Genomic DNA, 115,343 nt, shown 5'->3' with positions numbered 1-115,343 from the left:
TCTTCAGGCTTGATACCTTGCTGCGGCTGTAATTTAAAACGCTTACGGTGAGGCATTCCTTCTTCGATATGCGTTAAGTTGCCACAAACAAGATTTTTAAATAGCAAACCGTTGTAGTTGTAAAACATGACAGAGATAACCCCGCCAGGTTTTACCTGATCGAGTAACGTCTCAAGCACAGCCATTGGATCAGCCAACCATTCCATGACGGCATGAAATAGCACCAGGTCAACAGGCTGTTCAAGATGATCGCCAATCTGTTGCACCGGACAATGAACCAGACGATATTGCTCAAGCAGATCCTTTTTAGCAATTTCTTGCTCTGCTAATTTCAGCATTTCACCAGAAAGATCACATAAAGTGACGTGATGACCACGCTGTGCAATTTTTTGCGACAATTGCCCGATCCCACCGCCGGCATCCAGGATACGTAGCGGTGTTACGTCATTGAGCACAGCAAGAATCTGCTCTATGTCTTGCCAGACGACTGTCTGGCGGATCTGCCCTTTGGCAGTTCCATAAATGTTTTTCGCAAATTTTTGCGATAAATCATCAAAATTTCGATCTTCAATCACGTCAGCTTTACGTTATGATGGCGATTCTAAAAATGGGGCTTATTTTCTCACAAGCGTTAAAGGAATAAAGGCTTGTGATGCTTTTTCAAGCTCAACTGCTGAAATTTCGGACTACATTGCATGTTTGAACTAAAAAAAATGATATCTGCTTTACTCATGCCCTTGCCCGCGATGCTCATTCTCGGGTTCATCGGGCTATTGGTATTATGGTTTACCCGACGAAAAGGTCTCGCATCCTGTTTCATTGCTTTTGCTTTTTTGGGTATCTTCCTTGTGTCCTTCCAGCCGGTTGCTACCAGTCTGCTGAGGCCGCTAGAGCGTGAACATCAACCTTTTGTGCCGTCTTCAACGCCCGTCAACTACATCATGGTACTTGGTAGTGGCCATGTTATCGATAAGGCGATGCCGATCACATCGGAACTTTCCCGCACGGCCTTAATGCGTCTGGCCGAGGGAATACGGATCTATCGTTTATTCCCGGATTCAAAGCTGATCCTGTCTGGCTATGGCGGCGGTACTGCGATAAGCCAGGCTCGAATGATGGCGAAAGTCGCTCTCGCGTTAGGGGTCAACAAAACAGATATTTTACTGCTGGAAACCGCTCGTGATACCTGGGAGGAAGCCTTCCAGGCGGCATCTGTTGTTGGCAGTAAAAAACTGGTGCTTGTCACCTCTGCCAGCCATATGTCACGCGCATTATACGAATTTAAACAGGCGGGTTTGAATCCAACCCCGGCACCAACCAATTTCCTGGCGAGCAATAAAATTAAGCAACCGTGGGAAAGATACGCGCCAAAAGCAAAATATCTTGAACAAACAGAACGTTACTGGCATGAGACTATGGGGCAATGGTGGCAACAGATACGTAATATGGCAACGGATACAAAAAAAGCTGAAACTCACAAGCGATCCGCTGATAGTCCGGCAGAAACATTATAGGCGATGCCGAAATACAGATACCTTAACTATCTTCTTTTGTCAGTTAAATAATTGATTAGATAAGGCCAGTAATACTTGTATTACTGGCCTTTTTCTTTGCGGCGAAACGCGTTATCCCGATTGGTATTATTGATAACTGCGCAAAAAAGCATTAATTGCATGTTCAGCATAACGCGTCATCTCTTGCTCATTCATCACTCGATCGGTACACAACGCCTCAATATGGCGGTTACCTTTAAGTGCCCCCAATAATTGGTCACAGGCCAGAAACGCGTCATCAATATGCAACCGACCCAAGCGGTCTTGCTGTTCCAAAAATGCTTGTACGGTGCTTTGAGAATGATGGGCACCTCGTTCGAGAAAATAACTGACTAACTCCGGCTCCTGTTGATTTTGTGCCAATACCAACCGAGACAATTTCAACATTTTAGGGGCGTATATGAATTTCATGTAGTTACATGCAAACATCATCAATTGGCTTTTAAGTTCCTCTTCCTCAGTTGCTTCAAACTTCAACGCTTCGCCCAACTGCTCCGTGACTTCATGGACGACTGCTTTTAGCAAGCCTCTCTTATCACCAAAATAGCTGTAAAGAGTCAGTTTTGAACCGCCACAACGCTCGATTAATTGATCCAAACCGGTAGCTTCATAACCCTGTTCAAGAAAAAGCTCGGTCGCAACTTCCAGATAGCGCTGACGTTTCTTCAAGCTTGACGGACGCATTACAATGATACTCCTTAGTACTATTTCATTCCGTTAGGGGTTGCAACACCCATAACACTACATTATGATACTGTACCGTATAGTATCATATTTAAATAAAATTATGAAAACGATGATTCTGCATTGCCTTATGTTCAGTTTTTTTATTGCAGCCGCTGCTGCACTTTATTTCTTACTGGCACCAATGCCGAGCATCGCTACTCTCGATAATGGTTATGAACACTGTGAGACTTCACCGTGGGACCTCTCGAATAATCCCTAACCCTAGTTACGAGATATTGTATCGTACTGTGTTAATTATGGCTGTGACTATGAAGACAAAGATCAAGAAAGGCGTTATTGCAAGTTTGTTAGCGGGCGCTGTTACAGGATTTTACTATTACCTGGCACCAACGCCGGGCATGGTGTCGACCGACAATGCCTATGTACACGGAGAAATATCCCAGATCAGTGCCGAGGTTGCTGGTGTCGTAACCAAGGTATATGTTACCGATAACCAGTATGTCCAGACCGGTGAACTGCTGGCTGAAATCGACAAACGCGACTACATCGCCCTCAGGGATCAGGCTAAAAGCGCCTTCGCTATGGCTGAAGCGACTGTGGCTAATGTCAATGAGCGTATAAAACTGCAAATGGTCAATATCGATGAAGCGGCTACCCGCATCACTTCAGCCAAAGCTGATGCAGATCTCCAGCATAAAGAGTGGCGACGTTTTTCCGATCTGCTGCGCAAAAAGCTGATTTCGAAATCAAGCTATGACGCCCAGAAAACCCGGATGCAGCAATCCAGTGCCGATCTTGATGCCACCAAATTGCAGCTGGCTGCTGCCAAACAGCAGCTAACTACCCTGCAGACCGAACGGGAGCGTATGATCGCCCAACGCAATCAAGCCGACGCTGCGTTGGATCTGGCGAAGCTGAATCTGGAAGATACCGAGCTTCGGGCACCAATCAGCGGTGTAGTCGGCAACCGGATGGTTCGTGCCGGTCGCTATGTCAACAAGGGGAACCCTCTGCTGGCGATAGTGCCGGTCGACGATATCTGGATCGAGGCTAATTACAAAGAAAATCAGATCACCAACATCTACCCTGGTCAGGAAGTTCATATCAACTTAGATAGCTTTCCTAATTACCACCTCAAGGGACATGTGATCAGTGCCTCGCCTGCCACCGGCGCGCAATTCAGCCTGCTTCCGCCCGACAATGCCACCGGCAACTTCGTCAAAATTGTCCAGCGAGTACCCGTTAAGATCTCTATTCAGCTACCTGATGAGCTTCGCGGCAGAGTTGTTCCCGGTCTGTCTGCCGAAGTCGAAGTTGATACCAACGACAAGGCCTAATGATGAAAATTCAACCCTTTGCAATTCTTGCCCTGGCCTTGCTGGCACTTTTCCCGCAGGGGGTAACCGGTGAGATCTATACCACCGGAGCTGCGGAAATGGCCGGGACATTAGGCCTGTCGGCAGACGAAGCCTCTTGGTTCAAAACCCTGAACATGTTCGGACAGTTGGCGGCCTTTCCCCTGGCAGCCTGGCTGTCCTACCGTATCGGCTATCGTGCTCTGTTCCGGCTCGGTGCCGGGATCGGCCTGATCTGCGCCCTGATCAGCAGCCTGTGGATGAGCCCGGCCCCGCAAATGATGGCCTGGTTTGGTCACGGTGTCTCTGCCAGCTTCTTGCTACTGTTTGCCCATGCCATTGTATTGCGCAATCTGGGTTATCGTGCCATTGCTTTTGTTGAAGGCGTGATGTTGTTCAGCGTGGTATTGATCCCGCTGAGTATCTATCCCTATTTCCTCTCACATTTGGCCGAAAACAATCTGTGGCACTGGTCCTTTGCCGTTCAGGTCGTGCCCTTTATAGGAATGCTCTATTGGGCCCGATTCGGCCACTGGCCTTGCCCCGATGAGCGCCAGAAAATCCGCTTTAATTTTCTGCAGGCAGTGCTGCTAAGCGGTTTTATCTGTGGCGTAACTTACCTGTTACTGCGAGGCGAGCGCTTTAACTGGTTCCGCGATCCGGAAATCGTCGAACTCACCTTGCTGACCCTCGTACTCGGTGCAGCAGCGATCATTGCTATGCGACGCCGTTGGGGTAAAGGAGAATATCTTCGCTTTAACGCTCTGGCCAATCCTCATGGAAAGGCGGGTATGCTCGATGCTGCAGTGGCAGGCTTTGTCATCCTGGGAACCACGCTCCTGATTTCAACCTATGTCACCCAAGTCATGCACTATAGCCATGAACATTTGGGCGAGCTGGAAATGATTGGCTTTGCCGGTATGCTTGGCGGCCTGATCATTGCGCTGATAGCGACCTGCAACCCAAAAAGAAACCCAGAAAACGTGATCCCGGCGGGCGTCTCAATTATGCTCTTGGCTTGTGTCTTGCTTGCTGGCAGCAATGCCCACAGCGGTGTATCCGATCTCTGGCCAGCACTACTGCTCAAAGGGCTAGCGGTAGGTATCCTCAATATCACCCTGACTGTCCATATCTTACGCAGTTTTCCCAAACATCAGGTGGCCGAAGGAATTACCTGGTTCTATCTGTTCCGTAACTTGGGTTCGTTACTTGCCATCACTGAATTTTCGCGGTTGATGTATATAGAAACGGTGGATTCGGTCAGTAAGCTAGCCGAAAACTACAATGCCAGCAGCGGGACCTTTGTTCAGCACCAACAAATGGCAGCCGATTTGCTGCAGCAGGGGATGATCAACCCGGGCCCGGAACACACCGCTGTACTGTTAAGCGGTCAATTGAAAACTCAGGCTATGTCAGTAGCCGGAGTCAACAACTTCCAGTGGATTATATTCTCAATTGCCCTTCTGGTGCCGATTATGGTTATCGCCATGAAGTGGGCCAACAACCAGCCTCACCATAAAGAAGATGATATCGAGGCTCACTAGTCAATTGGGATAACTCACACAAAAAAGACCACTCAAATGAGTGGTCTTTTTTATTATAGTCTTTTCGTTTTTAACCGAGCAATGCCCTGACTTTTTCAAGATCTTCCGGCGTATCAACACCTGCTGGCGGCGCATCAATAGCGACATCAACATGAATTTTTTCACCGTACCAAAGCACACGAAGCTGCTCTAACGCTTCAATTTTTTCCAGCGTACTTGGCTCCCAATTAATATAGGTATTAATAAAGCCGGCACGGTACGCATAGATACCAATATGACGCATCAGGTTATGATGAATTTCTTGTGGTTGTTTTGCGTAGTTATCACGGTCCCAGGGGATAGAAGCACGACTGAAATACAGCGCATAACCATCTTTATCCGTTACAACTTTCACCGCATTTGGATTGAATACTTCATCAGGGTGATCAATCTCAACGGCCAATGTCGCCATTGGGGCATTGTTATTAGCAAGGTTATCTGCCACCTGACGGATAATCGTATCAGGGATCAACGGCTCATCGCCTTGCACGTTAACCACTATGTGGTCATCAGCAAGTTGATACTTCGCGACAACTTCAGCCAAACGCTCGGTGCCAGACTCATGATCGGCACGGGTCAGGCACACTTCACCACCGAAGCCTTTCACCACATCAACAATGCGTTGATCATCGGTTGCCACAATAACCTGCTCGGCACCGGCTTTGCAGGCTTGCTCATAAACCCACTGAATCATTGGCTTACCACCAATATCAGCCAGTGGTTTACCCGGCAGACGGGTCGACTGATAGCGAGCCGGAATGATGACCGTAAATGACATTATTTAACCTCGTCAGAACTTAGCGTACGAGCTTCTACTTCCAGCAACACAGGAATGCCGTCCTCAATCGCATAAGCAAGGCGATCGAACTTACATACCAGTTCACTCTTATCTTTATCGTAGTTCAATTTGCCTTTACAAACTGGGCATGCCACGATTTCAAGCAGACGATGATCCATACTCTTCCTTTACCTCAATAATCCGGTTAATAATGGCTTGTGCATCAGATTCTGGCAGCACTGCGTCTACAGGTAAATACCACCAATTTGATTGTGCGAAAGTGTGGCATTTCACCGCATCTTTCTCTGTCATTACTAAATGCTGCCCCTGCTGGGCCAATTGGTTTAACGCATTCTCTGAAAATGCCTGATGATCAGCAAAAGGCTGACAATGGACAGGGTTCACTCCCAGCTCATTCAATGTATTGAAGAAACGTGGCGGATGGCCAATTCCAGCCATTGCGACAATATCTTCCAGATCTGTTACGTCGCAACGCGATCCGGTTTTCAGGTTAATTAGCTGTGACGGCTTAAGTTGCATCGGCGCTTCACTGGCCTGAGCCTGCCCACCGTTGCAAATCAAAAAATCAACGTCAGTTAATCTTGTACAGGTTTCACGTAGCGGGCCCAACGGGATCAGCTGCTGGTTACCAAAACGACGCTGACCATCTATCACAACAATTTCAATATCTCGCGCTAAGGCATAATGCTGCAAACCATCATCGGTAATAATGACATCAACATCATGTTCAAGCAGCATTCTTACCGCTTCAGCACGCTTTGGCGAAACGGCAACAGGCGCCCCCGTTCTGCGGCTGATTAATACCGGCTCATCACCAGCTATATCGGTTGAGGTCTGGTTCTCAACGAAATAGGGGTAATACGGTGCTTTTCCGCCATAACCACGGGACACGACACCAGGTTTCAAACCTTGAGCCTGCAATTGCTCCACCAGCCAGACAACAACCGGCGTTTTACCATTGCCACCAGCAGTGATATTACCCACTACAACAATAGGCAGAGGTGCCCGATAAGAGGCTTTCTTACCGGATTGATACTGCATACGGCGTCGCTGACTGATAAAACCAAACAGTTTACTTAGCGGCCAGAATACTGGCCACAACAGCACAAACAATAACAACAACAGCCCGCGAGGGTGGCGCTGGAACCAGATTTTTTCAATGAGCGTGGCCATTAGTCACCAAATTGAATGCGATGAAGTTGGGCGTAAGCACCGTCATGTTCAATCAGCTCGGCATGCGTACCACGCTCAATAATTTCGCCATCATCAACAACCAGGATCTGATCAGCATTTTCAATTGTCGACAAACGGTGGGCAATCACCAGTACGGTACGATCTTTTTGCAGCTCATCCAGTGCCGACTGAATGGCACGCTCCGATTCAGTATCCAGAGCAGAAGTCGCCTCATCAAGGATCAGCACTGGTGCATTACGCAATAACGCACGAGCAATCGCTAAGCGCTGGCGCTGACCACCAGAAAGACTGACACCATTCTCACCGATAATGGTCTCAAGCCCTTCATCCATGTCTTTGATGAAGTCCATCGCGTAAGCCAGTTCAGCGGCCTTTTCAATATCAGCCCGGCTGTAGTTATCACCACTGGCATAGGCGATATTATTGGCGATGGTATCGTTAAACAGGTGAACATTCTGCGAGACAACTGCGACCTGATCACGCAGATTCGACAGTTTATAGTCACAAACATCGTGACCGTCTAAACAAAGTTCACCAGAATCAATGTCATAAAAACGGGTCAACAAGTTGGCAATGGTACTTTTACCGGAACCGGAACGACCCACCAGGGCCAGGGTCTTACCCGCAGGAAGCGAGAAGCTGATCTTGCGCAATGCCGGTGCATCTTTGGTTGGATAGGTAAAGGTGACATTTTTCACTTCAATGTCACCTTTCGCGCGCTCAACATGATGCTGGCCGTTATCTTTTTCAGCGTCCAGATCCACCAGTTCAAACAAGGTCTGACAGGCAGCCATACCACGCTGGAACTGTGATGTGACGTTAGTAAGGGCTTTTAATGGACGCATCAAGCCAAACATAGCACCGAAAACAACCGCAAAAGTACCTGGCGTTAACTCTGCTCGTAAAGACTCTGAATTTGCTAATACAAGAACAACAACCAGCGCAAACGATGCAATAAGCTGAATGATTGGATTGGCCGTCGCCTGAGCAGATACCAACTTCATAGTCTGTTGGCGCATGCGGTTACTCACGGCATCAAAACGCGCACTCTCAACCTGTTGGCCACCATAACTTAATACCACTTTATGGCCCTTCAGCATTTGCTCGGCAGAAGAGGTGACGGATCCCATTGCATCTTGCATATTTTTGGAAATTTTACGGAAACGCTTTGATACCACCCGAATGCTGATTGCAACAACAGGCGCAATAACCAGCAAAATGGCGGACAGCTCCCAGCTGTTCCAGAACATCAAAGCCATCAAACCGATGATTGACGCCCCTTCTCGTACCATGCTCACTAATGCACTGCTGGTGGCAGCGGCAACTTGCTCTGAATCATAGGTAATACGAGAGAGGAGTTTACCTGACGATTCTTTATCAAAGAAGCTGACAGGCATTTTCATAAAGTGGTTGAACAATTGGCGACGCAAATTCATCACCACATTGCCGGATACCCAGGACAGGCAGTAAGTCGAAACAAAACCACTGACACCACGCAGGAACATTAATCCAACTAAATAAAATGGCATCATGGTTAGAAAATCTGACTCTATCTGATCGAAGCCACCAAAACTTTCATCAAGAAGCGGCTTTATCATCGAAAGCATCAGGGTATCACCCAGTGCATTAATAATAAGTGCAATAACCGCGACCGTTAAACCGGCCTTATAAATGCTGATATATGGCCAGAGTCGCTTATACGTGACCGAGGTAGATTGTTCTGTAGATTGCGTCATGAAAACCAGTTTTTTTAAAAACAATTCTGGTCATTCTACTCCTAACCGGCAAATGCGCCAAATAAGTTACGGTATCAATGCTTGGCCAGGTTGCTTTTTGTACAATCAATAATTGTTTGTATTTAATCGGAATAAAATAAGCGTCGATACCAGGAATCAGAAACATCCTGCCGGTATCGCTGAACATTAAGCTCACCACTATTAATTGATATTGATACCTGCCCTGTTTCTGCGGTATTGAGCCAGATCGTTCCTTTTGCAAGAAACCGTTGTTTGACCTCATCCGATGGTAGTTGCCAGGGGTTATGTTTTGCGACAGAAACCAATGCGTAATCAGGAGACATGCCCGCTAGCCAGGTCTCCGTCGAGGAGGTCGTACTGCCATGATGGGGAACAAACACAATCTCGGGGTTTAGATCTGGCACCTGACGGACCAGCAACAATTCAGATATCGCATCAATATCCCCGGTTAACAGCACTGTTGTCGCTATTGTGTCGCTGATTGCCTGATCGCTGACTTGGATCACACACGAATGTGGATTGGCAGCACGCGAGACCCTTTTCGGTGGCCAAAGCACGGTAAAGTCTAAGCCTTCCCATTCCCAGTGGGTGCCTTTTACGCAAGAAAGAAAACCATCCCGATAATCACTGCTTCTCTTCCAGCCCGGTTGCAACCGGTTTATCACTTGCCCGGCACCACCAGCGTGATCGCTATCGGCATGACTTAAAATCAGGCCGTCGAGTTGATAAATGCCTTTGTTACGCAATACAGGCTCTATGACAGCCGAAGCGATACTGCCTTGTTCCCACCTGTCGCCGGTATCATACAAAACAGCCTTGCCATTACGTTCGATCAGCACCGCAAGACCGTGCCCGACATCAAGCATCTCTACCTTCCAGTCCGACGCTGATGTCTCTGGCACTGCAGGCTGAACAAATATCTCGCCGCGCCAGCTGATAATGACCAGTAGTACCGAGAGATGCAGCCACTTAAATAACTGCCATGGCAGAAACCATAACAACATCGATCCCACCATAATCCCCCAGACATACGGCAGCCATTGTGATGATACCGCCCACCAGGTTCCTGCTGATAAATCAGCTAACCACATCACCGGGTAAAGCGTTAGATCCGCGAGTAACCAGAATAAATTCGACAGTCCCGGCCACCATAATGTCGCGATAGCAGCCAACACCATAGGCACTGTCAGGGTACTCACCCAGGGCACCGCAAAAAAATTAATGACCGGGGCAAAAAGCGAGACACCGCCGAACCACTGCCACTGTAGCGGTAACATAAAAACCAACAATGCGCATTGCAGCAGGGCGAGCACCTTCACTTTGCTCCACCACCGATCCCGGGCTTTTGTTGCCGATGGCTGAGTCCGCATACCACTGAGATTGGCCAGATACAAAATCATCACGGCGGCGAACGACATCCAAAAACCTGCTGCATACGATCCCAATGGGTTAAGCACTAAACAACTTGCCAGAGCTACGATAAACACTTGCCAGCCCGCCCAGTGCACCCTAAACCGGATTAACACCATCACAATGCTACTCATCAGCAAAGCGCGCTGGGTCGGTAAACTAAAACCCGCCAGCCATGCATAACCGAATGCACTCCATAAACCGCACCATAGAGGTAACCATACTAAGAAATTGTGATCTGGCAGCAACGCTTTCACTTTACTTCCCAGCCACCAGCCAAGCAGCATTGCCAGACCGATATGCAAACCAGAGATAGCCATCAGATGTGCTAACCCACTGTCCCGAAGGCGCGACCAGTCATGCTCACCTAAGGCATCCCGAACACCAAAACCCAAGGCGATCAGATACGGCATATGATGTTTATCAGCCAATACGATCATCGCCCGATCAAAGGTTTGCTGCCTCAAGGTCCGAGAGTCATAGGAATCATCAATTTCACGGGTAAAAACTGGCGTTAATTTATGGCCGGATATAACTGTACCCCGGCCATGAAGGCCACGACCGATATAGTACTGTTCTGCATCAAATCCGGCACTGTTTAAACGCCCGTACGGACGACGCAGTTTTACCCTGAGTTGCCAGGTTTCACCCTGTTTCAATTCAGGTGCTTGCGGCCAGTCAAGGCGCACCCGCAGAGGGTAGAAAGAGGAGACTGGCTGCGTATTAACCGATATGAGAATAAAATCTATTTTAGAGCTGGGGATATTTTCATTTAATAGACTACTAACCTGGCCAACTATGGTAATATTGCCACGCTCAACAGGTACTGTTTTTACCGCAGTTGAATAGCTAATCGCTGCAAAACTAGCCAAAATAGCGCCAACAGTGGCCCAGATCAAAAAACGGGTTCGCGAATAATAAGAAACTACACCACTTATCATTAAGGCTGTAATAAACCAGAGATACTCTGGAATAAATAGCCACCAATGAAGTGATAAAAGACCCAAAGCAATACCGAAAGTGGCTTGATTCATCCCTGTATTGCCTTAAATACCATAAATTTTAAAACCGTTAGTTTTAAAGCCATTGCTTTTAAAAACCTTTGCTTTTAAGAACATATGTATAACGATGCCAAGACTATTTATTAAACGTTTCTTGCCAAGCCATGAGCTTATTAAGCGCCAGAAAGCTCTGAAGATATTTGGCAATGTACTCTATAACCCTAATTTGTGGTGCCTGAATCGCCGTTCGGCATCGGGGGCCTTTGCTGTCGGTCTGTTTATGGCGTTTGTTCCTCTGCCCAGTCAAATGATCATGGCAGCAGGATTGGCTGTTCTCCTTGGTGTGAACCTGCCTTTGTCTGTCGCTTTAGTGTGGATCAGTAACCCAATCACCATGCCAGTGCTCTTTTTTGGTGCCTATAAAGTGGGTGCCTGGCTGATGAATACGCCCCATCAGCCTTTTCACTTTGAATTGTCCTGGGAATTTCTGCTGCACCAGATGAGCCAAATTGGTCCTCCATTCCTGTTGGGCTGCTTTGTCAGTAGTATGCTGTTCGCGCTGCTGGGCTACTTTGGTATCCGAGGTCTATGGCGCTACTCTGTCGTTCGAAGCTGGAACAAGCGTAAATCCCGCTAATAATATGAACACTTTGTATATTCAAAGATGAAAGGCCTCGCACAGCGAGGCCTTATTAACTCATATACCCAAACCACTTCAGCCCCCCTGAGCCAGAAATGAGAGTGAATTAACGCTAAGACTATCGGCACTCAGCGTGAACGCATCATTATCTGGCGGCTACTCACACTATTCACCCTCCAGAGCGATTTATAGACATAAAAAAACGGAGCCTCTGCTCCGCTTTTAAATTTACCGATTTGTATTCTATATACGAGATCCTGCGTGTTAAATGATATGTCGCTATTTGGCGCTCAACACCTGCGCCGGATGCAATGCACTGGCTCGTCTGGCCGGATACCAGGTTGCCAGTAAACTTAATGCAATGGCCGTCATGGTGACAATGGCAACATCCTGCATCGCCAGCTCGGTCGGTAAAAAATCAACGAAATAGATATCACCGGACAGAAATTGATGGCCAATAAGGCCTTCTAAACCTTGTATCAGACGGGTCAGGTTTACCGCCACGAGTGAACCTATCGCCGAACCAATCAGGCTTCCGACGACACCAGATAAAATACCATGCCAGATAAAAATAGATTTCACTAAACCATCGCTTGCACCCATCGTGCGTAAAATAGCGATATCCGGGGCACGATCTTTCACCGCCATCATCAAGGTCGATACGATATTAAAGCAGGCAACACCAATCACCAGCACCATAACCAGGTACATAATGGTCCGCACCATCTGGATATCACGATAAAGATAACCAAACTTTTGTGTCCAGCTTTTCAAGTAGACATACACGGGTAAGGTAAAGCCCACTTCTTTCACGATATATTGGGCATCCAGCACTTTATCGACATTGATCGAAATTCCGGAAACGCCCTCACCCATAGATAGATATTGCTGAGCATCGCTTAAAGGAACCAAGGCAAAATTATGATCAATCTGGCCACCTAAGGCCAGCAAACCCGCGACTTGTAAGCGAATACGATGCGGTGCTTTAAGCTTCAGCGCCGGATCAGAATTCGGGATCATTGCCGTGATCCAATCGCCGACATCGATACCCAATTTTTCAGCAACGCCCTGACCAAGAATGATCTGTTTCTTTCCCGCAGACAGTTGCTGCCAGGCATTATCTTTCACATATTGAGGTATCGCGCTGATCTGCGTTTCAGACTGCGGATCCACCCCCCGAACTTCCACAGCTTTTAAGTTGCTACCTTTTTCTAATAAAGCCGTAAACGAAATATACGGTGCCGCCCCCGTCACTCTAGGGTGCAGCCTGACGGTTTCCAGTACCGATTGCCACTCAGTAAAAGGCGGCTCTACCGCTTCCAACTCGCCATGAGGAATAACCGCCAGCACCCGGTTTTGCAATTCACGCTCAAAACCATTCATCGCAGATAAGCCAATGATGATCACTGCGACGCCAACCGCAATACCCAAGGTGGAAGAAATCGAGATAAACGACACCAAGCGGTTACGTTGTTTGGCACGGCTAAAACGACTGCCGATATAAAGCGATAACGGTCGAAACATCAGGCTACCTCTACCTGAACTAACTCACCATCTTGCATGTGCATACAGCGATCAAGCTTGGCGGCTAATTCGGTATCATGGGTGACGACCAGAAAAGCCGTCCCCGACTCTTTATTGAGCTTACGCATCAGATCGTAAATCTCTAATGCGGTTTTATGGTCCAGGTTACCTGTCGGTTCATCGGCCAGCACGACCGATGGGTTATTGACTAACGCTCGGGCAAAAGCCACACGCTGACGCTCCCCGCCACTTAATTCAGAGGGCCGATGTTCATAACGGTGGCTCAAACCAACCAAATCAAGAATTTCTTTGGCTTTGGCTTGTGCTTTTTCCGTCGCAATACCAGCGATCAAAAGAGGCATCGCGACATTTTCCATCGCGCTGAAATCAGACAGCAGATGGTGAAACTGGTAAACAAAACCAAGTTCCTGATTACGGATCTTGGCCTGTTTATTGGCATTCATCGCATTGAGCTTTTGGCCTTTGAAAAACACATCCCCCCCGGTCGGTTCATCTAATGCACCAAGCAGGTGTAATAAGGTACTTTTACCAGATCCCGATGCACCAACAATCGCAACCAATTCACCGGTATCAATAGCAAAGCTAACGCCTTTCAATACCTCTGTTTCAAGCTGAGCTTCACGGTACACTTTACGTAAACCATGACAAACTAATAACGAATTACTCATAACGCAGTGCCTCTGCAGGACAAACAGTTGCCGCTCGATAAGAAGGGAAAATGGTCGCTAGTAAACTTAGAAAAATAGCGCCCAGAATAACAATAATGACTTGCACAGGTTCAACCACCACAGGCAATGATCCTCCCATCATCAACAGTTGCACACCCAGTACAGACAACACGGTATTGAGGTTGAGTGCCAATACCATACCTAAAAGGCCGCCACTAATCGCACCAATAACACCGCTGCTCGCGCCCTGAACCATAAATACCGCCAGTACCTGGCGATTGGTCATACCTTGAGTTTTTAAGATGGCGACTTCGGCTTGCTTTTCCATTACCACCATGATCAAAGCAGAGATAATATTAAAGGCGGCGACACCAATAATCAGCCCCAGCATTAGGCCCATCATGTTCTTTTCCATTTTTACCGCCTGGAACAACTCACCACGCTGCTCGCGCCAGTCTGACCATATCCAGTCATCAGGCATCGTCATTTTCGCCAGCTCAGTCACAGCAAATGGATCATCTAAAAACAGACGCCAGCCTGACATTTGATCCGCTTTAAACCTAAGGAGTTTTCCGGCGTCGGTAATATTCGTCAGGATCAGTTGCTTATCGACGTCAGAACCGGTGTTAAATATCCCTTCCACCTGAAAATTTCGCTGACTGGGAATCCGCCCTAACGGCGTGTACTGGCTCGCACTGGTTACCATCAGCCTAACTTTGTCACCGACTTGGACACCTAACTGAATGGCCAATGCCTGACCGATAACGACGCGGTAGCTGCCTGGTGTCAGGTTCTCTAATTTACCCCGTGTCATATTAAATGCGACAGGCTCGTAAAATTTGGGGTCAATCCCCATCAGGCTACCGGCGGCTAATGAAGATGCACTTTGCAGCACCGCCTCACCTCGGGTGATCGGGGTAACACGCGTTACATGAGGTAATTGTTCTAATGACGGCGGAGGCGTACTCGAAATGATCATTCGGTGATCGGGTTGAGAGATCACTGCCTGCGGCAACACCCCCAAAATTCGCTGCTTCAGTTGCTGTTCGAAGCCATTCATGACAGACAGTACGGTTATCAGCGATAAAACGCCAATCGTAATGCCTGCCGTCGACATATAAGAGACAAAACGGCTGAAACGGTCACCGGAACGACCTCGCAGATAGCGCAGACCGATAAAAAAAGATACTGGATGAAACATAGAATTGAGAAATCGTCCTTATGGGGATTAATGCAAGAATACCTGTTGCAGACAGTGATTACCATTCAGTGGCGCAAAAGTAATGCAAAAACAGTGAGTAAAATCTATACGGTCAGTTCTGTTTACTTGCTCGAATGCGATACCTAAGTGATAATCGAATAATAGTTAATTAATCATGAGTGCGACATGAATCAGGATGAGTATTTTTCAGTCCATACCGGGCTAACCATAAATGTTGAGCCACTCGACGGTGACGAACGTTTACCCGATGRGCTTGAGTTTATTAAGGAAATCCCGCCTCTATTTCGTGTCGCCAGTGAGTGCATTGGCCTTGAAGAGAGCGCCGATCGGTCACTCGCGGGATTTGGCAAAGATGAAAGTAAAGCTTTATTAGCGTATCTCGCTGCACAAAACAGTAAAATCAACTTGTTACTCTCTTTTGTGTTATCTCAACAGGATGATCCGGCTATTCGGTACATCACCGAAACTTTTGGTGCCAGTAAACTCACCTACCTCTCAGGTACGCCTTTTATTGTCGGCAACTCTGTTCGCGTTAAGCTATTTTTAGACCATCCTCCCGCAGCAATCTACTGCTATGCCGAGGTGAGCAACTGTGAAGCCAGTGAAGACAAATTTGAAGTGACGCTGCGCTACAATCGATTGCAAGAAGAAGATCGGGATCTACTGATCCGTGCTGCACTGAATATCCAACAAAAACTTCTGCGCCAACGCGCCCAACAGCGAACAGATGCATAATTAAGACTCATGAAATCACTATCTATACTCTCTCTTCCCTTACCGAGTAAAAAAGGGGATAACCGTTTCATTGGTAACTTATCAGGTGCCGCTCTGGCCCTGTCTGTCGCGGAACTGGCGCATACGCACCAGGGCCCGGTACTGGTTGTTGTTCCTGACACTCAAACCGCACTGCGTCTGCAACCAGAAGTCTGTCAGTTTACCGATGTTGAAGTGAGTGTGTTCCCCGATTGGGAAACCTTGCCATACGATAATTTTTCACCGCATCAGGACATTATTTCTGACCGTTTGGCGCGTCTTTATCAGCTGCCGACTCAGGAAACGGGCATTATTCTGGTTCCTATCAGTACCTTGTTGCAGCGCTTAACGCCGCGTGAATTTATTCACCAGCATGCCTTAATGGTTAGCAATGGTGATCGCCTGTCCCTCGATAAACTTCGTCTGCAGCTTGAAGCATCCGGCTACCGACACGTCGATCAAGTGATGGAACACGGTGAATACGCGAACCGGGGCTCATTGCTCGACCTGTTTCCTATGGGCAGCAATCACCCCTACCGGATCGATTTTTTTGATGATGAAGTAGATTCTATTCGTCAGTTTGATCCGGAAAACCAGCGTTCAATTGGTGAAATCGACAATATCAACCTGCTGCCTGCTCATGAATTTCCAACCAATGACATTGCCGTCGAAAGCTTCCGTATGCGCTGGCGTGAACGCTTTGAAGCGCGACGTGAACCCGAGTCGATTTATCAGCAAGTCAGTAAACGTACCTGGCCGGCAGGTATCGAATACTGGCAGCCACTGTTTTTTGATCAGACCGAGACCCTGTTTGATTACCTGCCGGATCCCACGCTGCTAGTCACGTTAGGCGAACTGGAAACCTCGGTTGATAGCTTCCTTGCGGATGCAGAATACCGCTATGATCAACGCCGCGTTGATCCGCTACGTCCACTATTAGCACCCCGCGAACTGTGGTTAACCAAAGATGAAATGTTCATCGGCTTTAAAGGGTTACCACAAGTTCGTATTCGTCGGGACGAAGAGCCGGAGAAAGCCGGCCGTTATAACCCGAGCCTGAAACCAGTTCCCGCAATTACCATCAACCACCAGCGGAAAGAGCCACTGGCAGAGTTGCGCCGTTTCTCTGAACAGTTTGATGGCAAAATTATTTTCTCGGTCGCATCTGAAGGCCGCCGCGAAGCCTTACTCGATCTGCTGGCGCGTATTAAATTGCGTCCTATGGTATGCACCAGCCTGGAAGATGCCATTAACGCACAATCCAAGTTTGCCTTAGTGATCGGTGCGGCAGAACAAGGCTTCATTCTTGAATCGCCGTCACTGGCCTTTATCTGCGAAAGCGATCTGCTTGGCGAACGGGTGATCCAGCGCCGACGCCGGGAAGATAAGAAGAGCGTCAATGCTGATACCATTCTTCGTAATCTAGCCGAATTGCAGATCGGCCAGCCCGTCGTGCATATTGATCATGGTATTGGTCGCTATCAGGGCTTACAGACACTGGAAGCGGGTGGCATAAAAACTGAGTATGTCACCCTTGAATATCGAAATGGGGCAAAACTGTACGTCCCTGTTGCTTCACTCCACCTAATCAGCCGTTATTCTGGCGGCGCTGAAGATAGTGCACCGATCCATAAACTGGGCGGTGAAACCTGGGTCAAGGCACGCAAGAAAGCGGCGGAAAAAGTACGTGATGTGGCCGCTGAACTGTTAGATGTTTATGCCAAACGAGAACTGAAACCTGGGTTTAAATTCAAGCTGAATCGTGAAAGCTATGCCGATTTCTGTACTGGTTTCCCATTTGAAGAAACCTACGATCAAGCATTAACAATTAACGCGGTCTTATCTGATATGTGCCAAGCAAAAGCGATGGATCGTCTGGTATGTGGTGATGTTGGATTTGGCAAAACCGAAGTGGCAATGCGTGCCGCTTTTGTCGCCGTCGATAACAACAAACAAGTGACCGTGTTAGTACCAACGACCCTGTTGGCCCAGCAACATTTCGAGAATTTCCGTGACCGTTTTGCCAATACACCGGTTCGCGTCGAAGTACTGTCGCGTTTCAAAACAGCGAAAGAGCAAAAACAAATTCTGGCGGATGTTGCTGAAGGCAAAATCGACATTTTAATCGGTACTCATAAACTACTCAATGCATCGGTCAACTATTACGATCTAGGCCTGTTAGTCGTCGATGAAGAACACCGCTTTGGCGTACGCCAGAAAGAAAAAATCAAAGCCATTCGTGCCGATGTTGATATTCTGACTTTAACCGCTACACCGATCCCTCGTACCCTGAATATGGCAATGAGCGGTATGCGAGATCTATCCATCATCGCAACACCACCGGCTCGCCGCCTGGCCATTAAAACCTTTGTGCGTGAATCTGACGATGCATTGGTACGCGAAGCAGTACTGCGTGAAATCATGCGCGGCGGTCAGATTTACTTCCTCCACAACGAAGTTGATACGATAGAAAAAACCACAGAAGAATTAGCGAAGCTCATTCCTGAAGCGCGAGTTACCTTCGCCCACGGCCAGATGCGCGAACGCGAACTGGAAAAAATCATGGGTGATTTCTACCACCAGCGTTTCAACGTGCTTGTATGTACCACAATTATTGAAACAGGTATCGATGTTCCAACGGCCAATACCATCATTATCAACCGAGCCGACCATCTTGGTTTGGCACAGCTACACCAGCTTCGGGGACGTGTAGGCCGTTCGCACCACCAGGCATACGCCTACTTAATGACACCGCACCCGAAACGGATGACCAAAGATGCCGTGAAACGACTCGAAGCCATTGCCTCGCTGGAAGATTTAGGGGCTGGCTTTACTCTTGCCACCCACGACCTTGAAATTCGTGGTGCCGGAGAATTGTTGGGGGATGAACAAAGTGGTCAGATCCAATCGGTAGGCTTTACTCTGTTCATGGAGATGCTGGAACAGGCTGTCGAAGCCCTTAAAGAAGGGAAGGAACCTTCGCTGGATGACCTATTACGCGAGCAAACGGAAGTCGAACTACGATTACCTGCGTTGCTGCCAGATGACTATATCCCGGACATCAACACCCGTTTATCTCTTTATAAGCGTATTGCCAGTGCTGATAACGAAAACGGCTTGAATGAGCTGAAAGTCGAGTTAATCGACCGCTTTGGTTTACTGCCCGATGCGACAACCAATCTGCTCACGGTTAATAAAATTAAACTGAAAGCTGCGGGAATTGGGGTGCGGCGGATTGAAGCCGGAGAGAAAGGCGGCTATTTTGAATTTAGCCAAAATGCCGCAATCAATCCGGGGTTCTTAGTCAATCTGTTACAATCACAGCCACAGCATTATCGCATGGAAGGCCCGACTAAACTTAAGGTCATGGCTCCTATGGGTGATCGTAAAAGCAGAATTAAATTTGTTGACGGACTTTTAACAAAGCTGTCAGAAAACACTTTATAATCAATAGCAATTGCATTAAGTAACCAGAGATTTGGTTACTTAATCCCAGATTGGTATATTGCACAACAGTGCGGAGTATTATCTTGAAAAAACTGGTTTATATACTGCTTTTAGCCGTGAGCTGGCCGACGTTTGCAGCAAGACAGTTCGATGTGGAAATCATTCTGTTTAAGCGTAATATCAATCCGGATCAAGTCAGTGAATCCTGGCCGGATCAGAAAAAGCCTCTTGATATGCGAGGAACAATGACGTTTGGTGATACCGACCGTCATGCCGCCAAGGGCGTTACCCTGTTATCACCTGACCAGTATCAGCTGACTAATCAGTATCAAAAACTGAAAAATCACGCGGGCTTTACCCCACTGGCACATGTTGCATGGCGTCAGGGCGATAAGGGGAAAGGGGCCGCTCCTAAGTTCCACCTGACTTCAGGTAAAGATTTTTCTGACCGTTATTTAGCCGACGGTACATCAAAAGCTGAATTGCGCCGCCGTCAGCTATCAGAGCAAGACAGTACTCATGATGCTGATGCGGGATCTGATATTACCATCAAAATCGGTAATGACGTTGCGGATACTGATTTAGCCACTGATGCTGCCGGCAATGAAGCGCCACTGTATCAGCTGGAAGGCAAGATTCAGGTCTATGTCCAGCATTACCTCTTTGCTGACGTAAACCTGGATCTGCGTGAGCCCGGTCGTCGTGAAGTGATCGTGGGGACTGAACCACTTGAAGGCGATTACATCGATACTGAAACTGAAACTGAGAGTAACGTGCAGGTTGGCCACCTGCAGGAAGTGAAGAAAAAAGTAGAAGTGGAAGAGTTTCTTAAATCTTACCGCTTATCTCAGCAACGACGTATGCGCAGCGGTGAAACCCATTATCTGGATAACCCGCTTATGGGAATGATCATCCAGGTACGTCGTGTCGGCGAATAACGTTACTGGCCCTCGCAATTGCGGGGGCTTTTTTATTCATAACAATGAAAATTAACATTTAAGTTTCATTTCCAAATCTGAGTAAACATAATGAAATAGCAAAAACAAAAGTGTGATTTAATTCTACATCTCGAATCAAACCTGTAATATATTTTCTATTCAGCAGCGCTACATATGCAAGTATAGGTACATGTTTAATCAAGCCATGATGGAATAGTAAATCATGTTATTTAATCAAGTATGCCCTGCTTGCGCTATCCCAACACAGTTCATTCATATACAGCGATCTTTTGTCGAAAAGCACATAACAAAAAAATATTGGTCAAAATATCAATGCCGCCATTGCCAATCAGTGACTTTTATTCATCGCTTTAAACCCGGGAAGATGAAGTTGAGTCAAACTACCACTATCACTACTTCGACTAAATAGAACTTTATTCACATTGTGAGAAGTCTGTTTATTCAAATTTCAAGAAAAAACCGTTACTTTGCTCTAACCTCAATGCTGATATACTCTGAGCTTTATGAAACTGGATTTTTCTCTAACGACCCCTCGCCTGGTGCTTCGGCCCTATAAAACTGTCGATCTGCTAGAGCATTTCGCAGCGGTTCACGAATCAACCGAGCAGCTTGGCCCTTGGCTGGAATGGTGCTACCCGGACTACAACCAGCATGATGCTCATGAGTGGATCACATCCAGCCGGCTCAGCTGGCAGACAGATATAAGCTATGAGTTAGCCATATTCAACCGCCATGATGATACCTTTATTGGCAGCGTAACGATCAGCGCCATGTTTCCGATGTGTAATAGCGCTAACTTGGGCTATTGGATCCGCTCGTCTTGCCATCAGCAGGGGCTCGCCAAGGAAGCGACAATCGCTGTCGCCAACTTTGCTTTTCAAGAACTTAATCTGACGCGGCTTGAGATTGTGACTCATACCGGCAATATTGCCAGCCAGAAAACCGCCCTCGCCTGCCATGCAAAATTTGAATGTGAGGCAAGGAACCGAATTTTTGCCCATGGCCAGGTATCCAATGGGTTGGTTTATTCTTTGATCCCAGAAGACCTATGCTAAAGTAAACGTGTTTAATTTTTACTACTCAGGGACTTACCGTGTTTAAAATTATTGTCGCCGTCGCCATTATTGGTTTAGTCATTTTCTTCTTGCAATACTCGAAAAAAAATAATCAGGCCGCTGATGAAAACATTAAAATCGGTCAGGAATTTCTGGAAGCAAATATACATGCTGAAGGAGTCAAGACGACCGCATCAGGCCTGCAGTATTTAGTGTTACAAGAAGGTACTGGTACTGTACACCCGAAAGCATCCGATAAAGTCACAGTGCATTACCACGGTACACTGATTGACGGCACGGTATTCGACAGCTCGGTAGAGCGAGGTGAGACCATCGCTTTCGGTCTGAACCAGGTGATCAAAGGCTGGACCGAAGGGCTGCAACTCATGGTTGAAGGTGAAAAAACGCGCTTGTTTATTCCGGCAGAGCTGGCGTATGGCAACCGGGCAACTGGCAGTATTCCACCAGGTTCAGTATTGATTTTTGATGTTGAGTTAATTGGCATTAATTAGTTATAGGACTAGTTTCTAGTTTCTAGTTTCTAGTTTCTAGTTTCTAGTTTCTAGTTTCTAGTTTCTAGTTTCTAGTTTCTAGTTTCTAGTTTCTAGTTTCTAGAAGTCTATATAAAAAACCGCCAAAGATGGCGGTTTTTTTATTAAGCTTTTAAACCTGAATTAGTGTAGTTTCAGGTTCGGACGCAATACACGGTTGATACGACCAACCAGCATCATCAAGCCAGTTTTAAATACACCATGCAACGCCACCAAATGCATTCGATACAATGAAATGTAAACGATACGGGCAATGCGCCCTTCAACCATCATTGAACCTTTGGTCAAATTCCCCATCAGGCTACCAACGGTAGAGAAACGGCTCAGTGATACCAGAGACCCATGATCACTGTATACATAAGGCTTCTGATCGCGTTCCGTCATTTTCGCCACAATATTAGAGAAACAGCGACTTGCCATTTGGTGAGCAGCCTGGGCGCGAGGCGGTACAAAGCTACCATCGTCCTGGACACAACAAGCAAGATCGCCGATAACATAGATGTCGTCATCACGTGTTGTCTGCAACGTAGGCTTAACCACCAACTGGTTAATACGGTTGGTTTCCAACCCAGCAATATCTTTAATAAAATCAGGCGCTTTAATACCCGCGGCCCAAACCATAATTTGCGCCGCAATATGCTCGCCGTCTTTGGTGGTCAGGCCGGTTTCATCGGCTTTAGTCACCATGGTTGCAGTACGGACATTAACACCCAGCTTAGTCAACTCGCTATGAGCTGCAGACGAGATACGTGGTGGCAATGCCGGGAGAATACGTTCACCCGCTTCAACCAGGTTCACATTCAAGCGTGAACTATCAAGATCACCGAAGCCATAAGTTCGCAACTCCTTCACTGCATTGTGCAATTCAGCCGACAACTCTACGCCCGTCGCGCCTGCGCCAACGATGGCTATATCAACCGTTTTCTGATCTTTATTGGCGTGTAATTTCAGAAACTGGTTATTCATCTCGGTACGGAAGCGATGCGCCTGCTCTGGACTATCCAGGAAGATACAATGATCGCGAACACCCGGTGTATTAAAATCATTTGAAGTCGAACCAATCGCCATAACCAGAATATCGTATTCCAGCTCACGCTCTGGCATTAGGAGATCACCCTGCTCATCATGGAGCGGGGCCAATTTAATTGTTTTATTCTCACGATCAATCTCTTGCAAACTCCCCATTTGAAACTCAAACGAGTGGTTTTTAGCATGGGCACGATAGCTCAAAGCATCAACGCCGGCATCCATCGATCCGGTTGCTACTTCGTGTAAAAGCGGCTTCCAAAGATGGCTGGCTTTACGATCGACAAGTGTGACAGTTGCACGGCGTTTACGACCTAAGGTGCGACCTAGCTTTGTCGCAAGCTCAAGACCGCCCGCACCGCCACCAACTACGATAATACGCGTCACGATAACTTCCTCTTATTTGTAATAATTTTTATTGCTCAGGGCCTTATCTCAGTTATTCATCCTTAAATTACAGATGATAATGCTCTGGCTGACTGACTAATACCAAACAGAACAATGCTCTGGCCGTGCAAGCCACACCAAAGTTTGCTGCTCAATTTGGTATCGATGCAGACGGATCGGCTCCGTCTGCGGAGGGTAGGAGGTAGTTACAATGTTTCTTTAAAGGATTTTATAGTTTTTAGATGCTGTGAGATCTTTTTAAATTTATGTGTTTCTGTCTCATCCCAGATGATTTCATAATAATCATCCAATGCCTCACTTGTAAGGCGATTATCTAATACTTCATCATTAGTTGAAAGGATACAGAGGCAATTACCCGCATTTTTTTTACGAAAATCTGTAACACATTTTGTCCCAATGTCGGAGTATTCTTCCGGACGGTCGATCCGTCCTTCCATATTGATTTCAGGATCCAGGTTAGGGTTAAAGATAACCTGTCGAATACCGCTCAAGAAGCCAATACGCTCAGACCAATAACCGCCTAATCCGACACCACAAATTAGTGGATTGGGATCGTCCGACTGCTCCTTTAACTTATGCACTTCTTTGAGGATATGTTGCATATCGTGTTTAGGATGCAAAGTACTGTAGTTAACGAAACGAACATCGGGGTCAATAAACTGAAGCTGTAATACTTTTTCGTGATTACCCGGGCTTGTTGAATCGAAGCCATGCAGATAAATAATCATCTCTACTCCCCTGTCGTTCTTATTGTCCGCTGCACTAAATCTGCGCCTGAATTAAATCTAACATGTTTTGCATAGTTTAAAAGAAGAAATATATGAGCGTTTCAGCAAAAACAGTACACTTAACCCTTATTGATTAATCAGAACCGCCAAATCAATACGAATACCAGACAATTTCCGAACGAGATATCGACGTTGTTTATCGTTCAGACTGTTATTCAACCGGCGCATGACATCAAAACGACGATTCAGGTAGACATTAATATCGATCTGGAATTGCTCATTTTCCAGCGCGAAAAATTTCTGCAACATCTGACTCAGCTTTTCGTCAAAATCTGGCTCAAAGCGTTTTTTCATCAATTCTCGCCAATTCTGTAAGAAACTGCGATAAAAAGAGAAAAATACCGGCTCCATCTCCACTTGATATCCGGCTAGTTCGTGTAATAACTGTTTCTGCTTATAATTCAAAGTGCCAATCCAGTCCAGTGATATCTCCTGCAGCTGTCTCGTTCGCTTGGTCATCTTTTGTTTTGTCGGCAGTATTACTCTTTCAGCAATCACGTCCTCTATACTTTTTTCAATATTGCGGTTGATTTCAACAATTTGATCTTCATCCAAATCACGGATCATCGCCGCGAGAGGTATCGCCAATAATCCAATCGAGTCTTGCCCAACTTTGGTAAGGTTTAAATGATAACCGCGGATCTGGCTGAAAGTGAGTGGCTTTTTCAGATCTGATTGCAGCTCAGAGATCTGACGGTGTAATTTAGGAAGCTCACGATCACGATGAATGGCCAGCACTTTATCGAGATCTGCTTCAAAATCTCTTTCCTGGCTCGAATTGAGACTGACATAATCCGCCAGGTAATAAGAAATCCAGAAATCTAAAGTATTATAAGCCAGGCGCATGACACAGCCGGTCAATAACACCGTGATCAGTAAACAAAAGACCCGTTGTTTAATCCGAGCAGAGAGCTTCACTCCATACACCTTCCTTAATTACCCAATAGTAGTGTAGACCTGGGTTTTCTCGAAACATGACAAAAATGAAAAACTGCGGCTTAACGATTGTTTATCGAAGTAAAAGGATCAGTTTCTGTAGCAGCTGGTTAGCCGATTCTAAATACGCTTGGTCTTGCCAGGTTTCAGCCCCAACGAAGAACCATAGCATGGCCAAATACTCGCACCAAGGTTGCCAGTCAGCCACTGCATCTAACCACGGCTGTTTATTGCTGATGCCACGGTGCTGACAATACTTCTCTACGGCCCCATTTGGTTCAAGGCCATTGGCATTGATGGTTAGTGCTAAATCTAATGATGGATCACCCGCAGCAGCATATTCCCAATCGATCACCACATTACGTCCGTCAGCGGCCCGAATAATGTTGTAACGCCCCAGATCATGATGACAGCAAGTATCTGCAAACTTAATCGGGAGTTGTTTGTTTTGGAAATAATGGAAAATTAAGATAAGTTCAGGTGTTTTAAAATGTTGCGGTATAAACTGCCAATAGTGTGCCGCTTTTTGCTGTACATCTAACCGCCAGTGAGGCACAGGCAATGTGTGAATCTCAGCCTGAAGCTTGAGTAAAACTGTATCTGATAATTCATTACCGGCTTCTTCCCCTTCAATCCATTCCACTAACAAGCCATGCTCCAGCAAGTAAGCGGGCTTAGGTGCAATTTTACTGGGCGCAATTTGTTCTAAAACTCGATATTCATGATGACGAGACACGTCAAAAGCGCGAGATGATTTGGCTATCGGTCGCCAGACCAAAGAAGAGTATTGACCGGAAGTACCAGTACAGATTTTAAGGAGCCAGCAACGGTTACTCAGGCCGCCGGAAAGCGGTTTGGCTGAGATAAGTTCAACGTCTTGTAACGCACTAAGCAACGATTGGTCGAATGATTCCACTTAGTGCCTCAGTCACATATTGCTTACACTGATTAGGGTTAATATCAATCGGCATATTAGAGCCTGTTTATCTTCAACATGATTGCTGCAATGTTGAAAATAAACAGGTCCTAATAACAATACGATCTTCAACTAACGTCGATTACCAGCCAAGCAGGCTTTTCGCTTCTTGCTTACGGATCTCGCTTTCGTCAGCCCATTCGATCAGACCCGTTTCCAGATCCATCAGGCGCATCGTCATTTTGTAGTAAACGTCTTTATCACTACCCGCTTGCTTAACAATGCTGGCAAGGTTGCCATAAAGCATATACTCGGCACCGACCATTTTACCGAACTGAATCGCGGTACTCTGATTAACCAGCTCATCGTTATTTTGGAAGTTAAGTTGCTTACGAGCAGCCTCTACACGCGTCATATCAACAAAACGAAATTTGCCAGAATTTAGCATGCGGGTACTGACAGAATCGGTAATGGATTCGGTATCAATGTGCTCGCTGGTTTTGTTCTTAATGCCGTCAACCACAATGATTGGACGCTTGTTGTTTCCCGTAATGTAAGCCACGGAGCCGGAAGCCAGCATGCTGTCGGTCATCTCTTCCGCAATTTTTTGCAGATCGGTTGAACCAAATTCAATCGTTGTAGTTTCCGCCTCCTGGGCATCACCATAACTGACCTTCTGCGCACAACCACCCAGTAAAACAGCGACGCTTAATAATGCAATAATGCTTTTTTTCATTTTATACCTTCAATGGATGCGATTAATAATTTGCTTCACGAATATAAATACGGTATTGCTTCGCTTTCGGATTTCTCGCAACAGCTTGCAGCGTCATAGTGTCTTTACCATGAAGTACAAATTGTCGCCATGGTGCATCACTGCCATCCACTTCTAACCCTTGTGCATCGTACCAATAAAAGCGGTATTGCAGTTTCATATCGCTGTTAACCTGACTGGTTACCGGTACGCCGGCTTTCATTAGCCCGTTAACGTCACCAACAATGGCCCTTTCTACCGCTACACGGCTTGCCAGCGATGAATTACCAATAACCACATTCTGGTTACTGCTTTCAATACTGATCCCCGATGTTGTTGTGGTACATGCCGCTAAAAATAAAGCAACTAGCATTACTGAGATATATCTCATTAGATTCCTCCTAATAGTGCCGACCACCAGCTGACTTGGTTTCCTTGTCGAGACACCCAAACCATTGTGGTACGTCCGGCTTTAATATCTACATTCAACTGTCGTCCATTCCAACTTAAGCTATGTGTTCCTGCAGCTAAATCGGTATGGAAAACATCAACATTAGCAGGTAAAGACTGCCAACTACGTGTATCTGGCTGTTCAGTTAATGTATTGAAAATATTGGCAAGTATATTGCCTACATCGTTTCCGTTGCTCGCAGCAGTTTTGCGAACTTCATTTTTCGCTAATACCCGCAGCGCCTGTCGAACCACAATGACAGGTAGTTCTTCGTTCAGGCTGTTCTTTGCCATGGCATTTACGTCAGCCACCTGCGCGCCCTTCACGGTTTTGTTTTCCAGTTTTAACGGTGCAATACGTGGCATCGTTACCGTAGGGTAATATGGCAATGCCAGGTTATAAATAACACCGTCACCGCGACTGTCGTACAACCACAGCGGCAAGCGCCAACCGTCACGAGCCTGAACCACCCCCTGCTCATCAAAAATAATAACCCGGCCTTTGTTCGACGCAGGTTTGTTATACTGACCGTAACGCGCTTCTAGGGTTTTTAAGTCACCCGTCATATTCATAACAGTCGCTACTCGAAGTACCGTATTAGCAATATAGAGATTGTCCGGTGCTACCGCTAAAGCCCGCTTATAATCAATATACGCATTATTCAGATCACCATCGGCTTCATACAGCACCCCAGACAGATAAAATAAATAACCGTTCTGTACTGCGCCCAATTTTTTACCCGCATCAGGATAGCGAGCCAGCACCGAACCAATATTATCGTTGATACCGTTACTCTTTACTTCTTTTTCTGCACGCAGCAGTTCTGCCTCACGCTGTTTTCGGGCAGCTTCCTGGACCTGATTGGCCCGGCGAACCTCAACCAGCGCCCCTTCAAGGTTTTTCTGTTGCAGGTAGTTGAGCGCTAAATAAAGGTGCAAAAAACCTAATTCATAATCGGCAGGCTGGTAGGTGATCATATTGTCGTTGGTGAATAAGGCACCAGCCTGGTTAAATCCTTCAGAGAGCTGAACCGTCGCCTGACGTTGCTGCTCTTTCACCGCCATATCCGCATGTTTAAATGAGGCAAAACTAAATGGATATTGTTTTGCGACAAAATTAACCCTGCCGCGCTCCATACCATCAAGAATATCGCCTGCGGGGGCATCGGGTAATGCTTCTGCCGCTTGGGTATAAAGGCCTTGTTGCATGGCCTGATGAGCATCTGCATTCGCGGCACTGTAATGGCTAAACAAACTCTGGGTGGATAAATTGGCACAGGCCAGCAAACTAAGAGAGAGTAGCGCGACTACAGCATGTTTAAGTATCGAGTTAATGACCACTTTCCTATGAAAAAGCCTGAGTAATTAAAGCAATATATCAATATACCCAGACTTTACTTAATAAGCACTTACTCAAAGATAAGTTTAACCAACTAACATCGGACCCAATGGGCGACCACCCAGTAAATGCATATGAACATGGTACACTTCCTGGCCTCCATATGGGTTACAGTTAACAATTAAACGATAACCGTCTTCAGCAACACCTTCTTTTTCTGCCAGCTTACGCGCTACGGTAAACAGTCGCCCCATCACCATTTCATCATCAGCTTCAATCTGATTCACCGTCGGGATCAGTTTGTTAGGGATAATTAAGATATGGCTTGGCGCACGCGGGTTAATATCACGAAACGCAGTGACCAGATCATCCTGGTACAATACGTCTGCAGGAATTTCCTTACGAATAATTTTGCTGAAGATAGTTTCTTCTACCATATCAAGCTCCATTTCAATTTTTACCTTTAATGTAAAGTATGCTTGAGTCCGTCTCAGAGAGCAATATTGAACATTGTTTTAAATGTTAATTTAAGTGAAATATTCATAAATAACGTTTTTTTTTGATGCAGCCGTCAAAGTATGCGCACTATGACTTAAATTATCATTAAGCATTATAACGAGGTTCCGAGACAGAGTATTAGAGAGCTAATTGAGTCAATTGTGTCAATTTTATGCAAGTTAATTTACAGCTTAAAATTTAGACCTCACACTCTTTACATGGCTCCATTAACAACAGTGAAGCTTCGTACCATTATTTCGTGAGCATATTGCTGCTGCTCACCTTTTGCTATTTTTAGGGACATTATGAATACAATAAGACAGGCCTCTGTCATACGACGTATGTACTCCGGGTTTGCGGTGATGGTCGGGCTTCTGGCTGCGACAATCGTTCTGATGCTTGATGGTACAAACCGCATTCACCAGCAATTAGAATCTGTAACTACAGTTGCACTCCCATTAGTATCAACAACCAACCAGACCAGTGTCAGACTTCTTGCTGCTGATAAAATATTTAAAGATTTTCTGACCAGCCAAGATCCTGTTCGAATGAAAGTCTACGAAGCCAATTTCACCCAAGCTCATGAAGCCTTTGCCGATGCGCGTGATCAACTGGTGAAAGCTGCCGAAAGTAATCCGGAACTCAACGCACACCTTAGCAACCTTCTTGCTTTAGAAGAACGTTATTTCACCGAAGCGCATACCGCGATGATCAACTACCGTACCCAGTTGTTAGCTCAGGATGAAAGACTGCAGTCGACACGTCGTTTTCAGCAACTGCACACCGAACTTAGCGTTCGCATGAAAGAGTACATTGACGATCAAGACAATATCTCCGTCAAAATGATGGCAAAAAGTTACTTCATCAAGCTGAAGCTAACTGAAGCCACCACCTCTGATGCCCTTGCCACCGACGACATTGTAAAAATTGAAGCAGCGGTCAAAAATAATAGGAAAAGCGTCAATCACCTAGGTCAAAGCTATCGCGGCCTGTCTGCTCACCTTCCGGCTTTGAAGACGATTTTTGATAAAACGGTCGAACAATATACCCAGGATATCGGTAAAAAAGGGGGGGTGCTTGACCTTCACTTTGAATATATTGAAGCCAGAAACCGCCTTTACGACAATATTGCGATCTTAGCTGAAGAAATTGATCAAGCCATGGGCCTGTTAGATAACTTCAGAACCCAGGCAAACACTCAAATGGATACGGCCATTGAGACAGCCAACACCGCTTACAATCAGGGCTACACAAACGCTGTGCTTATCGGTATCTGCGTTACCCTGCTTGCGATTTTTATCGGTTGGTATCTGGCCGGTAGTGTTCGCAAGCCACTTGAATCGACATTGAAAGCACTGGAAGCCTTGACTGATGGCGACATGACCCAGCGAATCGACAATAACAGTTTTATTGAATTCGATAAGCTAAGCCGTCATATCAATACCCTGGCTGACAACTTACAAGAAATTCTCGGTAAACTCAGCCAGGCTTCAGAAGATCTCACTGCAGTTGCGGCTGAAAACCAGACCACCACCACCCAAGCCAAACACCGTCTCAATGAACAACGCCAGCAAACCGTCTCTGTTGCCACGGCAATGACAGAAATGGAACAGTCGGTAACCGACGTCTCGCACAGCGCGCAAAACACCATGGAAAGGGTCCATGAGGTTGAGAAGGCATCTGCAACTGGCCGTGATGTGATGAGCCGCAATATCAATACGACTCATCAGCTTTCAGAGCGATTGGACGAATCGGTTAACGCGGTTTCTAAGCTTCAGGAAATGAGCAGTAACATTGGCTCTATTCTGGATGTTATTCGCAACATTGCCGATCAAACTAACTTGCTCGCACTGAATGCGGCAATCGAAGCCGCGCGAGCCGGTGATCAGGGCCGAGGATTCGCTGTCGTTGCTGATGAAGTACGTGTGCTGGCAAAACGTACCACTGACTCAACCTCTGAAATCGAAAATATGATCCAGAGTCTGCAGTCCAGTTCCGGTCAGGCCGTATCGGTCATGCAAGGCTGTGTCACTGAAATGGAAAACAGTATTTCGCAAGCCTCTGATGCTAACAGCGCAATGGAAGAAATTCAGGCCATCATTATGGAAATCAGCCAGATGAGCACCCAGATTGCACAAGCGGCAGAAGAGCAGCAAAGCACCACAGGCTCCATTGCCCGCAGCCTGGAAGATATCAGCCATATTGCTGATGCGAACTTCAGTTCAATGGAAGAAGTCGCTGAAGCCAGCGCAAAACTGGATGAACTGGCTAACCAGCAAAATACATTGGTCCATCGGTTCAAGTTGTAGGGGAAAGACACTAGGAAGAGCTGGTTCTAGGCCCTAGGTAAAGCAAAGGCACACAGAGGTCCATCCCCTCACCCCATAAGCTTATTAAGCCAGCAATAATTGCTGGCTTAATTATTTCCCCTTTTATTACCCACCAGCAGCAAACGATTGCGCTTTTAATCATCAATTAGATACATTGTTTGATAATTGACCTTTACTTACTATGTGGATGATTTTAGAATCGGGCGAATTTTTTGGGAGGGAAGCAATTTTGACGACGATTACTATTACACGTCCTGATGACTGGCATGTGCATTTACGTGATGGCGATGTATTAAAAGATACTGTTCGTGACATCAGTCGGTATATGGGACGAGCGATAATCATGCCTAATCTGGTTCCTCCGGTCACTGATACAGACGCTGCCTTATCCTACCGCGACCGTATTATTGCCCAAGGCCCTCAAGGCAATTTCTCCCCACTAATGGTTATCTACCTCACCGACAACACCACCGCTGAAGAAATTCACAAAGCAAAAGCCTCAGGTCATGTTTACGCTGCAAAACTTTACCCTGCAGGTGCAACGACAAACTCGGATTCTGGTGTCACTTCTGTTGATAATATTCGCCCGGCCCTGCAAGCCTTGCAAGAAACCGGTATGCCTCTACTTGTCCACGGTGAAGTGACGACTCACGATATTGATATTTTCGACCGTGAAACCGTCTTCCTTGAAAAAGTACTGGCACCGATTGTTGAGCAGTACCCTGATTTAAAAGTGGTACTTGAGCACATTACGACGGCTGACGCGGTAGAGTTTGTGACGAACGCAGGCCCTAATGTCGGCGCGACAATTACCGCGCATCACCTGATGTTTAACCGCAACCATATGCTGGTTGGCGGTATTCGTCCTCACTTCTACTGCCTGCCGATCCTAAAGCGTAACGTTCACCAGCATGCATTAGTTGCAGCCGCCACCAGTGGTAGCCCTAAATTCTTCTTAGGGACTGACTCAGCACCCCATGCTCAAGGTCGCAAAGAGTCTGCCTGTGGCTGTGCGGGCTCTTACACTGCCCATGCGGCAATAGAGCTGTACGCAGAAGTATTTGAAGCCGCCGGTTCTCTGGACACACTGGAAGCCTTTGCAAGCTTCAACGGCCCTGATTTCTACGGCCTGCCTCGTAATACCGATACCATTACGCTGACAAAAGAAAGCTGGACAGTACCTGAGACCATGGCATTCGGTAACGATGAAGTGGTGCCGATCCGCGCAGGTGAAGCGATGGCGTGGAAAGTCATTTAAGCTGTATTAATGAACTGAACACTCACTGAGTTAAGCAGTACCAAAATGAAAAAGGGCTCCTTCGGGAGCCCTTTTGTTATTTCAATTAATCACCAAACCACATTATTGTTCTTGAGGGATCTTCAAACTATGGAACATTCGATACAGGACAGGCACAACGATCAGTGTTAGTACTGTCGCAAAGCCCAATCCGAACATAATCGTTACCGCCATGGGTTTAAAGAACACATCAGGCAATAACGGAAGCATACCGAGTACTGTTGTGATTGCCGCCATGCATACAGGACGCACACGACTCACCGCCGCATCAACCACGGCCTGGTACTTCTCTTTACCACCGCTGATTTCAATTTCAATCTGATCAACCAGTACGATACCGTTTTTGACCAGCATGCCTGACAGGCTCAAGAAACCGAGTAATGCCATAAAGCCAAACGGGGTATTCAGCACCAACAAACCCGTTGTTACGCCAATTATTGCCAGAGGTACTGTCGCCCATACAATCACCGCTTCTTTCACTTTGTTAAACAGGAAGATAGTGATCAAAAACATGAACAGGTAACCCATGGGCATAGTCTGGAACAACGACGCTTTCGCATCTGCCGATGATTCATATTCGCCTCCCCACTCCAGTGAGTAACCGGGAGGGAAATCCAGTGCTTCTATTTTTGGCTGAATACGGGCCTGCAGGGTTGCTGCAGTTTCATCCCCCAAAGGATCAGGATCGGCCATGATAGTCAGCATACGCTTGCGGTTCTTACGAACAACCAATGGATCTTCCCATCGAATATTCACCCCAAGCATAACCTGTTGCAGTGGTACATAACCTTGAATGGCAGGGCTCCAAATCTTCATGCCTTCAATCGTGCTCACATCAACACGCTCAGCTTCAGGTAACCGCGCAACGATTGGCATCAAATTGGTGCCATCACGATAGATACCGACAGACAGACCTGAGAATGCCATTTGCAACAAATCATCAACATCCGCTTTGGTGATCCCATAACGCCGAGCCTGACTTTCATTGAAAATTGGCTCAAGCACTTTCGTACGTTCCCGCCAATCATGACGAACATTAAAGCTACCCGGATCGGCACGCATAATATCCAGCGACTGTTGAGCAAGACCACGTAAGATTGTTGGATCGGGCCCCACCAAACGCGCTTCAATTTTAGAACCCGATGAAGGACCTAATTCAATACGCTTTAATTTATACTCGATGTCAGGGTGCTTAGTATCAAGTTCTTGGCTGACATTTCGCATCATCGGCATCACATCGTCATAGCTATCGACACGGATGATTAGCTCACCGTATGACGAGTAACTCTTCTCTGGCGCATACGTCAGCATGAAGCGCTGCGAACCTTTACCCGCACTTGAAGATACGTGACTTACGCTCTCTTGCGTACTCACTAACTCTTCCAGTTCGCGTAATTTATCATTGGTTGAACGAATATCAGTTCCTTCAGGTAGCCACACATCCACCATGAACATCGGTGTAGTAGAGGATGGAAAGAAGGACTGTTTTAACTGAGTAAAGCCATACAAACTCGCAGCCAGCATCACAATTAATACGATCACGGTTGTCCATGCGTACTTCATACACATTTCTAGCGCTCTCTTGTACGTCACGAAAAAGACACCTTTATAGGGGTCATTTTCTTCCTCACCGGCATTGCTTTTAACACCTTTGAAGAACATATCAGCAAAGAATGGTGTCAACGAAATCGCCGTGAACCAACTCAACATCAGTGAAATTAACAGTACGCTAAATAAAGTCGCACAATATTCTCCCGTCGAATCCTGAGACAAACCGATCGGCGCAAAGGCAGTAACCGCAATCACGGTAGCCCCTAACAAAGGCCATTTCGTCTGGGTTACGATGTCTGATGCCGCCTGCATCCGGGTTCGCCCTTTTTGCATCCCGATCAGCACACCTTCGACAACCACAATGGCATTATCCACCAGCATCCCAAGTGCAATAACCAAAGCCCCGAGCGATATACGCTGCAAGTCGATAGCCATCATACTCATGAACACGAATGTACCCAATACCGTTAGCAGTAAGATCAATCCGATCAAAAGGCCTGAGCGCAATCCCATGAAAAACAGCAGTACAACAATAACGATCGCTACCGCCTGCCCGAGACTGATAATGAACCCCTGAACAGACTTATCCACTTCATCAGGTTGGCTATAAACGACATCGATATCGATACCCACAGGCTGTTGTTCTTTCAGTTCATCTAAGCGGCGGTAAACACCTTTACCAATCTCTACAACATTGACACCCGACACAAACGAGACACCGACACTCAGCGCCACTTTTCCGTTGTAGCCAACAAGGTTATCAGGTACTTCTCTAAAGCCGCGTTGAATCGTTGCGACATCACGTAAGTAAATAAGACCTTCAGCACCATTATCGGTAATGATCAAATCACCTAACGCATCTACATCGGTAAATTCACCGGTCGGGTGGACACGGATATATTCCGTACCAATTTTTACGGCACCAGCGCTAGAAACGAGATTTTGCGTTGCCAGAGTGTTGTAGATCGTTTGCAGTGAAATACCCAAATTGCTCAAGCGCTGCACCGATATTTCAATAAAGACCTGTTCTTGCTGGGTGCCTGTTACCGCGACTTTACCTACTCCTTCAACCAGTTCTATCTCACGACGAAAATAATCCACATAGTCGTTCAGTTCTTTATACGAATAGGCATCACCAGTAATTGCCAGCAAGATCCCGTACACATCACCAAAATCATCAATAATAGAGGGATCAGCGACCCCTGGTGGTAGACTCGGCCTCAGGTCGTTTACCTTTCGACGAAGTTCATCCCAGATTTGCGGCAAATCATCGGGACCATAATTGTTTTTCATGGTAACGGTAATTTGTGATAAACCACGACTGGAAATGGAATTCACTTCATCAACATAGGTCAGCTGCTGAATTGCCTTCTCGATCGGATAGGTGACCTCCTCTTCCACCTGTAGCGGCGTTGCGCCAGGATAGGCTGTCACTACCATTGCATCTTTGATAGTAAAAGCAGGATCTTCCAGCCGTCCCAAGCCAAAGAAGGCCATGGTACCGCCAACCAGAAAGATCAATGTGACCATCCAGCTGACAACTTTGTTCTTGATAAAATAGGCGGCGATATCTTGTTTCATTATTGTCCAGCCTCCATGTCAACCAGCTTCACTTGCTGTCCATCCCGCAAGCGATTTCCCCCGGCAATAACAATTTGCTCACCTTCTTCCAATCCGGATTGCAGACGAACACCTTCTGGAACAACTGTATTGGTTGCAATACGGCGCTTACTCACCGTTTTATCTGCACCCACTACCCAGACAAATTTATTATCCAGATCCAAATCATCCCCATCTTCATTGAAGATGGCTTCCAGCGGAATAACTGCTTCACCGCGAGGGTAGATTTTCAGTTTTTCCGCATCGGCTCTGACTTCAACGGCCATACCATCAAGAATGAAAAGGTCTTCAGGCATCGGCATGGTTAAGGTCAACATAAACGACCCTGATTCCGGATCCGGCTCTGTTGTGAACTCTTTAAGGTAAGCTTTATATTCCAAACCATTTGTCAGTATAATTCGGGCTCCTGGTCTTGAACCTTCAACTTCAACCGCTGTCCGTTGTGAATAGATAATATCCGGAGCCTGAATAAGAATATCGACCATTTTAATACTATGAATATTCATAACTTGCTGTCCAACCTGCACATTTTCAAATTGCTCAGCAGGTACACGCGAAATCACGCCATCAAATGGTGCCTTCAACTGGGTAAAGCTTAAGCTTAATTTCGCCAGGTTCAGTCTTGCTCGGGCAATACGGCGCTGGGCTTTTAATTCATCAAACTGTGACTGGGCTAAATAGCCCTTGTCGACCAGTTTGGCGGAACGTCGGTACTGGCTATCCGCAACATTATATTTTGCCTGCGCATCGTCAACTTCTAACCGATAATCAGTCGGTTCAAGTTGCGCCAATAACTGACCTTTTTTGACAAAGTCGCCGGGACGTACCGCTATTTTGGTTATCTCTCCCTGAATACGAAAAGACAGGCTCGATTTATCAGCTGCCGCAGCGACTCCAGAATACGCTAGCTGAGAACCTGTTGTTGCTAAAACCACAGGTATCGCCGTCACGGGTTGTACCACTTGTCTCTCTTCAATCTGTGGCTTTTCACACCCTTGCAGGGCCAAAACAGAGCCTACAGCGAAAACAATTAAGGATAACTTTTTCATATTACAATCCTCGCTCCTTAATCCAGGCTCTTACTTTCTGGCCTTCTTGTAATTCATTAACACCTGAGATAGCAATTTGGTCGCCATCCTTCAAGCCTTTAACCACGCGTCCTTTATCATCCAGTTCGATTTGTGTTTTGTGGACAATACCCGCTTCATCGACATACCAGACATAAGTGGCATCATCTTCCTCTATGATGGCGCGCTTTGAAATGGCACCGGAGTTACCTTTAGGAATAGCAATTTTGACCTGACTCGCCATACCGGGAAGAATATTTCTACCTTCCGGGCGTTCCATAAATAAGGTCACTTTATAACTGGATGTTTTTGCATCAGCCTCGGTATCAATTTCTTTAAATTGAGCCGCAAAGCTTTTCCCTGGAATGGTATCGAACATGACACTAGGCTGGCTATCATACTGCCCTTGAAAACGTGCCAGCAAATGATCCGGAAGCTGGAAAGCGACATTAATGAGTCCTGCACTTTGAATATGCATCACAGGCTGTTTCGCCATCACATATTCATAATTTTCCACCAAAGACAGCGATAAAGTACCATCATAAGGTGCAACCAATGTTGCATAGCTTAGATTGGCTTTTTCTTTATCCAACGCTGCTTGAGCCTGTTTTAATGACGCTTTAGAGGTATCATAATCCAGTTCAGATACCACGTTAGTTTTACGCAATTCTTCATCACGTTTAAACTGAACATACGCCAGTTCATACTTCGCTTGTGCCTGCTCAACCAATAGCGAAAGCTCATCTTTGTTCAGACTGGCAAGTTTTTGCCCACGCTTAACCTTTGTTCCCGGGTTAACATCAACGGATAACAGCTGGCCTGAAACTCTGAATGCCAGTACCGCCTTATCGCCCGCTTCAACTGTTGCAGGAAATGTTCGAAATGTTTGATTATTACCCACTGATACGGTTTGTAATTTTACTGGACGAGACTCCGGTTCGGGAACCTCCGCCTGTTTTTCACCACACCCTGTCAGCAATGCACCTAGCAGCAATACGGCAGATACTATGCGCCCCATAAATTCTCCCCAATCCTTATAATTGTCAGGTTATTCCTAATATTTTGATCTTCTCATCAGTAATTAGATGAATAGATTCATTTTTTAATTACCAACTCACGACAGAAACAATTACGACACATAAAACTCCGCAAACCATTATTGTAGTCAATACTAGACAATTAAATACTAACAAGGTATTAAAAAATAAGAAAAAGATTAGAAATAGACTGCATAGGCAACCCACCATCCAGATCATGATGACTGAAGTCACTTTTTAGTAGTAAGCGGATGGGATGACTTTCAGAGAATAATAGAAATATCGTCGAATTATATTCCAAGAGGAAGATCTGTATCTCGCATATTGAGGTGGCTTGGGTATAAAAAAAGGAGCCAAGTGGCTCCTTCATATAATATGTAACACTTAATTTTTAAGCATCCATTTCGGCGATTTTAACTTTCCAGGTATCCGGCCCCGTCTGGTGAGCATTGGTACCGTCGGAATCAACCGCTACCGTTACCGGCATATCTTCAACTTCAAATTCGTAGATTGCTTCCATACCCAGATCTTCAAACGCGACAACACGCGCTTTCTTAATTGCCTTAGCAACCAGGTAAGCTGCGCCACCTACGGCCATCAGATATACTGCTTTGTGCTCTTTAATTGACTCAATGGCTGCCGGGCCACGTTCCGCTTTACCGATCATGCCGGTAAGGCCCGCTTGGCCAAGCATCATATCGGTAAATTTATCCATACGGGTTGAGGTTGTCGGGCCTGCAGGGCCAACAACTTCATCACCCACCGCATCAACCGGACCGACATAGTAGATAAAACGGTTATTAAAATCGACAGGGAAGTCTTCACCTCTCGCCAGCATATCCTGAATACGTTTATGCGCCGCATCACGACCGGTCAGGATCTTACCCGACAGCAGAACGGTCTCACCTGATTTCCATTCCTGAACGTCAGCTTTAGTGACCTCGTCAACATTCACACGTCGGACACTCTCGCCCACTTCCCAGGTCACTTCAGGCCAGTCTTCCAGCTTCGGTGGCGTTAATTCTGCCGGACCATTACCGTCTAGCGTAAAGTGTACGTGACGAGTCGCCGCGCAGTTCGGGATCATACAAACGGGTTTAGAGGCTGCGTGAGTTGGCGCAGTTTTAATCTTCACATCAACCACTGTGGTTAAACCACCCAGGCCCTGCGCACCAATACCCAGCTTATTTACACGGCTATAAATATCTAAACGCAGTTCTTCTTCTGCATTCTGCGGACCACGTTCCTGAAGCTCATGGATATCGACCGACTCCATTAAAGACTCTTTTGCCAGTACTGCGGCTTTTTCTGCGGTACCGCCGATCCCAATACCCAGCATACCCGGCGGACACCAGCCCGCGCCCATAAGAGGAACGGTTTTCTCAACCCATTCTGCAACATCGTCCGATGGGTTCAGCATCACCATCTTGGTTTTATTTTCGGAACCACCGCCTTTAGCGGCAATTTGAATTTCAACTTTGTTGCCTGCCACCATATCGATGTGTACAACCGCAGGTGTGTTATCTTTGGTGTTCTTACGGCTACCAGCAGGATCCGCAACGACAGAGGCTCGCAGCGGGTTATCCGGGTTGGTGTATGCCTGACGGACACCTTCATCAATCATCTCTTGCACAGTCAGATCACTGTCCCACTGCACATTCATACCAATCTTCACAAAACAGGTCACAATGCCGGTGTCCTGACAGATAGGACGGTGACCTTCGGCAGACATCCGGGAGTTAATCAGGATCTGCGCAATCGCATCTTTCGCTGCTTGGTTTTGTTCTTTGTTATAGGCTTTTTCCAAGGCCTGAACAAAATCCAGCGGGTGGTAATATGAGATGTACTGCAGCGCATCCGCTACGCTACTAATCACATCTTCTTTACGGATGACGGTCATAATTGCCCTCGTTGATTATTATCATTCCATGGTGCCCTGCTTTCTTTTACCACTACAGCGTACTTCCAATGTAGGGGGGTGGTGATTCGCATTATTCATACCCTGCCAGTAGGGTTAGGCGAATACAGTGAACAATGCAACCACTCAGCCATGATCCTCATGGCAGATGTCCTTGGTGAGTCAGCTTCTACTGATGATGCAGAAAATAAAACACAAAGGATCGTCCTTGGGCGTCGTATTAAATTCTGGGATTATGATACTCTTGCGGACAATTTCGCGCTACGCGCCAATCGATCACCTGTCACAAAAAAGAAAATGATTTGTAAATCACATCCTCAACTGAGTTTTGAACAACTCGATTACGCCCAAGAAGCGACACTCTCGTGGTTTGAACCTTTAGCGGGCCAGCCGTGGGCAATGATATTACGCTCTGCCGCTCAGGATCACCCAGATAATCGCTTTGATATTTTAGTTGCCGATCCTTTAGCCACTTTAGAGACACATGGTGAAATAACTTGTATTAAATTTTCAGATGGTGATGAACAAACCAGCAACGAAGATCCTTTCAAGTTAGTAGAAGATGTTCAGACTCAGCTTTTGCCGCCACTTAACTCTATGACGGATGTGCCATTTATTGGTGGAGCGCTGGGGTACTTCGGTTACGATTTAGGTCGCCGTATCGAAAAGCTGACCAATATTGCCTGCCACGATATTACCGCTCCGGAAATGGCTATCGGCATTTATGATTGGGCACTGATCGCCGATCACCAGGAACAAAAGTTATTTCTGATCTCCCCGCAAGGTAGCGGCCGTTTGAAATGGCTGAGCCAGCAAAAAGACGCCTGGCTGCAGCAGCACGACGATCAGGTTTCACAACAAAGCCAGCCATTTGCATTAACAAGTGATTGGTCTGCAAATATGACAACCACAGATTATTGCAACAAATTTGATCAGGTACAGGAGTATCTGCTGTCGGGTGATTGCTACCAGATTAACCTGGCACAGCGCTTTGATGCATTCTATCAGGGTGACGAATGGCAAGCGTATCTGCGTTTAGAGCAGACTAATGGCGCTCCTTTCTCTGGCTTCATTCGCACTGAGCACGGCACCGTATTATCGGTATCGCCTGAACGCTTCTTGCAACATAACCAAGGCTATGTGGAAACCAAGCCTATCAAGGGGACACGTCCGCGCTCTGAAGACGTCACGCAGGATCAAGCCTATGCCGAGGCATTACGCTACGCAGAGAAAGATCGATCAGAGAATCTGATGATTGTTGATCTGCTGCGAAATGATATTGGTCGGGTGGCAAAACCTGGCAGTGTCAAAGTGCCAAAGCTATTTGATATTGAAAGCTTCCCAGCCGTACACCACCTGGTTAGTACAGTCACGGGCGAACTCGATGAACAACACTCACCGACCGACTTATTACGAGCCTGTTTTCCTGGCGGCTCGATCACCGGAGCCCCTAAAGTGCGTGCCATGTCGATCATTGAAGAGCTCGAACCTCACCGTCGAAGCGTGTATTGCGGCAGCATTGGCTATATCAGTCGTTGTGGTCGTATGGATACCAGTATCACCATTCGTACACTGATCACTCAACAGAACCGGCTCTTTGCCTGGGCAGGTGGCGGAGTTGTCGCAGACAGTGAAGCTGAAAGTGAATATCAGGAAACACTGGACAAACTCAGTAAAATTCTGCCAATCTTAAAGCAGTAACATCGTTTGCCGGCAGCTATGGGGTGATCTACCATACTGTCGCTGCTGCACTCACAGCTAAACAGATCGCCCCCACATAACCACGGATGGTCTATGAACAATCAGCAACAGATTTTAAGCCGATTTTTGCTAGCACCCACAACCAATTATGACATCAGTCATAATGTGCGTGTGCGCCAGTATGTATCTAAAACAAATACATTTAAGCAAGCGGCAGTGCTGATCCCCTTAGTCCCGCGTGATGACAGTTTCAATATTGTACTGACACGCCGAGCTAAACACCTGAGACACCATCCTGGTCAGGTAGCATTCCCTGGAGGGCGTCGTGAAGCCTATGATGTGGATTTAATCGCCACAGCCATTCGCGAAACCAAAGAAGAAACTGGAATTTTATGCAAGCGCAGTCATATTCTAGGTCAGCTTCCTTCTCTTCCTACTATTAGCGGATATATGGTTACGCCTTTTCTATCAACCATTGCACCTGACTACAGGCCACAGCTGGATCCTAATGAGGTCGATGAACTGTTCGAAGTACCGATCCACTACCTATTAAACCCAGTGAATATGCGCAACCAGCAGTTCCGGATAGAAGGTAAACTTCACACTATTTATTCAATTCCATTCAGCAACTATTCAATTTGGGGTGCAACCGCCCAGATGATTAAATTGTTATCGAAACAGCTCTGGTATTAAAAAAAACCCTTCTAACACGTTATTTCCCCTAACTTTACCGCAACATGTTATGTGATCAAGATCACCTTTAATTGTATTGCAATTTGCACCCATTACATAACGAGATCTTGATCAAAGTTTTCCTGCCACAAATCCTCAGAATGCGCGTCGTTCCTGTTCCGTTCCGTAAAAAAACTTTGGATATATAATCATGCAAACTACAGTAAGCTCGGCATCCGCTGGTGCCACAAAAGCAAGATGGACATACAAAGATTTCACTTGGGCTCTTTCACTATTCGGTACCGCTGTTGGTGCTGGTGTACTTTTCCTTCCGATTAAAGCCGGCGCAGGTGGCTTCTGGCCGCTAGTAATTCTTGCTCTTATTGCAGCACCAATGACTTGGTTTGCTCATAAAGGCCTTGCTCGCTTTGTACTTTCAGCAAAAAATCCTGAAGCAGATATCACAGATACTGTAGAGGAGCATTTTGGTAAATCTGGCGCAAAAATTATCACCTTTGCCTACTTCTTCGCCATTTACCCTATTGTTCTAATTTACGGTGTAGGTATTACTAACACGGTTGATTCTTTCCTAGTAAACCAGGTGGGCATGGAATCAATTCCACGTTGGTTGCTGTCAGGTGGCCTAATCGTGGCAATGACTGCTGGTGTTGTGTTCGGTAAAGAACTAATGCTTAAAGCAACCTCTGCTATGGTTTACCCACTAGTATTCATTCTGTTAGCACTATCTATTTACCTAGTGCCTGAATGGAATACATCAATGGTATCTGTAAGCCCTGATTGGAGCACTATGCCTTCAGTTATCTGGTTAGCAATCCCTATCATTGTATTCTCTTTCAACCACAGCCCAATCATCAGCCAGTTCTCTAAAGAGCAGCGTCGTGTATACGGTGACAATGCAGTTGGTAAAACTGACATGATCACTGGTGGCGCAGCAATGATGCTAATGACCTTCGTGATGTTCTTTGTATTCTCAGTGGTTCTTTCTCTATCACCTGAGCAACTAGCGACAGCGCAAGCACAAAACATCAGTGTTCTGTCTTACCTGGCAAACGTTCACGAATCTCCGTTAATTTCTGTACTAGGCCCTCTTGTTGCTTTTGCTGCAATCACTTCAAGCTACTTCGGTCACTTCCTGGGTGCACATGAAGGTCTTGTAGGCTTGGCGAAATCTAGCTCAAGCATGCCAGTTAAAAAGATTGAGAAAATCTCTCTTGGCTTTATCGTTATCACCACTTGGATGGTTGCAATCGTCAACCCTAGCATCCTAGGTATGATTGAAACTATGGGTGCACCGATGATCGCTGCAATCCTTTTCCTAATGCCTGTATTTGCAATGTACAAAGTACCAGCGATGGCGAAGTACAAAACATCAGCACCTGTGCAACTTTTCACAGCTGCATGTGGTGTTGCTGCAATTAGTTCTGTAATCTACGGCGCGCTATAATACAGTTATCGCTATAACAGCAATAATTATCCTTTACCGCTTGTTCGTCCAAGAAAATGTGCTACAACGCATAGTCTTCTGAGACAATTTGGGTAAAATGGATGATACTTAAGAGCAGGGATGTCCATTGGTCACCTGCTCTTTTGTTTTTCTAGTGATCTCGCCAAGGAAGGGGCGAGACTTATAAAAACTATGACAGTCTTGGCTGGAGGCAGAGCGCTTCCCACCGACTGAGGTAATACGCATGATCAGTGTTTTTGATATCTACAAAATCGGTGTGGGTCCTTCCAGTTCACACACTGTTGGCCCAATGAAAGCAGGCAAAGAGTTTATTGATGACCTGCGCGCAATGGGCAAAATACGTGATGTAACCAAAATTACCGTCGATGTTTATGGTTCACTTTCTCTTACCGGTAAAGGTCACCACACAGATATCGCTATCATTATGGGCCTTGCGGGCAACAGCCCTGAGCATGTCGATATCGATAGCATCCCAGGCTTTATCGCGCGCGTTGAAGAAACCGAACGTATGCCTGTTGGTATGCATTGCCACACTGTAGACTTTCCTCGTGACGGTGGTATGAACTTCCATACGACTAACCTTCCTCTTCACGAAAACGGCATGACAATCCACGCATGGATTGGTGATGAAGAAGCGTATACTAAAACGTATTATTCCATCGGTGGTGGTTTCATCGTCGACGAAGAAAACTTCGGCAAAGAGCAAGTCTCAAACGTTAAAGTGCCTTACATATACACAAAGGCTGAAGGCCTTTTAGAACACTGTAAAGAGAACGGTCTATCTGTCAGTGCTCTCGTTATGGCAAACGAACGAGCGATGAACGCAGAAGACGAAATCAATATATACTTCGCGAAAATCTGGAAGACCATGCGTGAATGTATGGAACGCGGTATGAACGAGGAAGGTATTTTGCCTGGCCCTCTACGTGTACCTCGCCGTGCTGCCGCTCTTTACCAACAGTTAATGGCAACTGAGAAATTCAGCAACGACCCAATGACCGTTGTCGACTGGGTGAACATGTATGCGTTTGCCGTTAACGAAGAAAACGCAGCGGGTGGTCGTGTTGTTACCGCACCTACCAATGGTGCTTGCGGTATTATCCCTGCGGTACTGGCTTACTATGATAAGTTTATCCAGTCTGTTGGCCCTAAAGACTATACGCGTTACTTCGCCGCTTCCGGCGCTATCGGTGGCCTGTATAAGCGTAACGCATCCATCTCTGGCGCTGAAGTAGGCTGCCAGGGTGAAGTCGGTGTAGCATGCTCTATGGCGGCAGCTGGCCTTGCAGAGCTGATGGGCGGTAGCCCTCAACAAGTTTGTATGGCGGCTGAAATCGCTATGGAGCACAACCTTGGTCTGACTTGTGATCCTGTTGCGGGTCAGGTACAGGTGCCATGTATCGAGCGTAACGGTATTGCTGCAGTTAAAGCAATCAACGCATGTCGAATGGCGCTTCGCCGTTCATCAGAACCGCGCGTTTCGCTTGATAAAGTTATCGAGACAATGCTTGAAACTGGCAAAGACATGAATGCGAAATACCGTGAGACATCTCTGGGCGGTCTGGCAATCAAGGTTATTTGCTAGTTTCCCAGAAGCGAGATTAGAGTGCCGAGTTTCTAATATTTAAATATCGGCATTCATTGAAAAAGCCACCAACGACTTTTGAAAGTTATGGGTGGCTTTTTTCTTTCTGCTCTTTCTGGCCTCTAGCCTCTAGCCTCTAGCCTCTAGCCTCTAGCCTCTAGCCTCTCGATTATTCGCCGCTCTTAATAACACCTCAATATCTTCTGCGAGCGCCTCGCCACACTGTAACGTCGTGATCCATGAAATGGGAATGCCTTTCTCATCACCAAAGCCATAACAGGCTCCAGCTAATGCGCCGACAATAATACCGCGACCACAGGAATCACCTGACACCAGTATATTTTTGATAATTGCTTCGGTATAGCTTTCACTGTTTTTTAAAATCCAGGCAGCCATCGGCAGGCTGTCAGCCAAATGACAGGCTTGGTTGACGATTGATAGTACATGCTTGAGATCGTTCACATCGCCGCTGAGTACCCTCACCTGCTCAATTAAATCCTGGATCTTTGGTTCCGATTTAATTTTTAAGACATTCAGTACCGGCTCCATACGACGTGAACGTAATGCTTCATTCAGGGCGCTGGCAAATGCCTTGGCACTGGAAATGGCAATATCATTTTGATGAGTAATACCAACAATGCGCTCGATTTCCTGCTCTAACTTTTCAGAAGAGTGTTTTAAAGCCACTAATGCAGGTACGGCACATAAAGCCGTATTCTGATCGTCATCACAACCCGAGTCTTCCGGCCAGTCTTCGGGGGGAAGGGAAAACAAGCTCAGTAATAATGCTTTGGTCGGACTATCGATATAACCGATAAATTCACCACCCGGGCCAAAATAATCCAGAACTTGTTGCTGAATACTGTGGGTATCAACATCGGGATTTGCCAGCAGTCGAATGTATAGCGCTAGCCACTCGCCATAGGCAGTAAGCTCGCCGGCGGTTAATTTATCGTGCGCATAATAGCTATCAACACCTTCGTAGTGCGAAGCATCCGGCTCGATGAATGGAAAGTGAGGTAAGTCGGTAAGAGTTTTAATACGGTCTGGCGAGTAAATCCAGTGTGTTCCCATACTCGCGGCATCGGCAACTAATGCCCCCATCAGTGCTGCGTAACGTTGTGCCATACAACCTCCAGTGATCAACCAAGCTTCTGATAACAATAATCATAGTTGGTATAAGGTATATACCCAACTACTTTAAGATGCAGTGTTCAGCGAGAATTCAGTGGCTTTTAGACAAGGCAGTTATACGAGCGAATAGGGTTCTATTTGGAGTTTGGGTATACGCAGATACAAAAAAACCCCGCAGCTGCGAGGTTTTTTAATGTTCGGTCAGATTAAGCAGCAGCTTTCAGGCTTGCTTTCTCTTTTTTCAATTCACCAACAGGCAGAATGGTACGGCCATACTCATTGTTTAGTACTTGTGCAAGACCGAAATACATGGCACTTAGACCACAGATAATACCTTCAAAACCAGCGATAGTGCCGATTAGCTCGCTACCCGTGAAGTCACGAGCTGCAAGCAAGAAGAATAGTACTGTCAGAGAACCGAATACGAACTGCTTTGCACGTGGGTAGCATAGTGAACCAACGAACATAAATGCAGTAAATACACCCCACAGACTCAGGTACCAACCCATGAAGTTAGCTGGGCTTGCCGCTGCCAAGCCCATCTTAGGCATAACAATCAAACCAACCAGAGTCAGCCAGAACAGACCGTATGAAGTAAATGCAGTGGTACCAAATGTGTCGCCACGCTTGAAACACATCATGCCCACTAGTACTTGACCAAGACCACCGTAAAAAATACCCATTGCAAGGATCATAGAATCAATCGGGAAGAAACCCGCATTGTGAATATTTAAAAGGATAGTGGTCATACCAAAACCCAATAGGCCAAGCGGCGCCGGGTTAGCTAGTTTCGTGGACATTTAGTTCCCCTACAGGAGTAATTCAACAAAAGCGATAAAACTTCAAAAATGGATGCATCTTTAATGCGCGGCGAATTCTAATGGATGATGAGGGGCAGATCAATCCAAATCAGGACGAAAATTCATCCTTAGGAGAAAAAAACATGATTATATTTGAAATGTGTACAGTTTTTTTGAACCGAAAGTCTAGATAACGGAAAAAAAAGCAGCCAATGGCTGCTTTATATAGGATCGACAACTGAGAGCACCTATTCAGGTAAAAGTGTCTCTTCAGCCGACGGTTCTGCCAAGTCTGTTGCGACAACAACGGACATACTCAGCTCTGCCGGGCCCGTTTGTTCAACATCTTTTAGCTGATACTGCGCAGAATAAGAAGCTGGTTGTGACACAACTTTTGCGCGCAGCTGCTGTATAACCTGCTTCTGGTTTTCCACCAATAAGGTTAAAGTCTGAATTTGCTGATCTTTGGCCGGATCTTGCTGAGCCATAATACTCTTAACAGCACGCTGCTGACGTGCTGTTGCTACACCATCCGTAATTAATTTAGCCTGAGTACGCATCGGCTTGTCACGCAAATCCTCATCATTAAGGGCACGTGAAATACGCAGTAATTTAGCTTCAATGTCTAGTATAAAGTTCTCATATTCATCTTTACTGCGGTCACGCAGACTTTGTACTTCCAATGCGATATGTGCAGCATGGTCGAGCTCAAACTGGATCTCCGTAACGGCTTTGCTAATGGTCGTAAAGTCTCTCGGTGATAGATCGATAACGGCATTACCTGCCCCAATTTCGGCCTCAACACGGGCGTAGCTTAAGGGGGCGTAATCTTTCACGTCTTTTTCACGCAGGCTACGTAACTCTCTCTCTAGCGGTGCGATATAGATCTTCTTTACCGTCTTCACTTCTAAGCTATGGCTACGCTCTAGAAACTCATCCTGCTCTTCACGGGCATCACTGATATCCGCTTGCTCAACTAAACGGAATAACTTGGCATATAAACGATTCAATCGAGTGTATTCACTTCGATAGTATTGTTGAGCATCTAAGGAATTAAGATAGCGCATTTGCTCAATCGCAGGTTCGAGCACGTTATCTGCCTGTACTTTCAAACGCTCCAGATCCGTCAAGATTAACTGGGCTTGATGTATCTCTTCGATGAACCGTTCTAGGTAAGTTGTCGATGAAAAAATAGAGTAGTTTTCAAATGCGACCTCAGGCTCATCGGAAAATTCCAGATAAATCGAATCTGCTTTTTTCCACCCTGACTGAAGCGCCTTAAATTTATTCGGCGAATAGAGCGCCAGATGCTCTATATTTATCATTTTCTGTTGCCAGTTCTTATGCATTTTTAGCGCATTTTGGTAGGCATTTTCAGTGTTGATTTCAGACGTCGCCGCCAGACGGTCTTCCGGTGTGCTTTGGCAGCCACTCAGTAAAGTAGCAAAAAACAGTGCAAGTGCCACTTTCCTTATATTGTTCATATTCTCTTCCGCTTTTATTTTTCTTATTGCAATTCCATTCGCAAACAATTTCAAAATAACAAAAAAATTGAATCGCTGATTAAAGCAAGATCAATTAAAAGTCCTACTGCATGAGGTTATTAGTTCTGTCTTAACGGGTACTAAAGCCTTTACTATTAAGGAGGCCCTCATAAACGGCCACCTCTTTTTTGAGGCTATTTCGTATACCTTCGATGTAGACACCACCCGGCCCGATAAATTCCGCAGCCAATAAATAATGGTGTCATCAATACGGCCTCGACGGCAGCAATCAATGTAGCACAACTACCGCATCACGAGAATCATCTAAATTTGGCTCGATATATCAATTTTGCACTCCTGACAGAGTTGCTCAAGGATCCCCTGCAAACGTTGCTTGTTAAGCGGCAATGGGTTTCCCTTTATCGCGTTTGAGAGCAAGGCATCTTCGGCGACATCATCAAACATGGTGTCACACAAACCAAATTGTGAAACTGGCGGTAGGTTTAACCGCTTTAACGTCCGTTTCGTCCATAAAATACCATCAGTCACTTCTGCGTTAATCCGTCCGGTCAGAATACAGGCCAATTGGCGATAACGATTGAGCACATCCGCACGGCCAGCTTCCCTTGCAGCTAAGATATTTTCCTGCATAACAAAAGGGGCCAGCTGGGCGATGATAAGCCCATGAGGTGAATGTATCCGCCCGCCAAGGGCCGAGGCCAGACCGTGTGCAGCCCCTAATTTAGCATTGGACAGTGCCATTCCTCCTAACATCGCGGCAAATGACATATCAGAGCGCGCCCGCGGATCATCATCTTCACAAGCAGGAATGATTGCCCCGGCTAAGCGCCTCAAGCCTTCTTCGCACACCATGTCAGTCAGAGGGTTGGGTGTACCACAGACATATGCTTCCATTAAATGAGTGAATGCATCCATGCCACAGCACCCCGACAATACAGGATCCATACCATAGGTTAAGGTCGGATCGACAATGGCCAGATCCGGCAGCATATCAGGGCTACTCAGGCTGACTTTGACATTTTCCTGAGCAGAACGAAGCACGGCATTCTTACTGACTTCCGAGCCGGTACCTGCCGTAGTTGGAATTGCAATAAACGGTAACGGTTTCGCCTGCAGCGGCACATTACGCCCCACGACTTCGATATAATCATAAACGCTTCCCTGATTGGGAATGAGTGCCGCCAACGCCTTCCCTGCGTCAAGAACGCTTCCGCCACCAAGCGCTATCACCATATCCGGACGGAATCTTCGCCCCATCGCAGCCATTTCTTCAATCATGGCAATCAAAGGCTCACCAAGCACAGCAACCTGCTGATAGCGCATGTTCTGTTGTTTTAGGTAACTGACAACCGGTTCAGACCGCAGACTATCTTTACCCGTAACCAACAAGACGCTATAGCCAAATTGGTTAAAGGTTGAAAATGAGTTACTCAGCGCCCCTTCTCCAAAAACGATCCTTGAAGACGTCATAAACTGAAACATAGGTCCTCCCTTACACAAATTGCGAAATTTTCACAAGGCAATAGCAATAAGTCAGTGTAAAACTGACTCTATTTCGACGGGTTTTCTGCCCTTAATTCAATAATAAGCCTCTTCTAATACCAGGGTCTGTTTATCTTTCAACACAATTGCTGCTGGAGACTATTTTTTCAGCTAACAAGGCGGAAGATATGCCATGTAGTTGCCCTACTTAAGTATCTGACAACGCCGTTAGATGGAATAATAGTCCCAGCCCTTCGGGTAAAGGCTAAAAAAGCTTCATACTACGTTACTCAGAGCTCATTTAGAAAAACTAAACCTCTCTCTTCGTGCCTTGTCTGAAAACTGTTTTAGTCATTACAGCTGCAGTGTTGAAAGATAAACAGACCCTCATGAGTGTGCGCCGATAATTATTCCTAGTTTTGATTCTGAACAACATTCCCCTCATATTGAAAACGTCTCACAACATAACAAGTGCTCTATCACATTCGGTAATGATGCAGCAGGTTAGGTTGACGCCAACAATGATGCAACGCAATGCAATACAGGTCTCTCATTTCCATAAAGAAATCGTATCTCTGTTACAGCAAAGGCATGATTTTTACTATCAATCGGTTTTATCTATCAGTGCAAGAGATAAAACCCTCTTTCTCATCAGTCAGAGTCACGTTATAGTTAGCACAACAAAGTTGAGGAGAGAAATTATGTTCGTTGTTATTTTTGGCCGCCCGGGTTGCCCGTTCTGTGTTCGCGCTAAAGAGCTCGCTGAAAAAATGAAAGAAGATCGTGATGATTTTAACTTCCGCTACGTAGACATCCACGCGGAAGGCATCAGTAAAGCTGACCTGGAAAAAACCGTCGGTAAGCCCGTTGAAACCGTGCCTCAAATCTTCGTCGATCAAGAGCACATTGGCGGCTGCACTGAATTTGAAGCATACGCGAAAGAAAACCTGGAACTATTCCAATAACTCTCTCCACGGGTCAATCCCCGAAACGTGTGAACCCCCATAAAAGGCTGATCTCTCAGCCTTTTTAATACCTGACGCACGGCTATACCAAGCGTAATTAATGACTATATACCCAACTAATTAGCATATTTTTCTTAGCCCTTTTTTTATGTGTTTTTTTTACATTGTTTTTACCTTTAATTGGTATAACAAACCTCTAAAATCCGCTAGAATTTCGGCACTTTTGTCACGCTCACCCTTCCCGGAAATAATGTTGTGAATATCAACGTAGCAGCCCTTCTTCATCAGAATGATATTCTGTTGCTTTTTGTCGTTCTTGCCGTCGGTCTTAGTCTTGGTAAAATTCGAATAGCCAACATGCAAATTGGTAATTCAATTGGGGTATTGCTCACTGCCCTATTGTTCGGAAATGCCGGATTTACCTTTAATACCGAAGCCCTTAACATTGGTTTCATGCTGTTCATTTTCTGCGTTGGTATCGAAGCAGGGCCGAACTTTTTTGGCATTTTCTTCCGCGACGGTAAACATTATTTATTACTTGTTTTAGTGGTGTTGCTTTCTGCCATCACGATCACCCTGACCATGGCTCATTACCTAAACCTCGATTTAGCTTTAGCCACCGGGTTAATGGCTGGCTCTCTGACGGCAACACCAGTATTGGTGGGTGCTAAAGATGCGCTTAATAGTGGCTTATCCGGGATCAATGATCCCAGTACCATTCAACAAATGGTTGATAGTCTGAGTGTCGGATATGCCATGTCTTACTTAGTTGGCTTGATTAGCTTGATCCTGCTTGCGAAGCTGATGCCGAAACTGCAGAAACAAGATCTGGCGGAATCTTCACAGCAAATCGCCCGCGAGCGTGGCATTGGTGAAATTGCCCAGCGCAAAGTCTATCTGCCCATTATTCGCGCTTACCGTGTTGGCCCAGAACTGATCAACTGGATTGATGGCAGAAACCTGCGCGAGCTGGGTATTTATCGCCAAACGGGTTGTTATATAGAACGTATTCGTCGTAACGGGATTTTAGCAAATCCTGATGGTGATGCGATCTTGCAGGAAGGCGATGAGATCGCACTGGTTGGCTATCCTGACAGCCATGCCCGACTGGATCCGAGCTTCCGCCATGGTAAAGAAGTTTTTGACCGCGACCTGCTCGATCTACGCATCGTAGAAGAAGAAATCGTGGTTAAAAACGATAGCATTGCAGGAAAGCGTTTATCCGATCTGAACCTGTCTGAATACGGGTGTTTCCTTAACCGAGTAGTTCGGGCGCAAATCGAAATGCCAATGGACCATAATATCCGACTCAATAAAGGGGATATCTTGCAGGTCAGTGGCGAAAAAAGCCGTGTTTTAGGCTTAGCTGAACGCATCGGCTTTATCTCGATTCACAGTCAGATCGCCGATCTGTTGGCCTTTTGCTGTTTTTTCATTATTGGTCTACTGATCGGTACCATCACTATGGTCTTCGGCCATATTGCCTTTGGGCTCGGTAGCGCGGCAGGTCTGTTACTTGCGGGCATTACACTGGGCTTTTTACGAGCCAACCACCCTACTTTTGGTTATGTACCGCAAGGCGCATTGAATATGGCCAAAGATTTGGGTTTGATGGTCTTTATGGTCGGTATTGGATTAAGCGCCGGTTCTAATTTATTTGAATCCCTCGCCCAGATTGGTCCGACTGTCTTTGTGACCAGTATCATGGTCAGCGTCATCCCTGTGGTATTAGCCTATCTGTTCGGTGCCTATATCTTAAAAATGAACCGGGCTTTGCTTTTCGGTGCGATTATCGGTGCCCGCACCTGCGCCCCGGCAATGGATATGATTAACGAGCATGCCCGAAGCACAATTCCGGCCTTGGGATATGCCGGTACCTATGCGATTGCCAACGTGCTGTTAACCATAGCTGGTACTTTGTTCATAATCCTGAACTAGCCCTACTTTATCGACGCTGAACTATCAAAGATCCCTTTTGTTTTTGATCAGTCAGCGTCTATTCAGTCACATTGCCTACACTTATAGTCGCAAGCTTCCTCTCTATTAAGTATATTCAATAGATATATTTATCTTTGGTAATCAAAATTATGCGAATCCTAATTGTCGAAGATGATCAAATTCTGAGTCATCATCTCAAATCCCAACTCAGTGAATTGGGTCATCAAATTCAATGTGCAGGCACAGCCGAAGAAGGCTTGTTTTTTGCACAGAACTACCCTAATGATATCGCTATTGTCGACATCGGATTACCTGATCGCGATGGTATCAGTCTGATTAAAGACATGCGGAAAAAAGGATTACGACTACCCGTTCTGATCCTGACCGCTCGTTCAAACTGGCAAGATAAAGTGACCGGGCTTGAAGCCGGTGCTGACGACTACCTCGTCAAGCCGTTCCAGAAAGAAGAAATGGTAGCACGCCTGAGTGCCTTAGTTCGCCGCAGTGCCGGATTCGTGAAACCTGAAATGACTGCAGGTGATATCCGGGTCGACTTGTTAGCCAAGCAAGTCTACGTGGGTGAAACACTGCTTGAACTTACCGCCTTTGAATACGACTTGCTTGAATACCTGATGCGCCATAGCCGCCAGGTGGTCTCAAAACAGCGCTTGCTCGATGTACTTTATGAAGATCAGGAAGGCGATCCGAATACCATTGAGGTTATGATCAGCCGCTTGCGGAAAAAGTTCACCAAAACAGGCCAGGATAACCCTATTTCAACCATACGTGGGCAAGGCTACATTTTTGAGTTACAGGCTCTATGAGGCAAATCCTGCAACCCCGATTGCGTCGCCGGGTCTTAGTGGCCTCGGTGGCTATTATCGTCCTGATCACATCGGCCCTGGCTGGGGTCATTAATCAGCTGTACACCCAAAGCTATATGGCCGCTTATTCATCTGAACTGGTGGCGCAAATGCCAATGGTGGTCGCTCAGTTAAACCGTGCCGGGTTGATCAAAGATGTAGATAGGTGGATTAAATCTGTTGATCCATCTGATACCGACTATATGTCGGTCATGTGTGATTCTGACGACAATACGGTATGGCTTTCAGATGAAGCAAAGGAAGCAAATCTTTCGCAGATCTGCGATTATTTACCGGATGAAATTCCAACGCCTACTTTAGTAGAATCACCGAATAACACCAGCTATATTGCTTACAACCTGGGCCGGGAGCGTGAAGATGGCAGCATTTATCAACTGGTCGTTCTACGTTCAGGTGATGCATTTGAATCCTCACTGGCCCAATTGCACAAACGCACGACCTTTTATCTTGGTTTGTTTGTCTTGATTGCCATTGCCTTTCTGATTGCCGCATTCCACTGGAGCTTTCAGCCGCTGCGAAAACTGGCAACCCAGCTCGATGAAATGACAGATGCTAAACGAGAGCGATTAGATAGCGATTTCCCCATGGAGCTTCAGGATATTACTCTCGCTCTCAACGGTTTGATCCGGATCAGTAACGATCAGAAAGGGCGTTATCGTCATGCCATGGACGATCTGGCACATAGCCTTAAAACCCGTCTGGCGGCAACCAATGCGTTGCTGGATGATAAGGAAATCGCCCGCCATGAATTGAATCAGCGCGTGATGGAACAAATCAGCCAAATGGACGATCAGGTTCAGTACCAGCTAAAACGCGCGATGATGGGCCAACAAGGCCTGCAGAAAGATAAAACTGAACTCAAGCCTGCTATTGACAGTTTTGGCCGTATGCTGAGTAAGATTTATGGCGACAAGCAAGTACTATTGCGTTGTCAGTTTTCCCCATCACTGAAACTGCCGATTAACCGTGACGATTTAATGGAGTTACTCGGTAACTTATTAGAAAACGCCTATCGTTTCTGTATCAGCGAAGTGCGGGTTAACGTAACCGAGCAAGACGATCACTTCCTGATCCGTATTGAAGATGATGGGCCCGGGGTCAATCCAACAATGCGAGAAGCCATATTCCAGCGAGGCGTTCGCGCCGATCAGCTCAATCCGGGGCAAGGTATCGGCCTGTCGGTCTGCCATGAAATCGTTGAGAGTTACCAAGGCAAGATCCATGTCGAAACGGCCAAGATTGAAGGGGCGGCATTTGTTATCCGTTTACCGAAACATTAAGTTCAGGGACAAGTAGCGAGTGAAGAGTGGCGAGGCTCTAGAAACTAGGATCTAGACACTCGCACCTCAATTCTGCCCCATAAAAAAAACCGCCGTTTGGCGGTTTTTTACTTCTTCTTGGAAAATCCGGTTAGATGTTTTCCACATCAAACTCGACGAGCGGATTCACATCAGCTTCATAGTCAACAGACTCGAGACCAAAACCGAACAGTTTCATGAACTCATCTTTGTATTGCTGGTAATCCGCAACGTCAAACAAGTTTTCATTTGTTACGCTAGACCATAAGTCACGGCAGTGCTTCTGAATATCTTCACGCAGCTCCCAGTCATCCAGGCGCAGACGGTTGGTGTCATCAACTTCCGGTGCCGTGCCATCCGCTTTATAGAGGCGCTGAGTGAACATACGATGAATTTGTTCCATACAACCTTCGTGTACACCTTCTTCACGCATCTTCTTGAAGACCATCGCGATGTACAGTGGCATTACTGGGATAGCAGAGCTTGCCTGTGTTACCACACTCTTAAGTACAGCCACATTTGCTGAGCCGCCAGTAGCAGACAGTTTACTGTTCAACTCTGTTGCTGCACGGTCAAGGTCCATCTTCGCCTTACCCAGAGCACCATGCCAGTAGATTGGCCAGGTAATTTCTGTACCGATGTAACTGTAAGCAACGGTCTTACAATCGTCAGCCAGTACGCCAGCATCTGCCAGAGCATTGATCCAAAGCTCCCAGTCCTGGCCACCCATAACGGTAACGGTATCAGCAACTTCTTGCTCGGTTGCAGGCTCAATGCTTGTTTCAATCAATACATCTTTGTTGGTATCAACAGCTGTCGCAGTGTACGTTTCACCCATAGGTTTCAGGCATGAACGAACCACTTCGCCAGTTTCCGGCATTTTGCGAACCGGTGATGCTAATGAGTACACCACCATGTCAATCTGACCTAATTCTTCTTTGATCAGATCGATCGTTTTTTGTTTGGCTTCATGAGAGAAAGCATCACCGTTCAGGCTCTTCGCGTAAAGACCTTCTGCTTTCGCTAGTTTGTCAAACGCTGCTGAGTTATACCAACCTGCCGTACCTGGTTTTTTCTCCGTACTTGGTTTTTCGAAGAACACGCCAATCGTCGCCGCACCGCCGCCAAATGCCGCAGCAATGCGGGAAGACAAGCCGTAACCACTGGAAGAGCCGACAACCAGTACACGTTTCGGTGCGTTGGCGATTGGACCTTGTGCTTTAGTATAAGCAATTTGCTCTTTGACGTTCTCTTCACAGCCCACTGGGTGTGTTGTTGTACAAATAAATCCACGAATTCTAGGTTTGATGATCATTTTCAACTTCCCTTACATAATTGACTGTAGGATAAAAGGTTACCGACAAATTCGCATTATTTTTATGCGCGAAAACGCTAAATATAGCAGTGGTTGGAGGTGTTATTGACGATTTTGGCTAACTAATGGCAACTTTCTCTACGTTCTGCACAAGTGCTATTCAGATTATAGCCAGCAAAAAAAAAGTGCCACGCGTTTGCGTGGCACATGGGAGACACCAGGTTTATTATTCCATTGTAGAGTGCTCATTGTTCTATTAAAGAACAATGACTCTTAAGCAGCCTTCCCTGGTTGTAGACTGCTCTTTTTGAAATGATCAGCAGCAAAGTTATCCACTTGAATAGCTTGTTGCCTGAGCTGTTCAGCATTGTGCATTTTTTCGACATCCGCTTCTGTGACGATGCCCGCACTCAGCGCAAGCTGCAACTTTTCGGTTAAGGATGCTTTGCGTGGGATCTCACCGGCTTTTACTGCCTTTGCCAATTTTCGTTCAATGTCTTTGACATTATGCATCGCAATAAAAGCACGTTCCATAATGGCTACCGGATCCGATTCTTTCTCACCGACATAGCACAAGCCAGTCAAACGTTCACGGTGCGCCCCTGGTGTCATTAGCAGTTCTGCAATTTTAATGGTGACATCATCACTTGGCGCCTTGTAGCGAATACCTAGCGGGAACAGCAGAACGCGTAACATGCTGCCGACCCCTTTACGAGGGAAGTTATTCAGCACTTCATCAAATGCAACACCACACTGATGCAAACAGTGTTGCAACGCATAATGCACCATTGGTAAATCCTGCTGCTGACGACCTTCACCTTCAAAGCGCTTCAAGGTTGCCGATGCCAGGTACAAATGACTCAGAACATCACCCAGTCGGGCTGACACTAATTCGCGACGCTTCAGCTCACCACCCAGGCTTAGCATTGCAAAGTCAGCCGCTACCGCTAATGCACGGCTCATACGTGATAGATGACGGTAATAATCTGCCGTCTCGCCGCTGACTGGCGCTGAGTTAAAGCGTGAGCCAGTAAATGCATTGAGCATTGATTTCGCGACATTACCTGTCGCAAAGCGGATATGTTTAGACAGCAAGCCATCAAACTCTTTTGCCCCTTGCTCGGCATCGCTATTTGCAGCGGCTTCCATCTCTTTCAAGACAAAGGGGTGGCACCGGGTCGCACCCTGACCAAAGATCATCAGGTTACGAGTCAGAATGTTGGCGCCTTCTACGGTAATTGCCACCGGTATACCGAAATAGTGATGACCAAGATAATTCATTGGACCCAACTGAATCGCCCGGCCAGCATGAATATCCATTGAATCATTCAGTATCGTACGTGCCATTTCCGTCATGTGATATTTGGCAATCGCTGTCACAATTCCCGGCGTTTCCCCCATATCCAGTGAAGTCGTCGTGAGCGTCCGTGACGCTTCAAGCATGTAGGTATAACCCCCTATACGCCCCATCGCCTGGGCAACACCTTCAAAGTTACCGATCGACATGCCAAACTGCTTACGCACATACGCATAAGCACCTGTTGTACGTGCCGTCAGGTGGCCTATAGCGGCCCCTAATGCGGGTAATGATATACCTCGCCCTGCTGACAGACATTCCACCAGCATACGCCAGCCTCGACCCGCATATTCCTGGCCTCCAATAACCCACTCCATCGGAATGAATACATCTTGACCACGAGTCGGCCCATTCATGAAGGCCATATTCAGCGGATCGTGACGCTCACCGATTTCCACACCCTGGTGATCCGCCGGGATCAACGCACAGGTAATACCGATATCGGCTTTATCGCCCAGCAGTCCGTTGGGATCCTGCAATTTAAAGGCAAGGCCTAAAACCGTCGCAACAGGGGCCAGCGTGATATAACGCTTATCCCAGCTCAGCTTAATACCCAGCACTTCTTTACCTTGATACTCGCCGTAACAGACAACGCCCATATCGGGAATACCACCGGCATCAGAACCTGCTTCCGGACCTGTCAGTGCAAAACATGGGACTTCTTCACCATGAGCAAGACGAGGCAGCCAGTAATCTTTTTGCTCCTGGGTTCCGTAATGGGATAACAGCTCGCCCGGACCCAATGAGTTTGGCACCATCACCGAAACCGCAGCACTCAAGCTGCGTGTTGCAATACGAGTAACAATGGTTGAATTTGCCAATGCCGAGAAATTTAACCCGCCATATTTTTTGCTGATAATCAGAGAGAAGAATTTTTCTTTACGTAAATATTCCCAAACCTCAGGTGATAAGTCCTTATCTTCCTGAACAATCTGATGATCGTTCAGCATTTCAAGCAAGGTTTCGAGTTTGGTGTCGATAAATGTTTGCTCTTCATCCGTGAGCTTTGGTTTAGGGTAGTTCAGCAACGTATTCCAGTTCGGTGAACCGCTGAACAACTCGCCATCCCACCAGACACTCCCAGCCTCCATAGCTTCACGCTCGGTTTCTGATAGCGGCGGCAGCACTTTTTTAAACATCTTAAAAGCGGGATCACTGATGTAGCGTTTACGCAAGTTGGTTAAAGTGCTCATTTTTCAGGTCCTTTTGTTTCATTTATCGTTATTTTTTCATGTAGGTATACATTTCTTTTTATTTTATTCAGTACCGGTTGACGTTGCGCCAACAAGAGACAAGCCTTGCTCTATCGGAGCCGAAACACCGGCAGCCAGATAAGGCATCAGACGGTCAATTAAGTCTTCAGTTTCCACTTTTCGTGAGAAGTCATTTTCAGCGATTTCACAAAGCGCAGTACTCGAAGCCATAGTAAATACCGATGCCCCCAGGGTGAAATGCAATCGCCAGAATAGCGTTTCAGGGTCTAATGATGGGTTTGCGCGGCAAATCGCAGTGGTAAATAGCGTTAGTACATCATCGTAGCGGGTCATAGTGAACCAGCGAAGGTGGCCCTGAACGTCGGTATAGCCACGGCCAATCAATGACATAAAAATAGTCGCCCCCTGATGGCGGAAATTATTCAATGAAACCAAGGGATTTTTGAGACAACGAAAGACATCTTCCATCGTAATTTCATCTCGGGTTAACAGCGTCTCCAGTTCATTCTTCAATGCCGGCATGAACTGTTCCAGGTAGCGGCTTAACACGGCTCTCACCAGTGTTTTCTTATCACCATAATGGTAATTCACCGACGCGAGATTAACGCCAGCTTTACTGGTTATTGTCCTTAAAGACGTTTCCTTGAATCCGTGCTCAGCAAATAGCAGCTCTGCAGCATCCAAAATACGGCCCTTGGTTTCTCCTTTTCCCGCCATTTTCACTCACCTGTATTAAACACACGTTTAAACTTTACATCTCATTAATATTTTTAACAAGTGGTGAGTATTCAAACAGCGAAAATCCTACGCAATGGATCCCATATAACTGTTAGAATGTGATGATGATCGCTAATGTGGATCTGTAGAGGCAGGGAGAACGTTAGATGTGTATGTATAGGAATTATAATGGTTCAACCTGCCTTGCAATATTCCTACGGGAAATAATAAGAATAGAATCAATAGCTAACAGTTGCACCTTCAAGTCTTAAATGTATAACTGAAAATTGGGAAGGAAAAAACTGATAAATGTCACATTTTATGGGAACAAAAAACAGGTTAGCGGGTCTTATATTATGCCACTGCTTTTTCTTAGAAGATTTTCTTCAGAACCCGTCCCCTTATGGAGATGGGTTTTCTTTATTGGGTTTATACCAAATCCAATAATTGTCTGAAAAAGCCCCGCACTGCGAGGCTTAACAATCATGACTTCAAGGCTATGTCATAGCCCGGCAATCACTTCCTACAAACGCTTTAACACCTGTGCCAATAGCTGAATACGCGGTTCAATAGAATCAATGAGCAAATATTCTTTGTTACTGTGGAAACCCGCCCCCATTGGCCCGAAGCCATCAAGCGTCGGTGTGCCAATTGCAGCCGTAAAGTTACCATCTGAACCACCACCAGCATCTTCCCAGCCGTAAACAATATTTAGCTTGTCCGCTTCTTCGCTGACCAAACGGATCAGAGCTTCGGTGTCTGCGCTTGGCTGCATGGAAGGTTTAAACGTCGCGCGATTAACCGTTACACTCGCGCCCTTCTCAAAAGGAGCCTGAGCCATTTCGCGTAATCGACCATCAATCGTTTCTGCTTCATCAGTATTCCAGAACCGCAGATCAACAATGGCTTTGGCATAATCCGGCACCACATTCACCGCCATTCCACCTTCGATAACACCGACATTCATCGTTGTTCCGGTTTCAAGGTTAACCATGCCTTTAATTGCCAATGCCCATTGGCTCAGTTCATAAATAGCAGATACACCTTCACTCAAGGCAGATCCGGCATGAGAAGCGACGCCATGAAATTCAATTTCATACTTTGCGTTGCCTTTACGAGAACGAATTAAATTACCTGTCGGACGAGCGGCTTCGCACACCAATACCCGGCCGCTTTTTCGGGCAATCGTTTCCAGCCATTGGCGGGAATATATTGAACCGATTTCTTCATCACAATTTAATGCCACAACAATCGATAAACGTGCCAATTCATCCGATGTCAGAGCTTGCAGAGCATACCAAGCACTCAGGATCCCTGACTTCATATCTGTTGCACCCGGACCATAGACTTTATGTTCATCGAAAGTCATTGGGCGCTCTGCGACAGTACCAGCAGGGAACACAGTATCCATATGGCCACTGAGCATTACATCATAGAACTCGGCATCTGGCTTATTGGTGATTTCCAAACAAGGGCCCGCTTTCTCATCCAGCTGATGACGAATCACGGTAAAGCCAATTTGCTCAAACATCGGTGTAATAATGTCAGCGATTTGAGCAATTCCCTCAGGGGTATAACTACCGCAATCTACATTAACCAATTGTTCAAGCTGTTTCAGATACGTTTTCAGATCGAAATTCAGAGCCATTTTGCTCTCCTTTAATGCTTAAGAGGCCACGACTGACACGGTTAAAACATGAATGCGATGTGTCAGGCCACAAATATACCCAAGCTACTTCAAGATGCGAGACTCATCATTTAGGAGTGGTTGGGGTATACAGGCGAACAATGTGCCAGAGCCACATTCGTCGTACCCTGATTTAAATCATATCTAGCCGAAACAGCTTGGATCTTCATCGCAAAATCGCAGGAGTAATAACCTCGACATATCAACACCTTAAAAAAAACGGGCAAAAGTCGCACAATTTCTTTGAACTAACCCTAAAAAGACCAGTCATAACTAGTGACATTAAGATTAGAGACATATGTTTTTGTGAGCTGGCCGCCCTACAAAGCCTTCTCTTCTGTAATCGACAATGCCACTGCTGCTTAACTCCTTATTGTGTTAATAGAACTTTGGCTCGCTGACTATCAGCGAGCTTTTTTTTATCCATTTATAGTCCCTTCCGCCATTGTCTGGTAATGACAATTACCCCTTTTGCTCGTTATACGCAAACACCACAAAATGCGCGATTCAGAAGAATCCATTAAAAAACCACATAAATGTTGAACCAATACGGATATCCGAAGTCATAACTAGTGACATTAATATTAATGGAGATAGCAACCCACTCGGTTCATTTTCATTAATCAGAGATGCCACTGCTGCTACAAACTCCTAATTGTTTTATGGAACATTCCGCCCGCTGAATTTCAGCGGGATTTTTTTTATCTGAGCAACCTTTCTCACCCAGTTCACAGTAGCTAACCCATTGATTTTGAGTAACTGGGGCGCCCATGAAGAAAAAAAACTGTTTTTTTAACATTTCTTGGAACCTTCTTTGATCCCCAGAGTCATAACTAGTGACATTAATATTAATGGAGATAGCAACCCAGAGGGTTCATTTTCATTAATCAGAGATGCCACTGCTGCTAAACTCCTAATTGTTTGAATGAACATTCCTCCCGCTGTTTTTTTCAGCGGGATTTTTTTTGCCTCACCCCTCTTCAATCCACATCAACCATGCGTTTCTACTAACAGCAGCTCTTATTGGCGCTAATCAGATTTTTTAACAGACAGAGCTAAAGTGTTGATTTTGAGCAACTCAGCTATCCATTAAGAAATAATCCGCATTATTTGAAATTTATTGGAACCTTCTCAGATCCTCAGAGCCATAATTAGTGACATTGATATTAATGGCGATAACAACCTAGCGGTTTACTTTTCATTAATTTTAAATGCCACTACTGCTTAATTCCTTATTGTGTATGGAACATTCCTCCCGTTGATTTTCAGCGGGATTTTTTTTATCTGAAGTATAAGGGGAAGACAGATATCAGGCGACGCGCGCAATCAGTGGCAATCAATCTCAGGAGAATGGACCATCAGATCATCATGCTGCAGCATTATTCCCAACACTCTACAGCTGTTATCAGCGTTTATAATCTTGCCACCCATCGCAGAACCTGCTGTAAAAATGGGTTTAGACAAACCCGCTCTCGATGCCATCGCAGTATAATATTGCTTTCTCGTGGGATGCGACGTTGCAGCCAGGTGCAAAACTTTTAAGGCTGGCTGCTGGTGTATAATGCTACCAATAGCCTGGATACAGTCATCAAGGTGAACCAAGTTCACGGGCTCTTCGCCACCGGCCAGACCTTCTCTACCGGCTAGGAATTTAACCGGATGACGATCCGGGCCAATCAGCCCAGCCAGGCGCAGTACGACCAGGTCATCCCCCCAAGACTCCCGAAGTCGTTGTTCAATATTAAAATGCGCAAGCCCCGATTCCGTATCAGGTTGAGGAATGGATGTTTCCAGCACCTCCCCCGTCAAACCACCATAAACGGAAGTTGTACTGACAAAAATCACCCGCTGACAACTGGCTTTTTTTGCCGCATCAGAGAGCGATACGATAGCTTCCACATACTCATTACCTGACATCGTCTTCCGCCGGGGAGGGACATTTATCACCAGTACATCGGTTTGAAAGAATTTAGTTAATTCAGTTGATTTGTTTAAATCAGTTAATTTACTTAATTGACGTGCACTCTGGTGGTCTCGTTTATTTTTATCATCAAAGGCGTTTTCATCTACCGTATTAGCAAAAGGAATTGTTAACGCAATGCCATGAATTCCATATTGGAGAAGTCGGCTTGCAGAATCCGCCCGAGTTTTACTGCCGTAAACCTCTAGCCCTTTTGCAACCAGAAATTTGGCTAATGGCAAGCCTAACCAGCCACAACCGCAAATGCTCACTTTCATAAATATTCCTTACAGACCAAACGAAGCGCTATCCAACAGTAATACCAAGTGTGACAAACAGTATTAAACACATATATTTATTTCACCCCGTAAATTAATTCCTTGCAAGTGAAATTTTGCAACAGAAATAACACCAAATCGACCTTTAAAATAGCGAATATTTAAAAAAAAATTTCAGAACTGAAAGAAAAAATTCGATCCCGATCAAACTATAATAAAAATAGAAAGCATGATTCATAGAATTACTAGGAGCAAATCCATGAAAAGTAGTATAGTTTCAAAATAATTGGCTTCGTGAGAACGAAATGGCCTTTAATGAAATTCAGTAACGAAGCGCGGTAATCTCCATGAATACCCTAGAAAAGATTCAAAAAAATTTAGACAACTTCAGTAAGTCTGAACGTAAAGTTGCAGAAGTGATCATCGCATCACCGCAAACGGCTATTCACTCGAGCATCGCGACTCTGGCTAAAATGGCCGATGTCAGTGAGCCGACAGTTAACCGTTTTTGTCGTCGTCTTGATACGAAGGGCTTCCCTGATTTTAAACTTCACTTAGCACAAAGTCTTGCCAATGGTACGCCTTATGTGAACCGTAATGTCGAAGAAGATGATGGCCCAGACGCTTATACAGCAAAGATTTTCGAATCGACAATGGCTTGCCTCGATGTTGCAAAAAACAGCATAGACCCAATGCAAATCAACCGTTCCGTTGATTTGCTGACCCAAGCAAAGAAAATTTCTTTCTTTGGCCTGGGGGCATCCGCTTCCGTGGCTCATGATGCACAAAATAAATTCTTCCGTTTCAATATCCCTATTGTTTGTTTTGATGACATCGTAATGCAACGTATGAGCGTCATTAACTGCAGCGATGGTGACGTTGTCGTGATGATTTCTCACACAGGCCGCACTAAGAGCCTGGTTGAAATTGCTCATATGGCCCGTGAAAACGGCGCAACGGTTATCGGTATTACTGCAAAAGACTCTCCACTCGATCGTGAGTGTTCTCTGTCTATTTGCTTAGATGTACCGGAAGACACCGATATTTATATGCCGATGGCAAGCCGAGTTGTACAAATGACTGTCATTGATGTGCTGGCAACAGGCTTCACTTTACGTCGCGGTGCCGGGTTTAGAGAAAACCTGAAACGCGTGAAAGAATCTTTAAAAGACTCACGTTTTTCAAAAGAGAATACTCTGTAATACGGACTCTATAAAGTGGCTAAAAAAGCATGAATGATTATTCGTGCTTTTTTATGCCGCCAACACTGCATCCCTCAAAATATCTGCCACTCCCCATTTATACCCAAACCACTTCTATACCGCGGCTACACTTAAGCAAACGCTTAACGTGTTAACAGCATCCTTTATCGGCAGTTGTGAATACAATAGCGATTTTATTCATCACTTTTTCACGAAACAAATGTGTTTTTGTTTCAGTTTGTTGATAAAGAACAGCTGTTAGTGCCCTGTTTATGTAGTAATATTTCAATCACATTCAGCGGCAAGTCAATTTTTGTGATCTCACCCACTGAAATTGTCAGATTAAATAATAGATGGAGTTTCCAATGTCAGAAAGACTTAGACGTACAAAGATCGTAACGACCCTTGGTCCTGCTACCGACCGCGATAACAACCTTGAAAAAATTATCGCTGCAGGTGCAAACGTTGTTCGAATGAATTTCTCTCATGGTAGCCCTGAAGACCACATTCAGCGCACAAAAACGGTACGTGAAATCGCGGCTAAACTCGGTAAACACGTTGCAATTCTTGGCGATTTGCAAGGTCCTAAAATCCGCGTTTCAACGTTTAAAGACGGTAAAATCCAGCTAGCTATCGGTGACAAATTCACTCTAGATAGTGATCTGCCTAAAGGTGAAGGCGATCAAAATTCTGTTGGTCTTGATTATAAAGAACTGCCAAAAGACGTTATTACCGGCGATATTCTTCTTCTTGATGATGGCCGTGTACAGTTGAAAGTTATTGCTGTAGAAGGCAATAAAGTTCACACCGAAGTGACGGTGCCTGGCCCGCTTTCTAATAACAAAGGTATCAACAAAAAAGGTGGTGGCCTGTCAGCAGAAGCACTGACAGATAAAGATAAAGCCGACATTCTTACTGCTGCGAAAATGGGTGTTGACTACCTGGCCGTCTCTTTCCCTCGCAACGGCGAAGACATGAAATATGCCCGCCGTCTGGCAACCGATGCTGGCCTGGAAGCTAAACTGGTTTCAAAGGTTGAACGTGCGGAAGCCGTTGCAACCACCGAAGCGATGGATGATATCATCATGGCATCCGACGCAGTTATGGTTGCTCGTGGTGATTTGGGTGTAGAAATTGGTGACCCTGAGTTAGTTGGCGTTCAGAAGAAACTGATCCGTCGTGCACGTAGCTTGAACCGCACTGTGATCACGGCGACTCAGATGATGGAGTCAATGATCACCAGTCCAATGCCAACACGTGCAGAAGTCATGGACGTGGCCAACGCCGTACTTGATGGTACTGATGCAGTAATGCTTTCTGCTGAAACGGCTGCGGGCGACTTCCCGGTTGAAACCGTAGAGGCAATGTCTAGCGTATGTATTGGTGCTGAAAAAGAGCCGAGCATCAACGTTTCTAACCACCGCCTGTCTCGTACTTTCGCCTCTCCGGAAGAAACCCTTGCAATGTCGACCATGTATGCTGCTAACCACATGGAAGGCGTTAAAGCGATGATCACGATGACAGAGTCTGGCCGTACGCCGCTAATGATGTCACGTATTTCTTCTGGTTTGCCTGTCTTTGCAATGTCTCGCAATGAAAAGACCCTAAACCGTGCGGCACTATACCGTGGTGTAACACCGATCTACTTTGATCGTGATAGCGATGCAGGCCTTGACGCCGCTAAGCACGCAATCGCCGTATTGAAAGACAAATGTTACTTAGTGAAAGGTGATCTGGTCATCGTCACTCAAGGTGATGTGATGGACACTGTTGGTTCAACGAACAACATGCGCATTCTGACAGTAGAATAAATTCCTAGGTACTCGGTACAGCCTAAAGAGGCTCGCTATTACAGCAAGCCTCTTTTTTATTCCGATTATTTGTTTGGCGGTGTCCAGTCCGGGTTCGTCTTTGCGGTCAGTACGTGATCTTCCCATTGGCCATTTATCAACAGATAGTCTTTGGCCAGACCTTCTTTTTCAAACCCTAGCTCAGACAACACCTTGCCGCTTTTATCATTTCTCGGCATGTAGCCCGCCATAATGCGATGGAAATGTCTCTCTTCAAACATCCATTGCACTACGGCATTCAATGAACGGCGCATAATACCTTCGCCCTGATATTCGTCACCCAGCGAGTAACCAACATGGCATGCATAGAAAGGATGCTTGATCAAATTACTAAAATTAATCACACCACAAATGTCGTCAGAACCTTGCTTTACGATCACAAAATAATAAGCTAAATGATGCTTTTGCAGCTCCGATAATTGGATCAGCCTTTTTTCCCACCCTTGTACCGAAAAGAAACCTTCTTCACGCAGCGGTTCCCAAGGCTGGAGAAATTCACGATTTTTTTGGTAATAAGCTGAAATGCGTTGTGCATCTTTGGTACCAATCAAACGAATTTTAAGTTCATCAACCACTAATGTTGAAGAGCGGTTTATAATAGTATTAAACAAATTAGTCCCTTATAACATATGATGTACTACGACTGTCTAGATACCGTATTAGGAAAAATCTATCTGCTTGCTGATGACAAGGGGCTACGACAATTGACTGTTGGCAGCGCCGGTTTTTGCCCCGACGGCAGTTGGGAACGCAATCCCGATGCAATGAAACCCTATATTAGCCAGCTAAAAGAGTACCTTGATGGCAAGCGGCGCACCTTCACTCTTCCGCTAGCGCCACAAGGTACCGCCTTTCAACAACAAGTTTGGCACTCTCTCACTGAGATACCATTCGGTCAAACCTGCAATTACCAACAAATAGCAACAAAAATTGGTAAGCCACTGGCTGGTCAAGCGATTGGAATGGCAAAGAATGTCAATCCCATCCCGATAATCATTCCCTGCCACCGTGTTCGCAATGGCAGTAACAGCTTATGTGGCTACCGGTACGGGCGCGAAATGGTGTCTCAACTATTAGCGCTGGAGTCAGGCCAACTCTCGTTATTGAACAAATCTTAACCTGAAATTGTTAGCTTAGGCTATCGCTTTGTCAGACTGTACTCACGCAGCTTATTGGCCACTGCGGTATGAGACACACCCAGGCGTTTTGCCAGCTTACGGGTTGATGGGTAGCTGCGATAAAGGTTCGCCAGGATCCCCGACTCATAGCGCTTCATTATTTCATCAAGTGAGCCATCTAACGTCTCATCGCTGATAATACTGGTCGACTCATTTTCGGGTAATTGCACATCGTCTACCGTTATTTCGGGCCCCTCTACCTGAGTCATCGCCCGAAATAATACATTGCGAAGCTGCCGGATGTTACCAGGCCACGCATACTGACTGAGGTATTGCGCCAGTTGTTCAGAAATCTGCGGCTTTGGCTGTTGTAACTCTTGTGCAAACTGGGCCAAAAACAGTTCTGCCAACGGAACAATATCTGCGGTGCGCTCTCGCAACGACGGTACAACCAACGCTAATACATTCAATCGATAATAAAGATCTTCCCGAAACTCACCGGCAGCAACTAAGTCTGGCAGTTTTTTCTGGGTTGAACAAATCACCCGAACATCGACTTTAATCTCTTCTTCTTCACCGACCCGGCGGAATGTGCCGTCTTGCAAAAAACGTAGTAGCTTAATTTGCAGGTGAGGCGACATTTCACCGATCTCATACAAGAAAACAGTGCCACCAGCTGCTTGCTCAAAAATACCTTTCTTACCTGGCTCATGGTGATCACCCGCAAAACCGAACAACTCGGTTTCCGCGGCATTATCAGGCATAGATACACAGTTAACGACGAGGAAAGGCTGTTCTCGCCGTATAGAACGCTGGTGACAAGCGCGTGCCAGCATCTCTTTCCCGGTCCCTGTTTCACCCTGGATCAGTAAAGGAGCATCCAGCAAAGCCAGCTTTTTAGCTTGAGCAAGCAAATGCTTGAAGCGGGAAGATTGCCCGACTAAATGCTCAAAACCGTTATCTCCACTGATTTTGCGCATTGCGATCGGCATTTTTGCCTCAGACAGAGATTTAAGCAGGATCACGGCACTGGCTAATACCGGCTCTTCACTCTCATCAGCCACATATACAGGCATGACTTCCATCAGATAATCAAGGCCTGAAATTACCACCATTTCGCTACGCTTTTTAGCATTCTCTTTTTCCAACCAGCGACTATAGTTGAAACCCAGGATCACCTGGATGCTTTCCCCTAACAAATCATGGCTGGATTTCCCCATCAGGTGTTCAGCCGCTTCGTTGGCAAGGTCAACCTTTCCGCTGAGGTTGATTGAGAAAAAAGGATCCGGCAGCGTCTGCAAAAGTGCTTTTAGTTCTTTATGTTCCCGCTCACTTGGCATGAACTGAATTTTACGAACATCGGTTACACCATCTAACTGACGAATTTGCGACATGAGCTGACTAAATTGTTCAAACTCAATTTCTGGACAATTGAGATAAATGATCCCGATGCGGTCAATCTCAATCCCCCTAAGGTTAATCTCCTGGCTGGTTAATATATCCAGCAGTTCTCGGGTTATTCCAAGCCGGTCTTCGCAATTGACTTGTAACCTCATATCGTGCGCCTTCTCGTTTCAACGTTCAGTTTATGCTCAACAGCTGACATACTCTGGGTGGATCAGATAATTATACTGTTTGGTCTGTTAATGTGTCAGGAATAGTTGACACTATTAAAGTGTGCGACGAAGCTGAATGTGAGTCAAGTCACTGATGTTACATGATGAGAGATGGAACAATCATGAGCTGTACGTATGACCGTTCTCTGAGCAATGCGAAGCAGAGATAATCGGTTTATTCCAACCACGTCAAGACGCTCCGTTCCTCGAATAGTGAAGGTATATAAAAGCGGATTAACCCGGTACAGTGTTATTCACTGCGACCGGGTGGTTTATCACCTTTTCGCGTCAGTTGCGCCAGCAAATCACGGCGAATTTCACCCAGCCTTGGTTGCTGCTCTGGCTGCCAGGGTAATGGGCGCATTAAACTCATCGCTTTCAGGCCTAATCGTCCGGTAAGTAAACCCACACCAACCCCTTGTGCAACCCGTGTTGACATTCGTCCGGCCAAATCAATAGAGAGCATGTCCATTCCAGTATCTGCAATCACTTCTGTTGCCCCGGCAAAGGCCATATTTGCCAGTACTAGTTTCACCAGTTTGATACGTGACCAATAGCCCAGTTCGACACCATAAACGGCTGAGATTTGCTCAATTAATTTAAAATTACGCCATGCCACCAGCAATATATCTGCTAGCGCTAACGGGCTAAGCGCAACCATGACAGCGGCTTCACTTGAATATTTCGCCACTAAACGTCGCGCTAACTTATCCTGATGACAAAGTACCAGCTGATCATAGAGCTCCAGTACTTCACGATCATTGTGAGTCGCCGCGAGTGCCTGTAGCCAGCTATCATAGCCGACATGTTCATCCCTGATGTCGCTTTGTTTTGCCAATTTCATGCAAAACGCTTTGCCCTGACCGATACCATCGGCCTCTAATAATGCCTGAGCCTGATCTCGCTCTGTTTGTCGTTGTTTAAGTCGCCGTAACTTCAACAACTCCCGCCCTAATGCGGTAATACCGGTCGCAGCTACTGCCGCGACAATACCACTCCAGCCCAACGCTAACCAGTCACTGCCTTGATACGCTGATAGAACATAATCAACGGTTTGCCAACCCGTCATTGCTGCCCCTGCGATTAACACGCCTTTCAGCCAGCCAGTGCCGCGCTTAGGTTTACTGGCAAGGGTTTGCGAAAGCTGCTCTTCAACATCATGATCAACTTTAACGTCGGGTAAAAATCCATTTTCTTCGGCAAACTGCATCTGACTTGTGAGTTCGCTTTCTGGATTATTACGCTCGTTCTCTGGCTGAGTAAATTGACTTGCCTGGGACGCCTGCTCGGATTCATCAAATAAGATTTTGGTTTTATAGGATTCACTCATTTCAATTTATCTCCAAGCAGATACTCTAAGGCTTTATCCATTCTGATATGGGGCAGTGGTTCGTCACTCTGCAGTGGTAGCGGCCGAAAATTCACAAAATCGAAGCCATTGTTTTGCCAGAAACTCTCGTTTGGCAAACGTCGTGGCACCTCACCCGGAAACAGGGTTTGCACCTGATCATTTAGTGTATGCCCCCGTAAGGCGGGCATTTGCTCACCTTTATAAGCGACAAATCCCGGCTCAGTTGCCTGAATTGATGAAAGACTGACACAATCCATCTTAATCCCCTCAAATGAAGCCGTATGCCAGGCTTCATTGACTAATTGCTGTAACAGACTCACCAGATTGGGATGCTGCTCTGCGGTCACATGATCAGCTTTGGTCGCCGCAAATAACACTTTATCAATGCGTGGTGAAAACAAACGGCGTAATAACGAACTGCGACCGTATTTAAAGCTCTGCATCAGCTGATCAAGCGCCTGTCGCATATCGTTAAACGATTCAGGGCCGCCATTGAGCGGTTGCAGACAATCCACCAGTATGATCTGTCGATCGAATGTAGAGAAATGATCACGATAGAAGGCTTTCACTACGTGTTGCTGATAATACTTATAGCGGTCTTGCAACATCGCAAGGTTACTGTGTTCATCAGCCTGTTGCAGCTGTGCATCCGTGTATTTACCAGCCCAGACAAACGGGAAAAACTGTAGCACCGGTGCCCCGGCAAGCTCGCCAGGCAGAACAAACCGACCCGGCTGAACCCAATGCAAGCCTCCTTCGGCTTTGCACTTGAACAGATAATCAGTGAATGATGCCGAGAGACGCTCGATCAAGGCTTCATCGGCCGGGGCGAACGGATCAAACGCCTCCCCCTCCGCCATCCAATCTTGAGCCAGCGTCTGGCGTTTTCCCTTCAGTAACTGTGCTTGCTGACGAGACCAACTGAGGAAATCCAGGTTCAGCAAGGGTAAATCCAATAACCACTCCCCCGGATAATCAACAATATCTAGATATAAGGTTGCCGTTTCCTGCAGCAACTTCATCGGCCCTTTTTGCGGCTTATACCTGAGAGCCAAGCGGGTCTGACTAACATCACGAGTAGGCTCTGGCCAGCTCGGGGGGGAAGAGAGTAAAGCATTCATGCCTTCATCATAGGCAAACTTCGGTACATGCATATCTAGCTGAGGAACACGCTTAGATCCCAACAAGTTACCATCACGAACAGCTGAGAAAAGAGGCAGGCGCGGGTTAGTACTTACATGCAGAAGCTGATTGATCAGAGAAGTAATAAACGCCGTTTTACCGGCTCGGGATAACCCTGTCACCGCCAGACGGACATGACGGTCTAAACTACGATTCACTAATTTGTTCAGCTCACTACTAATTCGATTCATACTCTTTCCTGCGTTATTCAACGACTGTTCTTAACTACTTTATAAACCATACCGCAACGAATATTAACGGGTGATGAATATCCGATTCAGTTCTTTATACCAAACTTAAGAGCAAACCAAAGACTAAAAAGCAGGCCGAGAGCCTGCTTCTATACTTCATCCTTGCTCGACCACCGTCGCTTTATCAAATGCACTAAAGGTTTTTAAATTCACGCGCCACTTTAAAAGCGGATGAAGTCACATACGCTTCCATCTTACGTACGTTTTTCTCCATGCTGTCCAACTCAGCTTCTACGCTCTCCAGCACTTGCTCTGGCGGTCTTCCTGCTTGCCACGGTTTTTGTTTAACATTATGTTCTTTGTAAATATTTTGCTGCTGATGACGCTCTTCTGGCATTTTATCAAGGATCATAAAAGCGGCGATATAAGCCAGCGTTATGAAAAAACCGCCCCCGAATAAAAAGGCTGATACTGTTAATATTCGCACCAGCCAAATTTCAACACCGAAATATTCGGCAAGCCCTGCACACACCCCTCCCAGTTTGCCGTTCTTCGGATCGCGATATAGGATTTTACTCATTGCTTTTGCCTCCATTGCGGCGCTTCAGCATCAAGAATACGTTCAAGTGTCACGATACGCTCTTGCATCTGTTCTGCACGGGAAACTAACGCCTGTAACTTTTCTTGATCTTCACCCGACAAACCTTCTCCCACATTCCGCTTACTGCGGTAGTGAAGAATCAGCCACAGCGGTGCAACGAATATTAAGAACACCACAATTGGACCAACAATAAAACCCATAGACATTTGTTCTCTCCTTTTCCGCGCAGAATCAGTCTGTTATTTACTGTGATTATTCTTGTAACAGTTTAACTCACAGCTATTATTCTTTATCTTTAATGTTCGCTTTCATACGAGCCAGTTCTTTCTCGATCTCGTCTTGAGCCTGAAGATTGGCAAACTCATCTTCTAAGTTTTTACCACGTCCCAGGTTGTAACTGTCGGCTTCTGCTTCCACTTCATCAATCCGGCGTTCGTATTGCTCGAATTTCGATAATGCTTCATCCACTTTACCGGTATCAAGCTGACGACGTACATCACGACGGTTACCTGCCGCTTTATGACGCATCACCAACGCTTGCTGACGCGCACGAGTTTCTTGCAACTTCGTTTCAAGCTCGGCAACTTCACCGCTTAGCTTATCAATGGTTGCTTCAACTAACTTATATTCTTCGTTTAAGGTGAGTGCGATATCACTGATTTTTTGCTTTTCAATCAAGGCAGCACGGGCCAGATCTTCACGGCCTTTTTGCAGTGCCAGGCTTGCTTTTTGCTGCCAGTCATCACTTTGTGCTTCGATGGCATTTATACGGCGTTGCAGTTCCTTCTTATCAGCCAACGCACGAGCTGATGTGGTACGTACTTCAACGAGAGTGTCTTCCATTTCCTGAATGATAAGACGGATCATCTTCTGCGGATCTTCAGCTTTATCAAGCAATGAGTTTACATTTGCATTTACAATGTCTGCAAAGCGAGAAAAAATACCCATAATCAAACTCCTTAGTTAAACCCGCCGCTGTTTAAGCTTCTGGCTGATTTTTTTGTTTACTAATTTAATAACACACCATAGATATATCAAGTACTGTGCCAGTTTATTGTTAACTAAAAATCATGCACTTAGCTTTACAGCTCAGTAAACTGGCTGTTATTGTGTGGGTATACACGCCAATATTTAGCGAGATTGACCATGCGTAAGGCAGATAATTTAATCGGTGAATCAGAAGCGTTTCTTTCTGTACTTGATCAGACCTCCCGGCTTGCTTCTTTAGATCGTCCTATTCTTATTCTTGGCGAAAGAGGGACGGGGAAAGAACTGATTGCACAACGTATTCACTATTTATCACGCCGTTGGGATCAACCGCTGATCACCTTAAATTGTGCAGCACTGAGCGAAGGGATCATCGACTCTGAGCTTTTTGGCCATGAAGCTGGCGCATTTACAGGCGCAAAAGGCCGTCATCAGGGGCGATTTGAACGAGCTGAAGACGGAACACTCTTTCTTGATGAACTGGCTACGGCGCCTCTTGGCGTGCAAGAAAAACTATTAAGAGTGATCGAATATGGCGAATATGAACGCGTGGGGGGCAGTAAGACCTGCCAGGCTAACGTCCGTTTAATTTGCGCAACCAACGCTGATTTACCGCAATTAGCCCGAGACGGTAAGTTCCGCGCCGACCTGCTTGACCGCTTGGCCTTTGATATTATTCACCTTCCGCCGTTACGTGAACGCCAGGAAGATATTCTCCCACTGGCTGAATATTATGCCGTACGTATGTGCCGAGAGTTAGGTTTTGGTTATTTCGCAGGCTTCTCACCGCAAGCCAGAGGTGAATTACTTCACTACCGCTGGCCCGGTAATATTCGGGAACTAAAGAACGTGGTCGAACGTTCGGTGTTTCGCCACAGTATTGAAGATGAACCGGTTAGAGAAATCATTGTTGATCCTTTTCATGCCCCCTGGCACACCAAGCCGACCAATAATGAACAGAGCGACACCGCGGTACCGGGTGGCTCAGCTACCGAGATCTGCTTTCCTGTCGATCTGCGCCAGTGGCAGCAAGATCAAGAGATCGGCATTATACGTAAAGCATTGGATCAAGCTAAATTTAATCAGCGAAATGCCGCTGAACTGTTGGGATTAAGCTACCATCAACTAAGGGGGTTACTGCGTAAATACCAATTAGTCGGTGGCGGTATTGATGATTAATACTAATTATTAGCAACAAAACGTTAGAAATAAACAGTTATTAAGGATGATTGCTTGGTGACAGTGATGGAAAATGTTAAATTTACTCACTTGTTTTCAATAAATTCCTTTTCAATATGAGTGCCTATTCTCGTCTGCTCCTTGCTTGTTTCAGCCTTTTCGGCCTATTGGGGTGCAGTGAACCTCAACAAGATAGCAATACTCGTAGCCGCGGCTTTGTCTATTGCGGGCAAGACACGCCGACGACGTTCAACCCACAATTAACTGATGGCGGGCTTACTGTCGATACCCTGGCGGCACAAATCTTCGACCGCCTGTTGCTGCTAGATCCCGTCAGCCACCAACCACTGCCAAGTCTCGCTCGCAGCTGGTCAGTCAGTAATGATGGGCTTGAGTATACTTTTGCTCTGCGTAAAGGGATTGAGTTTCAGTCTACAGACTGGTTTAAACCAAGCCGCCAGCTCAACGCACAAGACGTCATATTCAGTTTCAAGCGAGTTATTGAGCCCAACCACCCTTTTAACAAGGTGTCCGGAGGCCGTTATCCCTGGTTTGAAAGCCTCGATTTTGCTCATCTGATTAAAGATATTCAGGCACTGGATTCACACACCGTAAAATTCACTCTGATCCGGCCGGATAATTCCTTTTTGTCAAACCTTGCAACCAGCTATGCCGTCATTTATTCGCAGGAATATGGCCAGCAGCTGATCAAAGCCGGTCGGCTCAACCTACTGGATATGAAGCCGATTGGTACCGGACCTTTTTATCTTGACCAGTACACCCCGAATGACTTGATCCGCCTTAAGCGCCACTGGGGATACTGGCAAGGTGCAGCACCGATGGAGCAGGTGGTGTTTGATATTTCCTCTCGTGGCACTGGCACGTTGGCCAAACTGTTAAGCCTCGAGTGTGATGTTCTGTCTTCCCCCCTTGCCAGCCAGTTACCGGTTATCACCGATAACCCGGATTTTGAATTAATGGCTCAGACAGGTATGAATGTCGCTTTTCTTGCCATCAATAACGACAAGCCTGTACTGCAAGACTTAAGAATACGAAAAGCCATCAATTTGGCAATAAATCGAGAAAACCTGCTGAACTCGGTGTATTACGGTACCGGCACCAAAGCCAAAAGCCTGTTGCCTCCGTTGTCGTGGGCCTACAACCACAATAGCCAGTCACTGGATTTTTCACCGGAGCGAGCGGTAGCCCTATTGAACGAAGCGGGCTATGACAAGAGCCTGAAATTAACCATGAGGGTAGCGCTTGAGCCCCGCCCCTATAACCCCAGCCCGAGAAAGACGGCTGAGCTGATCCAGGCAGATCTCAATGCCGTCGGTATTCAGGTCAGCGTCTCGCATCAGGAAAGGCGTAATCGCATCAGTGTCGGTGACACGACCGGTTTCGATCTGATTTTAACGGGCTGGATTGCCGATAATGGTGATCCGGATAACTTCCTGCGTCCGCTGCTATCATGTAATGCCAAACAAGCGGGTTTAAACGTGGCTAATTGGTGTGACCTGAGATTTGATAATCTGCTTGAACTTGCCTTACGTACCACTAAAATCGATCAGCGTTTGAATTATTACCAACTTGCCCAGGATGTACTGGATGAACAAGTACCGATCATTCCACTAGCACACGGTGTGCACTTTCAGGTTCACCATAAATCCTTAGGTGGATTACAGATGAGTCCGTTTGGCACTCGCTCTTTCTCAAGTGTTTACCGAAGCGAGTAGAACATGTTTATTTATACCATTCGTCGCCTGAACCTCTTTATTATTACGCTCGCCATACTAACGATGATCGGGTTCAGTATCTTACGCCTCGACCAGAACTCATTATGGAGTCATCAACCGTTATGGAGTGGCTGGCTACTCTATGTAGAGAATTTAGCGTCAGGTAACCTTGGCTTGAACCTCAATGGAGAACCAATTACTCAGGAAGTCCTAGCTGTCTTCCCAGCAACCCTGGAACTGTGTTTCTTTGCTTTCATGTTATCGCTGCTGGTTGGGATCCCTGTCGGTACCCTGGCAGGCGTACGCCGAGGCCGCATTGTTGATACCGTTATTTCCTCCATCACCTTGCTGGGATATTCCATTCCCCTGTTTTGGCTTGCAATGCTATTAATCTTTTTATTTTCGCTAAATTTAGGTTGGCTGCCAGTCGCAGGCAGATATAGCTTACTGTATGAAATTGATCATATTACCGGTGTTGCGCTTATTGACGTGCTTTTGTCAGACAAACCTTACCGTACCGATGCGCTGCTTGATGTTATTCAGCACCTGATCCTGCCGACGCTGGTATTAGCCATGGCCCCGACAACCGAAATTATTCGTTTAGCCCGCTCATCGTTCTCGGAAGTCATGACCCAAAACTTCATTAAAGTGGCACAAACTAAAGGTTTATCGATGTTTGAAATTGTAATGCGCCACGGCATGAAAAACGCCATTCCCCCCATAATTCCAAAACTCGGGATGCAGTTTTCAACCATGATGACCTTCGCCATGCTGACTGAATCTATCTTCAACTGGCCGGGAATAGGTCGTTGGCTACTGAATGCTATTTCTGAACAAAACTACGTTGCTATTCAGGCTGGCGTCATTACCGTGGCGAGCTTTACACTGCTTGCCAATATCCTGTCAGATCTTGCAGGGGCTGCGGTTAACCCACTCGTAAGGAAGGAATGGTATGCTCTCAAATAACGTTTACCAGGAGCAGAAAATTCCGACCCAATGGGAACGCTCCTGGCTAAATTTCCGTGCTAACTCGCTCGCGATGTTCGGCCTGTGGTGCTTGCTGTTTCTGATGTTAATCACCATCACGGCCCAATGGCTGGTACCGTATCTGCCATACCAGCAAGTTGCCGAACTGTTAATGCCTCCATCGTGGGATCCGGCGGGCCATGTTGCATTCTTCTTTGGGACCGATGATTTAGGCCGCGATATGTTAACGCGCTTGCTGCTAGGATCTCAGCTTACTTTTGGCTACGCGCTGCTTATCGCTTTCGCATCCGGTGTAATAGGCTTTGCTATCGGTGTCCTGGCGGGTATGACCCGTGGCCTGAAATCAAGCATCCTTAACCATGCATTAGACACGGTACTCTCTATTCCCTCGCTGCTTCTCGCTATTATTGTGGTGGCATATATGGGGCCAGGGGAAAATAATATTCTGTTGGCTATCTGGCTGGCATTGATCCCTCGCTTTATCCGCGCGATTTATACCGCAGTACATAACGAAGTTGAAAAAGACTACATCATCGCTGCGCGCTTAGATGGTGCCAATGATTTTTATCTGCTGTATAACTCGATCTTGCCCAATATTTTACCAGTCGTCACCACCGAATTAACCCGGGCAATTTCTATCGCCATTTTAGATATTGCCGCTTTAGGCTTTCTGGGATTAGGGGCACAAGCGCCTTCATCAGAGTGGGGAGCAATGCTGGGTGATTCAATTGAATTAATTTTTCTGGCACCGTGGACAGTCACATTGCCAGGGTTGGCAATCACGTTCAGTGTATTAGTAGTAAACTTAGTAGGAGATGGACTCCGCCAAGCTTTAAATGCGGGGATTGATTAATGCCATTACTCGATATTCGAAACCTGACCATCGAAATTGATACTCCTCAGGGAATGGTCAAGGCGGTTGATCGCATGAGCCTGACCATTAACGAGAGTGAAATCCGTGGCCTAGTGGGTGAATCAGGCTCCGGTAAAAGTTTGGTTGCCAAAGCCATTGCCGGTGTAACCAAAGATAACTGGCGAGTCAGTGCAGACCGTATGCGGCTAGGTGACATCGATTTACTCACACTTTCGCCACGCGAACGCCGTAAAATCGTCGGGCGCGAAATTGCGATGATCTTTCAGGAAGCCTCATCCTGCCTTGATCCATCAGAAAAAGCCGGTGAACAGCTTGAAGAAGCTATCCCGTCATCATCCTTTTCGGGTAAATGGTGGCACCGATTACGATGGCGGCAAAAACAAGCCATTGCCCTCTTGCACAAAGTGGGGATCAAAGAGCATAAACGGGTCATGAATAGTTACCCTTATGAGCTGACCGAAGGCGAATGTCAGAAAGTGATGATTGCAATGGCTATCGCCAACCGCCCTCGCCTGCTCATTGCCGATGAGCCGACCAATGATCTTGATCCAATCACTCAGGCTCAGATCTTCCGTTTGCTAAGTCGCATGAATCAGCTGAGTAATACAACTATTCTGTTAGTCAGCCATGATTTAACCATGGTTACCCAATGGGCAGACCGTATAACGGTAATGTATTGCGGGCAATCGGTCGAATCTGGTAGCCGTAAGCAATTACTTGAATCGCCTCATCATCCTTATACTGAAGCATTATTACGGGCGATGCCTGATTTTAGCAAGAATATCGCCCACAAAAGTAAACTTGAAACCTTGCCGGGCTCAATTCCTCCGCTGCAACATTTACCGATTGGCTGTCGACTCGGCCCCCGCTGTCCGCATGCGCAGCGTAAGTGTGTTGAGGTACCTAAACGACAGAAAATCAAAAGCCATAAGTTTAGCTGCCACTTCCCGCTAAATATGGAGGAAACAAAGAAATGAGTGCGCTACTCGAAGTCGAAAATCTGAAAAAAGATTATCATTACCGCTCCGGGCTGTTTCGCCGCCGTACGATTGAAGCCGTAAAACCGGTTTCGTTTTCTCTCAATGCCGGTGAAACTATCGCTTTCATGGGTGAAAACGGCTCAGGTAAGTCGACATTGGCCAAAATGCTCGCTGGTGTAGTAGAGCCAACCGATGGCATTATTCGGGTAAACGGTGAGGTGCTTGAACCGAAAGATTTCAAGACCCGTTGCAAGCTGATCCGGATGATTTTTCAAGACCCAAACACGGCGCTAAATCCACGAATTCAGATCGGTCGTATTCTGGAAGGCCCATTAAAACGAAACACCAATATGACGCCGCAAGAGCGTGAGCGTCGTATTATGCAAACCCTCAAACGCGTTGGTTTATTACCCGAACACGCCTACTTTTACCCGCAAATGCTGGCGACAGGCCAGAAACAGCGTGTCTCACTGGCTCGCGCATTGATCCTGCAGCCTTGTATCATTGTGGCAGATGAAGCCTTAAACGGCTTGGATATGTCAATGCGCTCGCAGATCCTTAACCTGTTGCTGGAGATGCAAGAGGAAATGGGGCTGTCCTATGTTTATGTTTCCCAGCATATGGGCGTGATCAAACACTTCAGCGATAAAGTCATGGTGATGAAAAATGGCGAGGTGGTTGAGAGAGGACCGACAGATGAAGTATTCAGTAATCCGCAACACCCGTTAACGCAGAAGCTGCTCGATAGCCACTTTTCGGCACCTACCCACGACAGAACTTCACGCATCAGTCGTGCGACGCCGAAGATCAGTTGCTAATACCAAACTGATTAATAATATGCCTATCTGCGAAAATTAAAAAATTCTGATACAAAGGGAAGCTTGAACGCTTCCCTTATCTATATCAAGATGCAAGAAAAACGGCACTGCCACCGATGATGACCGAACTGATCACCGGGATCACAACATACCTGCCCAACGTTTTAGACCCGATAGTTAAAGCCATTGCCATTTTAACCAGACTATTGACCGCGGCCGCAATAAAAATACCCAAACCTGCCGTTCCAATCAAAAGCTCAGCTTTACTCTGTCGCCCTAATGCCAGAGTGATCGCATCAACATCCGTGATCCCGGATGCTGCCGATAACAACAAAACCCCGGTGTTACCAAACCACTCTTGCAGTGCATTTGATAACAGCATAATAAGCAGTAACACTAAACCAAAAAACAGTGCCGATGACAGAACCAGTGGTTTTTGCGCTACCTGAGGCTGTTCACAATCTACAGCCTTATAACGGTGCCAAATCCACCAGGCTGGCAGGTAAAAACCAAGCATCATCAACACCATTGGTAACCACAATAAGTCAATGAGCTGCCTGTTTACGACCGAGCAAACAAACAGAATGCGTGGAAACATCGTACCGCAGCTCAGTAAAATGCCACTGGCCAGCAAACCACTGAGATGTGGCTGCTGCTTTGACAAATTGGAAAATTGCACCGTTAATGCGGTCGATGAGCTCAGTCCGGCAAAAAGACAGGTAAATAGGATCCCTTTTTCCGCCCCGCCAATTTTAATTGCAAAATAACCGACAAATGAAATCCCGGCAATCAAGACCACCATCCACCAGATCTCATAAGGATTTATCGCCAACCAGGGACCAAAACCTTGATCTGGCAGTAACGGTAACATAACGACTGAAATCAGCAGAAACCGCAAAGCCGCATCCAGTTCATATTCCTGCAGCTTTTTCAGAGCATCATGGAGTTCTTTTTTGTTATCCAGAATAAGTGCTGTGATCACAGCAGCTGACGCTGCAATCACGGGCTCACCAACAACCGACAATGAGCCCAGCATAAAGGTGATGAGCATGCCGATCAGGCCCGTAATACTCAGATCGGCCTTCACTTTCTGGCTATAGACATAGGCAACAGCAATAACAATCGCCAGCGCAATCAGCGAAAAAGCAAAAATCAATTCAGAAAATGCCATCGCTAACAGCCCGGAAATCCCCCCCATCAAGCCAATCAATGAGTAGGTTCTTATCCCGGCGACACGGGAACCCGCAGCTTCGTTGCGATATACCCAGCCACGCTGAGTGCCAATAATGGCCCCTAGCAGCAACGCGATTATCAGCCCCCAGAAAGGAGAATAAAGATCAAATGGCTGGCCCATAGCCCATCCCTGATGTCACATACACAAATATAAGTGTATACCCAAGTTACCTCAAGATGCAGGATTCAGAGTGATGCCAGCCAGTTCAGTTCAAGGAAAATGTGCGAAGGAATGACTGGTCCTTTCGAGTGCATTTGACACAGAAGTGAGCTGGCTGGATCACTCCCGAAGGGCGAGTTTTCCAGGCACTAATGTTGCGTTGCTGATTTTTATGTAGAGCAACTATATCTGCAAATCAGCGCCTTACCTTAGCACCTGGAAATTCTCGCTGAAACGAGCATCTTGAGGTTACTTGGGTATTTGTGACCCAAAAGAAATAACGGTAAAAATCACTCAAATAAAAAACCCCGCTGGTGCGGGGTTAGACAAACGTTTGCTTTTTGCTTTAAATCAATTAAGCCAGTGACTTGTTGATCTCAGCCAGTACCGCCGCAGGATCTGCAGCTTGGGTAATTGGACGGCCGATCACCAGGTAATCCGAACCCGCCTGAATCGCTTCGACTGGGGTCATTACGCGGCGTTGATCACCCGCAGCACTACCGGCAGGACGAATACCAGGTGTTACCAATTTAAACTCATTACCTAGCTCTAATTTCAGCAAGCTTGCTTCCTGAGCCGAGCAAACAACACCGTCGAGGCCGCTGTTCTTGGTCAGTTTCGCCAAGCTTAATACCTGTTCTTGTGGCTGACGCGATATACCAATACCGGCAAGATCAGTTGCTTCCATACTGGTTAGTACCGTTACGGCAATAAGTAGCGGACGGTCTTTACCATAAGGTTCAAGAATTTCACGCGAAGCCGTCATCATGCGCTCACCGCCACTGGCGTGAACATTCACCATCCAGACACCTAGTTCAGCAGCAGCAGCCACCGCACGCGAACACGTATTGGGAATATCGTGAAATTTTAAATCAAGAAATACTGAATGACCCCGATCATGCAATTTACGCACAAAGTCGGGGCCATATAAAGTAAACATTTCTTTGCCGACTTTAAGGCGACAACTTCCCGGTTCAATACGGTCTACAAATGCCAATGCTTCATCTTGATTCGGGTAGTCGAGTGCGACAATCACTTTAGGGTCTAACATTCAATCTCCTGCTTAGACTTCGTCTTTCTAATTCATTGTTGGCAAGGCAGCTTAAAGAAAAGGGCTCACCATAAGCGAAGCCCTTTCTCAAATTACCCAATCTAATCGTCAGTAAAATACCAAACGGTATTACTCACCATCCAAGCCTCGAATCGGCTTAACCGCCCCCCAGCCTTTACAAGATGGACATTGCCAGTATAAAGAGTGGGTGGCAAACCCACATTTACGACAACGGTAATGAGGCTTCATTTTAAGCTGCTCACCCACTAGGCCTCGTAACGTGGTTAAACTTTCTTTTGCCCGACCTTCTTCGGCTTCATCAAGGTGGTAATCCATCAACTGATAGAAGCCTTTCATGGTCGGATTTTTTGCCAGCTGCCGAGTCATAAACGTTTGGGCCATAACAGCGCCATCGCGTTTATTTATTTCATCAGCGAGCATTAACTCCGCGGTAGCCCCGGCTTTCATTTCGACACAATGCTGTAAGTACTTCAGCCATCCAGTTTCATTATTTGTAGCTTCATAACATTCAAGAAGAAGCGGCAGGGCCTCACCAGCAAAATCGATTTCCTGCTCAGCCACACGTTCCAGCTGTTTCGCCGCGTTTTTGTATTCACCATCCTTTATCAGGATGCGTGCCATCGTGATAGAAGCACGTACACAGCTCTTATCAGCAGACAAAGCCTTCTTTAAACATTGCTTTGCCTTATCTTGGTTCTGAGCGCCCATCTCAAGCATCGCAATTTCACACCAATAATGGGCGATATCATGCTTAAGTTTAGTTTTACCCATTTTAATGAGCTGATTCGCCATCTCTATGGCTTTTTCCCACTCACGCGTTTGCTGATAAATAGACAGCAATTGTTGCAAGGCACCTTCACGGTGATCGGGCTCATCAAGTAACTGTTCAAATATTTTTTCTGCTCGATCGAGAAAACCAGCAGCCATGTAGTCTTTTGCCAGCTGCTGCAGTGCAAGGTTACGTTGGTCGATGGTGAGATTCGGGCGGGCAATAAGGTTTTGGTGAATGCGAATTGCGCGATCAACTTCACCCCTGCTTCGGAAAAGATTACCCAAAGCAAGGTGAGTATCAATGGTTTCACTATCGACCTGAAGCAACTCAATAAAGAGATCGACTGCTTTATCCGACTGATCAGATAACAGCAGGTTTAAACCCGTTACATATTGGCGTGACAGGTGATGAGACTGCTCTTGACGTTCATTTTGAGCGCTCCTGTTACCCATATACCAGCCATAGGCGGCGGCGATAGGAAGTAACAGGAACAACAGCTCTAGCATTAAATCTTATTCCTTAACAGGCTCGGCACGAAGCTGATCCAATTCTTTTTGCTGTTTTACGACTTTCTTATTCAGGCGGTTACGAGAAAAGCGCGCCTTTAGATATAGCATGCCACAAATTAGCCAGCCGATAGCAAAGCCCGAGCCAAATGCAATTCCCAATAAGGTCGACATCTGGAACTCACCTTGAGCAACCAGATAATTAAAATTTACCAACTCTTGGTTCTGAGCCCCGAGTGCCAGCGTGATCAAAAAGCAAACCACTACAATAAGAATGCTGATTATCTTCATCGTGAATCCTCTCACTAGATCAAAAATTTGATGGGTTGATTATGCAAGATTTTCACTCGTCAGACCATGATCAATAGACATAAAAAAACGGCATACTACACAGCATGCCGTTTTTTTGTTCTATTCGCTATTAACCAGCAATCGCTGCGTTAACACGGTCGCGTAATTCCTTACCAGGTTTAAAGTGAGGGACGTACTTACCATCCAGCTCAACCTTGTCACCTGTTTTAGGATTACGACCTACACGAGGAGCACGGTAATGCAAAGAGAAGCTACCAAAGCCACGGATTTCAATACGATCACCTTCTGCGAGGGTGCCCGCCATGTGCTCAAGGATTTCCTTGATTGCATCTTCTACCTGTTTAGCAGAAAGATGTGTTTGTTGACTACATAGTCTTTCAATTAGCTCAGACTTTGTCATAAACACTCCGTTTTTAGTATGTTTCTCAATAGTATAACCGTTCAGGGGGAAAATGCTTCCCCCTGTGCCCAATTATTCGCCTTTAGCCGCTTTGAAAGCGTCAGCCATAGCGCTACCGAAAGAAGCTTCTTCTTGCTTGTTTAGGCTAGCCATTGCTTCTTGCTCATCAGCAACATCTTTAGCACGAACAGATAGGTTGATTACGCGGTTCTTACGGTCAACACCTGTGAACTTAGCTTCAACAGCGTCGCCTACAGAAAGAACTAGAGTTGCGTCTTCAACACGGTCAACTGATGCTTCAGAAGCACGTAGGTAACCTTCAACACCTTCAGCTAGTTCTACTGTTGCGCCTTTAGCGTCAACTGCAGTAACAGTACCGTTTACAAGAGCGCCTTTCTTAGTTACTGCAACGTAACTGTTGAATGGGTCTTCTTCGATCTGCTTAACGCCAAGAGAGATACGCTCACGCTCTGCGTCAACTGCTAGAACAACTGCAGAGATTTCGTCGCCTTTCTTGAAGTCACGAACTGCGTCTTCACCAGAAACATTCCAAGAAATGTCAGATAGGTGAACAAGACCGTCGATGCCGCCGTCAAGACCGATGAAGATACCAAAGTCAGTGATAGACTTGATCTTACCAGTTACTTGGTCGCCCTTAGCTTGCATTTCTGCAAATGACTGCCATGGGTTAGCTTTACACTGCTTAAGACCTAGGCTGATACGACGACGTTCTTCGTCGATATCAAGAACCATAACTTCAACTTCGTCGCCAACGTTAACAACTTTCGATGGGTGGATGTTTTTGTTAGTCCAGTCCATTTCAGAAACGTGTACTAGACCTTCAACGCCTTCTTCGATTTCAACGAAGCAGCCGTAGTCAGTTAGGTTAGTAACACGGCCAGAAAGCTTAGTGCTCTCTGGGTAACGCTTAGCGATTGCTACCCATGGATCTTCGCCAAGTTGCTTAAGACCTAGTGATACGCGAGTACGCTCACGGTCGAACTTAAGAACTTTAACGTTGATTTCGTCGCCAACATTAACGATTTCGCTTGGGTGCTTAACGCGTTTCCAAGCCATATCAGTAATGTGTAGAAGACCGTCAACACCGCCAAGATCAACGAATGCACCGTAGTCAGTAAGGTTCTTAACGATACCTTTAACTTCCATGCCTTCTTGTAGAGATGCAAGTAGCTCGTCACGCTCAACGCTGTTCTCAGATTCGATAACTGCGCGGCGAGAAACAACAACGTTGTTGCGCTTCTGGTCAAGCTTGATTACTTTGAACTCTAGCTCTTTGTTTTCCAGGTGAGCAGTGTCACGAACTGGACGTACGTCAACTAGTGAACCAGGAAGGAACGCACGGATACCGTTAAGTTCAACTGTGAAGCCGCCCTTAACTTTACCGTTGATGATACCAACAACTGTTTCAGCTTCTTCGTAAGCTTTTTCAAGCTGGATCCAAGCTTCATGACGCTTAGCTTTCTCACGAGAAAGTTTAGTCTCACCGAAACCATCTTCGATTGCGTCAAGTGCTACGTCGATTACTGCACCAATTTCGACTTCAAGTTCGCCAGCAGCGTTTTTGAATTCTTCAAGTGGAATAGAAGACTCAGACTTAAGGCCTGCATCAACAAGAACGTAACCGTTCTCAATACCGATTACAGTACCTTTAACGATCGCACCCGGGCGAGTTTCGATTTCGTTTAGAGACTCTTCAAAGAGTAAAGCAAAAGATTCAGTCATTTAATTATTCTTCAATATGATAAACAACCATGGGTATCCTACCGCATGGGGTTGAAAGTAATGTCAGTTTTCATCCGTGAAACCGACAGCATCGCTGATCACTCAGCAAATAATGATTTTGTATCTAATTTCTGTTCAATATAAGCCAACGCTTGTGCCGTTACTTGCTCTATTGACATATCAGTAGAGTCTAGCACCAAAGCGTCGCCTGCGGGACGTAACGGAGCCACCGAGCGATTACGATCGCGGTCGTCACGTTCCTGAATTTCGCTTAAAAGGCTGTCAAAGTTAACATCTAAGCCCTTTTGTTGCAACTGATTCATACGGCGGTTAGCACGTTCTTCCGCGCTCGCGTCAAGAAAGAATTTCACCTCTGCGCTCGGGAATACCACGGTACCCATATCGCGCCCGTCAGCCACCAGACCGGGTGCATGACTAAAGGCGCGCTGGCGGCGAAGTAAGGCTTCGCGTACGCGCGGTAACGCTGCCACTTTTGACGCAGTATTCCCCACCTCTTCAGTACGAAGCGTGTTCGATACGTCTTCACCTTCCAGAATAACCTTCACCAGTTCACCTTCAGCGATAAACTGGACATCTAAATGCGCCGCAAGCGGAACCAAGGCGTCTTCTGACTCAATATCAACACCGTGATGAATTGCAGCCAGTGCTAATACGCGGTAGATCGCACCAGAATCGAGTAAATTCCAGCCCAGCTTTTCTGCTAACAGCATACATAGCGTACCTTTACCGGCACCACTTGGACCGTCAACAGTGATAACTGGAGCGTGAGTAGACATAGGTTTTCTCCGAAATTGTTACAACAATCATTTCGTTAAGCAGAATAACTGCCTATCAAACGGGGGCGTATTATACGTGAGAAATAATAAAGTTACAGCTAAAAAACATAAATGAGCCAATCAGTTCCTTTGTTTAAATAAGCCCCTTGCTAACGAAAAAGCCCGTACTCTTCGGTACGGGCTTTTTCTGCAAGCTAAAGAGTGTCAGCCGTTATGCTGGCTGGCTTAACATTGCTAACTTATCGAAATAGTCAGGGAAGGTCTTCGAGGTACATTTAGGATCATTGATAGTCACTGGCGTATCACTCAGGGCCACTAATGAAAAACACATCGCCATGCGATGATCATCATAAGTATCAATGGCGGCATGTTTAAGTTTTGCCGGAGGCGTAATAGTAATGTAGTCATCACCCTCTTCAACCTCGGCACCCACTTTACGTAGCTCTGTTGCCATTGCGGCTAAACGATCCGTCTCTTTCACACGCCAGTTATAAACGTTGCGAATAGAGGTTGTCCCCTCAGCAAAAAGCGCCACGGTGGCAATTGTCATTGCCGCATCAGGAATATGGTTAAAGTCCATATCAATGGCTTTCAACTCACCCCGACGGGCAATCACATAGTCATCACCCCATTCAATCTCAGCGCCCATGGCGGCAAGCGCATCAGCAAACTGTACATCACCCTGAATGCTTTTCTTACCTATGCCCGTTACTTTGATTTCGCCGCCTTTTATCGCCGCAGCGGCTAAGAAATAAGAGGCTGACGATGCATCCCCTTCAACCAGAAATTCACCAGGAGCCTGGTAAGTCTGACCGGCAGGCACAACGAATTCCTGATAATCCCGGTTTTCGACGGTGACACCGAACTGCGCCATAATATGCAACGTAATATCAATATAAGGCTTTGAAACCAAGTCGCCTTTAATACGAATAACCGTCTCTGATTTAGCCAGTGGTGCCGCCATCAAAAATGCCGTTAAAAACTGGCTAGAAATCGAGCCATCTATCTCAACTTCACCACCTTGCAGGCCTGTGCCTTTAATTTTCAGCGGCGGGTAGTTTTCATTTTCCAAGTAGGTCACGTCTGCGCCCGCAGTACGTAGTGCATCAACAAGGTGTCCGATTGGACGCTCTTTCATGCGAGGCTCACCCGTCAGTACAAACTCACCATCCGCTAAACATAATGCTGCAGCTAACGGACGCATTGCAGTTCCAGCATTGCCCAAATATAATTCGAGAGCTTGTTCCGCTTGAAATGCTGAGCCCAATCCTTCCACTTCACATACGGTTTTGTCAGCCGATAATTGATAGTTCACACCCAGCTGTTTTAGTGCATTCAGCATATGGCGGATATCGTCACTGTCTAACAAGTTGGTGAGACGAGTATTACCTTGCGCTAACGCTGCCAATAATAGTGCGCGGTTAGAAACACTCTTCGAACCCGGTAAATTCACTTCCCCATTGATCTTCTTTATCGGCTGTAACGTTAAACTTTCCATCTGTTATTTATTCAATCCTGTATTTTGGGCGTTCCTGCAGATTAGCGAATAATGCCTCAGTTCGCTAGTACCTTTTTTAAACTCCAAATAGAACCCGATTTGCTCATAGGGCTGTTTTACCTAAAAGCCCCTGGATGCTCGTTGAACACTGCCTATTGAAGTGGCCGAGCATATCTTTATAGATTTTGGGCGAACCTGCAGGTAACCTAACCAGATAAATTTTTTGAATTATTCCAAGCCCCTCTGAATCAAATTTCAGTCATCATATAAGGGATCAACCGTGAGTTCTGTGACGCCCAAAGTCGGCATTGGCATCATCACTGTAAATGACAGAGGTGAGATCCTTGTCGGCAAACGAAAGAACAGCCATGCTCCATACTATTCAATACCGGGCGGCCACCTGGAAATTGGCGAGACTTTCTCTGAATGTGCCATTCGGGAGATGAAAGAAGAGACAGGAATTACCATTTATAACCCTGAAGTTATTGCAGTGACGAATAACCTCGCGACTTACCGGGAATCAGGAAAGCATTACATTAGTATCGCGCTCCTTGTGACCGATTTCAGCGGTGAACCGGAATTAAAAGAGCCCGACAAATGTGAGGGTTGGCAGTGGGTTGATCCTAACAATCTACCCTATCCGCATTTTGATGCCAGCGAACAATCGATTCGCTGTTATCTGGCGAAAGAATTCTGCATAAATAAATAAATAAATAAAAAAGCCGCTTAATCGCGGCTTTTTTATTATGTAGCTCTCAAGTTTATTATGTAGCTATCAAGCGTTTTCTTGCTCAAACTCCTGCATGAAATTAACCAGTGCTTGAACGCCTTCAATCGGCATTGCGTTGTAAATCGACGCACGCATACCGCCGACAACGCGGTGACCTTGTAGTGCTTTCAAACCCGCAGCATCAGCTTGCTCCAAGAATTTTCCGTCAAGTTCCGGAGTCTTTAACTGGAACGGTACATTCATCAATGAACGGTTATCTGGGTGCACATTATTCATATAGAAGTCTGAGCTATCAATAAAGTCATAAAGCAAATTCGCTTTTGCCTCATTGAGTTTTTGCATCGCTTCCAAGCCACCAAGATCTTTCAGCCACTTGAACACTTCACCAGCCAGGTACCAGGCAAACGTCGGCGGGGTGTTGAACATCGACTCTTTATCGAACAGCACTTTATAGTCAAAGATACTTGGGGTTTCTTGCTTCGCTTGACCCAGTAGATCGTCACGAACAATCACAATGGTTAAGCCAGCAGGACCAACATTCTTCTGTGCCCCCGCGTAAATAACACCATACTTCGACACATCGATAGGGCGAGACAAAATCGTTGATGACATATCAGCAACGATGGGTTTATCCGTATCAGGTAAATCACGGATTTCAATGCCATCAATCGTTTCATTCGGGCAGAAATGGACAAAAGGCGCATCAGCAGAAAGTGGCCACTCACTTGCTGGCAGAATCGCTTTTTTACCATCACGTTCACAAGTAATATCCACCGCATTGGGCTTACAGTATTTCTTTGCTTCTGCAATGGCACTATGCGCCCAATAACCGCCGTCCATATAATCGGCCGTTTGTGCATCACCCAATAAATTCATTGGTACTGCAGCAAACTGGCCACGGGCACCACCATGACAGAAAAGAACATGATAGTTGGCAGGGATCCCTAATAGCTCACGCAGATCTTGTTCCGATTGCTGCGCAACAGCAAGAAACTCTTTACTGCGGTGGCTGATTTCCATCACAGATGTTCCTAAACCATTCCAGTTAACGAGCTCTTCCTGAACCTTTTTTAAAACTTCCGCTGGGATCATCGCTGGGCCAGCGCAAAAGTTATAGACTTTTTCCATGATGAAAAACGTGCTCCTGCAGTGCAATTGGGGGATATTTATCTTTCTTATCACTAACCGTTGAGACAACAAGCTGTGACAAGGATCAACTTATCTTTTTTTACACCTTTATAGCGGATCTGAAAACCCCTGGAGGCAACTATTTGTAGAAAAATGATCAACTCGACCATAATCAAACAGATCATCTATTTATTAAGACTTTCCAGATATAAAAAAACGCAACCCGTGGGCTGCGTTTTTATTAGCATAGCAAACTAACGATTACTCTTCGTCAGTTGACTCACCTTGCTCTGAATCCGCGTCAGGTTGTTGCGTTGCTTCTGTATCAGTAGCCTGCTCACCGTCGACTGCGATTTCACCATCTACGATAGCGTCTTCATCCAGTTCAACTTCTTCTGGCTCATCAATACGCTGAAGACCAACAACAAGTTCTTCCTCAGCAGTACGAATTAGCGTCACACCTTGAGTGTTACGACCAACACGGCTTACTTCAGAAACACGAGTTCGTACTAATGTACCACCATTGGTGATCATCATGAACTCATCGCCATCTTCAGCCTGAACTGCACCAACAACTTTACCGTTACGATCAGAAACCTTGATAGACACAACACCTTGTGTCGCACGGCTCTTCGCTGGGTATTCTTCCAGTGAAGTACGCTTACCGTAACCATTTTCAGTTACTGTCAGTACGTCACCGTCATTGTGTGGAACAATCAGTGATACAACTTTGTCACCTTCAGCCAGCTTAATACCACGAACACCAGCTGCAGTACGTCCCATACCACGAACACCGCCTTTCGCATTGCCTTCTTCGTCAATAACAGGGCTTTCGTAGAATCGAACCACTTTACCGTAAGAAGAGAACAGCATGATATCGCGTGTGCCATCAGTGACATCAACACCAATCAACGAATCACCTTCACGAAGATTTACTGCAATGATACCAGCGCTGCGAGGGCGGCTGAAATCAGTCAGTGGAGTCTTCTTCACAGTACCGTCTGCGGTTGCCATGAAGACAAACTTATCTGCTTCATATTCTTTCACTGGCAGAATCGCGGTAATACGCTCGCCTTCTTCCAACGGAAGAATATTCACGATTGGCTTACCACGAGCAGTACGGCTCGCTAATGGTAGCTGGTACACTTTCAGCCAGTACATACGACCACGGCTAGAGAAGCACAAGATAGTATCGTGGGTATTAGCTACCAGCAGACGCTCGATGAAGTCTTCTTCCTTCATGCGCGTTGCCGCTTTACCTTTACCGCCACGACGCTGAGCTTCGTAGTCACTCAGGATCTGATACTTCACGTAACCTTCATGAGACAAGGTTACAACGACATCTTCCTGAGTAATTAGATCTTCAAGATCGATATCGTGGCTAGCTGCAGTAATTTCAGTACGACGTTCATCGTTAAACTGCTCTTTAACTGCAAAGAGTTCTTCGCGAATTACTTCCATCAGGCGCTCAGGGCTACCAAGGATAAACAGTAATTCTTCGATGATATCAAGAAGACCTTTATATTCTTCAAGGATCTTCTCGTGCTCTAGACCGGTTAAGCGGTGCAAGCGCAGCTCAAGAATTGCTTGTGCTTGTGGCTCTGTCAGGAAGTACTGACCGCCATGAATACCAAACTCAGGCGCTAACCATTCAGGACGTGCAGCATCAACACCAGCACGCTCAAGCATGGCAGCAACATCACCTAACTGCCATGGACGAGCAAGAAGCCCTTCACGCGCAACTTGTGGTGTCGGTGCATTACGGATCAACTCGATAATTTGATCGATGTTAACCAGTGCAATGGCCAGACCTTCAAGAAGGTGGGCACGCTCACGCGCTTTACGCAACTCGAAGATTGTACGACGTGTCACCACTTCACGGCGGTGATTCACGAAGCACTTCAGCATCTCTTTTAAGTTGAAGAGCTTAGGCTGACCATGGTCAAGTGCAACCATGTTAATACCAAATGTCGTTTGCAGCTGAGTTTGTGAGTAAAGGTTATTCAGAATAACTTCACCAACAGCATCACGCTTACATTCAACAACAATACGCATACCGTCTTTATCAGACTCATCACGTAATGCACTGATGCCTTCAACTTTCTTATCTTTAACCAGCTCTGCGATCTTTTCGATCAAACGTGCTTTGTTCACCTGATATGGGATCTCAGAGACAATAATGGTTTCTCGACCATTCTTCTCAACTTCAATATCAGCTTTAGCACGCATGTAAACTTTACCGCGACCAGTATGGTAGGCATCAATAATACCTTTACGACCATTGATCAGTGCCGCAGTCGGGAAGTCAGGGCCAGGAATATAATCCATCAGCTGATCGATAGTGATTTCTTCATTATCGATAAAAGCCAGACAGCCATTGATGACTTCACCCAGGTTATGAGGTGGTATGTTCGTTGCCATACCAACCGCGATGCCCGATGAACCGTTAACTAGAAGGTTAGGAACCCTCGTTGGCATAACCTCAGGGATATGCTCTGTGCCATCATAGTTAGGCACAAAGTCGACCGTTTCTTTATCAAGGTCAGCCAAAAGTTCGTGGGCAATTTTTGCCATACGAATTTCGGTATAACGCATCGCTGCAGCTGAGTCGCCATCAACGGAACCGAAGTTACCCTGACCATCGACAAGCATGTAGCGTAGCGAGAATGGTTGCGCCATACGTACGATAGTATCGTATACAGCACTATCACCATGCGGGTGATATTTACCGATTACGTCACCAACCACACGGGCAGATTTTTTGTAAGCTTTATTCCAGTCATTGCCTAGCACATTCATCGCGAATAATACGCGACGGTGCACTGGCTTAAGGCCATCACGCACATCCGGAAGAGCACGACCCACGATAACTGACATCGCGTAGTCGAGATAAGAGCTTTTCAGCTCGTCTTCAATGTTTACGGGCGTGATCTCTTTTGCAAGATCGCTCATTGAGCCAATATCCCTCAGGTAATTTCTGTCGTATTTTTATACGTGCAAGGTGCGAGAATATAGCATAATTCCGACTTAATAGGCACACCTTTAACCGCTTATGTTGTGAGTAATTTAGCGTAATTACGAAAAATCAGAAACAATGCGATCAAGATTCGAAAGAATTTTCCATTCTACCTGATCACTCCTTAACCACTACGTTATCCTTGGCCCTCCCAATCGATTAAAAAAAGTGCAACCAATTGTAAAAACACGACCCGTGCGTTTTTTATGAACATTGCTGCATTGAGCTGGCTGAACGCCGGTCCGAAAAGTGATCGCTATCAAGTTATATACTTTATTTGCGCGTAAAATTATCTATGTAATAAGCTCGTGTAGCTGCTAATACAGCACCGTTAACAGCTATTTCTGACCATCAATGAGAGAAATCATTATGTTTGACACAGCAATCAATACTATTGGGATATGCATCATCGGCGGAAAATATGCACTTATGTTAGTTCTGGCAGCAATGACCATTTTTTCAGGTTCTATTAGTCCTGAATTCTTAACTTTTCCTATCATTGACTCGTCAGAATAATTGCAACCTCTATAAAGCAGTGGGATCAAAGCCACTGCTTTTAAACCCTTTCGACTTGCCGCCCCATTTTCACCTCTCTATTGCATTCAGATATTTCATGTCATCGCTATTTAGCTATAATACCAATCGGGATAATGCTCCACCAGTTAAGGAAATGGCGATAAAATGACCAAGCAGTTAAATGTCGATCCGGCAGAAATCAGTAAATTTGAAGATCTGGCGTCGCGCTGGTGGGATTTAGAGAGTGAATTCAAACCTCTTCACCAAATCAATCCGCTTCGCCTGAACTATGTTATCGACCATGCCGGAGGGCTGTTTGGCAAAAAAGTACTAGATGTCGGCTGTGGAGGCGGTATTCTGGCTGAAAGCATGGCTGTTGAAGGTGCCGACGTCACCGGGCTGGATATGGGGAAAGAGCCCCTGACCGTTGCCCGCCTGCATGCCTTAGAGACGGGTACGAAGCTTGAGTATGTTCAGCGCACAGCGGAAGAACACGCAGAGCTGCATCCGGAGACCTATGATGTGGTCACCTGTATGGAAATGCTTGAACACGTACCCGATCCGGCGTCAGTGATTGCTGCTTGTGCCAAAATGGTTAAGCCGGGCGGTCATGTATTCTTTTCCACCTTGAACCGTAATACCAAATCTTTCCTCTTTGCCATTGTTGGCGCAGAGCACCTACTCAAGCTGGTTCCTAAAGGGACACACGATCATAAGAAGTTTATTCGTCCGTCGGAATTGATTGGCATGATTGACCCGACCCCGCTTCAAGATCGCCACATTATCGGCCTTCACTATAATCCGTTAACGGATCACTACTGGTTAGGTAACAACGTTGATGTGAACTACATTGTTCACACCGTCAAAGCTTAACTTTTTTCACGCCAGTCTTGATCTTGCCATAAGGGGCATGTTATTGCCCTTTTATCCATCCTGCTGTTATTTAAGCCCAATATTCAAACGCCCAATTCACTGTCTTACTCCAAATAGAACCATTATTCACTCAAATGGCTGTCTTGACTAAAAGCCAATGAATTCTCGCTGAACTCTGCATCTTGAGGTAGTTTGAGTATATGCTTCCTATAGTGCTTTCTTTTTTGTGATTACTATATGGACGTTTAAGCATGACAAAAACCATCCAAGCCGTGCTGTTTGATCTCGACGGCACCTTATTAGATACCGCGCCGGATATGGCAGAAGCGGCAAACCGAGTACTGGCCGATTATGATCATGGACCGCTTACCGCCCCCCAAATCAAAGCCAATACCAGCTATGGTGCAAAAGGACTGCTAAGTGCAGGCTTTGGCGTTATCCCTCCGCATCTTGATCTGCCCAAGCTCAGGCAGGAGTTCCTCGGTTACTACCAGCAAAACATCTGTGTCGGCACGTCTATCTACCAAGGTATTCGTCAGCTACTCTCGTACCTTGAACAACAAGCGATCCCCTGGGGCATTATGACCAATAAGCCTGGATTTCTGACAGATATGCTGCTGCCGTTTTTTCCGGAGCTACTGAAAGCACAAGCCATCGTATGTGGTGATACGCTCGCCTTAGCTAAGCCTCATCCCGAACCCTTGCTTTATGCCAGTGAGTTACTTGGTGTAGACCACAATACTTGTGCCTATATTGGTGATATCGAAAAAGACATGATTGCTGCTCGCGCAGCGAATATGCATCGTTACATTGCTGGCTGGGGCTATATTGGCGAATCGCATACACCTGAACACTGGGAAGCGCACGGAATCCTGCAGACACCCGAAGCATTTATCACCACCTTGCAAAGTCAAAATGAATGCAAATAAGTTATTTTTCAAACAACTTTCAGAGCTTGCTCGAACAGCTTTAAAACCACTAAAAATCAAGGAAAATAAATTTTTATTTTAAAAAAAAGCAATCATCTGCGGGTTGCTTTTTTCATTAATATTGCCATGTCTGACCAGAACGGGTTAGTAGGCACTAACTATTTATTTTGAATCCCCAAGTTATCCACAACCGGTTGAAAACTACCACCTTGCAAAATAGCGTCTTCATCACTATCTTGTAACCCCATAAGCTCAACACCACCATATATAGTGTTTTTTACACGCAACAAGAAATGTAACAAAGATCACAATCTTTGCTAGCCTTATTATTAAAGTTGCAAAAAAACACCGGATGTATGGAATTTCGGGAAAACTACTAAAAATGAATCAACAGCTAACTGTTACCAAGCGTGATGGCCGTAAAGAAACTATCGATTTGGATAAAATCCACCGCGTCATTGCCTGGGCTGCAGAAGACCTCGTCAATGTATCGGTATCTCAAGTCGAACTAAAATCTCACATCCAGTTCTACGATGGCATTAAGACTGCAGACATCCACGAAACCATCATCAAGGCAGCAGCGGATCTGATTTCAGAAGAATCACCAGATTACCAGTACCTTGCAGCACGCCTGGCGATCTTCAACCTGCGTAAGAAAGCGTATGGTCAATTCGAGCCGCCAACACTTTATAAGCATGTTACAAACCTTGTTGAAAAAGGTAAGTACGACCAGCATTTGCTTGAAGACTATACCGAAGAAGAATTTGCCCAGATGGATAGCTTCATCGATCACTGGCGCGATATGAACTTCTCTTACGCTGCGGTTAAGCAACTTGAAGGTAAATACCTGGTGCAAAACCGTGTATCCGGTGAGATCTTTGAAAGTGCCCAGTTCCTTTACATCATGATTGCTGCCTGCCTGTTTGGTAAGTACCCAAGAGAAACCCGCCTTAGCTACATCAAACGTTTCTACGATGCGGCATCAACATTCAAAATTTCACTGCCTACGCCAATTATGTCTGGTGTACGCACGCCAACACGCCAATTCAGTTCTTGTGTCCTGATCGAATGTGACGATAGCCTTGATTCAATCAATGCAACAGCAAGTTCAATTGTTCGCTATGTTTCTCAGCGTGCTGGTATCGGTATCAATGCCGGTCGTATTCGCGCATTAGGGTCTGAAATCCGCGGTGGTGAAGCATTCCACACCGGTTGTATTCCATTCTACAAGTACTTCCAGACGGCAGTTAAATGCTGTTCTCAGGGTGGTGTTCGCGGCGGTGCAGCAACCTTGTTCTACCCAATCTGGCACGGCGAAGTTGAATCACTGCTGGTACTGAAGAACAACCGTGGTGTTGAAGAAAACCGTGTCCGTCACATGGACTACGGCGTACAAATCAACAAACTGATGTACACCCGCCTGATCAAAGGTGCAAACATCAGCTTGTTCTCGCCTTCTGATGTACCTGGTCTTTATGACGCGTTCTTTGCCGATCAAGACGAGTTTGAACGCCTGTACGTGAAATACGAACAAGATAGCAGCATCAAACGTAAGACCATTAAGGCTATCGACCTGTTCTCGCTACTGATGCAAGAGCGTGCTTCTACCGGCCGTATCTACATTCAACACGTCGATCACTGTAATACCCACAGCCCGTTTGACCCAAGTGTGGCACCGATCCGTCAATCTAACTTGTGTCTTGAAATTGCATTGCCAACCAAGCCGTTAAGCAATGTTGAAGACGAAAGTGGCGAAATTGCACTATGTACGCTGTCTGCATTCAACTTAGGCGCAATTGATACATTAGACGATCTTGAAGATCTCGCCGATCTTACTGTTCGTGCGCTAGATGCCCTGTTAGATTACCAAGATTATCCGCTACCCGCTGCACGTCGTTCAACCATGAACCGCCGTACCCTTGGTGTGGGTGTTATCAACTTTGCCTATTATCTTGCCAAACACGGTGTTCGTTATTCTGACGGTAGTGCAAACAATATTACTCACCAGGCATTTGAAGCGATTCAGTACTACCTGTTGAAAGCGTCTGTTGGCTTGGCGAAAGAACAAGGTGCTTGTCCTGCGTTTAATGAAACAACGTATTCGCAAGGCATTTTACCTATCGATACCTACAAAAAAGATATTGATAAAGTCTGTAGTGCAGAGCTTCACTACGACTGGGAAACCTTACGTGAAGAAATTAAGACTCACGGCCTGCGTAATTCAACCCTGTCTGCGCTTATGCCTTCTGAGACATCATCTCAGATCTCTAACGCAACCAATGGTATTGAACCACCACGTGGCTATGTGTCAGTAAAAGCCTCAAAAGACGGTATCTTGAAGCAAGTTGTTCCTGAGTACAGCAAGTACAAAGATAACTACGAACTACTGTGGAATATTGGTAGCAACGATGGTTATTTGCAGCTTGTGGGCATTATGCAAAAGTTCATCGATCAGGCGATCTCTGCCAATACCAACTATGACCCAAGCAGTCAGCCAAATGGCAAAGTACCAATGAAACTCTTGCTAAAAGACCTGTTAAACGCGTATAAACTCGGCGTTAAAACGCTGTATTACCATAATACGCGTGATGGGGCTTCTGATAGCCAAAATGATGCTTCAGACGACTGCACTAGCTGTAAGATCTAACAGCTATATACGTTAATACAGCTACAGATGAGCACTTTCGGTTCAGATTTTGTGCAAGCTGCACAGTACTGAACGATGAGTATTAAACATTAAATGGGAGCGTCAGCTCCCCTTTGATTTTGAGGAAATGATGGCATATAGCACTTTTTGTCAAACCAATAACGATCAGCTAAAAGAACCAATGTTCTTTGGCCAGTCAGTCAACGTTGCTCGCTATGACCAGCAAAAATTTGAGATTTTCGAAAAGCTAATCGAAAAACAGCTTTCGTTTTTCTGGCGCCCTGAAGAAGTGGATGTCTCAGGCGATCGTATTGATTACAACAATCTGCCTGATCATGAAAAGCACATTTTTATCAGTAACCTGAAATATCAGACGTTACTGGATTCTATTCAGGGCCGTAGCCCGAATGTTGCCCTGCTGCCGATTGTGTCTATTCCAGAGTTAGAGACCTGGATTGAAACATGGTCGTTCTCTGAAACGATCCACTCGCGTTCATATACCCATATCATCCGCAACATTATGAATGATCCTGCGGTAGTCTTTGATGATATCGTTGAAAACGAATACATCATCAAACGTGCTGGTGACATTTCCAAGTACTATGACGATCTGATCTCGGCAACAAACGATTATCATCGTTTAGGCGAAGGGACACACACCGTTAATGGCAAAATCATTACGGTAAACCTTCGCGACATCAAGAAAAAATTATACCTTTGCATGATGTCGGTGAACGCGCTGGAAGCTATTCGCTTTTACGTGAGTTTTGCCTGCTCATTTGCTTTCGCAGAACGCGAGCTAATGGAAGGTAATGCGAAAATCATCAAGCTAATCGCTCGAGATGAAGCCCTGCACCTGACGGGTACTCAGCACATTCTTAACCTGCTTCGTAACGGCCATGACGATCCTGAAATGGAAGAGATTGCGGCTGAATGCAAGCAAGAATGCTTTGATATTTTCAAAGAAGCAGCAGAGCAAGAAAAAGAATGGGCTGAATATCTGTTCAAAGATGGCTCTATGATTGGTCTGAACAAAGATATTCTTTGCCAGTACGTTGAGTACATCACTAACTTGCGCATGAAAGCGGTTGGTCTTGAACATGCCTACCCAGGCGCAACGCAAAATCCAATTCCATGGATCAACTCCTGGTTGTCATCAGACAATGTTCAGGTTGCTCCGCAGGAAGCTGAGATCAGCTCTTACCTTGTCGGTCAGATTGATAACGATGTCAGTGCCGATGATCTTGGTGATTTCGAGCTGTGAGTCGACTAACCATTACGGTTAACGGACAAGAGGTTCACGGCAATAGCCGTGAGCCTTTGCTGGTACAGCTAGAAAATGCCGGTATACAGCCAGAGTACCAATGCCGCAACGGCATGTGTGGCGCTTGCCGCTGCCAACTCAAATCAGGCGCTGTCGATCAGCAAGATGCCATGGCTTTTGTTGGTCAAAATGAAATTCTGGCTTGCCGTTCAATCCCTAAGGCAAATGTAGAATTAGAGTTCAATTATGAACTTATCGCTACATTGAAGTCTCAAACGGGTTGAGATGCAGCACATCGAACTCAACCTATTCTGATTACACTGCTTCGCAGATCAACGTGCAGGTTATACCAAATCCATTAATTATCTGATCAATTCAGCGAGAGTTAAAATGCTTTTAGACAAGGCGATAAATTGAAAATCTAGTGGCTCTAAATTGATATTTATTAACGTAGTATAAAAGCATTTTAAACACGCCCGAAGGGAACACCACTGGAAGCCAATTTCTGTGTCTAGCGATTTCAAAAGAGAACCACTCTTCTATCAATCGCTATCCTTGAACTAGACTCCCAGTGGTGTTCTGAATGATTAGATAATTAATGGAATTGGTATTAGTTCATCAAACTTTCTAGCGTTCTATTTGCCCTCCCGTCACTACACGATAGAGCCAACTTTAATTTGATATCTGCATTGCATACCGCGAGTCCGTTGAGGTATGGAAGAAAATAGAATCTCATACTAACCTCTCCAGCAAGGCAATCATAATCGAGGCTATAGCGGATAAAGCTCACACTTAAGAATCTTTTTACTAAAATTGTTCTTATAACCTAATCGCCCAGAAACCGTCTTAAATCTGGACGTATATCCTGCCGGACTCACAACCAAAGGCTTCTGAGGTACAAGAGGTACAAGAGGTACAAGAGGTACAAGAGGTACAAGAGGTACAAGATGAAGCGTGTAGAGCAACAGGATATTTATCACCATATACAGAAGGTAGTTTATACCGACTCATACTCATGCGATTGAATCGCTATGCTGCTAAAGAAGTCCATATCAATTTTAGCAATTAGCTTTGTAGCTGAATACCAAACAAAATGTGTGATTTGTTAGCCGCTGGATACAATGCTTTTTTGATATCAATTAAATTATTGATAAGGATAATTCTATGAATTTTAGTTATATGATTTATCAAGAGGGAACCGGTTATACAGATGGTGTTTATGGCGACTTAAACACAGCAAAAAAAATTCTTGAACATTTCAAAGAAAAAGACCTATCTAGAAATTATTTTTTGGTGCTTGTTTTTGATGGAGATCTGAGTAGCGACTATCAACATAAACTTAAGGAGTTACCATAACGCCCGGAAAACGATCCAAAGCCCATCACTGTATGGGCTTTTCATTATATTGTATGAAAAACAGGTAAATATGGCGTAATAAACAACAGTCAACTTACTGCTGTTAAAGATCACCCCATCAGTTTGCATGGATACCCGGGCTTAAATAGAAGATGATACCCGGACATCTGGGCAATCACGTCGAGATTAGTGCTCGCATGCCCCGACAGTTGGTCGCAGCTAAAATACCCCCCCCGTGCCGCCACCATCGGCAACATGATCTGATCCGTTAAATAGTGATCCAGCACAGCATCAGAAGACAGATACCCCTTTACCTGCCGACTCAGCATCTCAGCGACGGATTCGGCTCTCAACCTTAACCTTCCCAGTTGGATCATGCTCAATTGCATCTGTTCAAATTTCATATCGAAACACAGCAGATTACCGCTGGATAAGGCCCTGGGGCGGCGTATGCAGATCTCATCGATACGTCCGCGGTAGTGTTGGATAAAAGTGTCGATCTCCCGCTCACCAATTCGTTGCGGCAGCCCGGAACAATAGCTAATCAGCCGACACTTTTTCAGCTTGCCCCGCTTGAGCAATTCAAGCGGCTTGAGGTTTGACGGCTTGATCCTGGCTTGCCATTTTCCGCCTCCGGCCGGTGCAAAGCCCCATTGCTCAACTTCTATCTCAACCTCGGCCCCCATACGCCGCAACAAAGGCAAAAAGCTGCGCCTAAGATAGGTCAGGGTCGGAGCCAAGGGATTATGGGTACCGCCAGTTAGGTGCAAGCGGCTCTCCTTTTTGGCCTGTAACAGGGGTAACAACAGCGTCTGAAATAACAGGGGAGTACTGCCGGCGCTGCCGATATCGAAGTTGTATTCCCCTCCCTGCACCCTGCCAGGGCTGAAACTAAGCTCGGTTGAACCGAGTTCATCGCCCTCGACCCGGGCACAGCTGATCACCTTGGCGGCTCGAACGCAGGTCAAATGCTGGCGCCTCAATCCGGGGTTGTCACGCCGCACTCGGATATTACTGATGGTGAAATCGATCCGATATAACAGCGACAAAGTCAGGCAAGTACGCAGCACCTGACCGCCGCCTTCCCCCTGATCACCGTCAATGCTCAAGGTTTTCATCGTGTCAGTGCCTTCAACACAGAAGAGCGACCGGCACGGGCAGAGATCTCATGATCCTTTGCTCCGCTAATTGGCTGTTTTTTAAACATGGCGTTTTTCAGCCTGGATTATAATAATGACCGTGGCGAACACCTTTCATCAATGTCTGAAACTGTTCACTGCCAACCACTATAAGCTGTTCATGATCACCCGCCTCAAAATAAACCTTGGACAGTGAATTGAATGCCTCGTCCATAACGGTCTCAATCCCGTAGGCCTCTCCTAAGGGGGGGACCGCACCGGGTCGGCAATCAGAAAATAATTTTTCCATTTCATTTTCAGGTACTAACTGGAGTTCTCTGTTTAGCTCATCATTTAGCCGATTGAGACTTATCCACTCACTGGCAGGGATCACCGCCAACAGATATCCCTTTTCATCTTTTAATACAACACTCTTGGCAAGATGATCTTCGGGGATATTAGCGGCGTGAGCTGTCTCGCAGCTAGAAGATGATTTAGGGTGAACAACAGTTTTAAATGAAATGTTTTTTTTGGTTAAATATTTTGATACCGCTTGTGCAATCGCCATTACACCACCTTCCGTTGACATTTGTGGTTAAAATCGGGGATAGAGCTGATGAGCCCCCTAATAAAACTAGTTTAGAATTGGAAAAAGTAAAACCTGGGGGTGCAGCAGAGCTAGCTGCTGTGTGTTAAGAATCCATTTGGTCGTAGATTCCACTATTGGTTGATCGACTTAGATAGAGGCTCTAAGCCTGGTTGTCGATGAGGTCTTGTTCTGCATTTTCGGAGAATGATGGATACCCTTTACTGATCCCCGCAACATAAGTGTATCTCCAAAACACTTATTAGATTTATTGGAAAACAACACATTGATTTTATCTAACTTTATTTAACATATCTTCTTGAAAAATCATTCAAAGCCGACCAGTCTTTATTAATACAAATATTTTTTGCCACTACAAAGGGCAAATATTATGTCATCTCCTAATGATAACAACGCCCCCGGAGATCCTTGGGAGCGTAGGACTAATCCCCCTCCCGAAACCGGTCAAATCATTCACAAAGACTACATCAGGACTAAACGATTTATTCCAAGAATAGATCTAAGTAGTATATTCATTCTCGTATTGCTTCTTTTCTTCGCCCTTAGTTTTTGGAGTGCTTTCTACACCGTTCCCAGTGATTCCGTTGCTGTGGTGCAGCGCTTTGGCAAATATATAAAAAAAATTCCTCCAGGTTTACACTTCAAGCTTCCGCTCGGCATTGACACAGCCATTATTGTTCCTATCAAACGCCAGTTAAAACAAGAATTTGGCTTTACCACACTAGGTTCCAATGCCCCTTACCAAAGTCCTCGTCCTCATGATGGTGATTTAGAAACGCAGATGGTTACCGGTGATTTAAATGCCGCATTAGTCGAGTGGGTCGTTCAATACCGTATCGCTGATCCCGTTAAATTCTTATTTAAGGTGCGTGAACCCAACGCAACGCTCCGCGATGTATCCGAATCCGTGATGCGCGAAGTGGTGGGTGATCGCACCGTTGATGAGGTCATAACAATTGGCCGACAAGAAATTGAATCAGAAGCGCTGATCAAAATGCAAATGCTTTCAACTAAGTATGCAATGGGGATCAGCATTGATCAGGTGCAACTTAAAAATATTAATCCGCCTAAACCCGTTCAGGAGTCGTTTAATGAAGTCAATCAGGCGCAGCAAGAGAAAGAAAAACTCATTAATGAGGCACGCAGGGATTACAACAAAGTGATTCCATTGGCGGAAGGTGAGAAGGATCAGCGTATCCGTGAAGCTGATGGTTATCGGCTTAAAAGGATTAATGAAGCAGAGGGCGATGCCGCTCGATTCAATGCCTTGTTAGTTGAGTACAGCAAAGCGCCAGAAGTAACACGCCGGCGAATATATATTGAAACCATGCAAGAGGTTTTGCCCGCGATACGTTCAAAAATTATCATTGATGAACGAACACACAGTATTTTGCCATTCCTGGATCTCAATGCCGGGCAAGGAGAGCTGCCATGAAAAACGCTAAGCCTTTCATTGCCCTCGCCATCTTACTTATTGTCGCTCTGTCTGTGAAAGGGGGGCTCTATACAGTGAGTGAAGTCGAACAAGTGATTATCACCCAATTTGGTAAACCGGTGGGAGATCCGGTTACTGAGGCTGGACTCAATGTGAAAATCCCTTTTATACAAGAAGTTAACGCTATCGACAAGCGGATACTAGAATGGGATGGTGCCCCATCTGACATGCCGACGAAAGATAAACTGTATATTTCGGTGGATTTGTTTGCGCGTTGGCGGATAACGGAACCATTACAGTATTTTCTTCGCTTGCGTGACGAGCGCAGTGCCCAATCACGGTTAGACGATATTCTCGGCAGCGAAACCCGCAACGCAGTCGCGAAACATGAATTGATCGAAATTATCCGCACCACGAAAAATCGGCAACCTTTGCGTGATGAACGGCTCACAGAGGCCGAACGCGAATTAAAAATGGGAAACTTGGTGCCGATTCAAAAAGGACGCAAGTTGGTAGAGGAAGAAATCTTTGCAGCTGCGGCTGAAAAAGTCCGGGTATTTGGTATTGAATTATTGGACATTCGTTTTAAGCGTATTAACTATAACGCGAGTGTGCGACCAAAGATTTATGACCGTATGGTCAGTGAGCGCCGCCAAATTGCAGAGCGCTTTCTTTCCGAGGGAAAGGGTGAGGCTGCCAGGATCCGTGGTAATCGAGTTCGCGATTTAAACAAAATACAATCCGAAGCCTATCGCCAGGTGGAAGAGATCCGTGGCGTGGCCGATGCCAAAGCCACAGAAATATACGCACAGGCATATAACCAAAGTCCACAAGCTGTGAGCTTGTATGAATTTACTCGTACCATGCAATCCTACCGAGTGATCATTTCTGAAAATACCACTCTAGTGTTGTCCACTGAGAGTGATTTGTTCAAGTTTCTTAAGGGGATAAACCCAACTGAAGGTATATGCCCCAAAAAAAACAATTAGCAAGATCAGTTACAAATAATATCAGAACGAGCTTGTTCAATACCCACTGAAATAGGCTGTTGTCGATAGCTATCGTACACAAGATAGCCATCAGGTAACATGGATGTACAGAATAGTTACACTAAGGGCGTAAAGCGCAACTGTTCGCTTTGTTAAAAACACCTTGAGATACTAATGAACTCTGCGTTTTGAAGTCGTTTGGGTATATAAGTATTATTTATCGGCAGGCAAAAAAATCTCACTCTCACGCTGGATCGATTCATATTGACCAATCACCGCCCTGTCATCCAGCCAGCGGCGTAACATATCAAGCATCAGTGTCGCGACCATATTACGGTGGTCATTTGATCCATAGCGACGTTTTGTTTTGATTAGCTGCGCCCAATCACCTTGTGGCGTTGATAATGCGACAGCAACTTTATCATCATGAACAGGGCCGGATACCAACGCAATATCTGATGCCGTGTTATCTCTGGCCGCTGTTGCCATCGCCAACGCAGACGCAAGCAGATCCTTTGTCTCAATCTCATGCTCAGTATTCGCCGCCAGCATCCATCCCTGACGGAGTTTCGCCTTGGCGTTCGGGAAATCCTGCAGCCAACTGGTTAACCAGCCACCGGTAGACTGCTCTGCAACGGTTAAGCTAAGATCTTGCTTAACCAGCAACTCTCCAACCAGCTCAGGCAGCGTTTTTCCAACACCAACTACATTATCCCCCAACAGTGAGACCATTGTTTGCTGCAGAGAATGAGCTTGCTCATCCCCTCTGGGTGCAAACAGCTTTATTTCAATAAACGGCAATGCCGAGCGATAGCCAATCTCATACCCTTTAGGCAAAGACAATGGAGATAATGTCTCGCCAATGCCCGATTCTGATAAGCCAAACGTATAAAAGCGAAGGCAATCACGCGCTGCTACCTTAGGAAAAGCGCGGGTTAAGCGTGGGACAATTTCAACTTGCACCATCTGCTTAAATTCACTGGGGACACCAGGGGTGAAAAACAACCAGGCACGATTAAGCTTCATCGCAAAACCACACGCTGTACCTATCGGGTTTTCTAACAACTCAGCCCCTTCAGGTAACATGGCTTGCTTCAGGTTAGTCTTTGGCATTTCCCTGCCCAGTTTCTGGTACTTAACCTGCATCTGCTCGACCCAATAATCAGATTGCTCAAGGCCAGCGTCACTGGCTATGGCCGCAGCCTGGGCGGTTAAATCATCACTGGTTGGCCCTAATCCCCCATTAATCACCACAATATCAGAGGTAAGACTGCAGTGTTCTATTTCAGTAGCAAGCGCTTCTAGCTGATCACCAACCGTCGTACGACGAGATAACGCAAAGCCATGCTGAAAAAAAAGACGTGATAACCATGCCGCATTCGTATCAACAATATCTCCGTGCAACACTTCTTCACCAGTACTGATCATCGCAATCTGCAACATGACTTCCCTCTTCTGTAATTCATCTGATATCAATATATACCCAAATTACTTCAATATGCGACATTCAGTGGTTATAGGATCACTTCGCAAGGGTAAGCGTGAATAGACAGACAAGAACAGAACCCCACAGTGTAAATATAGATTTACACCAGAGATCGCAAAAGTTGACAGTTGAGCTAACTGGCTTTAAGGTATCGACCAGCAGATAAAAGCACCTTTTTGTCTTTACCCTGCCCGTTACCACTAATTAAAGAGCAAGAATTGTGAATATCGCCTATTGCTACACCTATTATCGCCAGCCACAATGGTATGATCAGGTGTAAACTAAACTTAACAGTTTGAACTCGATTACGCCGTTGTGGCTTTATTTTCCGATTGGGAGATTAACCACCGGTGTACACACCTCTCCCGAACCACAAAAACGCTTATAAATCTGGGAACTACAATTTTAATGACCATGAACAAAACTTTCGGCAGCACGCTGATCATCGCCGGAACCACGATCGGCGCGGGCATGCTGGCATTACCACTGGCTTCTGCCGGGCTTGGGTTTACCGCTGCAACTCTTACTATGTTCGCCATTTGGGCATTAATGATTTATACCGCGTTGCTAATGCTGGAAGTCCACCAGCATGCCGATCAAAATGCGACCTTACATAGCCTGGCCCATCAGCTACTAGGTCGCAAAGGTCAGGTTATCGCCAGCTTTGCTATGATGTTTTTATTTTATGCATTATGTGCAGCTTACATTGCCGGTGGCGGCGATCAGTTAAACGATAAGCTCAATAACTGGATGGGATTGAACGTGGCTCCTCAGGTTGGCGTTATTAGCTTTACCCTGATTATTGCGACGGCTGTCTCTATTGGTACGCATTCGGTCGATATTGTTAACCGTATCCTGTTCACCCTGAAAATCATCGCACTGGCTGTGATGCTTGGTTTACTCGTTCCGCATGTTCAAGGCCAGCACCTCGTTGATATGCCAGTACAAAACGGGTTAATCATTTCTGCTCTGCCAGTGATCTTCACCTCATTTGGCTTTCACGGTAGCATTCCTTCAATTGTTCGCTATGTCGGTTTAGATGTTAAGGTACTGCGTAAAATAATGGTGATCGGCTCTGCTGTTCCGCTGATCATTTATATTCTTTGGCAAATTGCCAGTCAGGGGGTATTAAGCCAGCCTGATTTAATGGCCAGTACAACACTTGGCTCATTCATTAGTACGTTAAGTGAAATGCTCCATAACCCATTGGTCAGTAAATCGGTCTCTATTTTTGCTGATCTGGCACTGGCGACCTCTTTCCTTGGTGTAAGTMTGGGCCTGTTTGATTTCCTATCCGATATTTTAAGCCGCGACAATCAAGCAAAAGGGCGTTTGCAAACAGCGCTGGTCACTTTCATTCCGCCATTGGGTTTTGCACTTTTCTATCCACAAGGCTTTATTACGGCACTTGGCTATGCGGCAATTGCTTTGGTGATTCTGGCTATATTCTTACCGGTTGCAATGGTTAATGTGCAACGGAAACAACAACAGACAGATCTGAGCTATCAGGTTCGTGGCGGAACACCAGCCCTGGTTGCTGTTACTGGTGCAGGTATTCTTATTATCACCGCGCAGTTCTTGCAGATGGCAGGTGTTATTCCTGCTGTTGGTTAGGGCCTGTTTATCTTTCAACATAATTGCTGCTCATTAAATTCCCATTCCTCCTCTTGTTAAGGCTCGGCAATCCGAGCCTTTACATACCCAATAAAACTCATATTAATGCTAGGAATATCACCGATTATCAGTGATACTTATTGCGCATATATATCTTAAGCTATACCAGTAATTATCTGTGCACTCATTGAGTTAGGACGATTTGTACTCATAAATATTGGAATCTGTCTTCGTTTTAATTTTCGGGGCATAAGTTGCGCAATAAACTTTACTCTTCATTTTTACTTAGTTGCACATTAACCGCTCCGGCTTATGCATGGAATGAGATCCCTGTCAGCAACGACCGTTATGATGGCCAGAGTATTTTCCTAGAGTATAATTTTCAACCCGGTTACCAATCTTTATCTGGTGATAACAATGCGAATGACATAAATAAAGAAGTAGCCCCTTTATTCTCTGTTAATTCCGTCAATACGATTCCGATGCATCTTTCTACTGCACCAGAACAGAACTGGGATTACCTTCTGGAACAGTCTTACACCATTTTAGGCCTGAGTCTGGCAATGGTCGGTATGATGACCTTACTGCCTGAAAGTGTGACCAATTGGGATGAAGAAGATCGCAACTTAAGTAATCTCGGCAGCAAGTGGTGGGATAACGTCAGCCAAGGTCCGGTATGGGATAATGACGCTCATTATCTTAACTACATCATGCACCCTTATTTTGGTGGTGTTTACTATACCGCAGCCCGTCATTCAGGCTTTGATGAATGGGAATCGTTTTTATATTCAGCCACCGTATCAACGTTCTTCTATGAATATGGCGTAGAAGCCTTTGCGGAGGTTCCCTCGATACAGGATATTATCGTCACACCTTTATTCGGTGCTGCGGTGGGTGAGCTCATGTTCCAGACGGAATTAGACATCACTGCAAATGGTGGTGAAGTACTCGGCTCTGATACTCTGGGAGGAGTCAGCCTCTTTTTCCTCAATCCAGTCGGTCATATCCATTATTGGGTTTCAGATTGGTGGAAAGGTGATACTGAAGTCAGCTTTACCTATAGCCCTTGGTTTGGGGATACCAATGCAGCAAGTTTTGCATTAAAAGCTAGTGCACCTTATGACAAGCAGTTTATTGGTTTACAGCTAAAGCTCGCATTAGACTAAGAAACACAATGTAATATAAGAAAAAAGCAATAATTTTGGCTTTTATCACTACTTGTCAATGATTTATGCCATTTGCTTTTGCAGTTAATGAAGTGATATCACGCTTTCTTATATAAATCATATTTATAAAATTATTTTTAAGTTACTCTCCTACCACTTTCTAGCTAATCAATATCTAAGCACTGGTGATGAACCATACCTTTTCGCTTTTTGATCATATTCAATCACCTATATGGGTGTTTGATATTGATAATAAAAAAATAATCTGGGCCAACAAAACCTCTTTACCTTTATGGGAAGCCAGCTCTTTAGAGGAATTAACTGCCCGAGATTTCGCCCAGGACATGTCAGAGGCTGTTGAAGCCACCTTGAATGGTTATCGCCAGCGATTTGATAACGGAGAAGCGATTAAAACTTGGTGGAACTTTACCCCTAAGCAAATATTGAAAAAGGTACTTTGCACATTCTCGGGTATTACCTTACCTGATGGGCGTGCTGTCATGCTGGTTGCAGTGATTGCCGAAGAATCCAGCATGCGTCGCGATCTTGCCTTTTCAGATTGTTCTAATCTTGTCCTGCTATTTTCCGAACAAGGTGATCTGATCAGTGCCAATAATACCTTTAGCCACTCTTTTGGTCACTCTTTGCAAGATCTGGCTAACTTTCTCGGTGATATTGAACTCGCACACGCATGGATTGAAGATGCCAAACAACAAGGTTCAATTAACCATAAAAAGTTATGCTGGACCGGGCAAAGCCACCTTTGGTTTGATATTAAAGGAAAATGGCTGCAAGACAACCAGCAGCTATTACTAAACCTAATCAATATTAGTCCTGAAAAAGAAAGACTTAATCAAGCAAAACACTATGCAAAACATGATTTTTTAACTGGCTTGTTTAATCGTCAAGGTATCTCTAATGCGATAAAAGAATCGCATCACAGCCAACAACCTTACGATTTGCTTTTTCTCGACATTGATGGCTTTAAACTGGTGAATGATACCTATGGCCATGCCACCGGCGATAAACTGTTATGCGCCATTGCGGTACGTTTGACAGAAACCCTGCAACACAAAGGCTTGTTAGCCCGTTTTGGTGGTGATGAGTTTATTATTCAGGTTGAACACCGTAATGTCCAAAACACCCCATTGTTTGCAAAGACAATCATCAAGGAACTGAATAAGCCTTTTCATATTAAAGAAGTCGGTGAACTTTCTATTGGGTGTAGTATCGGTACTGCTAACTACCCGGATGATGCCCTGGAGATTGAAACGTTGATCACCCAGGCCGATATGGCAATGCACCGTGCTAAATTACGGGGCCGTAATCGCAGTCACCACTTTTCACCAGATATGGCTGATGCCTTATATCGGAAAATGACGTTACGTCATCACCTGACACTGGCACTCGAAGCTGACGCTTTTGAACTCTACTACCAGCCAATTGTTGATTTAAAAGCCAGGAAACTGAAAGGGTTTGAAGCATTAATTCGCTGGTACGACGAAGATCTGGGACAGGTTTCGCCGGCTGAATTTATCCCACTGGCGGAAGAAACCGGTCAGATTGTACCTTTGGGTAAATGGATTCTGAAAACGGCTTGCCAACAACTTGCCTCATGGCATAGCCGGTATGATGAAAAGTTCATAATGAGTGTTAACTTGTCACGTGCTCAGCTTCAATCCACTCTGGCACCGACAATTGAATCCATAATAAAACAGTTTGATATTGACCCTGCCCAGTTAGCGTTGGAACTAACAGAATCAACCATGTTGCAAGAATATGACGATGCCAAACAGTGTCTGGAAGATCTGGCAGCATTGGGATTAGAGCTCTACCTTGATGATTTCGGAACCGGATACTCTTCACTTTCACAACTTCAGGATCTGCCAATCAGTACGGTCAAACTCGACCAAAGTTTTGTTCAGGGAGAACACAAAGGCAGCCAGGCCATCGTAGAAGCAACTCGGGCAATCTGTGAAAAGCTTGATTTAAAAATTGTTGCAGAAGGTGTCGAAACCGCCAACCAATTGCAATACCTGCAAACATGCAATTTCGATTATTGCCAGGGCTATTTCCTCGGTAAGCCAATGCCGCCTAGTGAACTGGAAGCAAGTGAATTTGCCTTGCTCAATGAGATCCCCGCAACGAAATATACCCACTAACAAATAAGGCCTCCACCGAGGCCTTATCTCATAACAACCTTTACTGCAGAGCCAGTGATACTGCCCTCAAATCGGTCGAACATCACAAAACACAACAATATAAGAAAAACTTAAACACAAAAGCATTCAGCTTTCTATGCAGCAAGTTCGTGTATGTTTTCACAAACCATCTGTTTTTAGCATACTCCAGCAGATAATGGATTCGTCTAACTTATTGTATAAGGAAGTAAAAAAACCCATACACCGTCATAACCGCCAAAAACATCCTTCCTCAGAATATTCTGCTGGTATTTCAAACCGATAGTGTACGAGTAATTTCAGCGCTCTACAGTGTATCGATTTAAGTTTAGAATTTATCCGTCTGATAAACCGTATATTTTTTATAGTAGTAACTAAGAACTAAGAAGGCAGATATGAAAGACCTCTCATTACGACGTATTGGTTTTAAGCAGCGCATTCTATTTACTGTTGCCCTACTGGTATCAGCGGCACTGTTGGTCACCAACTGGCTGTCTTATAACAATTTCAAAAACGACAAAATTGCATCGATTGAAGAACAATCACAGTTAATTGTAAAAAGTGCAAAGCGTGAAATCGAATTATCGATGCAGACAAAAGTGAGTGCACTCGACTCAAGTAAAGCTTTTTTCCAATCCAATCACTCAAACAGCGAATATGTTGAGATTGCAAAGTTGGTCACCGAATCGGCGGGATATTCCAGCTTTACCGTTGGCTACAGTGATGGCCGTGCCTTCGGTGATTCCGGTGGCAACAATGGTGTTTTTGATGTTCGTGATTATGATCCGCGTACCCGTGATTGGTACCGGCAAGCATTGGCAAAAAAAGAAACCATACTGACCGATATCTATACCGATGATACAACCGGAGATTTGATGGTGAGCATTGCGACCCCAATTAACAGCGAGGGTGTAGTAGTCGGTGATGTTTCATTAAAAAGCCTTAACGAAACCATCAGCCATGTAGACTTCCCCGGAGCAGTGATCCTCATCCTCAGCGAACAATTTTCTCAGCTGGCATCCTCAGATCCCAGTGATGAGCTGGGGATCTATTTTGATATTCCAAAATTGGAACAACAGATGTCAGCCTTAGGCTCTGGTGCGGCCGATTACCAGTGGGCCGGAGCTGATAAACGTGCCTATTTTTCCGAGATTCCACTTGTTGACGGGAGTAAATGGTATCTCTACGTCGGTGTTGATAAATCGGTGGTTTATGCCGATGTTGAAGCGGCATTAGTCAAAGCATTATCAACATCCGCTGTTATTTTAATCATTGCACTCCTGATTGTCATTGTGGTGTTAAACCAGCTATACCGCCCAATACTCACACTTAAAGATGTGGTAGTTGATTTATCAAAAGGAAACGGTGATCTCACTCGACGACTGGCGGTTACTAGCCGTGATGACCTGGGCCAAATTTCAGAAGGGATTAATATATTTATCGAGAACCTGCAATCTTTGATGCTAGAAGTCTCGCAGTCTTCTGAGCACATTTCCCGAAGCGTCGACCAGCTTAAAAGCCAAACAGACGCAAACAACGAGGTATTGACAGCTCATACAACAGAGACGGTGCAAATCGTTACTGCTATTGAGGAGATGAGCGCCACTGCTAATGATGTCGCGAGTAATGCATCTGAAGCCTCCCAGTTCACTCATAAGACCAATTCGCAAGTTACAGACTCTAAAAATGTTGTAACCAGCACTACAAGTACGGTATCTCAACTTGTTGATAACGTTGAAAATACATCTGTCAGCATTGCCGAAATAGAAAAAGACACCTTGGAGATCACCAATGTGCTGAATGTGATCGGTGAAATAGCCGATCAAACAAACCTGCTGGCGTTAAATGCTGCCATAGAAGCAGCCCGTGCCGGAGAGCAAGGCAGAGGGTTTGCCGTTGTCGCTGATGAAGTCAGGGCGCTGGCAGCCAGAACGCAGACGAGTACAGCAGAAATTGAACAAACGTTAAATAAGTTACGTAACGGTTCAAGTTCCGCTATGGCTGCTATGGCTGCGACTAAATCAACATGCGAAAAAACGGCGGAAAGTACGTCTTTGGTGGAAAATGACCTTGATACTATCGCTCACTCAGTCACCCACATTAATGACCTAAATACCCATATTGCGACCGCAGCCCAGCAGCAAAGCTCTGTTGCCGATGAAATCACCCGCAATATGGCTGCTATTCGTGAAATCGTAGGGGAGCTATCTTCTAATGGAGAAGCGACAACAAATGAGGCCATCAATCTGGCAGCTGCAAACAGTCAGTTAAAATCTGTTGTTGGAAAATTCAAATTGCAGTAAACCGCGTTTCGACCAACTAGTACTTCATCGCAGAAGTTTTGATGAGTTCAGTCGCCAAACGTCGTCATTCCGTAAAGTGAGGAACGAACTTATACGGAATCTAAGGCGCACACGGTTAGAGCTGGATCCCGGATATCTCGTACCTCGATTCCGGGATGACATGTTTAGGAACTTCAACTATTCATGATTTATGTGAAAGGGTACTAGGAGATCAACCAGTAATTGTTGAACATGCTGGGAGCTCATTGTAGCTCCCCTGTTTGATCTGAATTCTCAATGATGCCAGCGCGGTATGGGCGAGTAGATAAACCTGGCAACTTGTATGGTCGGATGAGTTAGACCATAATGAATTTTAAGACAGTGATGATTACTTAAATAGTCAGTAATAAAAAGTACCCACTTACTCTATGAAACTACATCAATTAGAAGGTTATATTCAATCGATTTATTTAGCTGAATACCAAGACAAGCTTTTATTACTCGATGGCTGTAGCCGTGCTGATATACCAGCGTTAACACAATTTATTACGGGCACGCTGCAAAGATCGATAAATGATCTCAGCCTCGTTGTTGTTACCCATATGCACCCAGATCATGCAGGAGCCGCGCAAAAACTACGCCGTTTAACCGGTTGTAAAATTGCAGCAGCCAATGTGTCTGGGCAATGGTATGCAGGGCTTGACGGACTATTAATGCATTTCACCGATATGCTACTGGCCAAATGGGTAG

The 115,343-nt window shown here is 45.8% G+C and carries 95 protein-coding genes (2 of these 95 cut by a window edge); 43 read left to right on the top strand and 52 right to left on the bottom strand.

Annotated elements, in window-relative coordinates:
- A protein-coding gene (cmoM, locus tag L4D76_RS03340; protein WP_428439514.1) for a tRNA uridine 5-oxyacetic acid(34) methyltransferase CmoM crosses the window boundary here: on the bottom strand, positions 1-575 show its 5' portion. It extends 202 nt beyond the left edge of the window; 575 of the gene's 777 nt are visible here — the first part of the coding sequence; the start codon lies at positions 573-575; the stop codon falls past the left edge of the window.
- A gap of 120 nt (positions 576-695) precedes the next feature.
- On the opposite strand from cmoM, the gene elyC reads away from it, so the two are divergent.
- The gene (elyC, locus tag L4D76_RS03335; protein WP_428439513.1) at positions 696-1,514 is read left to right on the top strand and encodes an envelope biogenesis factor ElyC; all 819 of its coding nucleotides are present in this window, start codon (positions 696-698) and stop codon (positions 1,512-1,514) included.
- A gap of 126 nt (positions 1,515-1,640) precedes the next feature.
- On the opposite strand, the gene L4D76_RS03330 is transcribed toward elyC, so the two are convergent.
- The gene (locus L4D76_RS03330) at positions 1,641-2,237 is read right to left on the bottom strand and encodes a TetR/AcrR family transcriptional regulator (protein WP_428439512.1); all 597 of its coding nucleotides are present in this window, start codon (positions 2,235-2,237) and stop codon (positions 1,641-1,643) included.
- Between the two features lie 311 nt (positions 2,238-2,548).
- Between L4D76_RS03330 and L4D76_RS03325 the strand changes: the two genes are divergently transcribed.
- Both L4D76_RS03325 and L4D76_RS03320 read left to right on the top strand, forming a co-directional pair.
- A complete protein-coding gene (locus L4D76_RS03325; RefSeq protein WP_428439511.1) occupies positions 2,549-3,577 on the top strand; it encodes an HlyD family secretion protein in 1,029 nt (342 codons plus the stop codon).
- A complete protein-coding gene (locus L4D76_RS03320) occupies positions 3,577-5,139 on the top strand; it encodes an MFS transporter (RefSeq protein WP_428439510.1) in 1,563 nt (520 codons plus the stop codon). The genes L4D76_RS03325 and L4D76_RS03320 overlap by 1 nt, the downstream gene beginning before the upstream one ends.
- Positions 5,140-5,209: 70 nt before the next feature.
- Here L4D76_RS03320 and kdsB read toward each other — a convergent pair whose 3' ends face one another.
- The 5 genes from kdsB to L4D76_RS03295 form a co-directional block, all read right to left on the bottom strand.
- Positions 5,210-5,956, bottom strand: a complete 747-nt coding sequence (kdsB, locus tag L4D76_RS03315) for a 3-deoxy-manno-octulosonate cytidylyltransferase (protein ID WP_428439509.1) — start codon at positions 5,954-5,956, stop codon at positions 5,210-5,212.
- Positions 5,956-6,135 carry a Trm112 family protein gene (locus L4D76_RS03310; protein ID WP_428439508.1) on the bottom strand — a complete coding sequence of 60 codons (180 nt, stop codon included), beginning with the start codon at positions 6,133-6,135 and terminating at the stop codon, positions 5,956-5,958. The genes kdsB and L4D76_RS03310 overlap by 1 nt, the downstream gene beginning before the upstream one ends.
- Entirely contained in the window at positions 6,116-7,150 is a 1,035-nt protein-coding gene (lpxK, locus tag L4D76_RS03305; protein ID WP_428439507.1) for a tetraacyldisaccharide 4'-kinase, read from the bottom strand. Before lpxK ends, L4D76_RS03310 begins: the two co-directional genes overlap by 20 nt.
- Complete coding sequence (msbA, locus tag L4D76_RS03300; RefSeq protein WP_428439506.1) at positions 7,150-8,907, bottom strand: lipid A ABC transporter ATP-binding protein/permease MsbA; 1,758 nt, start codon at positions 8,905-8,907, stop codon at positions 7,150-7,152. Before msbA ends, lpxK begins: the two co-directional genes overlap by 1 nt.
- 122 nt (positions 8,908-9,029) lie before the next feature.
- Positions 9,030-11,372, bottom strand: a complete 2,343-nt coding sequence (locus L4D76_RS03295) for a DNA internalization-related competence protein ComEC/Rec2 (RefSeq protein ID WP_428439505.1) — start codon at positions 11,370-11,372, stop codon at positions 9,030-9,032.
- A gap of 94 nt (positions 11,373-11,466) precedes the next feature.
- Here L4D76_RS03295 and L4D76_RS03290 point away from each other — a divergent pair, with 94 nt between their 5' ends.
- The gene (locus tag L4D76_RS03290; RefSeq protein ID WP_428439504.1) at positions 11,467-11,976 is read left to right on the top strand and encodes a DUF2062 domain-containing protein; all 510 of its coding nucleotides are present in this window, start codon (positions 11,467-11,469) and stop codon (positions 11,974-11,976) included.
- A gap of 282 nt (positions 11,977-12,258) precedes the next feature.
- Here L4D76_RS03290 and lolE read toward each other — a convergent pair whose 3' ends face one another.
- From lolE to lolC, 3 genes are read right to left on the bottom strand one after another with little or no spacing between them, the layout of a single operon-like run.
- Positions 12,259-13,503: a lipoprotein-releasing ABC transporter permease subunit LolE gene (gene lolE / locus L4D76_RS03285; protein WP_428439503.1), complete on the bottom strand. Its 1,245-nt coding sequence runs from the start codon at positions 13,501-13,503 to the stop codon at positions 12,259-12,261.
- Entirely contained in the window at positions 13,503-14,192 is a 690-nt protein-coding gene (lolD, locus tag L4D76_RS03280; RefSeq protein ID WP_428439502.1) for a lipoprotein-releasing ABC transporter ATP-binding protein LolD, read from the bottom strand. Before lolD ends, lolE begins: the two co-directional genes overlap by 1 nt.
- Positions 14,185-15,393, bottom strand: coding sequence for a lipoprotein-releasing ABC transporter permease subunit LolC (lolC, locus tag L4D76_RS03275; protein WP_428439501.1), 1,209 nt, complete (start codon positions 15,391-15,393; stop codon positions 14,185-14,187). The genes lolD and lolC overlap by 8 nt, the downstream gene beginning before the upstream one ends.
- On the opposite strand from lolC, the gene L4D76_RS03270 reads away from it, so the two are divergent.
- From L4D76_RS03270 to bamJ, 6 genes are all read left to right on the top strand, one after another.
- Positions 15,385-15,540, top strand: a complete 156-nt coding sequence (locus L4D76_RS03270) for a hypothetical protein (protein WP_428439500.1) — start codon at positions 15,385-15,387, stop codon at positions 15,538-15,540. The two genes, lolC and L4D76_RS03270, sit on opposite strands and share 9 nt — an antisense overlap.
- Positions 15,541-15,579: 39 nt before the next feature.
- Positions 15,580-16,149 carry a PilZ domain-containing protein gene (locus tag L4D76_RS03265; protein ID WP_428439499.1) on the top strand — a complete coding sequence of 190 codons (570 nt, stop codon included), beginning with the start codon at positions 15,580-15,582 and terminating at the stop codon, positions 16,147-16,149.
- Positions 16,150-16,158: 9 nt separating this feature from the next.
- Positions 16,159-19,614, top strand: coding sequence for a transcription-repair coupling factor (mfd, locus tag L4D76_RS03260; RefSeq protein ID WP_428439498.1), 3,456 nt, complete (start codon positions 16,159-16,161; stop codon positions 19,612-19,614).
- Positions 19,615-19,697: 83 nt separating this feature from the next.
- Positions 19,698-20,552, top strand: a complete 855-nt coding sequence (locus tag L4D76_RS03255) for a peptidoglycan binding protein CsiV (RefSeq protein WP_428439497.1) — start codon at positions 19,698-19,700, stop codon at positions 20,550-20,552.
- A gap of 524 nt (positions 20,553-21,076) precedes the next feature.
- The gene (locus L4D76_RS03250) at positions 21,077-21,628 is read left to right on the top strand and encodes a GNAT family N-acetyltransferase (protein ID WP_428439496.1); all 552 of its coding nucleotides are present in this window, start codon (positions 21,077-21,079) and stop codon (positions 21,626-21,628) included.
- 38 nt (positions 21,629-21,666) lie between these two features.
- Complete coding sequence (gene bamJ / locus L4D76_RS03245) at positions 21,667-22,140, top strand: BamJ family beta-barrel-assembly machinery protein (RefSeq protein ID WP_428439495.1); 474 nt, start codon at positions 21,667-21,669, stop codon at positions 22,138-22,140.
- Positions 22,141-22,302: 162 nt separating this feature from the next.
- Here the strand turns inward: bamJ and L4D76_RS03240 are convergent, their stop codons facing one another.
- The 8 genes from L4D76_RS03240 to hinT form a co-directional block, all read right to left on the bottom strand.
- A complete protein-coding gene (locus L4D76_RS03240) occupies positions 22,303-23,592 on the bottom strand; it encodes an NAD(P)/FAD-dependent oxidoreductase (protein WP_428439494.1) in 1,290 nt (429 codons plus the stop codon).
- A 206-nt stretch (positions 23,593-23,798) separates the two neighbouring features.
- The gene (ycfP, locus tag L4D76_RS03235) at positions 23,799-24,341 is read right to left on the bottom strand and encodes an alpha/beta hydrolase YcfP (RefSeq protein ID WP_428439493.1); all 543 of its coding nucleotides are present in this window, start codon (positions 24,339-24,341) and stop codon (positions 23,799-23,801) included.
- Positions 24,342-24,467: 126 nt separating this feature from the next.
- On the bottom strand, positions 24,468-25,319 hold the full coding sequence (locus tag L4D76_RS03230) for a DUF6279 family lipoprotein (protein WP_428439492.1): 852 nt from the start codon (positions 25,317-25,319) through the stop codon (positions 24,468-24,470).
- Between the two features lie 91 nt (positions 25,320-25,410).
- A complete protein-coding gene (locus tag L4D76_RS03225) occupies positions 25,411-26,253 on the bottom strand; it encodes a phosphotransferase (protein WP_428439491.1) in 843 nt (280 codons plus the stop codon).
- A 142-nt stretch (positions 26,254-26,395) separates the two neighbouring features.
- On the bottom strand, positions 26,396-26,989 hold the full coding sequence (gene lpoB / locus L4D76_RS03220; RefSeq protein WP_428439490.1) for a penicillin-binding protein activator LpoB: 594 nt from the start codon (positions 26,987-26,989) through the stop codon (positions 26,396-26,398).
- 22 nt (positions 26,990-27,011) lie between these two features.
- Positions 27,012-27,398, bottom strand: coding sequence for a YcfL family putative periplasmic lipoprotein (locus L4D76_RS03215; RefSeq protein ID WP_428439489.1), 387 nt, complete (start codon positions 27,396-27,398; stop codon positions 27,012-27,014).
- Entirely contained in the window at positions 27,398-28,792 is a 1,395-nt protein-coding gene (locus L4D76_RS03210; RefSeq protein WP_428439572.1) for a COG3014 family protein, read from the bottom strand. The genes L4D76_RS03215 and L4D76_RS03210 overlap by 1 nt, the downstream gene beginning before the upstream one ends.
- Positions 28,793-28,882: 90 nt before the next feature.
- Positions 28,883-29,233, bottom strand: coding sequence for a purine nucleoside phosphoramidase (gene hinT / locus L4D76_RS03205; RefSeq protein ID WP_428439488.1), 351 nt, complete (start codon positions 29,231-29,233; stop codon positions 28,883-28,885).
- A 366-nt stretch (positions 29,234-29,599) separates the two neighbouring features.
- Between hinT and L4D76_RS03200 the strand changes: the two genes are divergently transcribed.
- Together L4D76_RS03200 and pyrC are read left to right on the top strand one after the other, a co-directional pair.
- Entirely contained in the window at positions 29,600-31,603 is a 2,004-nt protein-coding gene (locus L4D76_RS03200; protein WP_428439487.1) for a methyl-accepting chemotaxis protein, read from the top strand.
- A 250-nt stretch (positions 31,604-31,853) separates the two neighbouring features.
- Positions 31,854-32,882, top strand: a complete 1,029-nt coding sequence (gene pyrC, locus L4D76_RS03195; RefSeq protein ID WP_428439486.1) for a dihydroorotase — start codon at positions 31,854-31,856, stop codon at positions 32,880-32,882.
- A 102-nt stretch (positions 32,883-32,984) separates the two neighbouring features.
- Here the strand turns inward: pyrC and L4D76_RS03190 are convergent, their stop codons facing one another.
- The 4 genes from L4D76_RS03190 to L4D76_RS03175 all read right to left on the bottom strand — a co-directional run bounded on the left by L4D76_RS03190 (position 32,985) and on the right by L4D76_RS03175 (position 40,096).
- The gene (locus tag L4D76_RS03190; RefSeq protein WP_428439485.1) at positions 32,985-36,053 is read right to left on the bottom strand and encodes an efflux RND transporter permease subunit; all 3,069 of its coding nucleotides are present in this window, start codon (positions 36,051-36,053) and stop codon (positions 32,985-32,987) included.
- Positions 36,053-37,141: an efflux RND transporter periplasmic adaptor subunit gene (locus tag L4D76_RS03185; RefSeq protein ID WP_428439484.1), complete on the bottom strand. Its 1,089-nt coding sequence runs from the start codon at positions 37,139-37,141 to the stop codon at positions 36,053-36,055. The genes L4D76_RS03190 and L4D76_RS03185 overlap by 1 nt, the downstream gene beginning before the upstream one ends.
- 1 nt (position 37,142) lies before the next feature.
- Entirely contained in the window at positions 37,143-38,177 is a 1,035-nt protein-coding gene (locus L4D76_RS03180; protein WP_428439483.1) for an efflux RND transporter periplasmic adaptor subunit, read from the bottom strand.
- Between the two features lie 410 nt (positions 38,178-38,587).
- Complete coding sequence (locus L4D76_RS03175; protein ID WP_428439482.1) at positions 38,588-40,096, bottom strand: fumarate hydratase; 1,509 nt, start codon at positions 40,094-40,096, stop codon at positions 38,588-38,590.
- Positions 40,097-40,411: 315 nt separating this feature from the next.
- Here L4D76_RS03175 and pabB point away from each other — a divergent pair, with 315 nt between their 5' ends.
- The 4 genes from pabB to L4D76_RS03155 all read left to right on the top strand — a co-directional run bounded on the left by pabB (position 40,412) and on the right by L4D76_RS03155 (position 45,558).
- Positions 40,412-41,815 (top strand): aminodeoxychorismate synthase component I, encoded by a 1,404-nt coding sequence (pabB, locus tag L4D76_RS03170; RefSeq protein ID WP_428439571.1) that lies wholly within the window; start codon positions 40,412-40,414, stop codon positions 41,813-41,815.
- Positions 41,816-41,908: 93 nt separating this feature from the next.
- Positions 41,909-42,508 (top strand): CoA pyrophosphatase, encoded by a 600-nt coding sequence (locus L4D76_RS03165; RefSeq protein ID WP_428439481.1) that lies wholly within the window; start codon positions 41,909-41,911, stop codon positions 42,506-42,508.
- A 190-nt stretch (positions 42,509-42,698) separates the two neighbouring features.
- Entirely contained in the window at positions 42,699-43,952 is a 1,254-nt protein-coding gene (locus tag L4D76_RS03160) for an aromatic amino acid transport family protein (RefSeq protein WP_428439480.1), read from the top strand.
- Between the two features lie 244 nt (positions 43,953-44,196).
- On the top strand, positions 44,197-45,558 hold the full coding sequence (locus L4D76_RS03155; RefSeq protein WP_428439479.1) for an L-serine ammonia-lyase: 1,362 nt from the start codon (positions 44,197-44,199) through the stop codon (positions 45,556-45,558).
- 150 nt (positions 45,559-45,708) lie between these two features.
- On the opposite strand, the gene L4D76_RS03150 is transcribed toward L4D76_RS03155, so the two are convergent.
- The 4 genes from L4D76_RS03150 to L4D76_RS03135 all read right to left on the bottom strand — a co-directional run bounded on the left by L4D76_RS03150 (position 45,709) and on the right by L4D76_RS03135 (position 50,479).
- Positions 45,709-46,686, bottom strand: a complete 978-nt coding sequence (locus L4D76_RS03150; protein WP_428439478.1) for an ADP-ribosylglycohydrolase family protein — start codon at positions 46,684-46,686, stop codon at positions 45,709-45,711.
- Between the two features lie 212 nt (positions 46,687-46,898).
- A complete protein-coding gene (locus tag L4D76_RS03145) occupies positions 46,899-47,492 on the bottom strand; it encodes an acetate uptake transporter (RefSeq protein ID WP_428439477.1) in 594 nt (197 codons plus the stop codon).
- Positions 47,493-47,740: 248 nt separating this feature from the next.
- A complete protein-coding gene (locus tag L4D76_RS03140; protein ID WP_428439476.1) occupies positions 47,741-48,976 on the bottom strand; it encodes a hypothetical protein in 1,236 nt (411 codons plus the stop codon).
- A gap of 324 nt (positions 48,977-49,300) precedes the next feature.
- On the bottom strand, positions 49,301-50,479 hold the full coding sequence (locus L4D76_RS03135) for an iron-containing alcohol dehydrogenase (protein ID WP_428439475.1): 1,179 nt from the start codon (positions 50,477-50,479) through the stop codon (positions 49,301-49,303).
- Between the two features lie 701 nt (positions 50,480-51,180).
- Between L4D76_RS03135 and L4D76_RS03130 the strand changes: the two genes are divergently transcribed.
- The 4 genes from L4D76_RS03130 (at position 51,181) to L4D76_RS03115 (ending at position 55,546) form a co-directional block, all read left to right on the top strand.
- Positions 51,181-51,444 carry a GrxA family glutaredoxin gene (locus L4D76_RS03130; protein ID WP_428439474.1) on the top strand — a complete coding sequence of 88 codons (264 nt, stop codon included), beginning with the start codon at positions 51,181-51,183 and terminating at the stop codon, positions 51,442-51,444.
- 255 nt (positions 51,445-51,699) lie between these two features.
- Entirely contained in the window at positions 51,700-53,382 is a 1,683-nt protein-coding gene (locus L4D76_RS03125) for an aspartate:alanine antiporter (RefSeq protein WP_428439473.1), read from the top strand.
- Positions 53,383-53,531: 149 nt separating this feature from the next.
- Positions 53,532-54,206 carry a response regulator gene (locus L4D76_RS03120; RefSeq protein ID WP_428439472.1) on the top strand — a complete coding sequence of 225 codons (675 nt, stop codon included), beginning with the start codon at positions 53,532-53,534 and terminating at the stop codon, positions 54,204-54,206.
- Positions 54,203-55,546, top strand: coding sequence for an ATP-binding protein (locus L4D76_RS03115; RefSeq protein ID WP_428439471.1), 1,344 nt, complete (start codon positions 54,203-54,205; stop codon positions 55,544-55,546). Before L4D76_RS03120 ends, L4D76_RS03115 begins: the two co-directional genes overlap by 4 nt.
- A gap of 130 nt (positions 55,547-55,676) precedes the next feature.
- On the opposite strand, the gene fabV is transcribed toward L4D76_RS03115, so the two are convergent.
- The 6 genes from fabV to L4D76_RS03085 form a co-directional block, all read right to left on the bottom strand.
- The gene (gene fabV / locus L4D76_RS03110; protein WP_428439470.1) at positions 55,677-56,879 is read right to left on the bottom strand and encodes an enoyl-ACP reductase FabV; all 1,203 of its coding nucleotides are present in this window, start codon (positions 56,877-56,879) and stop codon (positions 55,677-55,679) included.
- Between the two features lie 273 nt (positions 56,880-57,152).
- Complete coding sequence (locus L4D76_RS03105; RefSeq protein WP_428439469.1) at positions 57,153-59,429, bottom strand: acyl-CoA dehydrogenase; 2,277 nt, start codon at positions 59,427-59,429, stop codon at positions 57,153-57,155.
- Positions 59,430-59,492: 63 nt separating this feature from the next.
- Complete coding sequence (gene psrA / locus L4D76_RS03100) at positions 59,493-60,167, bottom strand: TetR family transcriptional repressor PsrA (protein ID WP_428439468.1); 675 nt, start codon at positions 60,165-60,167, stop codon at positions 59,493-59,495.
- Between the two features lie 523 nt (positions 60,168-60,690).
- Positions 60,691-61,815 (bottom strand): M20 family metallopeptidase, encoded by a 1,125-nt coding sequence (locus tag L4D76_RS03095; protein ID WP_428439467.1) that lies wholly within the window; start codon positions 61,813-61,815, stop codon positions 60,691-60,693.
- Positions 61,816-62,473: 658 nt separating this feature from the next.
- A complete protein-coding gene (locus tag L4D76_RS03090) occupies positions 62,474-62,653 on the bottom strand; it encodes a hypothetical protein (RefSeq protein WP_428439466.1) in 180 nt (59 codons plus the stop codon).
- A gap of 527 nt (positions 62,654-63,180) precedes the next feature.
- Entirely contained in the window at positions 63,181-64,092 is a 912-nt protein-coding gene (locus tag L4D76_RS03085; protein WP_428439465.1) for an SDR family oxidoreductase, read from the bottom strand.
- Between the two features lie 347 nt (positions 64,093-64,439).
- On the opposite strand from L4D76_RS03085, the gene L4D76_RS03080 reads away from it, so the two are divergent.
- On the top strand, positions 64,440-65,294 hold the full coding sequence (locus tag L4D76_RS03080) for a MurR/RpiR family transcriptional regulator (protein WP_428439464.1): 855 nt from the start codon (positions 64,440-64,442) through the stop codon (positions 65,292-65,294).
- Between the two features lie 365 nt (positions 65,295-65,659).
- Entirely contained in the window at positions 65,660-67,105 is a 1,446-nt protein-coding gene (gene pyk / locus L4D76_RS03075; protein WP_428439463.1) for a pyruvate kinase, read from the top strand.
- 65 nt (positions 67,106-67,170) lie between these two features.
- Here the strand turns inward: pyk and rimJ are convergent, their stop codons facing one another.
- On the bottom strand, positions 67,171-67,755 hold the full coding sequence (rimJ, locus tag L4D76_RS03070) for a ribosomal protein S5-alanine N-acetyltransferase (protein WP_428439462.1): 585 nt from the start codon (positions 67,753-67,755) through the stop codon (positions 67,171-67,173).
- Between the two features lie 21 nt (positions 67,756-67,776).
- On the opposite strand from rimJ, the gene L4D76_RS03065 reads away from it, so the two are divergent.
- Positions 67,777-68,262 (top strand): methylated-DNA--[protein]-cysteine S-methyltransferase, encoded by a 486-nt coding sequence (locus L4D76_RS03065; protein WP_428439570.1) that lies wholly within the window; start codon positions 67,777-67,779, stop codon positions 68,260-68,262.
- Positions 68,263-68,282: 20 nt separating this feature from the next.
- Here L4D76_RS03065 and tyrR read toward each other — a convergent pair whose 3' ends face one another.
- The 6 genes from tyrR to pspA all read right to left on the bottom strand — a co-directional run bounded on the left by tyrR (position 68,283) and on the right by pspA (position 74,151).
- A complete protein-coding gene (tyrR, locus tag L4D76_RS03060; protein WP_428439461.1) occupies positions 68,283-69,818 on the bottom strand; it encodes a transcriptional regulator TyrR in 1,536 nt (511 codons plus the stop codon).
- Positions 69,819-70,128: 310 nt separating this feature from the next.
- Entirely contained in the window at positions 70,129-71,208 is a 1,080-nt protein-coding gene (locus L4D76_RS03055; protein ID WP_428439460.1) for a YcjF family protein, read from the bottom strand.
- A complete protein-coding gene (locus L4D76_RS03050) occupies positions 71,205-72,602 on the bottom strand; it encodes a YcjX family GTP-binding protein (protein ID WP_428439459.1) in 1,398 nt (465 codons plus the stop codon). Before L4D76_RS03050 ends, L4D76_RS03055 begins: the two co-directional genes overlap by 4 nt.
- 193 nt (positions 72,603-72,795) lie before the next feature.
- Complete coding sequence (pspC, locus tag L4D76_RS03045; protein ID WP_428439458.1) at positions 72,796-73,182, bottom strand: envelope stress response membrane protein PspC; 387 nt, start codon at positions 73,180-73,182, stop codon at positions 72,796-72,798.
- Complete coding sequence (pspB, locus tag L4D76_RS03040; protein ID WP_428439457.1) at positions 73,179-73,409, bottom strand: envelope stress response membrane protein PspB; 231 nt, start codon at positions 73,407-73,409, stop codon at positions 73,179-73,181. The genes pspC and pspB overlap by 4 nt, the downstream gene beginning before the upstream one ends.
- 76 nt (positions 73,410-73,485) lie before the next feature.
- Positions 73,486-74,151 carry a phage shock protein PspA gene (pspA, locus tag L4D76_RS03035; RefSeq protein WP_428439456.1) on the bottom strand — a complete coding sequence of 222 codons (666 nt, stop codon included), beginning with the start codon at positions 74,149-74,151 and terminating at the stop codon, positions 73,486-73,488.
- A gap of 198 nt (positions 74,152-74,349) precedes the next feature.
- Between pspA and pspF the strand changes: the two genes are divergently transcribed.
- The 6 genes from pspF to L4D76_RS03005 all read left to right on the top strand — a co-directional run bounded on the left by pspF (position 74,350) and on the right by L4D76_RS03005 (position 80,764).
- Entirely contained in the window at positions 74,350-75,369 is a 1,020-nt protein-coding gene (pspF, locus tag L4D76_RS03030) for a phage shock protein operon transcriptional activator (protein WP_428439455.1), read from the top strand.
- Between the two features lie 116 nt (positions 75,370-75,485).
- Positions 75,486-77,105 (top strand): ABC transporter substrate-binding protein SapA, encoded by a 1,620-nt coding sequence (sapA, locus tag L4D76_RS03025; protein WP_428439454.1) that lies wholly within the window; start codon positions 75,486-75,488, stop codon positions 77,103-77,105.
- A 3-nt stretch (positions 77,106-77,108) separates the two neighbouring features.
- A complete protein-coding gene (locus L4D76_RS03020; protein ID WP_428439453.1) occupies positions 77,109-78,071 on the top strand; it encodes an ABC transporter permease in 963 nt (320 codons plus the stop codon).
- On the top strand, positions 78,058-78,945 hold the full coding sequence (gene sapC / locus L4D76_RS03015; RefSeq protein ID WP_428439452.1) for a putrescine export ABC transporter permease SapC: 888 nt from the start codon (positions 78,058-78,060) through the stop codon (positions 78,943-78,945). The genes L4D76_RS03020 and sapC overlap by 14 nt, the downstream gene beginning before the upstream one ends.
- Positions 78,945-79,943 (top strand): peptide ABC transporter ATP-binding protein, encoded by a 999-nt coding sequence (locus L4D76_RS03010; protein ID WP_428439451.1) that lies wholly within the window; start codon positions 78,945-78,947, stop codon positions 79,941-79,943. Before sapC ends, L4D76_RS03010 begins: the two co-directional genes overlap by 1 nt.
- The gene (locus L4D76_RS03005) at positions 79,940-80,764 is read left to right on the top strand and encodes a peptide ABC transporter ATP-binding protein (RefSeq protein ID WP_428439450.1); all 825 of its coding nucleotides are present in this window, start codon (positions 79,940-79,942) and stop codon (positions 80,762-80,764) included. Before L4D76_RS03010 ends, L4D76_RS03005 begins: the two co-directional genes overlap by 4 nt.
- A gap of 85 nt (positions 80,765-80,849) precedes the next feature.
- Here L4D76_RS03005 and L4D76_RS03000 read toward each other — a convergent pair whose 3' ends face one another.
- The 8 genes from L4D76_RS03000 to aroA all read right to left on the bottom strand — a co-directional run bounded on the left by L4D76_RS03000 (position 80,850) and on the right by aroA (position 89,257).
- Entirely contained in the window at positions 80,850-82,118 is a 1,269-nt protein-coding gene (locus L4D76_RS03000; RefSeq protein ID WP_428439449.1) for an MgtC/SapB family protein, read from the bottom strand.
- Between the two features lie 394 nt (positions 82,119-82,512).
- A complete protein-coding gene (pyrF, locus tag L4D76_RS02995) occupies positions 82,513-83,208 on the bottom strand; it encodes an orotidine-5'-phosphate decarboxylase (RefSeq protein WP_428439448.1) in 696 nt (231 codons plus the stop codon).
- Between the two features lie 129 nt (positions 83,209-83,337).
- Positions 83,338-84,507, bottom strand: coding sequence for a lipopolysaccharide assembly protein LapB (lapB, locus tag L4D76_RS02990; RefSeq protein ID WP_428439447.1), 1,170 nt, complete (start codon positions 84,505-84,507; stop codon positions 83,338-83,340).
- 6 nt (positions 84,508-84,513) lie between these two features.
- A complete protein-coding gene (locus L4D76_RS02985) occupies positions 84,514-84,798 on the bottom strand; it encodes a LapA family protein (protein ID WP_428439446.1) in 285 nt (94 codons plus the stop codon).
- Between the two features lie 130 nt (positions 84,799-84,928).
- Positions 84,929-85,219, bottom strand: coding sequence for an integration host factor subunit beta (gene ihfB, locus L4D76_RS02980; RefSeq protein WP_428439445.1), 291 nt, complete (start codon positions 85,217-85,219; stop codon positions 84,929-84,931).
- 72 nt (positions 85,220-85,291) lie between these two features.
- Entirely contained in the window at positions 85,292-86,962 is a 1,671-nt protein-coding gene (gene rpsA / locus L4D76_RS02975) for a 30S ribosomal protein S1 (RefSeq protein WP_428439444.1), read from the bottom strand.
- Positions 86,963-87,060: 98 nt separating this feature from the next.
- Positions 87,061-87,759, bottom strand: a complete 699-nt coding sequence (gene cmk, locus L4D76_RS02970; protein ID WP_428439443.1) for a (d)CMP kinase — start codon at positions 87,757-87,759, stop codon at positions 87,061-87,063.
- 211 nt (positions 87,760-87,970) lie between these two features.
- Entirely contained in the window at positions 87,971-89,257 is a 1,287-nt protein-coding gene (gene aroA, locus L4D76_RS02965) for a 3-phosphoshikimate 1-carboxyvinyltransferase (protein WP_428439442.1), read from the bottom strand.
- 280 nt (positions 89,258-89,537) lie between these two features.
- Between aroA and L4D76_RS02960 the strand changes: the two genes are divergently transcribed.
- Positions 89,538-89,966: a nucleotide triphosphate diphosphatase NUDT15 gene (locus tag L4D76_RS02960; RefSeq protein ID WP_428439441.1), complete on the top strand. Its 429-nt coding sequence runs from the start codon at positions 89,538-89,540 to the stop codon at positions 89,964-89,966.
- Between the two features lie 66 nt (positions 89,967-90,032).
- On the opposite strand, the gene serC is transcribed toward L4D76_RS02960, so the two are convergent.
- Together serC and gyrA are read right to left on the bottom strand one after the other, a co-directional pair.
- Positions 90,033-91,115: a 3-phosphoserine/phosphohydroxythreonine transaminase gene (gene serC / locus L4D76_RS02955; protein WP_428439440.1), complete on the bottom strand. Its 1,083-nt coding sequence runs from the start codon at positions 91,113-91,115 to the stop codon at positions 90,033-90,035.
- A 261-nt stretch (positions 91,116-91,376) separates the two neighbouring features.
- Positions 91,377-94,067, bottom strand: a complete 2,691-nt coding sequence (gene gyrA, locus L4D76_RS02950; protein WP_428439439.1) for a DNA topoisomerase (ATP-hydrolyzing) subunit A — start codon at positions 94,065-94,067, stop codon at positions 91,377-91,379.
- Positions 94,068-94,812: 745 nt separating this feature from the next.
- On the opposite strand from gyrA, the gene ubiG reads away from it, so the two are divergent.
- The 6 genes from ubiG to L4D76_RS02920 all read left to right on the top strand — a co-directional run bounded on the left by ubiG (position 94,813) and on the right by L4D76_RS02920 (position 101,716).
- Positions 94,813-95,520, top strand: coding sequence for a bifunctional 2-polyprenyl-6-hydroxyphenol methylase/3-demethylubiquinol 3-O-methyltransferase UbiG (ubiG, locus tag L4D76_RS02945; protein ID WP_428439438.1), 708 nt, complete (start codon positions 94,813-94,815; stop codon positions 95,518-95,520).
- Positions 95,521-95,771: 251 nt separating this feature from the next.
- Positions 95,772-96,449 carry an HAD family hydrolase gene (locus L4D76_RS02940; protein WP_428439437.1) on the top strand — a complete coding sequence of 226 codons (678 nt, stop codon included), beginning with the start codon at positions 95,772-95,774 and terminating at the stop codon, positions 96,447-96,449.
- Between the two features lie 382 nt (positions 96,450-96,831).
- Positions 96,832-99,096: a class 1a ribonucleoside-diphosphate reductase subunit alpha gene (gene nrdA / locus L4D76_RS02935; protein ID WP_428439436.1), complete on the top strand. Its 2,265-nt coding sequence runs from the start codon at positions 96,832-96,834 to the stop codon at positions 99,094-99,096.
- 130 nt (positions 99,097-99,226) lie between these two features.
- On the top strand, positions 99,227-100,360 hold the full coding sequence (gene nrdB / locus L4D76_RS02930; protein WP_428439569.1) for a class Ia ribonucleoside-diphosphate reductase subunit beta: 1,134 nt from the start codon (positions 99,227-99,229) through the stop codon (positions 100,358-100,360).
- Positions 100,357-100,644 (top strand): 2Fe-2S iron-sulfur cluster-binding protein, encoded by a 288-nt coding sequence (locus tag L4D76_RS02925; RefSeq protein WP_428439435.1) that lies wholly within the window; start codon positions 100,357-100,359, stop codon positions 100,642-100,644. Before nrdB ends, L4D76_RS02925 begins: the two co-directional genes overlap by 4 nt.
- 880 nt (positions 100,645-101,524) lie before the next feature.
- On the top strand, positions 101,525-101,716 hold the full coding sequence (locus L4D76_RS02920; protein ID WP_428439434.1) for a hypothetical protein: 192 nt from the start codon (positions 101,525-101,527) through the stop codon (positions 101,714-101,716).
- A 110-nt stretch (positions 101,717-101,826) separates the two neighbouring features.
- On the opposite strand, the gene rtcA is transcribed toward L4D76_RS02920, so the two are convergent.
- Both rtcA and L4D76_RS02910 read right to left on the bottom strand, forming a co-directional pair.
- On the bottom strand, positions 101,827-102,834 hold the full coding sequence (gene rtcA / locus L4D76_RS02915; protein ID WP_428439433.1) for an RNA 3'-terminal phosphate cyclase: 1,008 nt from the start codon (positions 102,832-102,834) through the stop codon (positions 101,827-101,829).
- A gap of 97 nt (positions 102,835-102,931) precedes the next feature.
- On the bottom strand, positions 102,932-103,402 hold the full coding sequence (locus L4D76_RS02910; protein ID WP_428439432.1) for an aminoacyl-tRNA deacylase: 471 nt from the start codon (positions 103,400-103,402) through the stop codon (positions 102,932-102,934).
- 409 nt (positions 103,403-103,811) lie between these two features.
- Between L4D76_RS02910 and hflK the strand changes: the two genes are divergently transcribed.
- Both hflK and hflC read left to right on the top strand, forming a co-directional pair.
- Positions 103,812-104,876 carry an FtsH protease activity modulator HflK gene (hflK, locus tag L4D76_RS02905; protein ID WP_428439431.1) on the top strand — a complete coding sequence of 355 codons (1,065 nt, stop codon included), beginning with the start codon at positions 103,812-103,814 and terminating at the stop codon, positions 104,874-104,876.
- The gene (gene hflC, locus L4D76_RS02900) at positions 104,873-105,865 is read left to right on the top strand and encodes a protease modulator HflC (protein ID WP_428439430.1); all 993 of its coding nucleotides are present in this window, start codon (positions 104,873-104,875) and stop codon (positions 105,863-105,865) included. Before hflK ends, hflC begins: the two co-directional genes overlap by 4 nt.
- Before the next feature lie 213 nt (positions 105,866-106,078).
- Here hflC and L4D76_RS02895 read toward each other — a convergent pair whose 3' ends face one another.
- On the bottom strand, positions 106,079-107,308 hold the full coding sequence (locus L4D76_RS02895; RefSeq protein ID WP_428439429.1) for a CinA family nicotinamide mononucleotide deamidase-related protein: 1,230 nt from the start codon (positions 107,306-107,308) through the stop codon (positions 106,079-106,081).
- A gap of 451 nt (positions 107,309-107,759) precedes the next feature.
- Here L4D76_RS02895 and tyrP point away from each other — a divergent pair, with 451 nt between their 5' ends.
- The 5 genes from tyrP to L4D76_RS02870 all read left to right on the top strand — a co-directional run.
- Entirely contained in the window at positions 107,760-108,965 is a 1,206-nt protein-coding gene (gene tyrP / locus L4D76_RS02890; protein ID WP_428439428.1) for a tyrosine transporter TyrP, read from the top strand.
- Between the two features lie 254 nt (positions 108,966-109,219).
- Positions 109,220-110,131 carry a DUF3943 domain-containing protein gene (locus L4D76_RS02885; protein WP_428439427.1) on the top strand — a complete coding sequence of 304 codons (912 nt, stop codon included), beginning with the start codon at positions 109,220-109,222 and terminating at the stop codon, positions 110,129-110,131.
- A gap of 188 nt (positions 110,132-110,319) precedes the next feature.
- On the top strand, positions 110,320-112,293 hold the full coding sequence (locus L4D76_RS02880) for an EAL domain-containing protein (RefSeq protein WP_428439426.1): 1,974 nt from the start codon (positions 110,320-110,322) through the stop codon (positions 112,291-112,293).
- 413 nt (positions 112,294-112,706) lie between these two features.
- On the top strand, positions 112,707-114,614 hold the full coding sequence (locus tag L4D76_RS02875) for a methyl-accepting chemotaxis protein (RefSeq protein ID WP_428439425.1): 1,908 nt from the start codon (positions 112,707-112,709) through the stop codon (positions 114,612-114,614).
- 407 nt (positions 114,615-115,021) lie between these two features.
- On the top strand, positions 115,022-115,343 hold the start of the coding sequence (locus L4D76_RS02870) for an MBL fold metallo-hydrolase (RefSeq protein ID WP_428439424.1). Its footprint extends 425 nt past the window's final position; the window shows 322 of its 747 coding nt (coding positions 1-322); the start codon lies at positions 115,022-115,024; its stop codon lies beyond the right edge, outside the window.

The sequence above is a fragment of the Photobacterium sagamiensis genome (assembly GCF_050337085.1).
Taxonomy (GTDB): Bacteria; Pseudomonadota; Gammaproteobacteria; order Enterobacterales; family Vibrionaceae; genus Photobacterium; species Photobacterium sagamiensis.
The sequence above is the reverse complement of the archived record's forward strand: the minus strand, read 5'-3'. Positions and strand labels throughout refer to the sequence as shown.

Bases quoted from the DNA above. Each gene is read 5' to 3' on its own strand.
- elyC (WP_428439513.1), top strand. From the start codon at position 696: ATGTTTGAACTAAAAAAAATGATATCTGCTTTACTCATGCCCTTGCCC.
- L4D76_RS03330 (WP_428439512.1), bottom strand. From the start codon at position 2,237: ATGCGTCCGTCAAGCTTGAAGAAACGTCAGCGCTATCTGGAAGTTGCG.
- L4D76_RS03325 (WP_428439511.1), top strand. From the start codon at position 2,549: ATGAAGACAAAGATCAAGAAAGGCGTTATTGCAAGTTTGTTAGCGGGC.
- L4D76_RS03320 (WP_428439510.1), top strand. From the start codon at position 3,577: ATGATGAAAATTCAACCCTTTGCAATTCTTGCCCTGGCCTTGCTGGCA.
- kdsB (WP_428439509.1), bottom strand. From the start codon at position 5,956: ATGTCATTTACGGTCATCATTCCGGCTCGCTATCAGTCGACCCGTCTG.
- L4D76_RS03310 (WP_428439508.1), bottom strand. From the start codon at position 6,135: ATGGATCATCGTCTGCTTGAAATCGTGGCATGCCCAGTTTGTAAAGGC.
- lpxK (WP_428439507.1), bottom strand. From the start codon at position 7,150: ATGGCCACGCTCATTGAAAAAATCTGGTTCCAGCGCCACCCTCGCGGG.
- msbA (WP_428439506.1), bottom strand. From the start codon at position 8,907: ATGACGCAATCTACAGAACAATCTACCTCGGTCACGTATAAGCGACTC.
- L4D76_RS03295 (WP_428439505.1), bottom strand. From the start codon at position 11,372: ATGAATCAAGCCACTTTCGGTATTGCTTTGGGTCTTTTATCACTTCAT.
- L4D76_RS03290 (WP_428439504.1), top strand. From the start codon at position 11,467: ATGCCAAGACTATTTATTAAACGTTTCTTGCCAAGCCATGAGCTTATT.
- lolE (WP_428439503.1), bottom strand. From the start codon at position 13,503: ATGTTTCGACCGTTATCGCTTTATATCGGCAGTCGTTTTAGCCGTGCC.
- lolD (WP_428439502.1), bottom strand. From the start codon at position 14,192: ATGAGTAATTCGTTATTAGTTTGTCATGGTTTACGTAAAGTGTACCGT.
- L4D76_RS03270 (WP_428439500.1), top strand. From the start codon at position 15,385: ATGAAACATAGAATTGAGAAATCGTCCTTATGGGGATTAATGCAAGAA.
- lolC (WP_428439501.1), bottom strand. From the start codon at position 15,393: ATGTTTCATCCAGTATCTTTTTTTATCGGTCTGCGCTATCTGCGAGGT.
- mfd (WP_428439498.1), top strand. From the start codon at position 16,159: ATGAAATCACTATCTATACTCTCTCTTCCCTTACCGAGTAAAAAAGGG.
- L4D76_RS03250 (WP_428439496.1), top strand. From the start codon at position 21,077: ATGAAACTGGATTTTTCTCTAACGACCCCTCGCCTGGTGCTTCGGCCC.
- ycfP (WP_428439493.1), bottom strand. From the start codon at position 24,341: ATGATTATTTATCTGCATGGCTTCGATTCAACAAGCCCGGGTAATCAC.
- lpoB (WP_428439490.1), bottom strand. From the start codon at position 26,989: ATGAAAAAAAGCATTATTGCATTATTAAGCGTCGCTGTTTTACTGGGT.
- L4D76_RS03215 (WP_428439489.1), bottom strand. From the start codon at position 27,398: ATGAGATATATCTCAGTAATGCTAGTTGCTTTATTTTTAGCGGCATGT.
- hinT (WP_428439488.1), bottom strand. From the start codon at position 29,233: ATGGTAGAAGAAACTATCTTCAGCAAAATTATTCGTAAGGAAATTCCT.
- L4D76_RS03200 (WP_428439487.1), top strand. From the start codon at position 29,600: ATGAATACAATAAGACAGGCCTCTGTCATACGACGTATGTACTCCGGG.
- L4D76_RS03190 (WP_428439485.1), bottom strand. From the start codon at position 36,053: ATGAAACAAGATATCGCCGCCTATTTTATCAAGAACAAAGTTGTCAGC.
- L4D76_RS03185 (WP_428439484.1), bottom strand. From the start codon at position 37,141: ATGAAAAAGTTATCCTTAATTGTTTTCGCTGTAGGCTCTGTTTTGGCC.
- L4D76_RS03180 (WP_428439483.1), bottom strand. From the start codon at position 38,177: ATGGGGCGCATAGTATCTGCCGTATTGCTGCTAGGTGCATTGCTGACA.
- L4D76_RS03175 (WP_428439482.1), bottom strand. From the start codon at position 40,096: ATGACCGTCATCCGTAAAGAAGATGTGATTAGTAGCGTAGCGGATGCG.
- pabB (WP_428439571.1), top strand. From the start codon at position 40,412: ATGATTTGTAAATCACATCCTCAACTGAGTTTTGAACAACTCGATTAC.
- L4D76_RS03165 (WP_428439481.1), top strand. From the start codon at position 41,909: ATGAACAATCAGCAACAGATTTTAAGCCGATTTTTGCTAGCACCCACA.
- L4D76_RS03160 (WP_428439480.1), top strand. From the start codon at position 42,699: ATGCAAACTACAGTAAGCTCGGCATCCGCTGGTGCCACAAAAGCAAGA.
- L4D76_RS03155 (WP_428439479.1), top strand. From the start codon at position 44,197: ATGATCAGTGTTTTTGATATCTACAAAATCGGTGTGGGTCCTTCCAGT.
- L4D76_RS03150 (WP_428439478.1), bottom strand. From the start codon at position 46,686: ATGGCACAACGTTACGCAGCACTGATGGGGGCATTAGTTGCCGATGCC.
- L4D76_RS03145 (WP_428439477.1), bottom strand. From the start codon at position 47,492: ATGTCCACGAAACTAGCTAACCCGGCGCCGCTTGGCCTATTGGGTTTT.
- L4D76_RS03140 (WP_428439476.1), bottom strand. From the start codon at position 48,976: ATGAACAATATAAGGAAAGTGGCACTTGCACTGTTTTTTGCTACTTTA.
- L4D76_RS03135 (WP_428439475.1), bottom strand. From the start codon at position 50,479: ATGTTTCAGTTTATGACGTCTTCAAGGATCGTTTTTGGAGAAGGGGCG.
- L4D76_RS03130 (WP_428439474.1), top strand. From the start codon at position 51,181: ATGTTCGTTGTTATTTTTGGCCGCCCGGGTTGCCCGTTCTGTGTTCGC.
- L4D76_RS03120 (WP_428439472.1), top strand. From the start codon at position 53,532: ATGCGAATCCTAATTGTCGAAGATGATCAAATTCTGAGTCATCATCTC.
- L4D76_RS03115 (WP_428439471.1), top strand. From the start codon at position 54,203: ATGAGGCAAATCCTGCAACCCCGATTGCGTCGCCGGGTCTTAGTGGCC.
- fabV (WP_428439470.1), bottom strand. From the start codon at position 56,879: ATGATCATCAAACCTAGAATTCGTGGATTTATTTGTACAACAACACAC.
- L4D76_RS03105 (WP_428439469.1), bottom strand. From the start codon at position 59,429: ATGAGCACTTTAACCAACTTGCGTAAACGCTACATCAGTGATCCCGCT.
- psrA (WP_428439468.1), bottom strand. From the start codon at position 60,167: ATGGCGGGAAAAGGAGAAACCAAGGGCCGTATTTTGGATGCTGCAGAG.
- L4D76_RS03095 (WP_428439467.1), bottom strand. From the start codon at position 61,815: ATGGCTCTGAATTTCGATCTGAAAACGTATCTGAAACAGCTTGAACAA.
- L4D76_RS03090 (WP_428439466.1), bottom strand. From the start codon at position 62,653: ATGTTAAAAAAACAGTTTTTTTTCTTCATGGGCGCCCCAGTTACTCAA.
- L4D76_RS03085 (WP_428439465.1), bottom strand. From the start codon at position 64,092: ATGAAAGTGAGCATTTGCGGTTGTGGCTGGTTAGGCTTGCCATTAGCC.
- L4D76_RS03080 (WP_428439464.1), top strand. From the start codon at position 64,440: ATGAATACCCTAGAAAAGATTCAAAAAAATTTAGACAACTTCAGTAAG.
- pyk (WP_428439463.1), top strand. From the start codon at position 65,660: ATGTCAGAAAGACTTAGACGTACAAAGATCGTAACGACCCTTGGTCCT.
- L4D76_RS03065 (WP_428439570.1), top strand. From the start codon at position 67,777: ATGTACTACGACTGTCTAGATACCGTATTAGGAAAAATCTATCTGCTT.
- tyrR (WP_428439461.1), bottom strand. From the start codon at position 69,818: ATGAGGTTACAAGTCAATTGCGAAGACCGGCTTGGAATAACCCGAGAA.
- L4D76_RS03055 (WP_428439460.1), bottom strand. From the start codon at position 71,208: ATGAGTGAATCCTATAAAACCAAAATCTTATTTGATGAATCCGAGCAG.
- L4D76_RS03050 (WP_428439459.1), bottom strand. From the start codon at position 72,602: ATGAATCGAATTAGTAGTGAGCTGAACAAATTAGTGAATCGTAGTTTA.
- pspC (WP_428439458.1), bottom strand. From the start codon at position 73,182: ATGAGTAAAATCCTATATCGCGATCCGAAGAACGGCAAACTGGGAGGG.
- pspB (WP_428439457.1), bottom strand. From the start codon at position 73,409: ATGTCTATGGGTTTTATTGTTGGTCCAATTGTGGTGTTCTTAATATTC.
- pspA (WP_428439456.1), bottom strand. From the start codon at position 74,151: ATGGGTATTTTTTCTCGCTTTGCAGACATTGTAAATGCAAATGTAAAC.
- pspF (WP_428439455.1), top strand. From the start codon at position 74,350: ATGCGTAAGGCAGATAATTTAATCGGTGAATCAGAAGCGTTTCTTTCT.
- sapA (WP_428439454.1), top strand. From the start codon at position 75,486: ATGAGTGCCTATTCTCGTCTGCTCCTTGCTTGTTTCAGCCTTTTCGGC.
- L4D76_RS03020 (WP_428439453.1), top strand. From the start codon at position 77,109: ATGTTTATTTATACCATTCGTCGCCTGAACCTCTTTATTATTACGCTC.
- sapC (WP_428439452.1), top strand. From the start codon at position 78,058: ATGCTCTCAAATAACGTTTACCAGGAGCAGAAAATTCCGACCCAATGG.
- L4D76_RS03010 (WP_428439451.1), top strand. From the start codon at position 78,945: ATGCCATTACTCGATATTCGAAACCTGACCATCGAAATTGATACTCCT.
- L4D76_RS03005 (WP_428439450.1), top strand. From the start codon at position 79,940: ATGAGTGCGCTACTCGAAGTCGAAAATCTGAAAAAAGATTATCATTAC.
- L4D76_RS03000 (WP_428439449.1), bottom strand. From the start codon at position 82,118: ATGGGCCAGCCATTTGATCTTTATTCTCCTTTCTGGGGGCTGATAATC.
- pyrF (WP_428439448.1), bottom strand. From the start codon at position 83,208: ATGTTAGACCCTAAAGTGATTGTCGCACTCGACTACCCGAATCAAGAT.
- lapB (WP_428439447.1), bottom strand. From the start codon at position 84,507: ATGCTAGAGCTGTTGTTCCTGTTACTTCCTATCGCCGCCGCCTATGGC.
- L4D76_RS02985 (WP_428439446.1), bottom strand. From the start codon at position 84,798: ATGAAGATAATCAGCATTCTTATTGTAGTGGTTTGCTTTTTGATCACG.
- ihfB (WP_428439445.1), bottom strand. From the start codon at position 85,219: ATGACAAAGTCTGAGCTAATTGAAAGACTATGTAGTCAACAAACACAT.
- rpsA (WP_428439444.1), bottom strand. From the start codon at position 86,962: ATGACTGAATCTTTTGCTTTACTCTTTGAAGAGTCTCTAAACGAAATC.
- cmk (WP_428439443.1), bottom strand. From the start codon at position 87,759: ATGTCTACTCACGCTCCAGTTATCACTGTTGACGGTCCAAGTGGTGCC.
- aroA (WP_428439442.1), bottom strand. From the start codon at position 89,257: ATGGAAAGTTTAACGTTACAGCCGATAAAGAAGATCAATGGGGAAGTG.
- serC (WP_428439440.1), bottom strand. From the start codon at position 91,115: ATGGAAAAAGTCTATAACTTTTGCGCTGGCCCAGCGATGATCCCAGCG.
- gyrA (WP_428439439.1), bottom strand. From the start codon at position 94,067: ATGAGCGATCTTGCAAAAGAGATCACGCCCGTAAACATTGAAGACGAG.
- ubiG (WP_428439438.1), top strand. From the start codon at position 94,813: ATGACCAAGCAGTTAAATGTCGATCCGGCAGAAATCAGTAAATTTGAA.
- L4D76_RS02940 (WP_428439437.1), top strand. From the start codon at position 95,772: ATGACAAAAACCATCCAAGCCGTGCTGTTTGATCTCGACGGCACCTTA.
- nrdA (WP_428439436.1), top strand. From the start codon at position 96,832: ATGAATCAACAGCTAACTGTTACCAAGCGTGATGGCCGTAAAGAAACT.
- nrdB (WP_428439569.1), top strand. From the start codon at position 99,227: ATGGCATATAGCACTTTTTGTCAAACCAATAACGATCAGCTAAAAGAA.
- L4D76_RS02920 (WP_428439434.1), top strand. From the start codon at position 101,525: ATGAATTTTAGTTATATGATTTATCAAGAGGGAACCGGTTATACAGAT.
- rtcA (WP_428439433.1), bottom strand. From the start codon at position 102,834: ATGAAAACCTTGAGCATTGACGGTGATCAGGGGGAAGGCGGCGGTCAG.
- L4D76_RS02910 (WP_428439432.1), bottom strand. From the start codon at position 103,402: ATGGCGATTGCACAAGCGGTATCAAAATATTTAACCAAAAAAAACATT.
- hflK (WP_428439431.1), top strand. From the start codon at position 103,812: ATGTCATCTCCTAATGATAACAACGCCCCCGGAGATCCTTGGGAGCGT.
- hflC (WP_428439430.1), top strand. From the start codon at position 104,873: ATGAAAAACGCTAAGCCTTTCATTGCCCTCGCCATCTTACTTATTGTC.
- L4D76_RS02895 (WP_428439429.1), bottom strand. From the start codon at position 107,308: ATGTTGCAGATTGCGATGATCAGTACTGGTGAAGAAGTGTTGCACGGA.
- L4D76_RS02880 (WP_428439426.1), top strand. From the start codon at position 110,320: ATGAACCATACCTTTTCGCTTTTTGATCATATTCAATCACCTATATGG.
- L4D76_RS02875 (WP_428439425.1), top strand. From the start codon at position 112,707: ATGAAAGACCTCTCATTACGACGTATTGGTTTTAAGCAGCGCATTCTA.